This window comes from Parabacteroides sp. AT13 (genome assembly GCF_002272965.1).
GTDB lineage: Bacteria > Bacteroidota > Bacteroidia > Bacteroidales > Tannerellaceae > Parabacteroides > Parabacteroides distasonis.
In genome coordinates, this window is sequence record NZ_NQMH01000001.1 from 1,164,045 (window position 1) to 1,279,387 (window position 115,343).

Annotated in this window: 73 protein-coding genes, 1 pseudogene and 8 riboswitches (2 of these 82 cut by a window edge); of the genes and pseudogenes, 42 read left to right on the top strand and 32 right to left on the bottom strand. The window is 44.7% G+C overall.

Annotated features, from left to right (window positions below):
* Positions 1 to 819, top strand: the final stretch of a protein-coding gene (locus tag CI959_RS05330) for a TonB-dependent receptor (RefSeq protein ID WP_057316311.1). The gene continues 1,578 nt to the left of window position 1, outside the view; only the last 819 of its 2,397 coding nucleotides appear in the window; its start codon lies off the left edge, out of view; the stop codon is at positions 817 to 819.
* Positions 820 to 1,166: 347 nt separating this feature from the next.
* Here the strand turns inward: CI959_RS05330 and CI959_RS05335 are convergent, their stop codons facing one another.
* Complete coding sequence (locus tag CI959_RS05335) at positions 1,167 to 4,181, bottom strand: DUF6383 domain-containing protein (RefSeq protein ID WP_005859519.1); 3,015 nt, start codon at positions 4,179 to 4,181, stop codon at positions 1,167 to 1,169.
* 816 nt (positions 4,182 to 4,997) lie between these two features.
* Between CI959_RS05335 and CI959_RS05340 the strand changes: the two genes are divergently transcribed.
* Entirely contained in the window at positions 4,998 to 7,700 is a 2,703-nt protein-coding gene (locus CI959_RS05340) for a prolyl oligopeptidase family serine peptidase (RefSeq protein WP_009275367.1), read from the top strand.
* A gap of 8 nt (positions 7,701 to 7,708) precedes the next feature.
* On the opposite strand, the gene CI959_RS05345 is transcribed toward CI959_RS05340, so the two are convergent.
* Positions 7,709 to 8,686 carry an ATP-binding protein gene (locus CI959_RS05345; RefSeq protein ID WP_009275366.1) on the bottom strand — a complete coding sequence of 326 codons (978 nt, stop codon included), beginning with the start codon at positions 8,684 to 8,686 and terminating at the stop codon, positions 7,709 to 7,711.
* An 18-nt stretch (positions 8,687 to 8,704) separates the two neighbouring features.
* Positions 8,705 to 9,481, bottom strand: coding sequence for a response regulator (locus tag CI959_RS05350; protein WP_057316310.1), 777 nt, complete (start codon positions 9,479 to 9,481; stop codon positions 8,705 to 8,707).
* A gap of 157 nt (positions 9,482 to 9,638) precedes the next feature.
* Here CI959_RS05350 and CI959_RS05355 point away from each other — a divergent pair, with 157 nt between their 5' ends.
* Positions 9,639 to 12,002 carry an ABC transporter permease gene (locus tag CI959_RS05355; protein ID WP_009275365.1) on the top strand — a complete coding sequence of 788 codons (2,364 nt, stop codon included), beginning with the start codon at positions 9,639 to 9,641 and terminating at the stop codon, positions 12,000 to 12,002.
* Positions 12,003 to 12,024: 22 nt separating this feature from the next.
* Here CI959_RS05355 and CI959_RS05360 read toward each other — a convergent pair whose 3' ends face one another.
* From CI959_RS05360 to CI959_RS05390, 7 genes are all read right to left on the bottom strand, one after another.
* Positions 12,025 to 12,723 (bottom strand): hypothetical protein, encoded by a 699-nt coding sequence (locus CI959_RS05360; protein ID WP_227742516.1) that lies wholly within the window; start codon positions 12,721 to 12,723, stop codon positions 12,025 to 12,027.
* Positions 12,724 to 12,760: 37 nt separating this feature from the next.
* The gene (locus CI959_RS05365; protein ID WP_057316309.1) at positions 12,761 to 15,343 is read right to left on the bottom strand and encodes a M14 family metallopeptidase; all 2,583 of its coding nucleotides are present in this window, start codon (positions 15,341 to 15,343) and stop codon (positions 12,761 to 12,763) included.
* A gap of 15 nt (positions 15,344 to 15,358) precedes the next feature.
* Entirely contained in the window at positions 15,359 to 16,966 is a 1,608-nt protein-coding gene (locus CI959_RS05370; protein WP_005859529.1) for a RagB/SusD family nutrient uptake outer membrane protein, read from the bottom strand.
* Positions 16,967 to 16,978: 12 nt separating this feature from the next.
* Positions 16,979 to 20,248 (bottom strand): TonB-dependent receptor, encoded by a 3,270-nt coding sequence (locus CI959_RS05375; protein WP_057316308.1) that lies wholly within the window; start codon positions 20,246 to 20,248, stop codon positions 16,979 to 16,981.
* A 284-nt stretch (positions 20,249 to 20,532) separates the two neighbouring features.
* Positions 20,533 to 21,795 (bottom strand): LVIVD repeat-containing protein, encoded by a 1,263-nt coding sequence (locus CI959_RS05380; protein ID WP_057316306.1) that lies wholly within the window; start codon positions 21,793 to 21,795, stop codon positions 20,533 to 20,535.
* 20 nt (positions 21,796 to 21,815) lie between these two features.
* A complete protein-coding gene (locus CI959_RS05385) occupies positions 21,816 to 23,198 on the bottom strand; it encodes a porin family protein (protein ID WP_057316304.1) in 1,383 nt (460 codons plus the stop codon).
* Complete coding sequence (locus tag CI959_RS05390; protein ID WP_008772825.1) at positions 23,185 to 23,736, bottom strand: RNA polymerase sigma factor; 552 nt, start codon at positions 23,734 to 23,736, stop codon at positions 23,185 to 23,187. The genes CI959_RS05385 and CI959_RS05390 overlap by 14 nt, the downstream gene beginning before the upstream one ends.
* Positions 23,737 to 23,837: 101 nt before the next feature.
* On the opposite strand from CI959_RS05390, the gene CI959_RS05395 reads away from it, so the two are divergent.
* The gene (locus CI959_RS05395; protein WP_005859539.1) at positions 23,838 to 24,656 is read left to right on the top strand and encodes a hypothetical protein; all 819 of its coding nucleotides are present in this window, start codon (positions 23,838 to 23,840) and stop codon (positions 24,654 to 24,656) included.
* Here CI959_RS05395 and CI959_RS05400 read toward each other — a convergent pair.
* The 9 genes from CI959_RS05400 to CI959_RS05440 all read right to left on the bottom strand — a co-directional run bounded on the left by CI959_RS05400 (position 24,609) and on the right by CI959_RS05440 (position 36,377).
* Positions 24,609 to 25,724 carry a DUF4249 domain-containing protein gene (locus CI959_RS05400; protein ID WP_011967328.1) on the bottom strand — a complete coding sequence of 372 codons (1,116 nt, stop codon included), beginning with the start codon at positions 25,722 to 25,724 and terminating at the stop codon, positions 24,609 to 24,611. The genes CI959_RS05395 and CI959_RS05400 overlap by 48 nt on opposite strands.
* Positions 25,725 to 25,728: 4 nt before the next feature.
* On the bottom strand, positions 25,729 to 28,488 hold the full coding sequence (locus CI959_RS05405; RefSeq protein WP_057316300.1) for a TonB-dependent receptor: 2,760 nt from the start codon (positions 28,486 to 28,488) through the stop codon (positions 25,729 to 25,731).
* Positions 28,489 to 28,628: 140 nt separating this feature from the next.
* Positions 28,629 to 29,651, bottom strand: a complete 1,023-nt coding sequence (locus CI959_RS05410; RefSeq protein WP_057316298.1) for a DUF4249 domain-containing protein — start codon at positions 29,649 to 29,651, stop codon at positions 28,629 to 28,631.
* Positions 29,652 to 29,654: 3 nt separating this feature from the next.
* Complete coding sequence (locus tag CI959_RS05415) at positions 29,655 to 32,318, bottom strand: TonB-dependent receptor (protein WP_057316296.1); 2,664 nt, start codon at positions 32,316 to 32,318, stop codon at positions 29,655 to 29,657.
* A gap of 14 nt (positions 32,319 to 32,332) precedes the next feature.
* A complete protein-coding gene (locus CI959_RS05420) occupies positions 32,333 to 33,178 on the bottom strand; it encodes a FecR family protein (RefSeq protein WP_057316294.1) in 846 nt (281 codons plus the stop codon).
* A 201-nt stretch (positions 33,179 to 33,379) separates the two neighbouring features.
* Complete coding sequence (locus CI959_RS05425) at positions 33,380 to 34,189, bottom strand: porin family protein (protein ID WP_005859551.1); 810 nt, start codon at positions 34,187 to 34,189, stop codon at positions 33,380 to 33,382.
* Positions 34,190 to 34,277: 88 nt separating this feature from the next.
* Positions 34,278 to 34,790 carry an RNA polymerase sigma-70 factor gene (locus CI959_RS05430; protein ID WP_005859552.1) on the bottom strand — a complete coding sequence of 171 codons (513 nt, stop codon included), beginning with the start codon at positions 34,788 to 34,790 and terminating at the stop codon, positions 34,278 to 34,280.
* A gap of 149 nt (positions 34,791 to 34,939) precedes the next feature.
* Entirely contained in the window at positions 34,940 to 35,992 is a 1,053-nt protein-coding gene (gene trpS / locus CI959_RS05435) for a tryptophan--tRNA ligase (RefSeq protein ID WP_005859555.1), read from the bottom strand.
* An 82-nt stretch (positions 35,993 to 36,074) separates the two neighbouring features.
* Positions 36,075 to 36,377: a PAAR domain-containing protein gene (locus CI959_RS05440; protein ID WP_005859557.1), complete on the bottom strand. Its 303-nt coding sequence runs from the start codon at positions 36,375 to 36,377 to the stop codon at positions 36,075 to 36,077.
* A gap of 99 nt (positions 36,378 to 36,476) precedes the next feature.
* On the opposite strand from CI959_RS05440, the gene CI959_RS05445 reads away from it, so the two are divergent.
* Positions 36,477 to 37,418 (top strand): DMT family transporter, encoded by a 942-nt coding sequence (locus tag CI959_RS05445; protein ID WP_005859559.1) that lies wholly within the window; start codon positions 36,477 to 36,479, stop codon positions 37,416 to 37,418.
* A 131-nt stretch (positions 37,419 to 37,549) separates the two neighbouring features.
* On the top strand, positions 37,550 to 38,812 hold the full coding sequence (locus CI959_RS05450) for a DUF4933 domain-containing protein (RefSeq protein ID WP_057316292.1): 1,263 nt from the start codon (positions 37,550 to 37,552) through the stop codon (positions 38,810 to 38,812).
* 7 nt (positions 38,813 to 38,819) lie between these two features.
* Here CI959_RS05450 and CI959_RS05455 read toward each other — a convergent pair whose 3' ends face one another.
* On the bottom strand, positions 38,820 to 39,992 hold the full coding sequence (locus tag CI959_RS05455) for an ATP-binding protein (RefSeq protein WP_005859561.1): 1,173 nt from the start codon (positions 39,990 to 39,992) through the stop codon (positions 38,820 to 38,822).
* A 771-nt stretch (positions 39,993 to 40,763) separates the two neighbouring features.
* On the opposite strand from CI959_RS05455, the gene CI959_RS05460 reads away from it, so the two are divergent.
* Complete coding sequence (locus tag CI959_RS05460; protein WP_008779168.1) at positions 40,764 to 42,746, top strand: discoidin domain-containing protein; 1,983 nt, start codon at positions 40,764 to 40,766, stop codon at positions 42,744 to 42,746.
* Between the two features lie 239 nt (positions 42,747 to 42,985).
* Here CI959_RS05460 and CI959_RS05465 read toward each other — a convergent pair whose 3' ends face one another.
* Complete coding sequence (locus CI959_RS05465) at positions 42,986 to 44,026, bottom strand: helix-turn-helix domain-containing protein (protein ID WP_008779167.1); 1,041 nt, start codon at positions 44,024 to 44,026, stop codon at positions 42,986 to 42,988.
* 153 nt (positions 44,027 to 44,179) lie between these two features.
* On the opposite strand from CI959_RS05465, the gene CI959_RS05470 reads away from it, so the two are divergent.
* From CI959_RS05470 to CI959_RS05540, 14 genes are all read left to right on the top strand, one after another.
* The gene (locus CI959_RS05470) at positions 44,180 to 44,398 is read left to right on the top strand and encodes an NVEALA domain-containing protein (RefSeq protein ID WP_009275352.1); all 219 of its coding nucleotides are present in this window, start codon (positions 44,180 to 44,182) and stop codon (positions 44,396 to 44,398) included.
* 8 nt (positions 44,399 to 44,406) lie between these two features.
* Positions 44,407 to 45,456 carry a TolB-like 6-bladed beta-propeller domain-containing protein gene (locus CI959_RS05475; RefSeq protein WP_008779165.1) on the top strand — a complete coding sequence of 350 codons (1,050 nt, stop codon included), beginning with the start codon at positions 44,407 to 44,409 and terminating at the stop codon, positions 45,454 to 45,456.
* Positions 45,457 to 45,468: 12 nt separating this feature from the next.
* A complete protein-coding gene (locus tag CI959_RS05480) occupies positions 45,469 to 46,323 on the top strand; it encodes a DUF1573 domain-containing protein (RefSeq protein WP_057316290.1) in 855 nt (284 codons plus the stop codon).
* 206 nt (positions 46,324 to 46,529) lie between these two features.
* Positions 46,530 to 46,760 (top strand): NVEALA domain-containing protein, encoded by a 231-nt coding sequence (locus tag CI959_RS05485; RefSeq protein WP_005859565.1) that lies wholly within the window; start codon positions 46,530 to 46,532, stop codon positions 46,758 to 46,760.
* A gap of 187 nt (positions 46,761 to 46,947) precedes the next feature.
* Positions 46,948 to 48,000 carry a BF3164 family lipoprotein gene (locus CI959_RS05495; RefSeq protein WP_005859567.1) on the top strand — a complete coding sequence of 351 codons (1,053 nt, stop codon included), beginning with the start codon at positions 46,948 to 46,950 and terminating at the stop codon, positions 47,998 to 48,000.
* A gap of 95 nt (positions 48,001 to 48,095) precedes the next feature.
* Positions 48,096 to 48,956, top strand: coding sequence for a signal peptidase I (lepB, locus tag CI959_RS05500; RefSeq protein WP_008779164.1), 861 nt, complete (start codon positions 48,096 to 48,098; stop codon positions 48,954 to 48,956).
* A gap of 6 nt (positions 48,957 to 48,962) precedes the next feature.
* The gene (locus tag CI959_RS05505; RefSeq protein ID WP_008779163.1) at positions 48,963 to 50,372 is read left to right on the top strand and encodes a transglutaminase domain-containing protein; all 1,410 of its coding nucleotides are present in this window, start codon (positions 48,963 to 48,965) and stop codon (positions 50,370 to 50,372) included.
* A 2-nt stretch (positions 50,373 to 50,374) separates the two neighbouring features.
* On the top strand, positions 50,375 to 52,183 hold the full coding sequence (locus CI959_RS05510; protein ID WP_005859573.1) for an O-antigen ligase family protein: 1,809 nt from the start codon (positions 50,375 to 50,377) through the stop codon (positions 52,181 to 52,183).
* A gap of 100 nt (positions 52,184 to 52,283) precedes the next feature.
* Complete coding sequence (locus CI959_RS05515) at positions 52,284 to 53,351, top strand: efflux RND transporter periplasmic adaptor subunit (RefSeq protein WP_005859574.1); 1,068 nt, start codon at positions 52,284 to 52,286, stop codon at positions 53,349 to 53,351.
* Positions 53,352 to 53,385: 34 nt separating this feature from the next.
* Positions 53,386 to 56,451 carry an efflux RND transporter permease subunit gene (locus CI959_RS05520; RefSeq protein WP_011967319.1) on the top strand — a complete coding sequence of 1,022 codons (3,066 nt, stop codon included), beginning with the start codon at positions 53,386 to 53,388 and terminating at the stop codon, positions 56,449 to 56,451.
* Complete coding sequence (locus tag CI959_RS05525; protein ID WP_005859576.1) at positions 56,448 to 57,941, top strand: TolC family protein; 1,494 nt, start codon at positions 56,448 to 56,450, stop codon at positions 57,939 to 57,941. Before CI959_RS05520 ends, CI959_RS05525 begins: the two co-directional genes overlap by 4 nt.
* Positions 57,931 to 61,161, top strand: coding sequence for an efflux RND transporter permease subunit (locus CI959_RS05530; protein ID WP_057316288.1), 3,231 nt, complete (start codon positions 57,931 to 57,933; stop codon positions 61,159 to 61,161). The genes CI959_RS05525 and CI959_RS05530 overlap by 11 nt, the downstream gene beginning before the upstream one ends.
* 52 nt (positions 61,162 to 61,213) lie before the next feature.
* Positions 61,214 to 62,560, top strand: coding sequence for a hypothetical protein (locus CI959_RS05535; RefSeq protein WP_008779158.1), 1,347 nt, complete (start codon positions 61,214 to 61,216; stop codon positions 62,558 to 62,560).
* A 44-nt stretch (positions 62,561 to 62,604) separates the two neighbouring features.
* Entirely contained in the window at positions 62,605 to 62,961 is a 357-nt protein-coding gene (locus tag CI959_RS05540; RefSeq protein WP_008779157.1) for a DUF6078 family protein, read from the top strand.
* Between the two features lie 171 nt (positions 62,962 to 63,132).
* Here the strand turns inward: CI959_RS05540 and CI959_RS05545 are convergent.
* Positions 63,133 to 64,852 (bottom strand): annotated as a pseudogene (locus CI959_RS05545) (AAA family ATPase).
* Between the two features lie 359 nt (positions 64,853 to 65,211).
* Here CI959_RS05545 and CI959_RS05550 point away from each other — a divergent pair.
* From CI959_RS05550 to CI959_RS05585, 8 genes are all read left to right on the top strand, one after another.
* Positions 65,212 to 65,628, top strand: coding sequence for a hypothetical protein (locus CI959_RS05550; RefSeq protein WP_005859592.1), 417 nt, complete (start codon positions 65,212 to 65,214; stop codon positions 65,626 to 65,628).
* The gene (locus CI959_RS05555; RefSeq protein ID WP_005859593.1) at positions 65,625 to 67,916 is read left to right on the top strand and encodes a S8 family serine peptidase; all 2,292 of its coding nucleotides are present in this window, start codon (positions 65,625 to 65,627) and stop codon (positions 67,914 to 67,916) included. The genes CI959_RS05550 and CI959_RS05555 overlap by 4 nt, the downstream gene beginning before the upstream one ends.
* A gap of 348 nt (positions 67,917 to 68,264) precedes the next feature.
* Positions 68,265 to 71,483 carry a carbamoyl-phosphate synthase (glutamine-hydrolyzing) large subunit gene (carB, locus tag CI959_RS05560; protein ID WP_005859594.1) on the top strand — a complete coding sequence of 1,073 codons (3,219 nt, stop codon included), beginning with the start codon at positions 68,265 to 68,267 and terminating at the stop codon, positions 71,481 to 71,483.
* 77 nt (positions 71,484 to 71,560) lie between these two features.
* Positions 71,561 to 73,621 (top strand): transcriptional regulator, encoded by a 2,061-nt coding sequence (locus CI959_RS05565; protein WP_008779156.1) that lies wholly within the window; start codon positions 71,561 to 71,563, stop codon positions 73,619 to 73,621.
* A gap of 254 nt (positions 73,622 to 73,875) precedes the next feature.
* Positions 73,876 to 74,115, top strand: a complete 240-nt coding sequence (locus tag CI959_RS05570; protein ID WP_005859600.1) for a hypothetical protein — start codon at positions 73,876 to 73,878, stop codon at positions 74,113 to 74,115.
* Between the two features lie 5 nt (positions 74,116 to 74,120).
* Positions 74,121 to 75,254: a 6-bladed beta-propeller gene (locus tag CI959_RS05575; RefSeq protein ID WP_095231419.1), complete on the top strand. Its 1,134-nt coding sequence runs from the start codon at positions 74,121 to 74,123 to the stop codon at positions 75,252 to 75,254.
* Positions 75,244 to 75,837 carry a hypothetical protein gene (locus tag CI959_RS05580; RefSeq protein ID WP_005859604.1) on the top strand — a complete coding sequence of 198 codons (594 nt, stop codon included), beginning with the start codon at positions 75,244 to 75,246 and terminating at the stop codon, positions 75,835 to 75,837. Before CI959_RS05575 ends, CI959_RS05580 begins: the two co-directional genes overlap by 11 nt.
* 397 nt (positions 75,838 to 76,234) lie before the next feature.
* Positions 76,235 to 77,611: an NAD(P)/FAD-dependent oxidoreductase gene (locus CI959_RS05585; RefSeq protein ID WP_005859606.1), complete on the top strand. Its 1,377-nt coding sequence runs from the start codon at positions 76,235 to 76,237 to the stop codon at positions 77,609 to 77,611.
* 98 nt (positions 77,612 to 77,709) lie between these two features.
* Here the strand turns inward: CI959_RS05585 and CI959_RS05590 are convergent, their stop codons facing one another.
* From CI959_RS05590 to accC, 8 genes are all read right to left on the bottom strand, one after another.
* Positions 77,710 to 80,481, bottom strand: a complete 2,772-nt coding sequence (locus CI959_RS05590; RefSeq protein ID WP_005859608.1) for an FAD-binding and (Fe-S)-binding domain-containing protein — start codon at positions 80,479 to 80,481, stop codon at positions 77,710 to 77,712.
* Between the two features lie 63 nt (positions 80,482 to 80,544).
* Positions 80,545 to 81,663: an ABC transporter substrate-binding protein gene (locus tag CI959_RS05595; RefSeq protein WP_005859610.1), complete on the bottom strand. Its 1,119-nt coding sequence runs from the start codon at positions 81,661 to 81,663 to the stop codon at positions 80,545 to 80,547.
* Complete coding sequence (locus tag CI959_RS05600; protein ID WP_005859612.1) at positions 81,663 to 83,027, bottom strand: DUF5074 domain-containing protein; 1,365 nt, start codon at positions 83,025 to 83,027, stop codon at positions 81,663 to 81,665. The genes CI959_RS05595 and CI959_RS05600 overlap by 1 nt, the downstream gene beginning before the upstream one ends.
* A gap of 20 nt (positions 83,028 to 83,047) precedes the next feature.
* The gene (locus CI959_RS05605) at positions 83,048 to 85,051 is read right to left on the bottom strand and encodes a TonB-dependent siderophore receptor (RefSeq protein ID WP_005859614.1); all 2,004 of its coding nucleotides are present in this window, start codon (positions 85,049 to 85,051) and stop codon (positions 83,048 to 83,050) included.
* Positions 85,052 to 85,088: 37 nt separating this feature from the next.
* A riboswitch (cobalamin riboswitch) is annotated at positions 85,089 to 85,294 on the bottom strand.
* A gap of 110 nt (positions 85,295 to 85,404) precedes the next feature.
* A complete protein-coding gene (locus CI959_RS05610) occupies positions 85,405 to 87,087 on the bottom strand; it encodes a putative transporter (RefSeq protein WP_005859616.1) in 1,683 nt (560 codons plus the stop codon).
* Between the two features lie 299 nt (positions 87,088 to 87,386).
* A riboswitch (cobalamin riboswitch) is annotated at positions 87,387 to 87,588 on the bottom strand.
* Between the two features lie 157 nt (positions 87,589 to 87,745).
* Entirely contained in the window at positions 87,746 to 89,278 is a 1,533-nt protein-coding gene (locus tag CI959_RS05615; protein WP_005859626.1) for an acyl-CoA carboxylase subunit beta, read from the bottom strand.
* Complete coding sequence (locus CI959_RS05620; protein ID WP_005859628.1) at positions 89,271 to 89,795, bottom strand: biotin/lipoyl-containing protein; 525 nt, start codon at positions 89,793 to 89,795, stop codon at positions 89,271 to 89,273. The genes CI959_RS05615 and CI959_RS05620 overlap by 8 nt, the downstream gene beginning before the upstream one ends.
* A 12-nt stretch (positions 89,796 to 89,807) precedes the next feature.
* Positions 89,808 to 91,319 (bottom strand): acetyl-CoA carboxylase biotin carboxylase subunit, encoded by a 1,512-nt coding sequence (gene accC, locus CI959_RS05625; RefSeq protein WP_008777846.1) that lies wholly within the window; start codon positions 91,317 to 91,319, stop codon positions 89,808 to 89,810.
* An 85-nt stretch (positions 91,320 to 91,404) separates the two neighbouring features.
* Positions 91,405 to 91,606, bottom strand: a riboswitch (cobalamin riboswitch).
* Between the two features lie 489 nt (positions 91,607 to 92,095).
* On the opposite strand from accC, the gene CI959_RS05630 reads away from it, so the two are divergent.
* The 5 genes from CI959_RS05630 to CI959_RS05650 all read left to right on the top strand — a co-directional run bounded on the left by CI959_RS05630 (position 92,096) and on the right by CI959_RS05650 (position 98,007).
* Positions 92,096 to 92,689 (top strand): sugar O-acetyltransferase, encoded by a 594-nt coding sequence (locus CI959_RS05630; protein ID WP_008772864.1) that lies wholly within the window; start codon positions 92,096 to 92,098, stop codon positions 92,687 to 92,689.
* On the top strand, positions 92,682 to 93,299 hold the full coding sequence (locus tag CI959_RS05635; RefSeq protein WP_005859634.1) for an HAD family phosphatase: 618 nt from the start codon (positions 92,682 to 92,684) through the stop codon (positions 93,297 to 93,299). The genes CI959_RS05630 and CI959_RS05635 overlap by 8 nt, the downstream gene beginning before the upstream one ends.
* 255 nt (positions 93,300 to 93,554) lie before the next feature.
* Complete coding sequence (locus CI959_RS05640; protein ID WP_005859638.1) at positions 93,555 to 94,352, top strand: DnaJ domain-containing protein; 798 nt, start codon at positions 93,555 to 93,557, stop codon at positions 94,350 to 94,352.
* 163 nt (positions 94,353 to 94,515) lie between these two features.
* Positions 94,516 to 94,713, top strand: a riboswitch (cobalamin riboswitch).
* A gap of 110 nt (positions 94,714 to 94,823) precedes the next feature.
* A complete protein-coding gene (locus CI959_RS05645) occupies positions 94,824 to 96,887 on the top strand; it encodes a TonB-dependent siderophore receptor (RefSeq protein WP_005859642.1) in 2,064 nt (687 codons plus the stop codon).
* Positions 96,888 to 96,909: 22 nt separating this feature from the next.
* Positions 96,910 to 98,007 carry a sirohydrochlorin cobaltochelatase gene (locus CI959_RS05650; RefSeq protein ID WP_005859644.1) on the top strand — a complete coding sequence of 366 codons (1,098 nt, stop codon included), beginning with the start codon at positions 96,910 to 96,912 and terminating at the stop codon, positions 98,005 to 98,007.
* Between the two features lie 66 nt (positions 98,008 to 98,073).
* Here the strand turns inward: CI959_RS05650 and CI959_RS05655 are convergent, their stop codons facing one another.
* Together CI959_RS05655 and CI959_RS05660 are read right to left on the bottom strand one after the other, a co-directional pair.
* Complete coding sequence (locus CI959_RS05655) at positions 98,074 to 99,003, bottom strand: sirohydrochlorin cobaltochelatase (RefSeq protein ID WP_005859646.1); 930 nt, start codon at positions 99,001 to 99,003, stop codon at positions 98,074 to 98,076.
* A 33-nt stretch (positions 99,004 to 99,036) separates the two neighbouring features.
* Positions 99,037 to 101,220, bottom strand: a complete 2,184-nt coding sequence (locus tag CI959_RS05660) for a TonB-dependent receptor (protein ID WP_005859648.1) — start codon at positions 101,218 to 101,220, stop codon at positions 99,037 to 99,039.
* Between the two features lie 48 nt (positions 101,221 to 101,268).
* Positions 101,269 to 101,470: riboswitch (cobalamin riboswitch) on the bottom strand.
* Positions 101,471 to 101,733: 263 nt separating this feature from the next.
* On the opposite strand from CI959_RS05660, the gene CI959_RS05665 reads away from it, so the two are divergent.
* The 8 genes from CI959_RS05665 to CI959_RS05700 all read left to right on the top strand — a co-directional run.
* Positions 101,734 to 103,941 carry an anaerobic ribonucleoside triphosphate reductase gene (locus CI959_RS05665; RefSeq protein ID WP_005859650.1) on the top strand — a complete coding sequence of 736 codons (2,208 nt, stop codon included), beginning with the start codon at positions 101,734 to 101,736 and terminating at the stop codon, positions 103,939 to 103,941.
* 12 nt (positions 103,942 to 103,953) lie between these two features.
* Entirely contained in the window at positions 103,954 to 104,454 is a 501-nt protein-coding gene (gene nrdG / locus CI959_RS05670) for an anaerobic ribonucleoside-triphosphate reductase activating protein (RefSeq protein WP_005859652.1), read from the top strand.
* A gap of 40 nt (positions 104,455 to 104,494) precedes the next feature.
* Positions 104,495 to 104,704, top strand: a riboswitch (cobalamin riboswitch).
* A 52-nt stretch (positions 104,705 to 104,756) separates the two neighbouring features.
* Entirely contained in the window at positions 104,757 to 106,772 is a 2,016-nt protein-coding gene (locus CI959_RS05675; protein ID WP_005859654.1) for a TonB-dependent receptor, read from the top strand.
* On the top strand, positions 106,769 to 107,923 hold the full coding sequence (locus CI959_RS05680; RefSeq protein WP_005859656.1) for a YncE family protein: 1,155 nt from the start codon (positions 106,769 to 106,771) through the stop codon (positions 107,921 to 107,923). Before CI959_RS05675 ends, CI959_RS05680 begins: the two co-directional genes overlap by 4 nt.
* 9 nt (positions 107,924 to 107,932) lie before the next feature.
* Complete coding sequence (locus CI959_RS05685) at positions 107,933 to 109,213, top strand: hypothetical protein (RefSeq protein WP_005859658.1); 1,281 nt, start codon at positions 107,933 to 107,935, stop codon at positions 109,211 to 109,213.
* Positions 109,210 to 111,066, top strand: a complete 1,857-nt coding sequence (locus CI959_RS05690) for a DUF5074 domain-containing protein (RefSeq protein ID WP_005859660.1) — start codon at positions 109,210 to 109,212, stop codon at positions 111,064 to 111,066. The genes CI959_RS05685 and CI959_RS05690 overlap by 4 nt, the downstream gene beginning before the upstream one ends.
* A 10-nt stretch (positions 111,067 to 111,076) precedes the next feature.
* Positions 111,077 to 111,276: riboswitch (cobalamin riboswitch) on the top strand.
* Between the two features lie 45 nt (positions 111,277 to 111,321).
* Positions 111,322 to 112,659 carry a threonine/serine exporter ThrE family protein gene (locus CI959_RS05695; RefSeq protein ID WP_005859662.1) on the top strand — a complete coding sequence of 446 codons (1,338 nt, stop codon included), beginning with the start codon at positions 111,322 to 111,324 and terminating at the stop codon, positions 112,657 to 112,659.
* 115 nt (positions 112,660 to 112,774) lie between these two features.
* A riboswitch (cobalamin riboswitch) is annotated at positions 112,775 to 112,971 on the top strand.
* 77 nt (positions 112,972 to 113,048) lie between these two features.
* Positions 113,049 to 115,343, top strand: the 5' portion of a protein-coding gene (locus CI959_RS05700; protein WP_005859665.1) for a TonB-dependent siderophore receptor. The gene runs 45 nt beyond the window's last position; 2,295 of the gene's 2,340 nt are visible here — the first part of the coding sequence; the start codon lies at positions 113,049 to 113,051; its stop codon lies beyond the right edge, outside the window.

Here is a 115,343-nt window from a genome sequence, read left to right on the forward strand (position 1 = left end):
TTCCCATCCGCCCATATCGGTTATAACCTCACACAAAATCAGAAGCTTCTATTCGCTTACAGCCGTCGTACGACCCGACCGGAGCTTTATTTCATGGAGCCATACATCACTTACAAGGATTACTATACAGCCGAGATCGGTAACCCGGATATACGCCCGGAGTACATTCATTCTTTCGAGTTGAATTATTCCTTGACTTCCGGCGACAATGCCTTGTCTGCCTCCCTATTCCACCGAACCCGCAAAGACAAGATCGAACGATTACGGGTTCCTTACCAAGCCGGGATTACCTTGGATTCCATGGCGAACGTGGGACATGATTATTCCACCGGAATAGAACTATCGGGCAGTTTGCAGGCCACCAGTTGGTGGAATACGCAAATAAACGGTAGCCTTTATCACTACCGGGTAGAGAACGAGTATAAGACGGACGGAAAGAATGAGACCAGTACCAATTACGAGATCGCTTGGAACAACGCTTTCACGGCCGGGAAATACACAAGGATACAGCTTGACGGCAATTTCGTAGGTCCTTCCGTAACCACCCAAGGAAGAACCCAGTCGTTCTGGTTTGTCAACCTAGCGATACGGCAACAATTCTTCAAACGGAAGTTGACGGCCACCCTCTCTTTCCGGGATGTCTTCAATACGGCCCGTTATGTCAATACGATCACTTCCTCGAACTTGATTTCCAAAACACGAATCCGGCCCGATTACCCGTTGATAGGCTTGACCCTTAGCTATACGTTCAACCAGTTCAAGCTAAAGAATGGCTTATCCAACAATTCAAAGGATTTATTCGAGGGGACAAATCATTAGTACAAATCATACTATCGCAAAATCCTATATAATGGAACATCTGAGATGTTTTAACTATTTGTCCTTGCAACTGTTATTATCATCTCCTACTTTTGCGATAGGAAATATGACTGTGAAGATTTCCATATAGTGAGGACTGAGCCGAAAAAGTAAGCCCCGATCGAACAAACGACCGGGGCTGATTCTTTTCCCGCTTTCCTTCCTCACGGAAGTACTAAGGGATGAACTTTAATTTATTACTTTAGTATTAATATTAATCCATTCCCGCTTGTTCGCCCTCACGGGATACTTGGATAATCCGCACGGGGATGATTTTCGATTTATTTTTCATTATTCCTTTACATGTCTTATTTAACGACCACCTTTACAGTCTCGTCGCCAACCGTTACAAGAACGATTCCTGCGGGAACAGCGATCGTAGCGTTATCGGAAGTAACCACTGTCTCAGCCAATGGCATACCCAACAGGTTACGAACATAAGCCGTCTCGCCTTGAGCGCCTTGGATCGTTACGGAACCGGCGTTGCCGATCACTACGATAGAAGAGGCGGAGCTGTCGATAGACTCGTTACCGGTCGGGATGATACCGTTCTCAACGCTTACGACCAAAGCCTCTGATTTATCGTTCGTGAATCCAAGTTTACCGTTCAAGTTGAAGATATAGTTTGAACTAGATAAACTCTTGATGATATACTCACCTTCTACAGTAGCATCTTTCAATACGATCTGGAACTTAAAGTTGTTCAAGCCATTCTTAGCGGTCACCTCTGTTTCCTTACCTTTTACAGTAGTAGACAAAGTATCGATACCTACCAAAGTAGCCGGGCGGAAAATAGCCTTGATAGAGGTGCGATCCACCAACTTATAGCTATCGTCTGTTACTAGGCTAGCAGAACCCGGGTTGTAATAAGAAGCGGAATCCTTAGCGTTATACAAGAACATTCTCGGAGCGTTGGCTGTCGTATCAACACCCTTAGAGATATAGAATGAAGGAGTATAAGCTTTCGTATCAGCAGTATCCAACCAGAATGTCAAGTTCTCCGCATCTGCGCTTGTCGGAGCGATAACAGCGTCGTTAGCCTCGCCTACAGCCACGAAACCACCTTCCAATGCTTGGAAAGAAGCATGTCTAAGAACAGAAGGCAAGGAAGGAGTCGTGATATCTCTCACTACGAAGAAACTAGCTTTTACGTCTTTTGCTGTCGCATAAATACTTTCCTGCGTCAACTTGCCATCCGTACTACTCAAAGCCAAACCTTGCGTATTCTTATTAATGATCTCTGTGTATTTACGTTCTGTACCAGCCTTAATTAAATAAGCGGAACCGTTCTTGTTCTCCTTCACGATAAATCTAGGAGCGTCTTCCACGTCATCTTCTTGAATAAGTGAATAGCTTCCACGAGTTTCATTCAAATAGAAAGCCTTACCGTCCATATGCAATTTGAATGCGTAAGATACGATAGCGATATCTTTCACGTCTTTCGTCTTAGTCTCTTCGTCTTTTACGATATAAGCGTATTTTGTAGATCCATAGATCGTATCGGATTTAGCCACGTCGCTTTCAGCGGCACTGCAATCGAACTTGATGATTTCCCATTCAGCGGCATCCAACGCTTCTTGAGTAGCCTCTACAGAAGAAGGAGTAGAGCCTGTATATTTAGCTTTCAAGTACAAATCCTTATAAAGAACATTCGATCCAACCGTAAATTTCAGTCTAGCTAACTCAGCAAGCTCAGCGTCTGAATAATCAGCGTAACCTGCGGAAGGAGTTACCGTAGCAGGGATCAATTTGATCTTCAAGCCATCTACTGTTGCCAAATCTTTGTCATTAGAAATCGTATATGAGTTATTTGCAACATAAGCATAAGTGAATGTCTTAGACTCCGCATTTACTTCGTAAACATTAGCCTCATCGGTCTTACGTAAAGAAGCCGTGAATGAAAGGCCTGTGGCAGCACCCGTAGAAGTATTATAGGTATTTACCTCACGGTTCGTGAACGTGAACTTCTGCCCGTCAATCTTAGTTACTACCCACTGATTCTGCGGAGCGTTCAAGTTTACATAATCCGGGCCTTGAGCGAACAACTCATAATCGCTCGTTCCTACTTTTAAACCTAAGTACTTACCGTATTCGGAAGAACCGGATTTAGTCACATTCTTCTCATTGCTTACGAACAATACATTAAATACGGACGGCGCATCCTTACTCAACAATTCAGAAGCTTTCAGCATATTGGAAGTGCTAATCGTACATTTTGCGGTAGTCGGCTTGCTAGTCGTTGTTACATAAGTAGTGCCTGTAGAGGTAATAGCGTCTACATAAACATCAGGAACTGTAGTTTGATCGTCTTTAGCCGCATCTTTCTTCACACGTACGGAAGACAGTTTCAATGTATATTCACCCGGTTTGTTTACGTTATCCATCTCTGATACCGTAAACGCAGCGTTACCGGCGTAAACTTGCTCCTTAGACGTGTTTGCAGTCATTACCAAATTCTCTCCGGATACCAACTTGAAAGCGAAACCAACGCCATCCGCTCTCTTCAGCGCATTGATACCAAAATGGTTTACCGGGTCTACAGCGATAAAGGTAGAAGCCTTGAAAGTTGCCTCATCTACAATACCACCTTTCGGAGCAGATACGGCGAAATAAGTTCCTGACGGTAAAGACAAGTTTGTAGCCCAAGTCTCTCCAGCAAAGTTATAAGCCCTAATCTTCTGATCGAAGATATTCTCCTTCGGCTGTGGATTAATCGCCGGAAAACTCAAAGCGAAACCATTACCTAAAGCCGCATTTAAGTCATCAACAGAAACAGGAGCTGCATCCTGTACGAAAACTTGAATATTTACTCCGCTAGAGTTCATTGACCAAGTTGTACCCGAAAGCCCGATTTGGTGAGAAGCGTCAACGGCTTGGATAGCCTTACCTGCTTGAATATACTTGTTTGCGTCCAACCATGTCAACTCATTAGCCTTGCCTGCATCCACCGTCGTAGTGATTGTACCATCCGTGGCAAAAGACAATAAAGTACCTGTTTCCTTGTTCTTAAACGTAAAATAGGATTTACCATTACGAGTTACATGAGAAATAGCCCATAAATACGCACCATCGCCACTAACTACATCCTTATCAGTTTCCGCCGTAGTATTCAATGCGGTGTATTGCTCCGCAGTACCTTTTTTCACGCTCTGTCCACCAATGTAGCTGTAAGTTCCGCCATTCTCATTCGCAAGATAATAATACTTGCTGCCATTGAATTGGGTATCTGCCGCTTCTTTGGTTGTTTGAGCATTCGCAGTAGTAAACAATGCACCTGCGGTCAGCAAGCCCATTGTCATCAACGTAGAAATTCTCTTGTTCATAATCTCTAATTTAAATATTAATAATAGTGTTAATTAAATATCATTCAACATATTAACCGATCACCTCCTATTCGAAAACGACTAGTCTAAACGATCGTTTAGATCTTGCGTTTTTAAAGAAGAAAAACGGGAGGTTCGTTTACGGAATCGGTTGTTTCGTAAAGGATAGGCTATCCTATTGATAAGAAAGCGAATAAGGGAACAAAAAAATAGCTCGGAAGGGTTGCAGAAGTCAAAGAAACGCGTACCTTTGCAAATGACTAATTATAACGATCGTTTTCAACAATCATTTTCATATATATAATATAATGTACATGCGTACATTATAATAGCGTACTAAAATATCTCCTTGCAATAAATAACATATTCAATATAAACTCCCCCGTTTTGGGCCTCGGAAGTGAATAACTAACGGCTTGTCGAGTGAATAACTAACGGCTATACCTAGTGGATAACTTACGGCTTGGGAAGTGAATAACTAACCACTTACAAACCTTTTTTCCTACCGTTGACCAAAGGAATTTCCTATCATCATAATGCCCATTATAAGGTCTTTACAATAGGCAATGTAACACCTTTATAATGCCCATTGTAAGCCGCTTATAACTGCGATCATTAGAACGCTCAAAAAGGACACTGATAATCAATACATTAAAAACGCCATTACCTTGTCCAGAAAACACGTACGACTTTTACAAAAAACACGTACATGTTTTCTCGGAAACACGTACGTGTTTTTCCAGAAGCAAATTCCGGTCAAAAGCAACAAAGATTCTGATAAAGCCATTATCTTTGTTTTAAAATCAATACATAACCATGATGAGACACTTAAAGTACTTGGCTTTTGTAGCATGTCTGGGAAGTCTTTCCCCAGCCTTCGCGCAAAACGCCTCTAAAAGCCTAACAGTTGATGACCTAGTCACTTGGCAACGAATCACGGACCGGGAGATCTCGGACAACGGAAAATGGGTAGCTTGCAAGATGGAACCTTGGGAAGGTGACGCTACCGTTTATTTGTATGCGGCCCAAGGGCAAGAGACCGCCACTTTTTCTCCGGCCGATAAGTTCGCGTTCTCCGCTTCCTCGGGTTATCTGGTTGTCACGCAAACACCCGGAAAGTCCACGGTAGATTCCCTGAAAGTATTGAAGACGAAAGAGGACAAGATGCCGATGAACACCTTGGTAATCTATTCCGTCGCCGGTAAAAAGGAGACGATAGACTCCCTCAAAACCTTCAAATTAGCGGACGAGGCGGATTGGATCGCTTATCAAAGAGGCCGGAAGGACTCCACGTTGTACGTCCGTTCGCTGGATGGAAGCAAGACCTTCCAGTTCCCGACCGTAACGGATTTCCAATTCGCCAAGAAAAGCGGTATGCTATATTACACGAGCGCAGCGGAAGGAGAAGCAGGTATATTCACCTTGAACCCGGAGAAAGGAAGTCCGGCGCTCATCAAAGAGGGAAAAGGCGTATTCAAACAAACCACGTTCGACGAGAAAGGGGAACGGCTAGCTTTCTTATATTGCGCCGACAAAGATTCTTCTTACAAAGCGTTAAGCTTATGGTTATCCGAGCATAACGCTCCCGCAAAAGAAATCGCCACCCGTGGAAACAAGGCTTTCCCCGCTGAATGGGTAATCAATGAGAACGGGATGCTTCAATTCTCGAAATCTGCTTCCCGTCTGTTCTTCGGTACCTCACCGGAGCCGAGGCAAAAAGACACGACCCAACTAGCCGAGAATCGTCCGAACGTACAGGTTTGGAGTTGGGATGAGCCCGTACAATATACCGTACAGAATTATAACAAGGAAAAAGACTTAAAGAAAAGCTATCAAGCGGTTTATAATCTGGGCAACGGCTCTATCTTCCAATTGGCGAATGAGGAATTACCGAATATCCAATTGGGTAACGAGGGTGACGCAGCCTTGGCGCTCCTTTCCACTTCCCGTCCCTATTCTTTGTCTTCCATGTGGGAGGCCCGCACACGCAGCGACTATTATACCGTATCGCTGGATAACGGGGAGCGCAAGCAAATCGCCCAAGCGGATTATGGACGTTTCCGCCTCTCCCCACAAGGTAAATACGCATATTGGTATGGCGAGACGGATAGTTGCTGGTACACGATCGCCTTGGCAGAAGGTAAGCGATATCGCCTAACCACCCCGGAAAGCTTCCCGGCTTGGGACGAGGAGAACGACGTTCCTAATCATCCTTATGCGCATGGAGCCGCCGGCTGGACCGCGAACGATCAAAATCTATTGATCTATGATCGTTACGACATCTGGAAATTCGATCCGACCGCAGCTACCTCACCGATCAACCTGACCGTGAACGGAAGGAAGGAGAAACTGTCCTACCGCTTGGAACAACTGGATAAAGAGGCTCGCTTTATCGACCTCGGCAAACCGCAATTATTAAAAGGATTCAACGAGACCACGAAAGGATACGGATTCTATAACGCACGCCTCTCCGCTCCAGCAGCCCCGAAGACCTTGCTGGCAGGCAACTATATGTTGCGATCTATCAACAAGGCGAAGAATACGGACGACGTGATCTATACGATGGAAACCTTCCAGCAATACCCGGATATCCACTATTCGACCTTGGCGTTCAAGAAATCCGTGCAATTGACGCATGGAGACAAACAGCAGGAAGGTTTTATCTGGGGTACCGCCGAGTTGGTATCATGGATTTCCTTGGACGGCCGTCCACTGGAAGGTGTCGTTTATAAGCCGGCGAATTTTGATCCGAACAAGAAGTACCCGATGATGGTAAACTTCTACGAGCGGAATTCGGAGACTTTATATAATTACCGTATGCCGGAACCGCATCGTTCTACGATCGATTATCACTTATACAATAGCAACGAATATGTCATCTTCAACCCGGACATTCGCTATGTAGATGGTTATCCGGGAGAAAGCTGCTATAACTGCTTGATGCCGGGTATCACCATGATGATCGCCAAAGGATATATCAACGAAAAAGGGATCGGTGCGCAAGGACATAGCTGGGGAGGTTACCAAGTAGCTTATTTAGCGACTCGCACGAATTTATTCTCCGCTATCGAGTCTGGGGCGCCTGTCGTAAATATGTTTAGCGCTTATGGCGGTATCCGTTGGGGTTCCGGCATGGCCCGCTCTTTCCAATACGAGCATACACAAAGCCGTTTAGGAGCTACGCCATGGAGTTCTCCACTTCGTTATCTGGAAAACTCGCCGTTGTTCACGATGGATAAGGTGCAGACCCCAATATTGATCATGCACAACGATGCCGATGGTCATGTGCCTTGGTACCAAGGTATCGAGTATTTCGTTGCCATGAAACGGTTAGGTAAACCTTGCTGGTTACTGAATTATACAGGTGAACCGCATTGGCCGATGCATATGGCAAACCGCATCGATTTCCAACGCCGCATGTTCCAATTCTTCAACCATTACCTGAAGAACCAGAAGATGCCTAAATGGATGTCCGAGGGCGTACCTGCCGTAGAGCAACCGTTTGAGTTGGGGTATTGATCAGACAATTACAGCTTCATACGAAACTCGGTACGGACACCGGGTAAGGAATCAACGGTTAAATCGCCGCCATGCAAGCGCATTATGCGGTGGGAGATACTGAGGCCGATGCCGCTACCACCGGACTTCGTAGAGAAGAAAGGCGTAAAGATAGCAGACAATAGTTCAGGAGAAATACCGGGGCCATTGTCTGTTATAGTTATATATACCCTACCATCTGTCTTCAAGGCTTCTACGGAGACGATACCATCCGCTTGCCCCTCTATCGCCTGTAATGCGTTACGGATCAAATTAATCAGAGCCAACACGATCAAGTTTTGATCCACACGTACCGTTAAAGCTTCCGCAGAGGAGAAACGGATACGGTCGCTACCCGGCTCGGCACACAACAACCGTTCCATCTTCTGAAATAAAGAGGTTATAGGCACCTCGGTTCTTTCCGGCTCCGGGAGATGCGTCAGACGATGGTAGGAATCCAAGAAGGCGGATAAATTTTGCGCTTGCCCATGAATAACCTCCAAACCTTCCCGTAATTGCTTCGGAGTATATGTATCGGAATATTTCAATAGGTCAGCAGACAAGGAACGGATTGGCGTAATCGAATTACGAATCTCATGCGTCAGTACCCGCAAGATACTCTCGTAATATAAACGCTTCTCTTCCATCTCACTCTGGTTTTGACTGAATAGGAGGATAATCCGGTTCATTTCCGTATACAAATCCTTTACAAAAGGATCATTCGTTTTATTTGGGTACCGCAAAGCTGTATCCCCATTACGAACCGACTCAAAGAAGGTAGCTATCTTACGGTTTATACCGTTCATCCACCGGATTAGTAACAGAGTTATCAACAGGATAATACACAGACATACAAAGGATAAGAAGTAAGAGGTACCGGTTATCAACAATACGGACCCAAGTAACGCGAGAAACACGATCAAGGAGACGATTCCTATAATCTTCAAGTATAAACTCCGGTTAACCATAGCTACTCTCCTTATAATCTACAATCCGTATTTCCGCATCTTATTATAAAGGGTCTGGCGGCTAATATCCAATTGTTGAGCCGCAAGCGTCAGGTTCCCTTTCTTTTCTTTCAATACCTCGGCGATAAACTGCCGTTCCATATCCTCCAACGTACAAGGATGGGAGACTTCCGAAAGCTCCTCCACATAGAAATCATCGGCATCCAAACGGCATTTATCCACAAGTAAGACCGTACGTTCGACGATTTGCTGCAACAAGGCCAAATCACCCCGCCCGGCCATATCGGATAACTTATCGACCGCCTCCGCTGTCAGACGAGGCAATGGTTTCGCATAAGCCTCCGTATATTTCTTTAGCAATGCATTAATAAGAGATTCGGCCACAGATGAAGCCTTATCTGTATTTGATTCCATACGGTGTTCCCACACATGGACAAAGGTTTGAATAAGTTTCTCGTTATCCCAAGGTTTCACGATAAAGTCCGAGGCTCCCCTTTTAAGGGAAGATACAGCCAACTCGATATCCCCAAAAGCGGTTATCAAGATAACGGCCGGAGGATTCTTAAGCTCCAAAATACGATCCAACCAGAAAAGCCCTTCCCCACCGCTTTGCTTTCCAGCGCCGAAGTTCATATCCAGTAAAACCATATCTACATCTCCATTCCGTAAAAGGGCAGGCAATAGAACAGGAGATGATACGGTAACGATCGTCTTAAACTCATGGGACAGGATCGTCCGCAGACTTCTCAATACCGCCTCATTGTCATCTACGACTATAATCTTCGCGTTACGCATGAAGCCTCCTCTTTTTTCGCACGCAAAGATACGATCTTTTCCCGGCTCTCAGTGTCCAATATTTAGACAAATCCAGTCCTTTACGAACGTTTCCTCCGATTTTATTTGCCATATTCCACGCAACCGGATAGCTTTGAACCAACAAACAGATAAAACCATGGAATCCATATCTCTAAAACTTATATTCCGTAGCTGGTGGCGAAACAAGACGTTCGCCGTCATTTCCTTATTGAGTCTGGCGGCAGGCATCACTTGTACCAACCTACTGATCTCATACGTCATTTATGAATCTAGGATAGAAGCCCATAATCCCAATAAGTCGCATATCATCTATATGGCACAAGACTCTCCCTTGACCTCCGGAGAGAAAGTATCTTTTATTAAAGGGAAGATCCCTGTGCAGCTAAAAGACCAATACCCTGAAGTTGAGGATTATTTACGACTGAACATAGACAATGCCGCCTCCATCACGATAGGAGAAAAGCGCTTCGACCCAATCTCGATCGTCAGAGCTGATCCCTCCTTTCCTCGCTTTTTCCCTTACAAGGTAATGGCAGGAAATATAAACAAGGCATTAACCCAACCAAACGCAATTGCGTTGACCGAATACCAAGCGAAGATATTCTTCGGGAACGAGGATCCTATCGGTAAAACCTTTTCGGCAAAGTACGCTTATGAGAACGAGACGATTACCTACGAGGTCGCCGCCGTTATCAAAGAGTACCCTCAATCATTCTTGAAGTTCAACGCATTGGCAGGTACTACCTCCCAATTCAATGGCGGCCCTACCTTATTACTGGTAAACGATCTCTTCAACATTGATACGTTCACTCAAAAACTAAAGGATGATAAGGTACCTACTTTCAACGGAACCGGACAGTATTATTTCTATACCCTCCAAGAGAGTTATTTCCAAGAGCAAACCTATACACAAGAATACATCCCCTATATCCACCGAAACCAGAAAGACTTACTGTACGTTGGTTTGTTCTCAGCCATCCTAATCCTCGTGATCGCCTGTTTCAATTATGCCAACCTAAGTTTCTCCCGCATTTTGCAACAGGTAAGGATGATCTACACCCAGAAGGTGATGGGAGCATCGGCTGGGCAAATCCATCGCCAGCTATTCTTGGATACTTTCCTTACCGTGCTGATCGCTTTCTTTTTATCCTTGTTACTTACACTAGATTTCCTGCCGGCTTTCAACCGGATCGTTTCCGGACGTATCTCCTTGGGATTTTTCTTTAGTGGACAGGTCTTACCTGTGATCGTGGCACTCATCCTAGCTCTATCCATTATCCCCTCATTATATATGAGCCATAAGATCAACTCCCTTTCCCATTCCGAGTATAAATCATTCACCACCGGTACCCGGAAGCGGACAATCATAAGCGGGCTCTCCATCTTACAATTCGCCATCTCAATAGCTCTGGTATTCGCCACGCTAACCGTACGGCAGCAACTAACGCTCACTCAGACAAACGGTGAACGTTACCGGGACCTCATCGAAATAGCCGACTGGAGTGGGAATCATATACAGACCTTCTCTGAAGAGATCCGGCGTTATCCTTCCATAGAAGAGATGTGCCTTTCGAGAAGCGGGATCATACAGTTCAACTTGCGGACAATGGTCTTGAAAGACGAAAACGGAAACGAACTAAATTATACGCTAGGCCAATACGAAGGTGATAGTACTTTCCTAAAGGTTATGAAGATAAACATTCTTCAAGGGCTCTCAGAGCGAGAGGCTCTAAAACAATACAGCACACCCGTCTATATTAACGAACAATACGCACGTTTGCTCGTGCCCAAAGGCGAGAATCCCGTGGGTAAGCCTGTCCGCCTTTACGACACTGAATTCGGGAAGATGGAAAAGGAGGGAGAACCGATAGCGATTATAGCAGGGATCGTGGAGAATCTATATACAGGAACCTTACGACAAGAGGTTTACCCTAGCTTGACCTACCTAACGCATACTCCCCCCTATAACCTCGTCCAAGTCCGACTGAAAAAAGAGCACAGAGCCGAGGCTCTAGCTTTACTGCAACAAACATGGGAAAAGATCAATCCCAACGTACCTTTCGAATACCAAGATATATACGAGGAATTTATGTTATCTAACCGAAAAACGATCGAACTGGCACATTTGCTCATCATGTACTCGATCATCAGCCTCCTGCTAACCGCCTTCGGATTATTCGGCATGGCTCTCTATGCCATCCAGCAGCGTACGAAAGAAATCGGTATCCGTAAGGTAAACGGGGCTACGGCCGGGGAGATCTTGTATCTATTAAATCGTCGGTTTATCGGCTGGGTAGGGATCGCTTTCGCGATTGCCGTTCCTATCACGTGGTATTCGCTGAGTTGTTGGCTGGAGAATTTCGTATATCGGGTGGACATATCCATAGGAACATGCCTGCTGTCCGGCGGTATCGTATTGATGGTTACGCTACTGACCGTAAGCAGGCATAGTTATAAGGCGGCATCCCGTAATCCCGTAAATGCCTTACAGAGCGAATAGCGAAAAGGAATATTTTGGATACTCACCTCAGTGTCTTCTCATCAAGGAATGCATCACAATCATCATACAAATTGAAAACTAATTCCTCGGGAATTACCGACCTTGATCGCCACGTTTCGATGGAGGAATAAAAACGTTCGAATAACTCCTCCTCCAATCGCTCGGTTTGCTGCATATACCCATTGCCGCTTAGATTGAAAAGTAATTCCCAATGGAAATAACTTTCCGTATTCGTCCCCCGATGATAACTGTAAATCTTATCCCGAAGCATGTTCGACGCGTCACATAACGGAGCATGTTTATTTTGATCGACAGTTAACGCCTTGGGCAACTTCTTATCGGCGCCTTTCAACCAAGCCGGAACCGCAGGAGTAACCGGTGGGTAACCGATAACCGTCCACATCGTAGTGAACGAAGCATCCTCGTCCGGCCGTACACCTTGAATAGCCACAGCGCAAGAGGTACTTCTACGAGCGATAAAATCCTGCTCCGCAAACCAACCGGAAGTCTCTGGCTTATTATGTTTTCCATCTTTCAAGTCGATACCCATCAAAGGATTATGGAATGAGCGAGATAAATGGGACCGCACACAATTCTTCAAGTTTTCCGCATCGCGATTTTTCCACATAATCGGACGTCCGTCAGGTGTTACCTTGCCAGAAATGATAGCCGACGTGCAAGCATTGGCAAATTCCATGGCTCCTGATAAAACAAGAGCCATGAGACACAATATATTTCGTTGCGTACTCATCCGACAACTACATACATTTGTTATAAAACAACGCATTCATGAACAACTTACTAGTTCCAAAGAAGTAAGAACGGAAATTCATATCATCAGCAAAAACAATCACCTTACCGCTTCTATAAGGTTTCACCATTATAGCAGGCTCCTCTCTCAATAGGTTCGCATTATCCGCCGACAAGAATCCCGACAACAAGGGCTTTTTGGTATAATATAAAGGCGAAATATATGGATCCCTATCTTTCTGGAAAATGATATCATTCGTTTTTATAACAGCGATCTCATCTTGATCAAGTCCCCAAGCTAGCGGATGCGTCTTATCCAAATGACAATTCAGAATTACCCCTTTGATCAACTTTCCGGCTTTTGCTTCCGCCTTATCCGCAAAAGAACGATAAACCGATAAGCTGTCCGCCTTTTCAAGCAATGTTTCCTTTGTCTTTAAAGAGATAAGCCCTTGTTTGCTAGCCCATGCGCTAGCCTTTCCGGTAGCGATCAACACTCCTCCGGCAGCAACCCACTCCTTCAAGGCAGTCTCGGTACCCTTAGTTAGATTTGGAACACCATTAGCCAAAATGATAACATTGTAAGCCTTCAAGTCCTTGCCTGTCAAAGACGGGTTCTCTATCAATACCGGACGCATCTGAAAACGCTTATCCAACAAGAACCAAATCTCACCCGATTCCGGGATACTTACGCCACGTCCTACTAACATAGCCACTTTCGGCTGCTCCAATGGTTTAAAAGCCGGGCTGCCAAAATCCACATCAGCCATCAATCCCGTGTTGGCCGAATAGATATCCACTCCCGTATTTTTCGCCAACTCATCCAATGTCGCATAGAGCACATCCGAAGGAAGCGGCTGATTATGCGTCAATACCTGGTAGGTACCATAGCCCATCGTCCATTCTCCCTCTTCGTTCTTAAATTGGAACGGACGGTTGGTCGCACTGACCCGAATCCCCTTACGCTGCAACTCATAGACAACCTTAGGCGCATAAAACTCCCGGTTCTCAAACACATACCCCACCCGGCTTTCCCCGCCGATGAGCCGTCCTTGCGGAAAATCATTTCGCTCAATCCGATCACCCATCAATCCGGCGACACTCTTCACCGGAGCACACTCCAAGTTAAACGCATGCGGGAACGTCCATGTAGAGATATCATAGAAAGTACTATCCGTATATTCTAAACAATCCTCCATAAGCACCTTAACCATCGTACTGTATTTTTGCGCCACCGGAATGACATAGGCTGAACCTTTTTGGAACTCCTTGTTACCTGCGGCTTGATAGTCCTTCGCCAACTGATAGACCTCGATATGATGACGGGCCATATTCTCCAAGAAATGAAAAGCGACAGACTTAGATCCGCGTGTATCGAACACATAGCCCTGTACCGCCTCCTTCCGCGCCTCAGAAGCCGTACGTTCATAATATTCCTTCTGATAAGCCAGCAAACGGGTACGCATCGCCTTGGCCGCTTCCAGCGTAGCGCAAGAGGCTAATGCCTGATTCCGGATCGTCCAGCCAAAGGTCCATTCCCCGCTCGGGGTATTACGCAAATGTCCGCGCGTGGAACCTTGCTCATATAGCAGGCAAACGGATCCATGCGCATCTCCATAAGCAGCCCCTTTTCCGTAATAGAAGTCATCATAACCCTCCTTCGAATAATAAGTCGTCCCAATCCGATCGAGTGCCTTTGCCGTATAAGAAGAAATCTCGGCTGTCAAGTCTTGATTAAGCTGGGGAGTAAACGGATGGGTACGCTTAGGATGTCCCGGACTGAAATAATAAGGACGTAACGCCCCTTGCTCATGTTGATCCACGACCACATTGGGCAACCATTCAAAATATCCATTTAAGCCATTGATCCCCTCGGGATGTTGTGCCATAAGCAAGTCGCGATTACAATCGATCCAATAATGGTTCGTACGACTGGAAGGCCAAGGCTCGGTAAACTCACGTGATTTTATATCGCTAACATTCGTGAAACTTCTAGAGGAATTCACCCACGACGCAAACCGATTGATTCCATCCGGATTGGCTCCGGGAGTCATCACGACAATCTCTTGGTCTAGTAATTCCTCGATCTCAGGCCCTTGTGCCGCCGCCAAATGATAGGCAACAGCCAACGAAGCGTTCACACCCGATGCCTCATTTCCATGAATGCTATAAATCAAGCTTACGATCACAGGCATGTCGTCTATCACTATGCTTCTCGATTTCGCCACGTCGCTCAACTTTAAGTGCTCCTCCTTCAGTCGATCTATATTCTTTTGGTTCTCGGCCGAAGTAAACACGACCTCTATAAAAGGACGGTGCTGATAGGTACGCCCCGTCTCCCTAATCGTGACACGGTCGCTGCATCGCGCCAATGTTCTCATATATTCCACTACTTGATCCCATCCGGCATGTTGTTCTCCAAGCTGGAATCCCAAGATTTTTTCCGGGGTAGGAACCTGAGGGTCATAAACCTGAGAACCTTCCGGCAAGAAATACGTTAAATCATACGGATACTCATCCGCTTGTGGTTGAGCAAAAACACCTGTCGCCAAGAAGATTGGCAACAGGCACATTAAAAAAAATCTTCTCATAACTATTTATTTACTTTATGGATTCGGTTCGCAAAGCGGATTCAGTTGAGTCTCCTTATCAGGAATAGCCCATTGCCAATCCCTATGTCCGGCCGGACGATATCTGTTCCCGTTACCCGTCACCGTTCCATCTCCATACATATTGTAATTAGAAGCTTCTGGATCCACCACTTTAGGCATTGCGTCTTTGTTCCAATATTCAATCAAACCATTCGGGAAAACCTCAGGACGAGGAGCCGGTCCACGGTCCAAATCCATATTCAAACGTTTCAAGTCGAACCAACGGAAACCTTCCCCCCAAAGCTCTATGCGACGTTGAGTCATCACCTCTTCTATCAAGTTTTCGCCCGTTTTCGTAGACAATGTATACTCCGGATCCCGATGACTTGCCAGCGGATAAAGAGCCTGAGCCGCTTTGCCTGGCTCCCCAGCACGTGCATATCCCTCCGCCATGATCAACATCATCTCCGGCAAGCGCATGAAAGGAACATCCCGGCCACCTTTCGTCGTAGGATCCGATACGATAAACTTATTGGCCATATAATTAGCATACGCTTTACTGTTACACTCCGCCCGGATCGGTCGCGGAAGAGTATTGGGATCGGTCGCCCTCGGAAACCAAATTCCTTTACGCACATCGGTATCACTGATCTTGTCGTATAACTTATTATAAATCGCACGAGGGGTATTGCCATTATACGAAATGATCTCATTCGACATATATCCATGGAAGTGAGTCAAGTTCGGAGCTTGCTGCAACAAAGGATTCGATCCCCACAACCATTCTGTATTTGATTGATCGCTAAAACGATCATTCAATGTCGTATAGGTATCATCTTGCAATTTGGCTCCTGATAGATCAACGACCAATTTAGCCATTTCAGCCGCTTCCAACCATTTACCTTGCGTCAATAAGATACGAGCCTTCAAACCGCGAGCCACGTGCAAATCAATATGCGACTTATTAGTCCGTTTCTCCTCCGTAGCACCCAATAATTGGATCGCCAAGTCGATATCCTCATTGATCTGCGTATACACCTCCTCTACAGAAGCTCTCGCTCTCGGCTCCGTTGAGTTATCGTTACGAATTACCACACCCAATTGCGTGTTATCGCCCTCTGCCTTATAACGGCCGCCATACATCTGTACCATCGTGAAATAGGCGAAAGCCCGGTAAAAATGGGCTTGCCCCTTGATATAATTCCTCTCGCTCTCCAAACCTTCCGCAGCATCGATATTATCGATAATCATACTACTGTTAGAGATAAAATATTGCAACAAGCGATAAAAATGGGTCGCGCTACCGATCGTCGCATTCCGATGGCTCGACCATTGAGCCTGCTTTTGGAACTGCGCATTGCTGTACGTATATACCAAATCATCCCCCATCACCTCATACCAAATCATCAACATATCGTAACCGCCATAAAAAGCCGAACTAGACAGATCACCCGTCCACATCAATTTATGCAAGCCATTTACAGCCAACATAGCCGATTGGGTATCATTGAACACTGCTTGCTCATCCACCGTTTGTGTGGAAGTTGTCTCCAAAAAATCCTCCTTGCAGCCATTGAATAATACCACAAGAGATAGCAACACTACTATATATATATTTTTCATATTGAACATGATTTAAAAAGTAAGATTCAAACCAAAAGTAAATACTCTCGCAGGCAAATAAACATCCGCATTACCACTATATCCTGAGAATATGTTTGAACGAGGGAAAATACCTTTTCGTTTCGTCAGCAAGAATAGATTCTCTCCTGACGCATATACCCGGAGTCCTTGCATGGAAACCTTCTCCAGCCATTGCTTCGGCAGATCATAGCTCAAAGTAGCGGAAGCCAACTCCAACATATTCGAGCTGATCAACCAACGAGTAGAAGTTCCCGCATTCATATTCGTATCTGCGAAATCCTCGATGCGAGGCACATTCGTGACATCGCCCGGTTTCTGCCAACGATTCAAGATATCCACATGCTTGTTGGAAGTCAAGGATGCGGATCCTGAAGGCTGTGTCATCAAATCAGAATATCCTACATCATACATCTTGCCACCTAGCTGGAAGTTAAACAACAGGCTTAAAGAAAGATTCTTCCAAGATACGTTCGTATTAAGACCTCCCGATACCTTCGGTGTAGATTCTCCGGCCCAATCATAAATGGCCTCATTCACGTTAGTCGTATATGTTTTTCCATCCACCTCTACCAGGTCGACAGACTCCACCGTCAGTTCCGGATCCGGCACATAGATAGAGTTTCCGGTAGCAGGATCTACTCCCGCCCACTGGCGAAGATAAAACTCATAGCGCGAATGTCCCTCTTCCACCCGATGTACTCCGCTGTTATAAGGTTCTACCGGCAAAGAGGTAATCCGATTTTTCAACCATGTAGCGTTAATTCCCACAGACCACGTCCAATCCTTCGTCTGGATGATTCTTCCGTTCAAATCAACTTCCACACCTCGATTGTACATCGTACCTGCATTCTTATATGCGCTGGTAGTACCCGTATCCGGTGCTTGCGGGATCGAGAACAATAAGTTGCTGGAACGGCGATCGAAATACTCTACACTACCCGACAAACGGCTTTTAAACAACTCAAACTCTAACGCCACATCGCCATTGCGAGACACCTCCCATTGCAAATCCTTATTACGAACGACACGTTGCTGGATATAACCGGCCTCCAATCCGTTCATGGCCTGCTCGTAAGCCGCTTGCCACGCATAGTAGCTACCGATGGCATCATTACCCACCTCACCGTAAGCGACACGCAACTTCAGCAAATCGATGAAATCAATATCTTCCATGAAACGCTCCTCGTCAATACGCCAACCAGCTCCTACCGAGAAGAATGTACCCCAACGGGAATCCTTGTAAAAGCGGGAGGATCCGTCGCGGCGCACGGATGCAGAAAGGAAATAACGGCTGTTATAGTCATAGTTCGCACGGGCAAGGAATCCCTCCGTCTTGTAGGTATTCGTATAAGAGTCTTGCTCGTCCGGCACCGAATAATTGCTGAACTCAAAGTTGCCATTATGGATGGTCTGGTTTTGCATGGAGCCTTTCAGGTAATTGTACTCATAATCATAACTCTCATGTCCTAATAAGACATCGACATGGTGATTGCCGAAATTCTTTGTATAGGAGAGCAATTGGTTGAACGTCCAAGTTGTCTCAAACGAAACGGTCTTCGTGCTTGACCCCACCTCAGTCTTCTCCGGATAATAGATACTGGCCGAATGCCCTAAACGAGAGCTTGTTCCCACGGCTCCGTTCACCGTAAACTTGAAATCATTCAAGAAACGGATCTCCGCATACAATTTCGCGTTCAATTGATTCCGCTTGTATCCGTTGCTGATATTTTGCAACTCAATAGCCGGGTTATTACCAGAGATATACGCACGCGAAGGCGCTTCCACACCCTCCTCGATCGTATAGGCCTGACCGAAGTCGTACACTTTATTACCATTGGCATCCAGCACATATTCTTTGGTACGAGGATCGTGTACATGGATCGGATAGATCGGTCCGATATAGCGAGTGAATCGGAAAGGGTTGTTGTTATTTCCCGAAGCTTGCGACTGCTGCCCTTCCGCCTTGCTGATATTCCCAGAGAGCGTACCGCCAATCTTCAAGAACGAGGTGATCTGCGAGTTAACATTCGTATTCAAGGTATATCGGTCAAACTTCGATCCGATGATATAACCACCTTCCGTCAGATAACCGGCGGAAAGATAATAATCCGACTTATTATTACCTCCGCTCACGCTCACGCCTATATCCGTACGGCTGCCCGTGCGCTGGATAGCGTCTTCCCAATCGGTATCATCCGCCCACATGAACGTAGCGTTCGGGTTAAGCACACCGTTCGCATCCACGACCTGATCGTCCGGCACGTTAAACGGATTGAAGCCCAGCGTTCCTGAAATCAAGTTTTGAGCGGCTGCCATTCCCGCTTGCTCTGGTGACGCACCACCACTTATCAACTGGTTGCGTGCGCTCTCCCAATATACTTTCAAATAATCATTCACGCCCAATCGTTCATAATCCTGACTTTGCCGATTCGTGAATCCTTGGTTGATTTTCACATTCACCGACATACGATCCTTACTACCCGTCTTGGTGGTTATCAAGATAACACCATTACCACCTCGTGCGCCGTACAGAGCTGCAGATGAGGCATCTTTCAAAACAGACATACTCTCTATATCACTGGGATTGATACTACTGATACTCTGATCGTAGGGCATACCGTTAAGTATAATCAAAGGGGTATTCGTCGCAGAAATAGAGCCCAATCCGCGAATATAGATATCCGAATCTGAACCGGGCTGACCACTGGCTGAGGCTACTTGCACACCCGGCGTAGATCCTAGTAAGGCTGAAGTTGCCGATGTAACAGGACGAGCCTCTATCTTCTCTGACTTCAGCAAACTGGCAGATCCAGTAAACGTACTTTTCTTAGCCGTACCATAGGCCACGACCATCACCTCATCCAATGTTTCCGAATCATCCTCCAGAAGTATCATCATCTCTGATTTGATCGGAAGCGTTTGCGAAGTCATGCCAACAAAAGATACGGTAAGCGTACGGGCATTTGCCGGCAAGTTGTCCAATGAGAAACGTCCCTCCACATCTGTAATTGTACCGATTGTTGTACCTGTCACAACAATATTAGCACCAATGACCGGCTCGTTATCAATTCTTTGCAAAACACGTCCTGCAACTTTCCGGGATTGTTGTTCAATGCCATTTAAATAAGAAGTAGGCAAAGCCTCGGCAGAAACACTACCTGCCACTGAAAAAGCCAATAAAAAATGAGCTAAAAGCACGTTTTTAAAAGTCAAACAACGAATGCATCCTTTTAGTCCGTGCATATTGTCAAAAAGATTCATAATAATAGTTTTAGATTTTAATTTATCAAACACAATAACATCCGCAAGATCAGAATAAATATTATAACATCAAAGTAGGAAGCTCATTTTATTTACATTCTCGTATAAATAACACATAAAAAGTAGCGAATTTTCGTGAACGTATTCCATAGAAACAAGCCTGCTATTCGGCGGTATCGTACTGATGGTTACGTTACTGACCGTAAGCAGGCATAGTTATAAAGCGGCACCTCGTAATCCCGTAAATGCCTTACAAAGCAAATAGTGAAGAGGAATATTAAACTCTATTCGCCCATTGGCAATTTACTTAACTGAGATATTGCCTGTAAATTGGAATAATCGTATTGGTAAAGGCCATCATCGGCGATCATCATCAAGGTATTCCTAAAAGGGATTACATCGTAACCCTCCATACCTGCATAATGAACAAGCTGATTAGCCAGCAAGGTCATAGGATCTTTCGCATTGAAGACCTTTAACCCTTCGTCACAGAGGAATAAAGTACCGTTATCGATACCTAATCCTTTCGGACATTTCATGCCATAAGTAACCAGCAGGTTCGGTTGGTCCACATCACTTACATCTATGAGCATCAGTTCATTGGTATTTTGCCCGCAAGTATTTCCGGAATGCACGGTCACATACGCTAAGTCATCCTCCACGACAACCGGATCACAACCAAAGACATGACTTACGGAAGAACGATACTTAGGCGCTAACGGATCTTCCAGCGAATAGATCAACATGCCGGTCGGAGTTCCCATGAACATCTTATCTTTATAGTTGAAAAGAGTCTCGACATCACGTTGCAACCAAATGTCGTTTGTCGTCAAGACAGGCTTGTCTCCAGACAGGTCGAAAACACACATGATATTCTGTTCTACCGTATATAAGTACTTACCATAAATAGAAAAACGAGCCATAGATCCGTTCACGCCCTGCGTGGAAGTACCCGGCGCCGCATCGTTCGCCATCAGATCACCGCCATAACTCGGATAATGGTAAATGGTTTCCTCCCGTTCCTTCGGCTCCCAACCAACCACGACACCTTTCGCTCTCGCTTCCTCCGAATAACACATATTATAATCGAACCCATAGCCATTCTCTATGGTCGGAAGCGCATAACGGAAAGCGTTCTCCACACGACCTTCCAATTCAGGTCTCTCCGGATCGGAGATATCGAACCAGACCAGATCCACATACGAATCCGCATACAATTTATCATCCTTGATCGAGAGATCCTCGTTACCGATCAATTCTACAAAGCCCGCTATCCGGGGAGATGCCGGATTCCTGTTATCCACGATATGGATGCCCTTATCCGGGGAAGAAATATACAGGTAATCCTTATAGAAACAGATCTTACCCCGCTTGGTGATTGGTACCACCTCATCCGTCACCTTCACTGAATTCCGAAACTCGGAGATCGACATGAATACCGGTTCGTTGATAGCATACCGCACGACCTCCACTCTCACTCCATCATCCTTGCATCCCATTAAGACGCAAAGGCTAAAGGCAAACGCCCAATAAAAAAGTTTCCGCATAATTATAATAGATTTAATCATTAAAAAGCATATCGTATACCTGCGCTCAACCCAAATCCCAACGGCTTGTCCGTACGGATACTAGCCGGTTGATCACAGTCAAAATAATGGGAGAAGCGAGGCTCGAAATAGAGGCTCCAATCCCCATAAAAACGATAAGCAGCACCGACCGAGGCATTCACGGACCATTGCATACCATGGATATCCTCCTTTTTGCTCTTGGAGATAGTCGTTCCGTTTCCGGCGATATAGCCACTATACACGGCCTGCAAGCCCTTCTCCATCATAAAGCCTCCGGAGAGATAGACATTCCATCGCTGATTCTTCCATAAATAAACCACCAGATTCAAGGGAATACCCAGATAATGCAAAGACGATTTCACCTCTGACGGGCAATCCCCTCCCCTCTTGAATGTAGTGGATAAATACGTATACATCAATCCACTTTCCACGGCTATACGCCGGCTCAAATCCTTCCGTACCGTAAAACCGAATGATATCGGAAGGGAGTAGCTAACGTCCGGATAAGATTCGAACGAACGATTATCCAAGAAGTTCTCATCCACCTTAGAACTCCGTAATACCGGGGCATTACGGAATGAGACCGTTTGGGGAGGCGTATTACCACTCTCCTTTTCATCATCGTCTTTATCCGGCTTATCCGGATCGGGGCTTCCTGCCGAATTATTCATATCTCCCGGAGAAGAAGCATCGCCATAACTCATATCCGTATTTAAAAAGCTATCTACATAACCACTAGAGCCAACGGCGGCGGCCAATAACCACTTGTTCCGTTTACTCTTCTTGGCTTTCTTTTTCAAAGAGGCTTTTCGTCGGGGACTCCGTTCGCCTTCCGGTAGAGGAACCGTAGAGTCACCTCGCTTAACGACTATGTCCGTCGAATCCTCGGACGCATCCTCCTTCACAGACGGTTCTTCTACGATAGCCGCAATCGCATCCTTCTCAATAATCTCGATAGTCTCACACTTCTCATCCTCCCGGATCGTTTCCTTTTCCCCGACAATAGCGGAAAGCTTAGCCTTTTTTTCCCATTTCAGCACTTTCGCTATACGTTTCTTTACAGGCTCTACAGGTAAAACGGGACGCTCCGGAAGAATATTCATTTCCTCCGCTTTCTCCGATATCTCTTTCTGAAAGGGGCTCAATTCCTCCAATGGCATCTTCTCCGGGGAAGGTAGCAGCCAAATAACCAAGGCCAGCACTGCGGCGGCGGCCAAGCCTCCCGTCCACAACCAACCCCGTGATCTCGCTTTCCGGTTCATCCGGGCCTCCACCTCATCCCAGCAGCCGGCATCTACCGGCAACCGGTGCTCTTCCAAGCGCTGCCGCATATAGCCGCTGAAATCATCCAGCCGTTCGTTATGATCCTTATCGTCCCGCATTTTCATGCCTTATTAAAGATTGTACACTCTTTTGCAAAGCGTTCCTCGCCCGGATAAACTGGGAACGGGAAGTCGCCTCCTGTACATGCAGCATCTCGGCGATCTCGCTATGCGTATATCCCTCTATCGCATATAAGTTGAAGACCGTACGATATCCCGGCGGCAATTGGGCCACGCAAGCCAACAAGTCATCTGCCGATAAACGGTCTAATACGGAGTAGTTGATATCTTCCAAACTGTCGTCATAGCCGTCCAGACCTACACTTAGCCTCGTGTTCTCTGAAGACCGGAGATATTCAAGAGCCGTAGTGACAAAGATCCGCCGTATCCATCCCCCGAAAGCCCCGGAGCCGGAATACGACCGGATCTTCGTAAATATCTTCACGAACCCGTCCTGCAGAAGATCACGGGCCGTCTCCCTGTCACCCACGTAACGCATGCAAACACTCATCATAGCAGGAGCATATTGCTCGTACAATTCCTTACGAGCCCATGATTCGCCTCGCATACATCCATCGATTAACAGTTGTTCATCCATAAGTACTTATGCTCTCTATTATATGGATGAAATAGGTATCCTAAAAGTTGCATCTTATTCAAAAAAAAATTACCTTCACATCAAAAATAGGAGGAGAGTGTATGAGACGAGGATTATTTATATTCATGGCATGGATATGTGTCGTTGGAATTCAGGCACAGTCTGACTTTTCGTTTATTTTAAATAAAGAAGGTAAAATCATCGTCCTGCCTAAAAACAAGACGTATGAGTTGAACATCCCGAAAGCCTCTTATAAGACATTTACCCCTGCGGGGACACGGGATATCGATATTAAACTGCGGGAGTTCACGCCCGATATTCCCCATACGTCCCTACAAGAGCGTCCGATGGATATGCAGATATCTTCCGCCGCCTATCAGCCGTTCTTTAACGTATATACCCCGATGCTTCGGGAGGTATCGCCAATGGCGTTGGATTTCAATGAGACTTATATGAAACGGCTAAACGAGAGCTTCGATCTTATCGCTAACGGTGTTCAATATACATGGCCGGGAGTCGGAGGCATGACGATCATGAACGGGGGTATTTCTTGGCACAGCGGCAATTGGAGTCTTTATGGCGGAGGATTCGGTGGTCGTTTCTTTAGTCCCTTCAACCCTAGTCCCGGAATAACAGCCGGCGCAAACGTACAAGTGGAATATCAACCTACGGACTGGTTGAAACTGAAAGGATGGGGACAATACGCTTATTACGCCGACGAGTACAACAATCCCCATATGCTTAGGAATCCCTTTTTCTATCATACCCAAGTGGGCGGCTCAATGGAGTTCAAGGTTACTGATAATTTCTGGATGGGAGCCGGTATCAACTATGAATACAACCCGGTACGACGGAAGATGGAACCACAGTTCCTAGTCTATCCCGTCTTCAAATCGGGCCGCTTCAAGATTGGAATGTGAGGAAGACGCTATTTCCGTCTCAAACATTCCTACGTGGCAACTGCCTAGGATACCGACGCCACCGTCTATATTGCTAAATACACGGATCGGTTCGGCCAGACCGCCATCGATCAAAAGGTTCGAAACTGAATCCGTGTCTTTATCTTGCAAAACTTTCAGATATCGATAGTATTCCGCCGAGATAGCATATAGGTGTACCCGTAGGTGCTTAGGAGGAATCGGAAGAAAATCTTCCTCATTTAGATCTTCTATCCCTATCGAATCCGGGACTACTTTTAGCGGATATGATCCATAATAAGGTTCATAATAATACTCATCCCTTAAGTGCAAGGTATATTCTTGCCCGTTTATTAACTCATCAGAAAAGACCTTTCCATCATACCCATACATCCAGTCATTGCCAAAGATTTGATCCAAGGCTGTCAACGATTGACCAAAAACAGGTTCAGTCGCATAGTTTGGACTCACCGAGAACCATTTATATTCTCCTGTATATTCCTTAGCTATTCCATCAAAAACAGGAATGCCCTCTTCCATACGGAGTAAATAATAATTCTCCTCGGCAGGGTTATCTTTGAGTGTTACCTGATAAATCGCATTCTGGCGAGCAGAACCAAAAGAGCCAGCTACCGTGGCATAGGTTACCCCCGCTTTCAAGACCTGAGCAGGCTCAGGCATGACCGTCTCAGCACTTGCCACACCATATTCCGGATAAGAAGCTTCCACACGGATACGATCCCCTTTCACCGGTATAAAATCAGACTTGAAATAACCTTTCGTGTTAAATGCCTCATCCCCCTCCTGAAAGCTCATACGCTCTTTAAAAACGCCATTCACGAATAAATTCACCTCGGCTTTATCCAAAGTCACGTTCGGATGATCATCCGTGAAAAACCAAGTACGGGAGACACTTACGGTTAAGGGTTCGCCGGTTATAGCGACACAGTTCACTACCAAGGTAGGATCCGGCCGTAAGGATTCAAGGTCGATCTCCTTGATGCAAGACATCAAACCAAACAGGCTTACTATACAAATCGTATTTATTAGAATATTCTTTATCTGTTTCATCTTCCTAGAATTTATAAGTATATGATAGGGAAGGTATGATAGGCATAATACCTATCAACTTAAAACAAGGTTTTGTTTTACCGCTATAGGGAGAAGAAGAATCTGGGACTAAGTTATTCGTTCGTTCCCAGTTATCACTTTTATAGACCATAAACGGATTCATCCGGCTATATACATTATAAATACTGATATTCCAGATGCCCATTCGTCCCTTCTTCTTCGGACGGTAAATATTAAGTCCCAAATCCAGACGATGATAAGCCGGCATCTGGTAATTATTACGACGTGTATACAAATCCACCACTTCCCCGGATGGTTCCCACCAGTTATTCATCTTGTATTGGTTGGAAATAGTAAGCGTACCAGCTTGCTCATAACTCTCCAACGACAAGGTCATTCGATTGCCGGAAGTATACGTCCAAGCGGCTGTCAGTTCCACCTTATCCGACAGTTTATGCGAAACCACGATATTCAGCTTATGCCGGTTATCGTAACGTGCCGGAAAGCGTCGCCCGTTATCGATCTCATCGAAACGCCGATCCGACCATGAAAGTGTATATCCTATCCAACCGGTCGTACGTCCGCTTTCCTTGCGAGCCAAGAACTCCACGCCATACGAACGTCCCTTGCCGACCGCCATTTTTTCCTCCCAAGCCGCCGTACCGGGCAAGAAGGAATAGCCGTCTTTATAATCCAACAGGTTCTTCATCCATTTATAATACCCCTCTACCGAGAAACTATAAGAACGCATCAGATTATAATAGAAACCAGCGGAGACTTGATCACTGATTAAAGGTTTCAACTTACGGGTAACAGGCATCCACGCATCCGTCGGCAAATTTATATAACTGTTGCCCAATAAATGGATATATTGCCCCATACGGGCGTATGAGGCTTTGAAGCTAAGATCGTCACGTAGCAACCATCTCAAGGAAGCGCGAGGCTCCAATAAGGTATAAGCCTTCCGCTCCACATTGAACAGGCTAAACCGAATCCCCGCATTCAAACGCAAGCTAGGTAAGACATTCCAATCATCCTCTCCAAAGATAGCCGCCTCACGGGCCCATAGCAGATCATTCGTATATATTTTCCCTATATTCGAAAACTCCAGCATACCGGAACCGGCTGCTTTCACCTCATTATACTCCGGGCGGAAACGGTGCATCAAGAAATCCCCTCCAAAACGAATCACATGCGACGTAGAAGGCGTGTAATCAAAAGAGGAACGGACGCCCATATCCAAGATAGAGGTAGAACTACTCGTTTCCGATGAAGAAGAGAGATAATTATCTTCTCCTTCCACACCATAATTATATTCTTTTGAACTCCGTACATTCGAGCGATACCGTGAAAAGACCCCGGAAACCCGTCCGAACAAACGGTTATTGAAGACATAAGTCCAGCCCAAGGTTCCCATCAAATTACCCCAACGCAGCGATGAATGGGTACCATCCGTATAAGGGACTTGCTCTTCTTCTGTTGAGAAATCCGTTCCCCCTCCTTTTAATACATCATTCCCGTTATATAAGCTGAAAAACATCCGGCTGCGATCGCTGAAACGATGATTAAGCTTTAAATTCAAATCGTGAAAAGCGTAACGAAGGTTGATCCGGCTCCCGTTCTTTTTTATGACCCTGTTTACGATCGCTATCGTCGGGGCAGAGAATACATCCAGCCACGAGCGTCTAAGCGCTATCTGAAAAGCCGTGCGATCCTTGATGATAGGGCCTTCCAAGCTCAGATTACCGGAGATCAGCCCGATCGTAGCGCTACCATGGTACTCTTTCATATTGCCCTCTTTGGTATGGACATCTACCACAGACGAGAGTCGCCCGCCATATCTCGCAGGGAAACCCGCCTTGAAAAAGTCCAGATTACGGATCGCCTCCGGATTGAAAGCGGAGAATAGCCCGCCGACATGATTGATCTGGTAAACCGGATTACCGTTTATCAAAAACAAATTTCCATCTTGGTCGCCGCCACGAACATATAAACCGGCCAGTCCCTCTGTCCCACTGGCTACACCCGGAGTCAGTTGCAAGGTCTTCACGATATCGGACTCACCAAACAGGGTCGGTGTCGCCTTGATCGTCTTCTGGCTAAACTCCATCGTTCCCATCAAGGTGTTATTTACAGACAAACGATCCCGCTCCGAGGCCGTAACTACCACTTCCTCCAGACGGGCGTTCGGACGCAACTCAATATTTAATATGGTATCCCTATCCAATTCCGTGAAATTAAAGGAACAGCTCTCATAACCAATGTAAGAAGCATGCAAGCGGATATTCCCCGGCGGAAGCGTCAAACTGAAAAAACCATAGCTATTCGTAGCCGAGCCTTTCCGGCTGGCGACCTCATAAACAGAGGCTCCGATCAGAGACTCCGAGGACGCTTGGTCCCTCACGAAGCCGCTGATCGTTACCTGTCTCTGTCTACGCTTCAGAATCACGATCTTTCCACTCACCTTATACACGATCGGATACGACTCGAACAAGCGGGTCAAACAATCCGTCAATGTCTCATCTTTCACTTGGAAACTGATCTTCGGAAGCTCTTTCAACAAAGAAGACTCATACGAGAAGGTCACGCCCGCCTGTCTTTCGATCTCTGACAAGACCTCCGGCAACGAAACCTCCTTCATACGCAACGTAATCCGGGGATCATCCTTCGTCTTGGCTGATTGGGCCAAGAGGTCTGGAACAGGCATAAAAATCATCCAGCAAAAAATGGCCATAAGCCATTTATTCATCCACTCTGTCATCATTCTACTTTATTGAGTTCATTGATAAGACAGGATCTCCCGGAAATACCCCTATCAAGGAAAAGCCTTTTTTTCATACCTCGTGAACTTACCGCTTCATGATGTATGAACCGGCAAGCGCAGGTCGTCAACGCAGGATGGGCTTATCCATCCCAAGGATTCCAATAAGGAGGCACCGTGTCTCTCGGCATCGTGATACGCGATTTATCCTCTTGATATCCGGTGACAATCCCAAAGCCGTTCTCCACATTCGAATACGTATCGGAAGGCTCTATCAACGCCCCGAAATTCGCGTCGCCGATCGTGATAGAGTACCCCCTCATAATCTTCATATATCGATAATAATCCTCGGAGATAGACAACAGGCGCACATCGTAATGAACGTCCAGAGAAAGGGTATCACTCTCATACGAGTATTCAACAGGAAAAACAGAAACCTTAATAGCATTCGTATTAACCAGATCCTCCCCTCTAAATACGCCCATACAGTAACGCCCATCCATCTGGCTCGTGATAGGACTACCTCCAAAAGACTGGAAAACAGGATCCTCATAATCCACGCTAAAACCGGAATAATACCAACTATATCCTCCTAAGCTACGGAAAGAGGTTACGGTACGGGTACTATCCCCCTTCCGGAAGTCCAAGATCTGCTCCACGATTAAACGATAATAGGAATCCGTCTCAACCCCGATTTTAACAGAGAAACGCAGATATTCGGCATAGTAGGCAGAAGATCGATAGGATAAGGTATCCACCTCATAAATCCGTGCCCGACCGGGGATACGAGTTTCCCCGGATACCGGCTCATACCCATCGGCCTCGGCCTCTATACGCAAACAATCCCCCTGTCTCACGAAACAACCGGGCAGAACATATTGCCCCCGTGAATGTATAGAATCTTCCGGCAGGTCATCATTGCGCATAAGACCTTGAAACTCATCATTGACATAGACACGGACTTTCGCATCGGATAACTCAAAATCGGGAACGCTATCCATGATAAACCATGTTTTCGAGAGATGAGCACACACCTCCTTTCCGGGACATACCGATGCGTTCAGTACAATCCGATCCGGTAGATCCTCCAAATCAATCTCCACATCCCGAACGCAAGAGACCATCAATAATCCTAACACAAACAGGTAAGGTAAATATCTTTTCATAAGCTAGAATTTATAAGTATAAGAAACTGAGGGCATGCAATAGAACAAAATCGTCTCCTGTAGCACCACCTGATATCGCTGATTTATATCCTGGTTTACCATAACCTCCGTCATGAAGGGATTCGGTTTCAAATACGTATTGTATATGCTTATGTTCCAAATCCCCATCCGACCCTTCTTTTTATATCGATAAAAATTCACGCCCAGATCCAAACGGTGATAAGGAGACAATTGATAATTATTACGAGCGCTCAAACCTGAATTCATCGGTCTGTATGAATCTACTCCGGCATACCCGTTCTCTTTCTGATAAATCGGAGACAGATATTTATACTCCGGCAAGCTAATATGGTTTCCTGAGGCGAACACCCAAGCTCCCGTCAACTCCACCTTCCGGGATAACTTACGAGAAACGACCACATTCACCTTATGCCGGTTGTCGAAGCGAAACGGGAAATGACGCCCCTTATTCACGGAACCATCCGGAAACCACCGATCCGACCAAGAGAGCGTATACCCGATCCATCCGGTTGTCTTCCCATTTGTCTTTTGCGCCATAAACTCCACACCATAGGTCTTACCCTTTCCCAAACCGACCCGGTCTTCCCAACCGGAGAAATGTGTCTCAACCGGCCAATGATCCTTATAATCAATCAAGTTATTCAACCGTTTATAATACCCCTCGATCGAGAAATCATACATCCGTTTCAGATTATAATAAAGCCCGGCAGTAATCTGGTGAGAACTCATCGGAGGGACTTGCTCCGTCACCGGGACCCAAATATCCGTAGGCTGGTTCACATAGGTATTCGATAATAAGTGGACATATTGGTTCATCTTACTGTAGGATATCTTCGCCGATAGATCCGGACGAAGTAAATAACGTGCCGACAAACGAGGCTGAAAAGAATGATAGATCTCATTCTCTACATGAAACAAGGTATACCGCAATCCGGCATTCACCCGCAAGCGATCCGTGACCCGCATCTCATCCTCGGCAAACAAAGAGAACTCATGCCCTTTTATCAAGGAATAATCATACAAAAGCTCATATACGGGATTTACTAACGAATCGTTCACCCAAGACCGTTGCTGGCTATTCTCCGGGCGAAAATTATGATACAGGTAATCCGTGCCCATTCGTATCCGGTGATTCATTGAAGGAGTGTAATCCACTGACAGCCGTACGCTCAGATCCTCCATCTCCGATTTATAACGGCTATCCCGCTTAATTGATTGCCGCTCTTCCCTATTTCCTTCGATCTCATACCCCTTCGCCTCTTGCCGGATATGCGAGCGAAAACGGCTGTAGCCCACCATTAGATTACCAAACAGCTTTTGCCCGAACACGTAGTTCCACCCTGCGGAGCCGATCAAGTTTCCCCAACGCCAGAGAAACATATCATCCGAATCCTCATGCTTCTCCTTGCTTCCCTGCCGAAAAGCATCTTGCCCCATATAAAAGCTCAAATAGGCCCGGCTACGTTCCGAGAAAGAATGGTTCACCTTCGCGTTTATATCAAAAAAGTGATAACCGAAACTCTCCTTGGTATCACTGTTCTTATTAATGATCGCCAAAGCCGTCCCTGTTATCAAATCCAACCACGTACGACGTACCGAGACATTAAACGAGGAGCGATCCTTAACAATCGGCCCCTCCAGATTCGCCCGTGCGGAAAGCAAACCCACGGAGATATTCCCGTGATACTCCTGCCGATTACCGTCATTCATACGGACATCTACAACCGACGAGAGCCTTCCGCCGTATTCCGCCGGAAAGCTCCCTTTATAAAACCGGGTATTCTTTATCGCATCCGGGTTGAACGCCGAGAAAAACCCCAACAAATGGTTCACATGATAGACCGGATTTCCATCCAGCAGATACAAATTCTCATCGGCCCCGCCCCCACGCACATACAAGCCGGTCATTCCCTCGGTGCCTACTGCCACGCCCGGCAACTGCTGTAAGGTCTTCACCAGATCCGCCTCTCCCAGCAAAGCGGGCATCGACTTCACCCGCTCGGCAGGTACGTCGATCACCCCCGTGCGGCTACTCAATATCTCGTAGCGAGGCCGGCTCCCCCGAATAACGACCTCGCCTAACGAGGCCAATGACCTCAACGGGAAGTCGATCATCGTATCCCTTTGCAAATCGATCTCTATCTCCATCGCCTTAAAGCCCACGTACGAGGCCCTAAGGCGGACCTTACCGGGTGGAAGTATCAAGCTGTAAAAGCCGTAATTATTAGACATCGTCCCTCCCCTCGAACTTTTCACCAGAACCGAGGCCCCCAACAAACTCTCATACGAGGCTGAATCCCTGACGAATCCGCTGATCGTATATTGACGGGGCTTTCGCTTTAAGATGATATATTGCCCCGTAACCCGATAGATAATCGGTAATGGGGAAAATAAGCGCTTCAAGCAGTACGACAAGGATTCATCCCGGACAGACAGGGAAACCTCTGGCAGCTCTTTCAGTAGAGAAGACTCGTACGAGAAGAACAATCCGGTTTGTTTCTCAAGCTCCATCAATATATCCAACAGGGGAACCTGCCGCATATCCAACGTAACCGTCGGCGTAGGTTCGGGCATCTGCGCATATAGATGTCCCATCCAACCGGGAAGCAAAAGAATCCCTATCAGCCATACAACAATAGATCTCATAAAATGATCTAATTTTATTTCTTCGAAGTGGAAACCAAACGTGCGTCCAATGTCTGGTTAACAACCTGCAATACATCCTCCAAGGGCAGATTATTAAAAGTAGCGGTCAATCTCGCTCCCTCATTCTTTGTCCGGTTCGCGATCTTGACTTGATAATAATCACTCAAGTCCTCAATCACCTTATCCAGCGGCGTCTCCATAAAACGCAGTTGCCCCGTTCTCCAAGCCAACTTGTTCACGTCTTCTTCCGTCACTACCGTTATCTCCTTGTTCTCCATAGAATACTGAGCCGACATTCCAGCGGTAAGTATCACATTCTCCTTTTCCTCCCCGGCGGTAAAACATACCTTGCCGGTAACTACATTGACTTCCGTAACGGTAGGCTTCTCATCTATCTGGAAACTTGTTCCCAGTACCGTAACTTCCGTTTGGCTCGTTTCCACTGAGAAAGGGCGTGCCTCATTCCTCGTCACTTGGAAAAAGGCCTTTCCATTCATCTCCACGGCACGCCTCTCTTTATCATATCTCTTCGCGTCATACCGGATCCATGAATCGCCAGCCAAAGCGACCAAGGTACTATCCGGAAGATAAACATCTTTCATTTGTCCGGGGGCGGTAGTAATCGCAACCCAATCCGGGGCGTTTCTCTCTACCGTAAACCATGTCCCCAGACCTACGAGCACTAACACGACAGCGGCCGCCCCGATCCAATACCGGCGAAACGAGACCTTCCGGCTAATCGCATGCTCAGAAGCGAACTTCTGCCATGCCTTATCCGGGTCAAGGCTTCCTTCCCGATAGCGTTTCGCTACGAAACGGATGCGTTGTTCCAATTTATTGTCATGCTCGTTATTATTCATAACTATTCCTTCTATTTAATAAGTCCTTCCAGTCTCATACCATTGGAATCCGACATTTGGGGCCTGCCCCTTCTTCAATGGAACTCCCACGCTCATACTCGGCGAGATCCTAGACGATACGCAAGATGAGAAAATCATCATCGACACCGCGAATATAAATACCCACTTTATACAAACCATCGCTTTCATCCTATTTTCTCTTTAAAATGTGTATCCCAAGGTAAAACTAGCCGTATGATAGTTCAGACCTATGTTATAAGCATATCCCTTGTATTGCTTATCTATACCCAGATCATAGCCAACCTTAAAAGCGACCCGTTTCACCTCTATACCAGCCTCTATGGTAGCTCCCCAGTCAAAACGAGGCGCTACCGCATATCCTTGGCCGGGATTAAACGGGTTATATGATATTTCCTTATTATAGGGCAGCTTTCCTTTTAAAGAATAATCACTTTCCTCATACGTCACTTTTCCTCCCAAGCCAACCGCCAAATAGGGACCGATCGCCAAATGTAACCGAACATCCTTACTTACCTGCCAATCGAAACGAGCCAAGATCGGTAATTGGATATATTCACGATGCTCCTTCTGACTGCGATGCCTTATACCTTCTACATCAAAATCCTTAATTCCATAGGTATCATAATAGAAGCCCGTAAAGCCGTAACCATTACCATAACCGTATCCCCACAGATTCAAATAATCACTGGAAACGGGATAGAGAAATATACTCGTACCTTCCCGTCCCCCATATGGACTCTCACTAGTTCCATAAATCTCACTATAAGAAGACAGTCCCTTCCCCCGTCGCACATAATACAAACCGGATTGAAGCGAGAACCAGCCCGATCCGAATGTATAAGAGACCGCAGCCCCAGCCTTAAAGCCTACCTTAGCGACATCTCCCTTATACTTTGTCACGTTCATACCGGCTTCCGGCGTCACTTTCCATTGCGCTTGGGCCGAGATCACGCACATCATCAACATCACAAATACCACCAACTTCCTCATACACTCTCCATGCTTTAATGAAATAAACAAGTAACCTTTATCTCTAAGACAGAGAAATATGAAAAACCCCCATTCCTTTCTATAAAATTTATCCGAAAAAGAACATATAAACACGGATAGCGGTCTCTCGCAAAGCTTTCAATGCCTTGCTCATCTGGTTCTCAACCGTTTTTACCGATAAATTCAATTCCTCCGCGATCTCTTGGTATTTCAAGCCATCCCGTTTGGATAACAAGAAAATCTTCTTCCGTTCGGGAGGTAACCGATCGATAGCGTCCCACAGGCGAGCGTCACGCTCCGATCGCAGGATGTCTTCCTCTTCCGAGGTATCTTCTACGTCGGGTAACTGCTCGGTGGCCTCAGCGTTTACGGGTTGTGAGGTAAATGAAAGAGAACGGTTCCTCACCGCTTGATATAAATAAGCCTTGAGATTCCCGATCACATTACCAGCCCGGTTCTTATCCCATACATCCGCGAAAGCCTGTTGCACGATATCCTCGGCATCGTCCACCTGATCGGTATAACGAAGCGCAAACAAACACAAGGGCTTATATAAACTCTTGAAATGATGTTCAAATTCTTGGGTGGTAATAGCAGCCATACGTTTGTTATCTGTAACTATTCACCGCAAAGTAACAACCTTTTCTTTTTAACAAATCGCTTTTCAGGTTCTTTATAATGGTTTTAATAAAAAGAAAGCGTTTAAGGACTTATCCCTAAACGCTTTTTCTTATTTTTAATTAATAAGCATCAATATGGACGAAAACCGATAATCTGGCGTACCTCATTTAAAGTCTTAGAAGCGCTCTCACGAGCTTTCTCCGCACCCATACGGGCTACCTTATCCAGATATTCCGTATTGGCGGCCATATCCAAGATACGCTCACGGATCGGAGCGCAGAACTTATTGATATCCTCGGCCAACTGCTTTTTCATATCGCCGTAACGGATCTCGCAATTGTTGTATTTCTCATTAAAGAAATCATAGGTCTCTTTCTCGGAGACAATTTCCATCATCGTGAATAAATTGGCGATCGGCTCGGGCTTCACGCTATTCGGCTCGGTTGGTCCCGCATCGGAAACCGCTTTCATAACCTTCTTCTTGATTGTTTTCTCATCATCGATCAAGTAGATCGCGTTACCCTCACTCTTGCCCATCTTACCGGAGCCATCCAAGCCCGGTACTTTCACGGACTTATTGCCCAAATGGAACGACGCAGGTTCCGGGAAGAAATCCACGCCATACGTAGAATTGAAACGGCGGGCGAAACGACGGGCCATTTCCATATTCTGCTCCTGATCCTTACCTACAGGAACCTTCAACGCCTTATGGATAATAATATCGGCGGCCATCAAGGTCGGGTAAGTCAACAAACCAGCGCTTACGCTATGTTTATTACCTTCATTAAAAATCTCTTTCTCTACATCGCCTTCACATCCTTCCCGGCTGATATGCAACTGCTGACGGGCCTTATCCTTAAAGGAAGCCGTACGCATCAACTCGCCGATACCGGCGTTCATATTCAAATATAGATACAACTCTACCACCTCCGGCACATCGCTCTGAATATAAATGGTAGCTTTTTCCGGATCGATACCACAAGCCAGATATTCCGAGAGGATCGTCTTTACGCTATTTCGTATATTGTCAGGATGCGGGTGAGTAGTCAACGAATGCCAATCAGCGATAAAGAAGAAGCAATTATACTCATCTTGCATCCGCAAGAAACTCTTTACCGCACCAAAGTAATTGCCTAGATGCAGATTACCTGTTGGTCTGATTCCACTTACTACTGTTTCCATGTCTTGTTATTTTTAGTTTTCAAGTGGCGGCAAAGATAGTAATATTCTCACAATATACATATATTATATGCCGCAGATCCTCCTAACCACCTATTATAACGGTGGGACATCCCAATACGATTTGCCCTCCGTGAGCTGTCGTATCTCCCATTCTGGCGGCAGGTTTACCGCAGATCATCACGGTGGAAGATCCTTTAATGATCGTATCCGGAGGGCCTACACAAACGCAATTATCTCCCATTACCGCCGCCGGTAGCTTGCCGATTAGAACAGTCGCCGCTCCCGGCCCTACGATAGGACCGCCTACATGGGGTATCGGTGATGGCCAAGCCGGGGTTTGCATAGGACATGTATGCATATCTGTCAATCTTGCTGCTGGAGGCATATTTATTACTTTTTAGTTAACGATTTATTGAAATGATAATCTACAAATATATAATATTTATCATGAATATACTACTTTTGCGCGCTAATATTTTTAATCATGAATGCAAAAGCAAAAGGATATGTTCTAGGGGCTATCGCCGCCGCGACTTATGGAATGAACCCCTTGTTCGCCCTACCCTTGTATAAAGCCGGTATGAATCCGGATTCAGTCCTGTTTTTCAGATATTTATTCGCGATCCCGGTATTAGGTATCATGATCAAAGCGAGAGGGCGGAACTTTAAGTTGAAACCCAACGAGATCGTTCCTTTAATCCTCATGGGGCTGTTGGTTTCCTTCTCTTCCCTAGCGTTATTCCAAAGCTATAATTATATGGAAGCAGGCATCGCCTCGACTTTGCTGTTTGTCTATCCGATCTTAGTGGCGCTGATCATGGCGTTTGTCTTCAAGGAGAAATTAACGTTACAAACCATCTTTTGTATCTTGCTGGCATTAGGCGGTATCGGCTTACTTTATAAAAGTGGCGACGGAACGACTCTTAGTTTAACCGGTGTCCTGTTGGTCATGGCTTCCGCTCTTTCCTATGCTATTTATATCGTAGGCGCAAATCGTCCGCTATTGAAGAATATCGCTACGTTGAAACTTACGTTCTATGTCTTGCTTTTCGGAATGACCTTGTTTTTAGTCCGTATAGATTTCGGCAGGAGCCTTCACATTGTCCATGATTGGTATTTATGGGGTAACCTGATCGCTCTAGCCATATTCCCAACCGCTATCTCTTTCCTTTGCACGACACTGGCGGTCCAATATATCGGCTCCACCCCGACGGCGATCCTCGGAGCCTTGGAACCGTTGACCGCCGTATTCTTCGGAGTGACTGTCTTCGGTGAATCATTAACGTTACGATTGTGTTGCGGAATCATCCTGATCATCCTAGCCGTTACCCTCATTATCGCAGGAAGTAACGTAACAAGCCACCTAGTTCGTTTTCGAAAGCTTTTCCCAAGGCTTCCGCTTAAGAAAAAGAACGCTAAATCATAAAATCACAATAGGTATCATTTCTATCCAGATACTATTTACGGGGCTATCGCAAATCTATGATAAATTCGTAAAATCATTTGTTACAATCAATTATTTTACATATGTTTGCGATAAACAATACGTATCCAATCATGATCACCAAGTTCTCAACATGCTTATTGTTCCTTGCATTGCTCTTAAATAGTTGCCAGCAAAGGAATCAACCCACCTCTCCCCAATATGAACCGGAATATAATAGTTCAACGACTCCGGCCCTCATTGATATAGAAAAGGCGCTGAACCATCCGGCGATGTTGAAACTGAGTCAAATAGCCTCTAAGCTGGAATATTATAATGTTGGAGACGCTCGTTACACGGTAACACAAGCGATCACTATTCCGGATAGCGACGCTTTTATCACATTCAATAACCCACGTATTTATTATCGTAAGCAAGGCATTCCCAGCAAACGATATGGATTTAAGGCCTTGGATTATAAATGGAACCATGGGATGAACGGCCTTAATCTATTTTACGACAAGAAAACAACCCGTATGTACTGCGCCTTGAGCGGCCTCGACCAAGATAATAAAAAAGATTCGACCACATTCAACGATATAAGGCCATGTATCGGGGAATTATCCACATTAGATACGATGCTGACCATTCAGAATTATATATTCCCCGAAAACCTGCCTACCAAATATTCGATAAATGCGGATGCCAGTCAAATAGTAGGCTTCTCCTCCTCGGGATATATGCTTTGTGATTACGCGGAAGGCTCTAAAATCCCGAAAGGAATAACGACATTCAACCTTCGAGGAGATACGCTTTGCAAATTCATCCTTGCGGATGCCAAGGATATTAACGTCTCTCCGGATACGATCACCCGGTTTCAAACCTTTTATTGGAATACGGATCAAGACCGAATAAATTTCTTGATTCCTTATCGAGATACGGTATACCAGCTTTCAAGTTCCCACTCGATCACCCCTTTATATACGCTTCATAAAGACAATCAAGATAAACCGACCGGTCTTCGTTCTTTCTTGGAGAATCCGAATGGGCTATTTATGGGAGTCTTTCAAAAAGGTTCTCCCGCCATCTATAATTGGCTGGGATGGCTGGACGATTACAAACCGGTTATCACCCATCGAGTAGTCTATCTCAAGAAAGAGAAGAAAACATACGCCTTACCCAAAAGCTCCGGAGGATTTATCAATGATATAGATGATGGACTTCCGTTCTGGCCAGACGGACAAACCGATGACTGTGTTTATATGATTCGTACCGTCACCGAAATGCGTGAGACCGTTAAACGAACAGGCTCCTCCCGCCAAAAAGACCTAATCAAATTCTTAGACGATCCTAAAGTGTTCGAGAGGGATTATGTAATGATCGTGGCAAGACCTTGATGGATATTCAATAGATAAAGCCAAACATCCATAAAGGAATCATATTGCGGAAAGCATACTCTATGTCATCTTTCACCACATACCCATCCGCCGCTTGCTTGATCTGTTGCCGCGTCTTATTCTTTCCCCCAATCTCAAAGGTTCGGCCATCTATCTCAAAGTCTGAAATCGCAGAAGAAGTAACGAAGCATACGACTCGCATCCAAGATAGAAAAACCGTCTCACGCACGGAACCGATATCCGGTACCTGCTCCGACAACGCATAAGCCAGATTCGTATTATTCAGATAGATCTTCTCTACTTTCTCCAATAATTTCAAGCCCTGCGCTTTTTCCCGCAGTAAATTAACCAAACCTGCCTTCTCCAAATAACTCATGTAGTCGGGCAACACATTCCGGCTGATATCCAAATCTCTCGCCAACTTCGTATAATTTGGTTTGAAAGGGACACTTTGAGCTAATACATATAATAATTTCTTCAACTTTACGGCAGAAGCCACCGTCATATCCGCAAAAATCGGAATATCAGATTCCACCATTTGGTTAATCACGCTACGCAGACGCAAGAGATATTCCGTATCTTGAAAAAAGGGATAATAACCTGTCGATAAATAATCATTAAATAATTTGAGTGGACGAGCTTCCTTATAAGGGAACTCAACCTTCCCAGCAAGAATCTCTTCCAACGAATACGATGGAAGCTGCCACCCCTGCGATATATTCAAATATTCCCGAAAAGAAAGTCCGGGTAATCTATACTCTACCTTCCTGCGACTTAAATCCGCACCACCTTTCTCCAGATCAAGAATAGACGAACCTGTATAGATAACTTGAAGACCAGGAATTTGATCGTATATATTCTTCACCTCCCTAGACCAATCCTTGTATTTATGAATCTCGTCAATATAAAGTTTTTTCCCACCCAGATTATAAAATTGATAAGCCATGTCGAATAACCGATACTTGGTAAAATAGAAATCATCTGCCGTAACATACAAAGACTCATCCTCACGATCATACAATTTGATATGCTGCAACAATAGGGTAGTCTTCCCAACACCACGAGCACCTAAAATCGCAACCAATCGGCTATCCCATGCGATCTGATCGTGAAGAAAACGCACGACTTCTGTCGAAGTATGCTCTAATTGAGTTCTAAAGGAACGAAATAAGGTCTCCATATTGATTCATGTTTAAAGGACAAATATACAAAATTGCACGATGCGATGTGCAATTTTCATACAAAATTGCACATCGCATCGTGCAATTTCCTTTATATAGGTTGACCATGTTCTATCCTATTGATGAACGAGGTTTACCCGGACAAAAATAATTAACATTGTTTGCACAAATTCATTCAACTCACGATATAAATAGGTGACCTTAGATTGGCAATCCTAAGAGCAATACTGACTTGGCTAAGTAATATATACTGACTTGCCCGACACAGTATATATTACTTAGCCAAGTCAGTACTACTGCCGATAGCAAGCTCATCACACAAATAAACCATCAAATGAACGTTGAAATGGAGAATTTACTCTCCCGAAACGATCTTTAGTGAATATCCTTTACCCCGAGCACTCTCTATCACCAAACCCGGAATAGGAGACAAATCCTCTTTAAGCCTTTTAGCCGTAACGGTAAGATGCACGAAAAGTACTATCTAATGATAATATCTGAAGTGCCCCCCCTGTATAAGAAAAACAAAAATCATCCCCAAGTTCTTTGATACGCCGATCTGTATCCTCTTGGACTACCTGTTGAAATGATAGCAATACAAATACATAACTTTATGCCAACAAACCCTCATTTTTTGTCTGTCAGCTAAAAGTCAGCTAAAACAATTGGCCATGAAAAGGAATAAACTTATGTTTGTGAAAAATTAAATACGATATGAAACGAGCAATCTATTAAAACACCGTCCTTCGCAAAAAGAACAAATAAAACGAATGAAACTCTTTTGGATCACGCTACTTATATCTAGTTTAGTCTCTTGTCACAATTTCAAAGAAGACAGACAACTCTCATTCGCTCTTGAAAGAGCAGGCGAAAACCGCCGTGAATTAGAACAGGTATTGGAACATTACAAAAATGATTCCTTGAAATATCGTGCAGCTTGCTTTCTTATTAAGAATATGCCCGGGCATTATTCTTATTGCGGGAAAATCACCAACACATATAATAAACAAATTGACTCTATAATACTTCAAACACAAAAAGAGGGGCGTTATCATGATACACCTTATCTTGCCAATCGCATTGATAGAATCTCTAAAATCCACGAGAACACCTCATTCCCGATACAAGAAGACATTCGTATAATTACAGCTGATTTTCTTATTCAAAATATCGAGCAGGCTTTCCACCTATGGGAAGATGCCCCTTGGAGCCGACATTTAAATTTTGATGACTTCTGTGAATACCTATTGCCCTACTCTATCGGAGCCATGGATGTACTGGAGGATTGGAGGACTGGCATGTACCAACAAATAGATTCTACGACATTAACAGAACTCAACGACTTCAGCTATTCTTCCGATATGCAAAACTCAGCATTTTGGGCTTGTAAGCATATCAATCAGTTTTTAGAGAAGAAATTAGTTCCTGAAAACTCGGTATATTCCATTCCGTTCATAGCAAAAACCTCCACTAGGAGCATGATATCATTCGGCACTTGTAATCAATTCTCGTTAATAGCGTTAGCTATGATGAGAAGCATAGGAATTCCCGTCATGCTAGATTTCACACCACAATGGCCTTTCCGCTCGATGGGGCATTATTGGAATGTACTTTTAGATAATACAGGAAAGAATCTAGCGTTTGGAGGATGCGAGACAAAAACAGATCCGGATATACTGCATAAACCTAGCCAGAAGATGGCTAAAGTGTATAGGCGAACATACGCTATTAATCAAGATCTCGTAAAGCTGAATACAACCGAAGAGGTCGTGCCCGACCTCTTCCGGAATATTTTCATGAAAGATGTTACCTCCGAATACATGAAAACTTGTGATATCATGATTCCAACACAAAAAAAACGAAACCATAAACATGCCTACCTAGCCGTTTTCGACAATCAGAAATGGGTACCTATATGTTACGGTACACAAAAAGGAAAAGTTTGTTACTTCAATGAAATAGGAAAAGATATTGCCTATCTCCCACTTTATTATGACAATCAAGGTATTCATCCTATTACAGATCCATTCATACTTGATTCACGAGGTAGAATAAAATATCTACATGCAGATACCAGTAAACGAAAGAAAGTTATATTATCTAGGAAATACTATCTCGCAAAACATATTTTCGATTATGCAAAAACTCTCACCGGAGGACATTTTGAAGCTTCCAATAATCCGGATTTCTCCGATCCTGATACAATACATACGATTTCTCATTGGTTATTGTCCGCAGATTCTTTCGAGATAAAACCTCAAAAAACATATCGCTATTGGCGCTATGTATCAGCAAAAAACAAGGGTTGTAATCTAGCCGAACTCGCTTTCTACTCAGACAAGGAGGAAAAAGAATTAACCGGCACAATCATTGGAACAAATGCCTCGGTTCGTTACGATACTATGCCAATGGATAAATCCAAAGTATTTGACAAAGATATCCTAACTTACTATGAAGCCCCTTCTACGGTTGATTATCCATGGGTAGGCTTGGACTTCAACAAACCGGTATCTATCAATAAGATCATTTATACGCCAAGAAACGATGATAATAACATCCACGCAGGTGATCTATATGAGCTATTCTATTGGGAATATAACCATTGGATGTCATTAGGCCAACAAAGAGCTATTGAATCAAAGCTAACCTATACAAATGTACCAGACAATGCTCTCTTGTTGTTAAAAGACTTAACCAAAGGAGAAGAAGAACGCATATTCACATATGAAAATGACAAACAAGTTTGGTGGTAATCTTTATTATTCCATGAGAACCATATTAAATTAATTACAACAAGTAGGCAATTTTAATTTTATCTATAAATAACTGATAATCAGCGTGTAAAAAACATCATTATATTTTCCGAAAAACTCGTACGTGTTTTTACTAAAAGTCGTACGTGTTTCTAAAAATTCACGTACGTGTTTTTTAGAAGACGAAGTCGAGAAGAATATAAACATTCAAAAAAATACACTAACCCACCTTGTAAAACCTACCCACCACACTTCAGCACATAGCCATGCCCCCGAGCACTCTCAATCACCAGATCCGGAATAGGAGACAAATCCTCTTTAAGCCTTTTAGCCGTAGCGGTAAGAGCGTCTTTGGACACACTTCCATCCGGCCAGATTTCTTCTTTCAGCCGATTAGACTCAATGAAATATCCTTTATGTTCTAATAAAATACAAAACAGTTTCAGCCGTTGATTTGCCAATTCGATACGATGCCTATGATAATGCAATACGCCATGTGTTTCATCGAACAAGATATCTTCTGTTATTTGTATCATCTCTTTAGGTGCTTCTTGTAGCGGTAAGATATTTATCCTTGGTCTTTTCCATGTCAAGACAATCGCAATAACCCAGAGAATAACCATTGCCAGAATCCAAAATATATTTCGCAAAAACACTTCACCTACTATATAAAGGAAAGGAAATTGAACAAACGCTTGTAAAACGATCGTCCGATTCGCTCCAAAAACAATATCTTTTAATGGTATGAAAGATTGATAAAAAGAAGTATCTGAAGAGCTACATTCCGTCTTGTCTATAAAGGTATAACAAGTTACGGTCTGAGCCGAAATCGCATGTTCATACAAAGATGCACGAAAAGCGCTATCCAGCAAGGTTACTTGAATCGGATTCTCCATAGACAAACAATGTTGGAGACAAAAATCAGACTTCTCCTGTGAAGACATCCTCCGTGCCACCTCCTTATTATTCCTCATATGTATAATCGCATCGGCAGTCTTGATTGTAATGCTATCTCGTTCCAATCGATTAGCGCCTGAATAGGAAAAACAAAAAGCATCCCCTAAATCTTTTATCCGCCTATTTGTATCATCTTGAACTGCCCGCTGAAATAACGTTTGAGACTCTTCTTGTAATTCATACTTTACATTTTGGTATGATTTATAAAAAGACAACAAGCAAATCATCGTCATCAGAACAAATACACTCCACTTCCAATAAAATTTCCAATTTTGCTTCTCCATAATTATTCCTCGTTGAAACTGCAAAGATACGTTTTCCATCCCTTTCTACGAATAAATTCATTCAACTCGCAAGATGAAAGATGACTATAGGTAGACAAAAGGCTTATTTTTCAACTGTCAGCTAAAAGTCACCTAAAAAGATTGGCTATCCAAAGACCAAGCCGTACGTTTGTAACAAAAATTAGAAACGACATGAAACAAATTACTTTCAAGAAAGCTTTCGCTATCATTTTCATTTGCGCCTTGTGTGCTTCGTATTTTCTTTTGAAAGAAGGAAAACAAAATTTCTCAGATCTTACTTTCTCTAATATTGAAGCGCTAGCTTCCGGTGAAAGTGGATCCAAAGATTGTTATATGGCTGGCTCTCTATCATGTAATGGAGGATATTACAAATATATATACAACCGTTAAAACAACACATGAACTACTACGTGTACATAGTTCTATTAATAGGTAGTCTGGTATCCTGTTCGGAATCCTCACGGCACTTCCCCCGCTACGAGGATTTTCCCGATGAAAAGGTATTAAATGCGCAGGTTATCCACCTAGATACCGCCTTGTTCCGCTATCCATTCCGGATAGCGGTCAAAGATGGTATCGCTATTATCATGGACTTGCACAACGTAGATTATTTCTTCCATGCCTTCTCTTACCCCGAATGGGAATATATGACATCGTTTGGCAAACGAGGCGAGGGACCCGAAGAAATGGTATCGGCAGATTGCTTCCGGTTTATCTCCAAGGATTCTATCTGGACGCTCGATGCGAACAAAATGCGAACAACCCGGTGGAAGATTGAACAAAATATGAACAACATCATTCCCGTAGAAACGATCGATATGGACAAGCGGCTGGTTAGGGCATTGGACTTTTACCCGATGGAATCGGGCTTTTTAGTATCTGACTACCTCGGTGAATATAGACAAAAGTGGACAGACCGAGAAGGGAAATGGATTCACTCCGCTAATCAGATCCCGACCGAAAATAATTATGAAGACATCGCACGCCCTGCATTGGCGCAAGCGTGGCGAAGCTTCTTCGACTATAATCCCCAAAAAGGCATCTTGGTCATGGCAACCCAACTAGGAGAGGCATTAGAAATATACAACTTCACAGATACTACACAAACCGTACGATACGGACCTAATGGAGAACCTCAATTCGCAATCTCACAATCGGAGGGAATTCCAACGGGTATCATGGGATTCAGTGATGTTCATATCACAGACCATTTCATTTATACCGTATTTCATGGCCGTAGTTTCAAAGATATCGGGCAGGCATACCAACGAGGGGAAGATATCGAGGATGGCGGGCGATACATCTATGTATTCGACCTCAAAGGAAACCCCGTCCGGAAGTACGTGCTCGACCATGCCATTTATGGTATCGACGTAGATGAGGATACGGGGACGATCCTTGCCACGGATGTAAACAGCAACGATCCGATTCTTTCATTTAAAATATAACGACAAAATATCATGAAATACTTAAATCTAATCATACTATTATTATTCCTTCTAGCTTGCCAAGACAAGAAAAAAGACGAGATCAAGTATTTAGTATCCGAATGGCAAGGAAAAGAGATACGATTTCCGAAAGACATGGTCTTTGCACGGTTTGCAACCGATACGGTAGACTTCACCCTGCCAAAATCCCCCCACAAGGTGCTGGTTTTCGTGGATTCCATAGGATGTACCAGTTGCAAACTCCAACTGCACCGATGGAAAGAACTGATTCAATACACCGACTCCATTACCCAAGGAACGGTTCCCTTCCTCTTTTTCTTCCAGTCCGATGACAAGAAAGAAATACGGTATCTATTGAAAAAAGACAATTTCGACAAACCTATCTGCATGGATCAATCAGACAGACTGAACGAACTGAATCATTTCCCGGCCGACGGGAGATTTCAAACCTTTCTATTGGATAAGGACAATAAGGTCGTAGTGATAGGAAATCCTATCCACAACCCGAATATCCGGGAGCTATACCTAAAAGAGATCACCGGAAAACAACCCGCTTCACAAATACAGACCACCGTGAAAGTGGAAGAGGCATCCATACAGCTAGGAACTATCCAAATGGGAGAAAGCAAAGAAGCTGTTTTCCGATTAACAAACACAGGAAACAACCCGTTAGTCATACTAGACGCAGCTACAACCTGCGGCTGTGCCCGCCCATCTTTCGACAAACATCCCGCCAAGCCGGGAGAGATCCTTCAAGTAAGAGTCATCATGACACCGAAAGACAAAGGAGTCTTTGACGAGACGATTTCCGTGAAATGCAATACGAATCAACTGATAAAATTAAACATTCGGGGGATGGCTCAATAAATAAAAGAGAAGGGAGAGCTTGCCGGATATATTGGAACGATCACAAGCAAGCCTCCCACCCCACTTTTACTCATGAAGCAGAAAGGAGGTGACACAAAAGTAGTAAATTAAATTGAAAGAGGAATTCGAGAATATCCTTATCTTGCAGAAGAATAGTAAGCAAGAGATTAAATTCTCAAAAACATAAACTATAAAAAAGAAATATCATGAGAAAAAAGATTTTAGGAATAGCCGTAATGGCAGTCGTAGCAGTAGCTGCGGCATGGAACATCAACCAGAGTGAAAACGAGATTAAACTCTCTGATTTAGCGCTTGACAATGTGGAGGCATTGGCTAGTGGGGAAGGTGGAAGCGGATATTGCAGTTACTCTGGGGGAGGATGTATTATCAAATATTCCGATGGGACATCCACTTACATACCGGGACGTTGGAACTAAAATTTAATCAAAGGAGGGTGTGCCAAAACGAAAAAAATCACAATGGAATACAGTCGGTAAATCAATGGAATGCAGATGTTTTCTCATTGATTTTTAATTTGTATTTCATAGACTCTAGGTATCTTGAGCAAGAAGAAAATGTGTTCAATCCCTTAATTTGGCATGCCCTCCTTAAAAAATCAGTATCATGAAGAAATACATTATCTTACATCTTTCACTCATCCTATTAGTATTCATCGCTTGTACCGATGATCAAAAACAAGATGACAAAAACATAACCTTCCAGAGAAGTGATTTCAAAGTCCGAAAATCACTATCCGGAAAAACTATTGAATTTGACAGTCTTATTTTACGACCTTCACAAATCCAATTATTCGACTCCTTCCTAGTTACTTGCAATCAAGGGGCGGAAAAACAATTCCACATCTTCAACCTCAATACGGCACATAAGGAAGGAGAATGTATTCCTGTAGGACAAGGGCCTAAAGAGATGATGACACCATGTTTCGTCAATCGGAACGATTCCGTAGTCATTTTTGATATGATGACCTCTACGATTTTCACTTACTCTATCCCGGAATTTACCAGTGGAAAAGAACCGGAATACGCCAGCCGTATCTCCCTAGATACAAAACCGCTATGGAGCAATATTCGAAGCTTGGGCAACGGGTTCTTAGGCGTATCCTATCAAGAGACGAGTCCTGGATTCCTTTTTGATCAAACAGGTAAGAAAACGATGGATTTCGGTACTTATCCTAAAACTGAGCAGGAGTATACTCCTGCCGAATTAATCAATGCGTTTCGGGCAGACCTAACCACCAACCGAAAAGAGAAGGTTGCAATCACTCACTACTTCACTGATTTAATTTGCATCTATAACGTGAACGGGACCTTGGAAAAACAATTACGGGGACCGGATCATTTCGCATCTGTTTTCAAAGAATTTAGGGATGGAGACATTATCGGAAGTAAAGCGAGCCCGCAAACTTATAGAGACGCTTTTTATAGTCCTGTAAACGTGGGGAATAGTTTATTTGTTCTTTATAATGGAAAAATGGTGACAGAGCCTAATTACAATATATTATGCAAAGAATTATTTGTAATCGGATGGGACGGTAGCCTTGAATGCCATTACACATTAGACCAAGGAGTCTCCTCCATCGCTGTAGACAATCAAAAACGGAAGATCTATGGTATCAGTGATGATCCGGAATATCATATCGTAGTGTTCGACTATTGATGACTGATATCCAAAGAATTTGGATTTAGGAAATGAGGCATAAACATAAAAGAATGGGAATAGAAAAACGTATATACAAAACAAATATAAATCAGATGTTACGATATCTGACACTTATATTTTATGGGGTATTTGGTATTGGTTGCATATACGCATTCCTCCTCATCTTCTGTTTCAGCACGTTCAAAATCCCTTCCGATTCCATGGAGCCTCAACTCCAAACCGGAGATCAAGTATTAGTAAACAAATGGATAGCCGGACCTAGGTTATTCAATATTTTCGCATCTATGAAAGGGAAGCGGGTAGATATATACAGAGTACCCGGAGTCGGGCAAATCAAACGGAATGATATTCTCGTATTCAACTACCCGCATCCCTATTCATGGGAGCGGATCGAAATGCACATCATGCAATATTATATCAAACGCTGCCTCGGGTTACCGGGAGACTCCATCCGGATCGAACAGGGATTCTACCGAAACAACCATACAAAAGAGCCTTTGGGGAATGTGGAAAGTCAAGCGAACTTATCCAGACAAAAAGCGGATCGGATGCCGGACGGTGTCTACCGTTGTTTCCCTTTTGATTCTACATTCAATTGGAATGTTCATGATTTCGGTCCTTTGTATATCCCCCGAAAAGGGGATAGAATTACCGTGAATCAAACAAATTATAAGCTATACAAACAAATGATCGAGTGGGAATCAAAAGATTCCCTATCGTGGAAAGATAGTAAAGTTTATATAGGAGACAAACAGGTAAGACAATACCAGTTCCAAAGCAACTATTACTTCGTGGCCGGAGATAAGACAGAAAACTCTAGAGATTCCCGTTATCTCGGACTTATACCGGAGGAATTTATCGTAGGGGTAGCTTGGAAAGTGTGGAAATCCGTTGACCCTTACACGGGGGAATACAGAAAGGGACGTTTTTGGAAAAATATTCGAAACAATTGAAGAATTATGAATAAGCTTATTTTATATGTATGCGCTTGGATCTGTCTGCACTCTTGCGGTTTCTCAAAAAGCCAAGAAGAAAGTATGTTGGAATATGCGTTGTCGCAAGCCGGCGATAACAGGAAAGAGTTGGAATATGTCATCAAATACTATGAAGGGGATTCGTTAAAAAGAGAGGCCGCCCGCTTTTTGATACGCAATATGGTCTATCATTTCGGATATGAGAAGCGAGAGAGGGTATCAGACATCACCACCCTATCCTCGGACTATCTAATCCGTAATATCGAGCTGGCGTTTCAGGCGTGGCCCAAGCCCTGGAATAAATCGGTAAGTTTCGAGAATTTTTGCAGGTATATACTTCCCTACCGGGGGTTATACGAACCGCCCTCCGGTTTACGTGAGGAGCTGATGCGGACGTACCTCCCTTTGCTGGATAGTTCGCATATTGATAACACGTACGATGCGGCCGTGAGGTTACAAAAGATACTACGAACCCGAGTCACCTATCAAACGGAGATACCCATCCACTATCCAACCGCAGAGGAGATCCACCGGACAGGGGTTGGACGTTGTGATGGGGTAGTCTTGTATGGTATCCAGCTGATGCGTGCGGCCGGTATTCCCACTGTAGCAGAACATACGATCTGGACTCGTAGGAACGGGGAACATTATTGGTGCGCATTCTTAAACGAGGATGGGCGATTCCTACCTTTCGCTCCGGAGTACGAAGGCCCGGATTCCTTGATCTACAACCTAACCAAGCCGTTCTTGACCCCGGCCAAGGTTTACAGATACGGATTCGCCCCCTTACATCCGGTAACGACCGAGTCGACCGATGAATACCGTACGTTCTTAAAAAATCCGTTATTGACCGCTGTCACGGAGCAATACCTACCACCTGTCGCAGATATCCATACGACTTGCGACCTCCCGGTGAGATCAAAAAGAGCACCTATTTACCTCTGTACCTATAATCATGGTAACTGGAGGCCTTTCGCCATGAGCGAACGGATCGGCAACCGCTGTACCTTCCCGAAGATCGTAGGCGATGATGTGTTTATCATCGCCGAATATGACAAAGAGGCTTATGGCTCACTACGCTTCATCACATCCCCTTTCCATGTGAGCAATACGGGGATCATCACGAAAATTAAGCCCGATCCGGCCCGAACCGATTCCATCTTTATCGCCTCGGACAACCCGTATCAACAGCAAGTGCCGTATACACTCGCTTATTGGGAACAGGAACAGCAGTGTTTTAAAAACGGATATTTCCCGACAGACACGATACCCGGTGGCATCCTCATTCGCAAGATACCTAAAGGGAGCCTGTTGAAAGCGATGATCTCGCGACCGGAAAAGGCTGCGGAAGATCGTATCTTTTTGGTGGAAAACGGTACGGTAAAAAGATATTAACCATGAAAGAACTGTTGAAACTCGGCGTATATACCCTACTTGGGACACTTTTGCTAAGCGCCCCTTTCGCAGGATTGGGAATGCTATCCACACACTTGGTGACAGAGAAAACCTTTTGGATTCAACTAATCACCCTGTTCTTATCCGCCGTGTCCCTACAAGGTTTGTGGTTGAATCCAAGCAAGGAGCTGTGCCCATGGACTTACGTGGATATCCTCCCCCTTTCCCTCTTGGGGCTTATCCTCCTCTCTTATCCCTACTCCATACACCCGGAGCCGGAAAAGCTCCTGTTTATCGGACAAATGGTTGTCTTGTGGTATCTGCTTCGGCAGGTACTCCATGAATGTCCGGTGCTCATAGGATATTTTTCAATGTTCTTTATCGCGACAGGCCTTATAGAAGCCATCTGGGGCTTCCGTCAATTACAGGGATGGGCCTATTCGAACCATTCCCTGTTTCGGCTGACCGGCTCTTTTTTCAATCCGGGGCCTTATTCCGGATATTTGGCGATCACATTACCGGTGGCTCTTGGCATCTTGCTGGAACAGTCCAAACGAAATATGCCCTATTACCTGTCCATGGGATGTATAGGCACAGCGATCGTTGTACTTCCTGCGGGAATGAGCCGATCGGCATGGATAGCGGTGGTCGTTTCTTGCGCCTGGGTATATGCCCTGTACCGCCTTGACAGGAAACAGGCAGCGACCAGACTGAGACAACACAAAAGGTGGTATATCATAGGCGGTATCCTAGGCGGCATATTGCTTCTTGGCGGGAGCGCATCACTCTATACATTAAAGAAAGATTCGGCAGACGGAAGGTTTCTGATGTGGAAGATCACGACGAAAGCGATACAAAAACAACCGATTACAGGTACCAGCCTAGGTGGGTTCCCTGCCGCTTACGCTGAAACACAAGCGGAATACATGGCTTCGGGAAAAGCGACTGAACAGGAAAAGTTGGTTGCCGGATGCCCGGAGTACGCATTTAATGAATACTTGCAGATTGGATTAGAACAGGGGTTAGTAGGATTAGCCCTATTTATAGGCTGGCTGGGGCTTCTATTTTATAAAGGAATAAAGAACAAAAGGTATGCTTGTTGCGGGGGATTGATGTCTCTGGCTATATTCGCCTTCTCTTCTTATCCATTACAATTGCCGGAGTTTTGGGTAGTATTGATATTCCTAGGGGTGATGAGCGTAACACCGGACAAGGATGAGATCCGTGAGAACCAAGCCGAATCAAATGGCCATAGATGGGGCAAACAGATATTTTTTATGGGAATCGCTATCCTTGGAATTGGTTTGTTCTGGATGCAAAAAGATCATTATAAGGCTTATCAACAATGGAACAAGGCGCAAATGTATTACAAAAATAAAGCTTACGAAGCGGCCTTGGAGGTATATGAACCTTTGTATCCATTATTGAAGCATAAACCGGAATTCCTTTTCGAGGTCGCTCAATGCCTAAGCAAGACCGGACGATACGAGAAAGCGAATGGATATCTGGAAAGAGCTGTCTTATTAAGCTCCGATCCCATGCTTTATTACGTAATGGCTAAAAATGAGCAGTGTTTAGGTGAATACCGACAAGCGGAAAAGCACCTGTTACATGCCATTGATATTTTACCGGAACGTATCTATCCGTATTATCTGTTAATGAATCTTTATACGGAACCATCTTATTTTCAACCTGCAAAATTGAAAATGGCGATTGATTCCGTATTAACTAAGAAACCCAAAGTGGAAAGTTCCGCTATTAAAGAAATGAAAGAGAAAGCACGAAGTATGTTAAACAACACATCAATATGAATACAATATCCTTATTTTTATAGCAATTACGACTACATCGTAACAATAAATACTTATATTTGCGAATGACAAATTGTACAAACCGATCAATCATACGAGTATGAAATACTATAAATTGTTGACCTTTACGCTTTTATTCTGTTTAAGCGCATGCGGCGGAGAAAAGAAAGATACAGATACCACACAGGATTCCGTAGAAACCGTATTGCCGGATGAGGCGAACGAAGTCACGATCATGACTTTGAAGCAAACGGAATTTAATCATGAGTTGATAAGCAATGGTAAACTGTCCGCTCGCAAGTTGGTGGACTTACAATTTGAGTCGGCAGAACCCATCGCCCGCATCTACGTGAAGAACGGAGACCGGGTAAACAAAGGACAGAAAATAGCGGAACTCGCTACTTTCCGGCTCACGAACAAAACAGCGCAAGCCAAGGATGCCCTAGAGAAAGCGAGGCTTGAATTAAAAGACGTATTGATCGGTCAAGGATATATGCTGGAAGACTCAGCGAAAGTCCCGCCTGCGACGCTCAACCTAGCACGGGTAAAAAGTGGATATGATCTGGCGCTCGCCCAATATCAACTTGCCCAATATGAGGAACAGAATGCGACGCTAATCGCGCCTTTCGACGGTATTATCGCAAACCTTTTCGCTAAACAAGAGAACGTGGCGTCTACGACGGACGCATTCTGTACCGTTATCGATCCTCATAGTCTGGAAGCCTCTTTCACCGTATTGGAAAGTGAGTTGCCGCTTATCCAAAACGGAGATAAAGTGGAAGTTACCCCTTTCGCCACCACCAGCTTAAAGACTGAAGGACGTATATCCGAGATCAACCCGCTAGTGGATGAGAACGGGATGGTACAAGTGAAAGCGGCGGTAAACGACAAAGGTAAATTATTCGAAGGCATGAATGTACGGGTTAGCGTACAACGCTCGCTTGGGAAGCAATTGGTCGTACCTAAAACGGCTGTGGTATTACGTTCCGGAAAACAAGTCGTATTTACTTTAGTTGATGGGCACGCTTATTGGAACTACGTGCGCACCGGACTGGAAAACGCGGATAGTTATACCCTTTTGGAAGGATTGAAAGAAGCGGATGTCGTGATTACAAGCGGCAATATTAATCTGGCGCATGAGTCACCGGTCAAGGTAATTGAAAATTGAGAATTGAGAATTGAGAATTGAAAATTAGTTGCGTATGATTCGCTTCCTGCTACAACGTCCGATAGCGGTATTGATGGCTTTTACGGCCTGCTTTATCGTGGGGTTGGTGACTTATTTCACCATACCGGTCTCCTTATTGCCTGATATCGCCATACCTGAGATTACCGTTCAGATATCCGGACAAAATACATCCGCACGGGAATTGGAAAATACTGTCGTAAAGCCGGTCCGTTTGCAATTGATGCAAGTGGCAGGATTACGGGATATCCATAGCGAGACTCGCGATGGAGCGGGTATTATCCGCCTTAGCTTCGACTTTGGCACGAACACGGATCTTGCCTTTATAGAGGTCAATGAGAAAATAGACGCCGCCATGAATTACCTGCCCCGTGAGGTAGAACGTCCACGGGTAGTCAAGGCGAGCGCTACGGACATTCCGGTGTTTTGCCTCAACCTCACACTCAAGACAATTGAAAACGACGAGGCTTTCCTCGATCTTTGCCAATTCGCAGAAACAGTAATCAAGCGAAGGATCGAACAGTTGCCGGAAGTCGCGATGGTGGATATCACGGGCATATTAGGACGGCAATTACAGATCGTACCGGATATGAAACTCTTGGATATGGCTGATATTACGTTAAATGATTTGGAATCAGCCTTGTCTGCCAATAATATAGAGCCGGGAAGCATGACCGTACGGGATGGTTATTATGAGTACAATATTAAATTTTCTACCTTATTACGTACACCGGAAGACGTACAAAATATCTATATCCGTAAGAATGACCGAATCTTCCAGATAAAAGATCTGGCAAAAGTAGCTGTCGTACCGGAAAAAGAAACCGGCTTATCGCTAGCCAACGGGGAAAGGGCCGTTACATTAGCCGTTATCAAGCAAGCGGATGAGAATATGGACAATATGAAAGAGGCGCTTGCCGAGGTTACCGATTATTTCAAGTCTATTTACCCGGATATTGAATTTACGATCACAAGAAACCAGACCGAGTTATTGGATTATACGATCTCCAACCTCAAACAGAATCTATCGTTAGGTTTCTTATTTATCTGCATCGTGGCGATCCTTTTCCTCGGGGACGTAAAAAGCCCGGCGGTAATCGGACTAAGTATGGTAGTCAGTATCATCATTAGTTTCCTGTTCTTCTACCTTTTCAATATGTCCTTAAATATCATCTCCCTATCCGGATTGATTTTGGCATTGGGTATGATGATAGACAGTTCCATCATCGTGACGGAGAATATAGCGCAATACCGGGCAAAAGGAGATAATCTGGAAGAAGCGTGTATAAAAGGGACCACAGAAGTAATCACCCCCATGCTTAGTTCCACATTTACCACGATCGCCGTATTCGTCCCGCTGGTATTTATGAGTGGTATAGCGGGAGCGATTTTCTTCGATCAGGCGTTTGCTGTTACGGTTGGTTTAATGGTCTCTTATTTCACTGGAATCATGTTACTGCCTGTACTTTACAAATTAGTTTACAGCATACCGGAGATCAAGCATTCCTTTTTCAACCTGAAAATAAACAATTTGATCAAGGAGCATACGCTGGACCGATTCTATGACGGAGGGGTTGATTTCATATTCAGGCATAAGACCACTAGCCTACTATTTGTAGCTGTCACCATCCCCCTTTGCGCGATCCTATTCTATATGATCCCCAAAAGCCGGATGCCGGAAATCGATCAGAATGAGTTAATCGCACATGTTGAATGGAATGAGAACATCCATATTGATGAGAATAGAAAGAGAGTCACCGAATTATTTGGTGAGGCCGATCGGTTAGGTGCGCAACACACGGCCTATATCGGACAGCAACAATTCCTGCTAAACCGAGACAGGGAATTATCCATCTCGGAAGTAGAGCTTTATTTCAAGACAGAAGAGACCGATGCTATCGCTCCTTTACAACAAGAAATCTCCGCTTGGGTAAAGCGAAATTACCCGACAGCCGTATTATCGTTCTCTCCGCCGGAGACCGTGTTTGAGAAACTGTTCGTAACCGGTGAGGCCGATATCGTAGCCGAGTTCTATGCCCGTAACAAAGAACAAGCTCCGGATGCCCCTACTTTGCAAAAACTAGAGAAAACACTAGAGAGTAAGACCGGTCTCGCTCCCGTTGGCGTAGCTTTCGAGAATCAATTAAACATATCCATAGACCATCAGAAACTATTACTTTATAATATCTCCTATGAAGAGGTCTACCGGGTACTTAAGACGGCCTTCAAGGAAAATGAAGTCGCTACTTTACGCTCTTATCAACAGTATTTACCGATCACGCTAGCCGGAAACGAGCAAACGGTCGATCATATCCTACATAATACGTTAATCCGTACGCAACCGGACGAAAACCAAAAGACGAATCATGTCCCTCTTAGTGCAGTAACAAAAATTACTCCCGGAGAGGATTTGAAGATACTCACCGCTGGAAAGAACGGGGAATATATTCCTTTTAGCTTCTATCAAGTAGAGAATGCGGAACAGTTAATGGAAAATATTCGGGAGCTCGTCCGCAGCGAATCCAAAGATAAGACGAATTGGGACATCGATTTCTCGGGAAGCTTCTTCTCGAACCAACAAATGCTGAATGAACTGGTCGTCATCTTGTTCATATCCATTCTCTTGATGTACTTTATCTTAGCGGCGCAATTCGAGAGCTTCTTGCAGCCCTTGATCGTCCTGCTGGAAATACCTATAGACGTAGCCGCCTCCTTACTGGTATTATGGATATGCGGGCATACCTTAAACCTGATGAGTGCTATCGGTATCGTGGTAACTTGCGGTATCATCATAAACGACTCTATCTTGAAACTGGACGCGATCAATGAGCTTCGGAAAGAAGGTGTACCCTTGATGGAAGCGATCCATGAGGCGGGTCGTCGCCGTCTGCGCCCGATTATCATGACCTCATTGACAACTATATTCGGTATGGTACCGCTACTATTCACGTTCGATATGGGTAGTGAGTTGCAAAAGCCACTCTCCATTGCCATGATCTCGGCGATGCTGATCGGTACGGTAGTCAGTTTATTTATTATCCCTTTGGTTTATTGGTTTATCTATAGGAGACATGCATTATGAAAAAAAGATACAAGAGGACATTCCTAGTTTTATACGCGTTCTGTTCGCTATTAGCCGAAGGAGTATCGGCCCAATCGCTCGTCCTTTCCCTTGAGAAGACGATCTCATTGGCCGCCGATAGCTCGCTGGAGGCTTTTCGTACGAAAAACCTATTCTTGTCCGGCTACTGGGAGTTTCGTAATTACAAAGCGGAGCGACTGCCTAGTCTTACATTGAATATCACACCCGCCGAATATTACCGGGATATCACGAAACGATACGATTCAGAAAAAGACATTGACGAATACCGTAAGCAACAGTCCTTTTATGCGGGAGGAAACTTAAAGATCAAGCAGAACTTCGATATGCTGGGTGGTAGTTTCTTCGTGGATACGGATCTGGGGTATATGCGCTATTTCGGCTCGAATACTTATAATCAGTTCACCTCCGTTCCAATCCGTATCGGATACAGCCAAGATTTATTGGGATACAATCCTTTCCGGTGGGAGAAGAAGATAGAGCCTCTAAAATATGAGAAAGTAAAGAAAGAGTTGCTTTATAATATCGAGACCGTCAGCGAGCAAGCCACCACTTATTTTTTCTCTTTAGCCATGGCTCAAGTAGAATATGATATGGCCAAAGAAAATGTAGCGACAACCGATACGTTATACCGTACCGGCCAAGAGCGGCATAAGATCGCGGCTATTAGTCAAGCGGATTTACTGACACTCAAGCTGGATGCGATCAATGCCCGCAATACGTTACAAAACGCCGATATAGCCTTGAAGCGAGCCATGTTCAGTCTGGCCTCGTATTTGAATTTCGATAAGAATACGAAGATACGGCTTCGTCTGCCGTCACGCCCCCATGATATGGATATTCCGGTGGATCAAGCATTGACGTTAGCCCGGGAGAATAACCCCAAGTTTCTGGAAGTGCGGCAAGAGGTGTTAGAGGCCGAGCAACAAGTGGATAAGACCAAAAAGGAAACCTTATTCAACGCTTCCTTGAATGCCAGTATCGGTTTCAATCAAGTAGCGACCCAGTTTAAGGAAGTTTACAAGAATCCGCTGCAGCAGGACTTGGTATCGATATCTATCTCTATTCCCCTTATAGACTGGGGAGTACGGAAGGGTAAATACAATATAGCCAAAAGCAATCTAAATGTTACGCAAATATCCGCACGGCAGACGGAAGTCACTCTGGAGGAAGACGTAATCATGACTGTCGGCGATTTCAATGTACAGCAAAACCTGATCGCCAGCGCCGAAGAGGCTTTGGACATCGCAATCATGGCCTATAACGAGACCAAGCAACGTTTCATGATCGGCAAAGCGGATATCAATAGCCTTACGCTCTCCTTGAACCGACAGCAGGAAGCGCAACGTAATTATATCACGGCCTTGCAAAATTATTGGTTGAGCTATTACAAAATACGTAAGCTCACCTTACATGATTTCGAGACAGGCATCTCATTAGCCAACGAATTTGATTACGAGCATGGGTTCTAAGCCGAACATATCATCCTTTACGATCATCGTCACCTTCCTTTGTATCGCATTGGCGGGGATCGCTTTCGTGCCTTTATTGCCGATCAAGCTATCTCCCTCCCGTACGCTGCCGAAATTAAGTATCAGCTATAATATGCCCTCCAACTCAGCGAGGGTTATCGAGATGGAGGTAACCTCACGGTTGGAGGCGATGCTTGCCCGTATCAAAGGAATCAAAGAGATCTCCTCGACCTCGGGAAACGGATGGGGAAGGATTACTTTAGAACTAGATAAACATACGAATATAGATGCCGCACGTTTTGAGGCATCAACAATTGTTAGGCAGACGTGGCCGGACCTTCCGAAAGAATTAAGTTATCCGATTTTAGAGATGAGCCGTCCGGACGACAAGGAATCACGCCCGTTCATGAGTTATACCTTGAACGCTTCCGCTACCCCGATATTCATCCAGCGATTCGCCGAGGATCAGATAAAGCCCCGGCTTAGCAGCGTGCAAGGTATTTATCGTATCGATGTAAGCGGAGCGACCCCTATGGAATGGCGCTTGGAATACGATAGCCGCCAGCTACGGGATCTGGGGATCACGATAGAGGATATCCAATCGGCGATCAGCCAATATTACAAAAAAGAGTTCCTTGGAACCGCTAATATGGGACAAGGAGATACCAGCAAGGAATGGATTCGTCTGGCGTTAATGCCGGAAAAGATCACGAATGGGTTCGAACCATCGCATATCACCGTCGCAAACAAAGATGGTAGCTTAATCCGGCTGGATCAATTGATAAAGGTAACCCGGCAAGAAGAGGCCCCGCAAAGTTACTACCGGATCAATGGTTTAAACTCTATTTACCTGTCTATCCGTGCGGAAGAGACTGCCAACCAGTTGCAATTAGCCAAGAAAGTGAAGGAAGAAATGGAACATATCCGCACCTTGCTTCCTCCCGGTTACGAGATCCATACCAGTTACGACGCTACCGAATTTATCCAAGAAGAATTGGATAAAATCTACGTCCGTACAGGCTTGACCATCTTGATCCTCTTGCTCTTCGTTCTGCTGATTACCCGGAATGTACGTTATCTGTTCTTGATCATCATCAGTTTAAGTATCAACCTGTGTATAGCCGTTATCCTTTATTATTTATTAGGGTTGGAGATGCAATTGTACTCGCTGGCGGGTATCACGATCTCTCTCAGCTTGGTGATCGATAATACGATCGTGATGACCGATCATATCCGGCACCATCATGACCGGAAAGCGTTCTTGTCTATTCTGGCGGCCACTTTGACGACTATGGGCGCCCTCGTGATCATCTTCTTCTTGGATGAGAAGATACGGTTGAACTTACAGGATTTCGCCGCTGTCGTGATCATCAATCTGGCGGTATCTTTGTTCATCGCACTATTCTTGGTTCCGGCATTGATCGACAAGATGAATTTGCACCGGAAGAAAGTCGCTTCTTCTTCCCCAAAAGCCCGGAGTCATTGGGGACAACATCCGGTGGTCCGTCCGATACGGTCGTTCATACACCGTTTCCCAGTCTATTTCTCTCATTATTACCGGGCGCAGATCCGTTTCCTTTGCAATTGGAAAAAGCTGGCTTGCCTTATTCTAGTACTGGCTTTCGGACTACCGATATTTTTATTGCCGGAGAAGATCGAGCCGGAAGAGAAGGATCTATCCGCAAGGGACTCTTTGTGGATCGCTCGCTACAATGAATTCGCGGCGAAAGGTATTTGGAAGGAAACGATAAAACCTATCGTCGATAAGAGTTTGGGAGGAACCTTGCGCCTATTTGTCCAAAAGGTATACGAGGGAAGTTATTTTACCCGGAATGAAGAAACGGTATTAAGTATCAGCGCTTCCATGCCGAACGGTACGACCCTTGATCAAATGAACCACTTGATCAACCGAATGGAGGCTTACTTGAGTACCTATAAGGAAATACGGCAATTCCAGACCAGTATCTATAACGCACGTCAAGCCAGTATCAACGTCTATTTCACCCGTGAGAACGAGCGAAGTGGTTTCCCCTACACCTTGAAAAGCAGGGTGATTAGCAAAGCGTTGGAATTAGGTGGTGGAAGTTGGGGCGTATGGGGACTTATGGACCAAGGTTTCAGCAATGATGTCCGTGAGAACGCAGGTTCTTTCCGGATCGAGATGTACGGATATAATTATGACGAGTTATACGAATGGGCGGAGAAACTACGGGAGAAATTGCTTACGTATCGCCGTATCAAGGAAGTATTGATCAATTCCGAGTTTTCTTGGTGGAAGGATGATTATCAGGAATTCTACTTCAACTTGAATAAATCCCGTATGGCGCAAGCGGATATATTGCCTATCGATTTATTCGCGTCTATCCGGCCTGTTTTCGGTAAAGATATCTACGCAGGTACCATCGTCGTTGATAACGAGACGGAAAAGCTAAAACTTTCTTCTCGCCAATCAAAGGAGTTCGATATCTGGAGTATGCAATATGTACCTCAAACCATCCGTGATAAATCCTATAAGTTGTCCGAACTCGCTATCGTCGAGAAAAGCCAGACCCCTCAACAGATAGCGAAAGTAAACCAGCAATACAGGCTCTGCCTGCAATATGAATATATCGGAGCCTCCTCACAAGGCGAGAAGATACAGAAAAGGGAACTTAGAGAGTTTAACAAGATCCTGCCTATGGGATATACGGCTAAAGCGGAAAAGAACTATTGGTCATGGGATCAGAAAGATAATAAACAATATGCGTTATTATTCTTGATCATCGTTATTATTTTCTTTACGACCAGTATCTTGTTTAATTCCTTGAAACAACCGCTGGCGGTCATTTTTGTCATACCGATCTCTTATATCGGGGTATTCCTGACCTTCTATTGGTTCAAACTGAACTTCGACCAAGGTGGATTCGCCTCCTTCGTTTTATTATGCGGTATCACGGTAAACGCCAGTATCTATATCTTAAACGAATATAACCAAATTCGGGAACGGATACCCGCTATTTCCCCAATCCGTGCTTATCTAAAGGCATGGAACGCCAAGATCACACCGATTTTCCTAACCGTTATATCGACCATACTCGGATTTATCCCGTTCATGCTAGGCACCGATAAAGAAGCCTTTTGGTTCCCGCTCGCCGCCGGAACGATAGGCGGCCTTATCATGTCTATCCTAGGCATCTTCTTTTATTTACCGATATTTACGCTGAAAAAAGAACGGCATTAAACAGGAATACGTATCTTTAACGGATAAATCGTTAATCAAATTCATTAAACTTATGAGACACATAAATTATTTAGTATTGCTTCTGGTAGCTTGCTGCGTAGGTGCTTGCAGTTCCCCGAAAAATGATACGAAAGATGCTTATCCGATGTTCTGGACTTGGTTGGATTACCAGCCCGGAATGAATTTCGACTCCATCTGTACGATCATGAATGAGGCGGGGATAGACGGTGTCATGCTAAACGCCCCTACTCCGGATGATTATCGGGCCGCTATTCCCATCGCCCAGAAACATGGTATAGAGGTCTACGCTTGGTTATGGACGATGAATCCGGAACATGACCGAGACGCTATCTTAAAAGAACATCCCGAATGGTTCAGCGTAAACCGCAATGGACAAAGCTTGGCCGATACGACCGCTTACGTGGATTACTACAAATTTATGTGCCCCGCCTTACCCGAGGTACGGGAGTTTATCAAGAAGAAAATAGAAGCTTACTGCGAGGTAGAGGGTTTGAACGGTATCGCTATCGATTACAACCGTTTCGTGGATGTTATCCTGCCGACTACCCTTTGGCCGAAATACGGTATCGTGCAAGACCAAGAATATCCGCAATGGGATTTTGGTTATCACCCGGCCATGATCGAGAAGTTCAAGGCCGCTTACGGATATGATCCAAAAGAACAAGAAGATCCCTCGCAAGACGAGAAATGGCTCCAATTCCGTTGTGACCAGATTACCGAGGTCGCTAATATGATCGCCGACGTGGTTCACTCTTACGGCAAGAAAATGGCAGCCTCTCCTTTCCCTACGCCCAAGATGGCATCCAAAATGGTTCGTCAAGACTGGGGGAAATGGAATCTGGACATTGTCTTCCCCATGGTATACCATAACTTCTACACGGAAGATATTAGTTTTATCTCAGACTGTATGATAGAGGATGTCCGGGATAAGAACCCGAAAACCACGCTTTACTGCGGACTGATGGTAGCCGACGATATAGAGAATGCCATGGATGCCGCACTGAATCATGGGGCGGAAGGAATCTCTATCTTTACCGTATCCGCTTTGCGCACTCCGGAAAGCCGTGCGATGTTCAAGGCTTATGCAGATAGTGTTCGTGCGGTTCGTGCCGAGAACAATGGGGTGAATCCGGCTTTATCCAAGAGCACCAAAGTAACGAATCCTTTCGAGAGCATGGATATCTTGAATAGGATAAACGCAAAGATCAAAGAACTCGCCAACGTGCCTATTCCGAATATCGCCGATTATAAATTGGTGAACGAAAAAGGTGCCACGAAATACTACGAGGTCAAAGAGCTGAACACAGGAAAGACATTCTGCGTAGACTTTTACTTCTACGGAGGTATTCTTTCCGGATGGAATGTTACGGTTAAATAAGTACTTGATAATAGCTATTTTTACGCGGCCTACCTCGTAAATTCATGAGGCAGGCCGTATGCGTAAACACCCCTATTCCAGAACGCCGAAACAAACAATCACCTTTAACGAGGAGACACCTCGCCTCATTGAAGGGAACTTGCCCTTATTACCGTCCGAACAAGAAAGTACGCTATGCCGCGGGATTCGTAAGCCTATTGGAGAGCTTGCCACACAAACAGATGCTCTCCGTTATCCCGGGACTCATGAGGCACTTCAGCCGGCGCACTTACTACCGTGTCCGCAAGGGAGAAAGGCCGCTCTCACCCTCCGAGCAACAGGTCGTATTGAATGCGCTTAAACGCTGTGGGGTGAAGGAACCAAAAGACTTCGACGCTTATTTCGAGGAGTACGACTGGTAAACCAAGGAAGAGAGGCTTGTGCCATTACCCATGTTACGGATGTGCCATCACCGTGGCATGCGTGTGCCATCGCAGTGGCACGCCTTTGCCATCGAGGTGGCACAACTGTGCCAATAGCATGGCACATCATTGGCACCACAAAGTACTATTAATAAAGCAATTGGAATAATATCACGGAGTCACCTCCCAGCATTTCCATCCTTTGTTGGCACAGATATATACAATGTAGGAACGGACATGATAGTGTGGGAACTTCACCTTGGTATCCTTGGCGTAGGCGAGCACTTGCGCCACGTCCTCGGGACGGGGATCGCTGAGCGCCAGCATGCGCTCCGCTTCTTTCGCTTTGAAATACTTGAATTCCGCCAACCGGTCGTCCTTGTAATAGTCCGTGCCGGGGATACCGGTCATCTCGAAATCGGAACGTCCCGCCGAATTGTTCTGCTCGATGGCGAACGTATAGCAGCTGCTCAGGTAACGGGAACAAAGCTCGAAGAAGGAGCAACGGATGAAATTCTCGTTGATCTTGTCGAACACCTGCGCAGGGAACTGACCGAGGTATTGCTCGAAGTAGTTTTGCACCAGCGGCTCAAAACGACGCTCCTCGGTGAAACGCTCGTAAGTGGGGACATAGCGTTGGGCATTTCCCTCGATATGATTCATCTCGTTGTAATAGTCCATGTAGATGCTGCGCATCGTGAGGTTGGGCAGCACCATGCGGTAATTACTCCGCAGCGTGGTCATGCCCAGATAAAAGAGGCTGACCGGATAGATGCTCTTGTCGAAGAATTTCCTCTTGTTGAACTTGCTGGACAGGTCGGAAACGTTATAGGACAACTCATCATCGATCACCAAGGCGTCCTGCATCTCCTTGGCGTTCTCAAGGGAAAGAGTCAGATGACGGATCCAACCGATATCCGTACGCAGGTTCTCATCCACCAGCTCACTAGGGATTCCACCTTTACGAACGGCGAATTTCTTGAAGAAATAGGTCAGGATCGTGGAATTGAACAAGGGTTCGGCCTCCGGCAAGAAGCGATAACCATCGTAATTATTCACGATCAATTGCCAAACATCATCGAACCGATCCTGCCCCTCCGTATAGGTATCCAGCACGTAACGCAAGTAGACCTCCGCTTCCTTATACGTGAAGCCCAGCATACTCAGGAATTCCGGTTCCAAGGTCAGGATCTCCGCTATATTATATCCGCTTGTCAAGTCATCCATCGTAACGGGAAGAACCCCCGTGCAGAAACAGGTACGGATACTCCCCTCGCCAATACCCGCCTTGATCACCTTGAAGAAGGTGCGCAGGAAACTGTCCTTCGTGGTTACCTGCTCATAGAGCGGATCCTTGTAGGCCGTCAATAGCTGATTGGTGAAATTATCGTACTCATCGATCAGCACATACACTTTTGGCAATCCATGCTCGCGGGCGTACCCCAAAGCTTCCTCAAGCATCTTGGAAGCATCACCACGGCTAGAGAACCGGAAGTCCTTAAAACAAGTCCCGGTTATGCGTCACCATGATCTCCACCGCAGAACAATTCAGGTCATTGAAATTCCGTTCCAACCCCTCCATGTCATCAGCCATCACCATCTTGGAGAAATCATAGCGCACGACCATATACCGATTATGTTCCTCCGTCGGGTGCTCACCGATCCAAGTCCTGCCGAACAGCTCCTCGAACCGATCGGCCTTGGTGCGGTCATAGTAACACGCCAAGGTAGAGATAAGCAAACTCTTGCCGAAACGCCGGGGACGGAGGAAAACAGGAGCGTTATAATCTTCCAAGCTCGGGATGAAATCGGTCTTATCCACATAATAATAACCACGTTCCCGTAAATCTACGAAATCCGCTACCGCATAAGGAATCGTTATCCGTGCCATAAGCTTTCTTTTTTCAGATTAGTCGCACAAAGATAAAAATAAAAAGTGAGATAAAGTTATATCCTTCACGAGGCAGGTTAGGCGAAACTATAATTCTGAATATTCACTTCTAGTTGAATCTAGGACCTAAAATATTCTATTTTTTTCTTGCACGCTTAATTTTTTTTGATAACTTGCGCACATACTAGAACGTAGATAACGTTTATCATTCTGCTTACAGGTCGCTTTTCGTATAGCTATATTGCAATATAGCAAACGAAAATGAAAAAAACCGGTATAATCACTTATCCGGTCCCTCTCAATTAATTCATCAGTTACATGACTATCCAATAAATTTGTTTAACTTAAAATTCAACTATATGCAAAAACTAAAAACAAAAATAACAGGACTTGCATTTTTCTTAGTCATAGTATGTATAAGCTGTGATAAAGATGATAGGCTGGTCGGCTTTGTAAGCATGATTGCGCTCGAAAATAATAATATCTGTCTTGTAGCAATTCATGAAGGTCCGAAGCTTGGTGTAACCGGCTTGAATTTCTCGAATGCCATACAACTGTATATCCCCGATAATCGTACAGTTAAGCTTGCCTATACAATAAAATTCAATTGTAGAGCTTATGATCCAGCCATAGATGGTGTGATATTGGATGCTTTTACCATACCTCACCCTTCGGAATCTTATGACCCACGGGACCCAAACTCTGAATATCTTTCGAACAAAGTCCCTATGTATATTGCTGAAAATGTTGAAATAATTAAATACGAACTGGAATGAAAACAAATAATTTGATATATCTTTTAGTGATTGTGCTTTTGTCTTCAATACATTGCGATGTTAATGCGCAATATTATTGGTCACAAAATAGGAAAATCGCTTTAACCCCAGACTCATCACACCTTGTGTTGAATATAGAAGCCGATTTAATCCGAACTCCAATGCTAAGTTCGGATTATAAGGGATTTAATGAAATATCGCCGAACATCATTGTAAAAGAAAATAAATCCAATATCTTTTCTGAAAATGATTTTAAAGCATACGAGTCGGATCCTTTAGTGAAAAGAGCTTCTCCTGCTTATTTAGTAAATGGAACAGATACATTATATGTAACTAATCATATTCTGCTTAAGCCTAAAAATGGCGTAAGTATTGATTCTATATTAGCAGGTATGAATGAGATAGTAGAAGTTGTTGATCAAACTAAATATGGGGTTTACACATTATCCGTGAATCAAGGGTTTGATGTTTTAACTTATGCCAATATAATATATGAGAATGGTTTGGTCGATTTTTGTCATCCTGACTTTATAATGAGAATAACTCAATTTCTGAATGACCCTCTTTATAGCGAACAATATTATTTAAATAATACGGGACAATTAGGTGGGACGTGGAATATCGATATTAATGCTCCTGAAGCCTGGAGTATGACAAAAGGTAGTTCTTCGATAAAAGTGGCTGTTATCGATCAAGGTGTGGCAGGGCATGAGGATCTGGGTGATAGACTTTTGCCGGGTTTTACGCCGGGTTTAGCCAATGGGAATGGAGCACCAGTCTCAAATAATCCACATGGAGAATGCTGCGCTGGTATTATTGGAGCTTCTCATAACAATTTAGGTATAGCAGGGATTGCCCCTCTAGTGAAAATAGTCCCTGTTAATATATTTTATAGTCAATCTAGTTCTAATATTGCAGCTGCGATAAATTATGCGTGGGATGATGCTGAAGCAGATGTTATTAGTAACTCTTGGGGTGGTTCTGTAGCTGATGCAATTACCTCAGCCATAAATAATGCTAGAACGAATGGACGCGGTGGACTGGGATGTGTAGTTGTTTTTGCAGCAGGAAATTCTGGTTCCTCTGTTTCGTTTCCCGCAACTGTTAATGGGGTTATCGCAGTTGGCGCAGTTGATAAAAATGGTGCTTTGTGTTCTTATAGTGCAAGAGGTTCAGAAATTAATCTGGTTGCACCTTCTGGTGCCTTGGATTATACAGGGGATATTCGCACATTGGATTTAATGGGGAGTGCCGGGCTTTATCCCGGAAATTATCTCTCTACTTTTGGAGGAACCTCAGCGAGTTGCCCTCAAGTTTCAGGCGTTGCAGCACTCCTACTATCTATTAATCCAAAATTGACAGAAGCTGAAGTTCGAAATATACTTGGACACTCTGCCAGAAAAATTGGATCTTATTCTTACTCAACAGTTTCAGGACATCCATTTGGAACTTGGAATGCCAATATGGGATATGGTTTGCTTGATGCAGAGGCGGCTGTCCGAGAAGTATATCCCCAAATATCCGGCGATAATTTAGTGCCATGTACCGGAAATAAAACCTACACGTTAAATCGTAATTATAAGGGGAATTGGACATTAGGAACCAGTGGCCTACAAATTGTAAGTGGAGGACAGAATAGTAATTCAATCACGGTTCGGGCTATCTCTAATCCGGGAGGAACAATGAGTGGTACGATTTATGCGAATGTGGTACTTCCTAATGGCTCTTCAGTTTCTGTAGCGAAAACTGTTTCTATCGGTGCCCCATCCATAACTTCCGTGTCCGGTCCGGATCAAGTAGGGGCTGGTGGTAGTGCATCTTTTACGGCTAGCCCTATATTTATGGAAGACGAAGGGAATTATCAATGGATGGTCAGTCCAAACACGGCTAGCATGTCTGCCTATCGGTATTCAAACAGTGTTACCTTCTCCGCACCAGGAACTTATATTGTGGGCTGTCGTTCAACCAGCACTTGTGGAACACCCGGGTCTTATGTGATAAAAACAGTATCTGTTACGGGATATTATTATTCTGTTTCAACTTCCTCGTCCACTCATATGGTTAATATTTCAAAAGAAACTCAAATCCAAGATCAATTCAGTGTTATGTTAGAGACTAGGCCAACCTATACTCTATATAACCAATCAACCGGAGCATTAGTAAGGGAGGGGACATTCTTGAGAGAAGGAGATCTCTTAGATTTTAATACATTACCTTCGGGCATCTATGTATTAAGACTCCAAATAGGCAATGATACTTATGAAACACATAAGATTGTTTTTAAATAATGGATGTGTTAAGCTGGATTTAGAGGCTGTTAAACACAGACAATACTATTTCAGCATAGATTTTCGCATTTAAGCTTTGTTCTTTCAGACATAATCCATACCTTTGCCGAAATTTTGAAGAGAGAGCAGATGACAAACAAGACACATAAGGATAATCCGAAGTTCTATTCCGGTTATATATCGGAGGTTGAGGCTCTTTTCTCTATTTTACGGGATTATAATTTGGTTATATAAGATGCGTTGGTTACTTTTACTAACGCATTTTTTTTGTGTCCAGCGGTCCGGTGATATAATATAAAGGTATAATATTCTAAAATCATTATAATAAACAAAACAACCCAAATTACTATGTCGAAAAGTGATATCAAAAAGGTGATTGTTCTGGGCTCGGGTGCCCTGAAGATCGGACAGGCCGGGGAGTTTGACTACTCTGGCTCGCAAGCGTTAAAGGCTCTGAAAGAAGAAGGGATCAGTACCGTATTGCTAAATCCGAATATCGCGACTATCCAAACATCCGAGGGAGTAGCCGATAAGGTATATTTCTTGCCTATCACTCCTTACTTCGTTGAGGAAGTTATCAAAAAAGAACAACCGGACGGAATCCTATTGGCGTTTGGCGGCCAGACCGCTTTGAACTGCGGTACTCAACTTTACACCAGCGGCACGTTGGCTAAATATGGCGTGAAAGTATTGGGTACATCCGTTGAGGCGATCATGTACACCGAGGACCGTGACCTATTTGTTAAGAAACTGAACGAGATAGAAGTGAAGACCCCGATCAGCCAAGCCGTAGAAAGCATGGACGACGCCGTGGCTGCCGCTTACAAGATCGGTTTCCCCGTAATGATCCGTTCCGCTTACGCATTAGGTGGTATGGGCAGTGGTATCTGCAAGGACGAGGCCGAGCTTCGCACCTTGGCGGAAAGCGCTTTCGCTTACTCATCCCAGATTTTGGTCGAGGAATCTTTGAAGGGTTGGAAAGAGATCGAGTTCGAGGTGATCCGCGACAAGAACGACCATTGCTTCACGGTAGTGAGCATGGAGAACGTTGACCCGCTAGGCGTACACACCGGCGAGAGTATCGTAGTGGCTCCGACTTGCTCCTTGACCGAGAAAGAATTAGACCTGTTGAAGGAACTTTCTACCAAGACGATCCGCCACTTAGGTATCGTGGGTGAATGTAATATCCAATACGCTTTCAACTCCGAGACTTGCGATTACCGCGTGATCGAGGTGAACGCTCGCTTGAGCCGTTCTTCCGCCTTGGCATCCAAGGCCAGCGGTTATCCATTGGCTTTCGTCGCCGCTAAGTTGGCGTTGGGCTACGGATTGGACGAGATCGGCGAGATGGGTACCCCGAACTCCGCGTACAAAGCGCCGGAGGTAGATTATATGATCGTGAAGATCCCTCGTTGGGACTTGACGAAGTTCGTGGGTGTCAGCCGCCAGATCGGTTCCAGCATGAAATCCGTCGGCGAGATCATGTCGATCGGTAAGAGCTTCGAGGAGATCATGCAGAAGGGTCTTCGTATGATCGGACAAGGAATGCATGGTTTCGTAGGTAACAACGATATCCACTTCGATAACTTGGACGAGGAGTTGGCGAACCCTACCGACTTGCGTATCTTCGCCGTGGCGCAAGCCTTGGAACAAGGATATAGCGTAGACAAGATCCATGAGTTGTCAAAGATCACACGCTGGTTCTTGGAAGGCTTGAAGAATATCGTGGATTACGCCAACGTATTGAAAGGCTACAACAAGATCGAGGATCTTCCGGAGGATGTATTGAAAGAGGCTAAACGCCTTGGTTTCTCGGACTTCCAGATCGCTCGTTACGTAGAGAGCCCGGAAGGCAATATGGAGAAAGAGAATATCCGCGTACGCAACTTGCGTAAGAAAATGGGCATTCTCCCTACCGTGAAACGTATCAACACGATCGCTTCCGAACATCCGGAATTGACCAACTATCTATATATGACTTACGACGGTACGCCGCACGACATTACCTACTACCCGAATGAGAAGAGCGTGATTATCTTGGGGTCCGGAGCTTACCGTATCGGCTCGTCCGTTGAGTTCGACTGGTGTTCGGTGAATGCCGCCCAGACCGCTCGTAAGCTAGGTTATAAATCGATCATGATTAACTATAACCCGGAGACCGTATCTACCGACTACGATATGTGCGACCGTCTTTACTTCGACGAGCTTTCATTCGAGCGCGTGCTAGACGTAATCGATCTGGAATTGCCGAAGGGCGTGATCGTCTCCGTAGGTGGACAGATCCCGAACAACTTGGCGATGAAACTCTACCGCCAGAATGTTCCGGTATTGGGTACTTCCCCGCTATCAATCGACCGTGCCGAGAACCGTCATAAATTCTCCGCGATGTTGGATTCGCTAGGTATCGACCAACCTCGTTGGGCAGAGCTTACCAGCATGGAAGAGATCGACGCGTTTATCGAGAAAGTAGGTTTCCCGATCTTGATCCGTCCGTCTTACGTATTGTCCGGTGCGGCGATGAACGTTTGCCATACGAAAGAGCAGATGATCGAGTTCTTGGATTTGGCCGCTAAGGTTTCCAAGGAATATCCGGTGGTCGTATCCGAGTTTATGCAAGGAACGAAAGAGATCGAGTTCGACGCTGTCGCTATGAATGGCGAGGTGGTTGAGTACGCGATCTCCGAGCATATCGAGTTCGCCGGTGTTCACTCCGGTGACGCTACCTTGGTGTTCCCGGCTCAGAAGATTTACTTCGAGACAGCCCGTCGTATCAAGAAAGTAAGCAAGATGATCGCGAAGGAGTTAAACATCAGCGGTCCGTTCAATATCCAGTTCTTGGCGAAGAATAACTTCGTGAAAGTAATCGAATGTAACTTACGTGCCTCACGTAGTTTCCCGTTTGTATCTAAAGTATTGAAACGCAACTTTATCGAGACGGCTACCCGCATCATGCTGGACGCTCCGTATACGAAACCGGATAAGAGCGCGTTCGATATCGACTGGATCGGTATCAAGGCTTCCCAGTTCTCATTCGCCCGTTTGCACAAGGCAGACCCCGTATTAGGTGTGGACATGAGCTCCACCGGCGAGGTAGGTTGTATCGGCGACGATTTCAACGAGGCTTTGCTTTCCGCCATGATCGCCGTAGGCAACAGTATTCCTAAGAAGAACATTTTAGTTTCTTCCGGCGCAGCTAAGAGCAAGGTCGATTTATTGGAGCCTTGCCGGATGCTGGATGCCAAGGGTTACACGATCTATGGTACGCACGGAACCGCCAAGTTCCTGAACGATAATGGAATCAAGGCAACCGCCGTTTGCTGGCCGGATGAGGAAGGTGATTTGAACATCATGGATATGTTCAGCAATCACGCTTTCGAATTGGTAGTAAATATCCCGAAAGATCATAGCAAACGTGAGTTGACCAATGGCTATAAGATCCGCCGTGCGGCGATCGATCATAACATTCCATTGATCACGAACGCCCGTCTGGCCAGCGCCTTTATCGACGCTTTCTGCAATATGAACGTAGAAGATATTCAGATTAAGAGCTGGCAGGAGTACAAATAATCAAAATTTGATTATATTTGCATGCGTGTAATAGAAAGAGACAAGGCTTTATGCCTTGTCTCTATAGTTTAAAGACCATGTACAGACGGCTACCTTTTATCATATTATTATCTATACTGGCGGTTTTCGCCTTGCGTGCGTCTGTGGTCGCTCCCTCTATCCTCGTACAAAATTATTCCGTAGACGATTACAAGGCTAGTTGCCAAAATTGGGATTTAGCGGTTTCCTATCATGGCATCTTATATGTAGCTAATAATTCCGGTCTGGTTACTTTTGACGGGAATACATGGAACACATATCCATTACCGGATAAAACCCCTATTTATAAAGTATCTTTCCAGAACGATTCTATCTATACCCAAGGCAAATCATCGTTAGGCTATTGGCTATACGACAAACTCGGGAATCTGGAATACCATCCGATCGATACGCTCCCGTCATATATAAATTTCGATGATCCCGAGACGAATTACACGATCCCGAAAGAAATCGAGGAGAAGCACCCAACTTCCTTCGCTAGCGCCGGAGGTCTCAATTTCACGGGAACATCTACGTCCGGTATTTATATCACCAACGACGAAGGGGAGATCTTTCAACATCTCAACATCAATAATCAGTTACAAGATAATATCGTACGCTCCATCTGCGTACAGGATAATAATTTAATCTGGGTCGCCTTGGATAATGGTATCTCCCAAATAGATATCAATCCTCCCATCGCCATGTTAGGTAAAAGAAGCCAGATCGGAAAGTTGGAAGACGCTGTAAAAGAGGATAACCGCCTCTATATCCGGACCAATGTCGGCTACTTCAGCCGGAGCCTGATGTTTGGTGATAAGTTTACCCCGATATCCGATGAGATCGGACGTTCATATATCCATCCGGATACGACCGATAATCATTTATCGGTAAGCTCTTTATTTAAGAATAAAGACGTATTGAGCGTATTCGCCAACGCAGAAAGTATTTACCCGGTTCCAGACAATTTGTATTGGCTCACGATCCAGAATGAGGCCGGACTCTTCCATCGGGAAAACGGTACAGGAACTTTAAAATGCCGGATCCTATTCGATAATTACGATCTGAATCTGGTAACCAATGGCAAACGGATCATCCCCTTGAATGATTCTCTTGATTTGGTATCTGCCATGCAAGGAACCCTATTAATCAACACTCGTCAATTAATAGAGGGAAGCCTAGGAGGATTGACGATGCCACGGTTTATGCGCATCGAGTATCAAGATCAAGAAGGTACACATTATTTATATCCGGACACGCAAAGAATCGACCTGCCCCATAACTTCCAAGAACTCTCGCTATACATCGGAACAACGGTATTCACCCCTAATCACCAAATCAGTTATAAGCTGGAAGGGGTATCCGCCGATTGGTCTTCTTGGCAGAAAGACGGCAAAATTACCTTCTTACAACTTCCGGAAGGAACTTATGAGCTAAGGGTACGTAAATATGTAACCCGTGGGCCGTTTCCCGAGATCACGATGCAAATCACGGTGCGCCCTCCTTGGTATAATACCGTATGGGCCTATTTGATCTACGTCGCTTTGATATGGTTCGCCATTCAAGAAGGACTTCGGTACCATTTAAGGAATTTGCGGAAAAAAGAACAAGAAAAGCTGGAGGCAGAGCGACAAGCCGAACTGCAAAGGCTTCAACAAATGAAAAGCGAGATGCTGGAAACGGAGTTGCAAAACAAAAACAATGAGCTTACTCTCCAGACAACAGCTTTGGTAAAAAGAAACGAGGCAATCCAAGCTTTGTTGGAAGAACTGGATAAGCAGAAAGAGACATTGGGTGACCGATACCCCAATAAGTTATATACCCGTTTACGTTCCTTGATCGAATCTACCTTGAACGATCAAGCGGATTGGGTGCAGTTCGAGACCTATTTCAATAGCGCCCACCAGAATTTCATGGATCGTTTACGCCAGCAATACGCAGATATAACGGCAGGCGATTTGCGTATTTGTTGCTTACTCCGCATGAACCTTTCCACGAAGGAGATCGCATCGTTAATGAATGTATCCGTACGGGCTATCGAGCTAAGAAGATACCGCTTAAGAAAGCGATTAGCCCTTGATGGGGATACGAATCTTGTCGATTTCCTGATGAACTACTAAAAATATTTTCCGAGAATCTCACCAGAACGCCCGACGGGTTGGTTATACGTCCTCCAATTGCACATGGCTACCGGAGGGGAAGAAAGCTACAAGATCGTATTGAAGTAAAAAATTCTTCCCGAAAATGATCTCTCGACAAACTCAACATCTAACATGAATAATTTATTCCGGGAAATTTTCACATGGAAATCATTACACTATCAATATATATATATTTGTATTCAAACTTTTGTTTCACTTAAATTTAATGATGTATGGGAAAGAGATTTTTTAAATTCACGGTGTTAATCAGTTTGATCTTTTTCGCTATAAACGTAGATGTTTTAGCAGAAGGTGACAGTGATGATCATGCTTGCCCGGATGGCGACCAAGGCCCAGTCATAAGCTGCGGCAGATATGAGGGGACTTGCTGGAATGTAGATTGGATAAGTGGTATTTATTATGTGCATTGTTATTTCTCAGGAATGCAAGAACATCATTGTTATCCAGATTAAAAAGTATGAAAAGTATCATCTATTATTTTTCGATGATATCCATATTTTTCTTTCTTTCTTGTACGGGATGGAAGGATAAGAAAAACATGGAATCAGATATCATCACCGTGAATTTGGACGAGCGAGACGAGATCTCCACTAAAGATCTATTTTCTGAGATCCAACTCATTCCGTTAGAGACAACGCCAGAATCGCTGATCCGTAATATAACCCAAATCAAGTTTTTTGAGGATCGATATTATATTCACGATTATTCGAGATCCCAAATCTTTGTTTTCGATAGGGAGGGACATTTCCAATTCGCACTTAACGAGAAAGGAAACGGCCCGGGTGAGTATTTAAACTTACCAGATTTCGCGATCGATACGACCCGCAGGAACCTTGTAGTACTTTGCGCCGTCAGCAACGCTCTCTTTTTCTATGATCTAGGGGGCAAGTTCATCGAGAAAAAGAAACTTCCTGAAATAGCGGGGGCCTACAACAGCCTACAGTTCCAAAACAAGGATACGATAGCTTTCTTCACATACGATTACGACCATCGCTTGAAGTTTTATTCCCTATCAAGAAACGAGATACTCGATGAATATTTTCCTGAAGACATAAAAGATGTATTTTGTAGGGGTGTATTTCCATTTCCACACGCTTTTCGAAGGTCTTTGACTAATACGATTTATTCACTATCGGGAGCGACCTTTACAGAGCTTTATCGTTGGGATTTTGGTGATTTAAATAATGACATCGAAAAATTAGAATTCCATCCCAATATGAGCAAGCAAGAAATAATTCAATACGCGAAGGATGTCTATTCCTCTAAGAGCGTAAATTATATAATAGACTCTCAGGGACAAAACAGCAGATATCGATACGCCATGGTAGTCCGCCAAAACAAGTACATCCAACTGTTTTATAACAGGAAAAACCATGACTTGCTTCAATTCGAGCGAACCAAGGAGGGCTTGCAACTTTACCCGATCTACTTCGGAGAAGACTTCATCCTCTGTACTCCGGAAGGAGGGCTTCCATTAAATGATCTATTTCCCGAGAAGTTAAGAAATGAGGATCAGCAAAGAATTATTCAATCACATTCGGAACAAGAGAATCCTGTCTTAGTAAAATATGTTTTCAAAAATGAAGGTTAACGAGAATACAATTTATATTTTCCTTTTGGGGATACTGGCAGGCATAATTTGTATGCAATGCGTGAATCATTTTAGAAAATCCCCGAAGGATGTGTATGTTGACAATTTTGAATACGAGAAAGAAAGTCTGGGTATCCTTAAAAGAGAAGAACTAAAAAATGAACACTATGAATGCCTTGATCAAATAGCCTATTGGGGAACAGACTCTCTAGATTCTTTCTCCTTAAGTAATTTATGTAATGATAAAAAATTATTCTTTTGTTTTTCAGAGAAAACATGTCCTCCTTGTATCGATGCAGTTGTCGATATAATGAACGAGGTTTTTACAGACGAGGAAATAAAAACAAAAATAGTTTTCGTATCGCCTGATTATCCTGCTCGATTAAGAAACGATTGCTATGGGAAAAAACTATTGAGCTTACATAATAAGAATTTAGGGCTACCTATGGAACTAGAAGATTCTTTCGCTCCTTTCTTATTCATTATGGATAAAGATTTATGTGTTAAATATTTACATATTCACAATAAACCACTCCCACGACTTACTTTAATTTATCTGGAAGAGATAAAAAAAATGTGGTAGATCTTATTGCGGTTGATCGTACGATATTAAGCCGCAGGCTGTTAACGAGGATGGGAAGGAGGATTTGATCATCGTCGGAAGCTTTGAGGAAGCGGAAGGAATGATCGAAGAAAGAATCGTGTTGGAATTGGAGGATGTGCCAGCGTATCTCTGGCTTCCGGATCGCATCACTTTAGAATCTCGCAAAAAGTGAGTCTTATATAATTTTAATCTATTTGACATATAATATACTATATAACAGCATAGTATATATATACAAAAGGAGCTTGAGAAAGTCTTGTAGTAGTCTTATCCAATAAAAAAATCATTTGCGCAAGTCGTGTAGTAGTCATTTTCATGGCTACCGTAATTTATTGTGTTTCCTTTGCCAGCGAATAAAATCTTAAATTCTTTCGACATGATGAAACACGAACTGGAGAAACAATTAGATGCGCTAGAAAAGAAAGGTGTCGACAGACGGCATTTCTTTAAGTTATTAGCGGCGACAGGACTGATCGCGGGAGCTAATACCGGAAAAGCAAACGCTTTTTCAAGCAGCGCAAAAGGTAAAATCGTTATTATCGGTGGAGGAGCCGCTGGTATCAGTATGGCTGCCCGATTAAAACATTGGCTTGATGAACCGGATATCACCCTGATTGACCCCAGCGATCGTCAGTTTTATCAACCGGGATTCACTCTGATCGCCTCAGGTGTATACCAACCGGAAGATGTTTGGAAGAAGCAAGAGGATTGTATGCCTAGCGGTATAAAATGGATAAAGGACTCGGTCGCCGCGGTTGATCCCGTATGGAATCAAGTAACGACCAAAAGTAACGGAAAGATTCCGTACGACTTTTTAGTACTGACCCCGGGATTACAATGTAACTGGGAAAAAGTAGAGGGCATTACCCACGACACCTTGGGACAAGGAAACGCAAACTCTATTTACGATTTCGAAGGAGCCCAAAAGACATGGAAAGCTCTTCAAGAATTCGCTAAAAAAGGAGGCAAAGGTATTTATACCGATACCTATACAAAACATAAATGTGGTGGCGCTCCCAAAAAGATCTGTTTATTATCCGAGCATTACGCAAGGAAACAAGGGACTCGCGACAAACTGCAATTGAATTATTTTACCGCATCGAAGGAGCTATACGATATTCCGTATTTCACGCCTCGCTTGCTGGAAATATATAATGAACGTAACATACCTATTAACTTGAATGTACGTGTAAAAGGTGTAGACACATCCGCAAAACAAGTGCATTTTGAGAAAATAGAGACAAAAGGCGAAGAAAAGATCGTAACGCCGTTCGTAGAGGATTACGATTTCTTACACTTCACCCCGCCTATGTCCGCTCCCGATTTCGTTCGTGATGCCGGATTAGGTTGGACAGAAGGTAAATTGGCCGCGGACGCATGGGTAATGGTCGATAAAGAGACCTTGGTACATAAGAAATACCAGAACATCGTTTCTCTGGGTGATGTAGCCGGTATCCCGACCAGTAAAACATCTGCCGCTATCCGTAAGCAAGTACCTATCGCCGCCAAGAACCTGATCGCGCTCATGGAAGGTAAAGAGCCGACCGAGAAATACAACGGTTATGCCGCTTGCCCGATCGTTACGGATTATGGACACGTGTTGCTTTGTGAGTTTGACTACGAAAAGAAACCCGACGTTTCATTCCCATTCTCGATGATCGATACATCAAAAGAGCAATGGCTTGCTTGGATCTTAAAGGTATATATTTTAAAACCGATGTATTTCAACGGAATGCTTAACGGTTACGCATAATATGAATAAAGAATCTATGAAATAAAACTCCCTATAATTTCGAATGCCAAACTACAAAGCCCCGGGTTTCAGTTGTACGAAACCGGGGTTTTTGATTTTTAACGGGTAGCCTTTTCCACTAAATATACGATCGACTTATAGGATATCCCACTATTCATCGTCAAACCAATCTCGCACGTACGGCTATTGCTATATCCTTCCGTCGCCCCATGCAAGTTCGGTTTCAAGTAATGAAGACCGGAAGCGTTTAGTTCCGGATAGAAGAAACCACGATCGCCCGCCCAACCGCAACAAGTAACTTGAGCGGGAGAGACCACCCGGTTCGCGCATAAGCCTGCCAGTTCCACCAGCTTGTCTTGTACTCCCATCTTCGTTGTACTACAAGTAGAGTGTACCGCTACCGTAACCGGCAACTTACTAAAGTTCAGACGATCACGCATAAAGTCATAGATAAACTCCACAGGTTCATATAATCGTAAACGTTTATCCAAGGTTTCCCTCATATGCAGCAAGCAAGGGCTCATGTCACACAAAATAGGCAAGCGGCCGTTATCGCTCGCTCGTAAAAGAACCTCATTCAATTCCTTTGCCTTCTGCGCCGCTTGCTTCCGGAACCCTTTACTGCTAAAAGCCATGCCGCAACAAAGCTTACTTAGATTCTCAGGATAACGAATCGTAAAGTCCGCTTTTGTCAATAAAGCGATTGTTTGTTCCGTTACACTTACAAAATCCACATCTTCATAATCAGCTGAAGCTCCCATCGTACGGGTAATACAAGACGGGAAATAAACCATTTCCATCCCATTCTCTACACCCGTCAGTTCCTTGAACTTTGACGCACCAGAAGGTGTATGCCGAGTCCAAAGCGGGAATTTATGAGCGGAAGCCTTAAACAAGAAAGAGGCAAATCTCTCGAATGCATTATACCCCACCAGCTTTGAAAGCACATGGGGCAACTTAAGCAAAGGACGAAGCATACCCGTTACGACTCCCATATTCCCGGCGATGCCCGAAGCGATAGCATTCGCCAAGGTACCATTCTCTTCCCACCGTAACTCTTTGATCAATAAACCGGTATTAATGCCAACCGGACATGCCGTAGCACATAGGCCATCGGTAGCGCAGGTAGCGTTACCTTTATAGTTAAAGGCATTCTTGAGTTCTTTATATCGCTTAGAGTTTGTTTCCCCCTGTTCCGCCAAAGCCGATAATTCCCTATAGATCACGATACGTTGCCGGGGTGTCAATGTCACATGCCTTGACGGACATTGTATCTCACAAAAACCACACTCGATGCATTTATCGATCAGCTCATTCGCCAACGGTATTTGCTTTAAGTTCTTTATAAACACATCCGGGTCCCGATTTAAAAGGACACCCGGATTTAATATATTTTCCGGGTCAAAGAGCCTTTTGATCTTCCACATCAACTCATAAATCTCCTCACCCCATTCATCTTTAACAAATGGAGCCATATTTCGTCCCGTGCCATGCTCCGCTTTCAAGCTACCGTCGTAGTAAAGTACCACATCTACAAGGCTACGCATAAAAGAAGCGTAATGATCAATACCTTCCTGTGCGTTTATATCCGGAAAAATCGTGAAATGAACGTTTCCATCCAATAAATGTCCCCACATCACCGCATTTCCGTATCCATAATCCGACAAGACCCCACGCACTTGTTCCAAAGCCTCTCCTAAAACCTCTTCCCGGAAAGCAATATCTTCAATAATAGATACCGTCCCCCGTGGCCGTCTTCCCGCAGCGGAAGTAAATAAACCGTTTCGTACCCGCCAATAAGTAGCGTAAAGCTTCGGATCGGTCGTAAATGATACCGGATATAAGGTCTGTATATCTGCTAGCCGCTCCTCTATATCTCGGAATTGGATTTGAAGTTCTTCTTCCGAATTAGAAGACGTGTCGATCAGCAACGCTACCGCATCCTCGGGTAAAGAATGTAATATCTCCGGCATCCCCGGTTCATCCTCTACCGCATGTAAGGCGTTTCTATCCATCAACTCGGCGGCGGACACTTTGCATTGGCGTAACGGGGCTATGGCTCTGCACGCCTCCATCAAAGAGGGAAAATAAATCAAGGCGGAAGCTTTTAAAGCCTCATCGGGGACTGTCTCGAAAGTAACAGAAGAAATAAACCCTAAGGTTCCTTCCGAGCCAACCATTAAATGCATGAGTATATCGTATGGATCGGTATAATCCAAGAAAGAGTTCATTCCATAACCGCAGGTATTCTTCAACTCATATTTAGATAGAATCCGGTCTTCCATGTCTGGATTCAACAAAATCTCCAAACGGAAATTCATCAACTTCTCCAATAAGCCTATATGCGTTTGCATGAAATCCCTGCGACTCGCTAACGAAGAGGTATCCAAAAAGGCTCCATCCGCAAAGATAATCTCCATATCCCGGACCGTATTATAGGAGTTATGGATAATACCATAGCTAGAACCACTTGAGTTATTCGCTACGATCCCGCCGATACGTGCGGATTTGATGGAGGCAGGGCTAGGCCCTAGCTTACGGCCATAAGGTTTCAACCAGCGGTTCGCCTCTTCTCCAGTTATACCACAAGGGAATTTAGCCAAACTCCCATCTCCTGAAATCTTAACCTTTCCATAGTCAGGACTGATTTCCATCAATACAGAATCTGTAATAGTCTGGCCGGATAAAGAGGTCCCCCCAGCTTTAAAGGTTACAGATTTACCAGTCTTCTCACATTCAGCAAGAACACGTTTTACATCCTGCTCACAACTCACGATTTCAACTCGTTTGGGATTCAACCTGTAAATCCCGGCATCTGTTCCCTTCGCTAATGCAGTTAAAACATCAACATATACCTTTTTTATCTTCATAGTCTAATACCTTTATTTGTCTAGTAACGACATTTCAACAAAGATATGAAACCTTTAAGACAATCAGGGCATTTTACTAAAATAACGGGGAGAATATCCGGGTACTAGCTCCGGATGGAAAATCCAGATTAAATCTTTCAATAGATATTCCGGATGTAATGGGAATTCCTCGTAATAAGGAACTATCCCTGTATTACAGGTATAAATCCGTTGTTTTTTAAAAGCGTCGAAATTCTCGTAGGGAGTATATTCGGAGCGTAAATCGTTATAGGTCATCTCGGAAGACTGATTATATTTAACAAGCCAAATATCCGCATGGATCGCTTTATCAAACACGGTCTCAAACGCTAAGGGGGTACTTCCGGCACCCGGTAAATCCTTAAACATATAATCGGCTCCTGCATCCTCAAAAAGATGGGCCATATAACTATCTCCAGCCGGTATATACCATGAGGAACCGAACTTTTTCTCCGACAAAACAGTAGGACGCTTATCTATATTCACGGTTAAGTTCTTTAGGGACAGATAGGCTTGCTCTGTTTCTTTAAATATAGAATCGGCCATCTCTTCCTTTCCGAATAGCAAACCATAAAAGCGAATCCACTCCGTGCGCCCCAAAGGAAATGCCTCCATATAGTCGGCTCCTTCGATAATGGGTATCCCTATCTTCTCGACAGGCCCATAACTACTGTTCTGAAACGGGGAAGCTATCACGAGTTCCGCACCGATCTCTATCATTTTCTCTATATTCGGAGAGGTAGCCTCACCTAAATCAGCGATTCTTCCGGCCTGTATACCCTCTTGTATGGCAGGAGTATCCATATAACGAGGCTCACAAACACCTATAACCTTATTGATTTCGTGCAATTGATCAATAATAGCCGCATGAACAGAAGTATAAACCACAATATCTTTTACCGGGACCTTCACGATCGTCCCTTTGGGTAATCCGCCAGGAACCGACTTTGTCCGGTCTACCAATAAATAGCGTTGAAGCAGACGAGTACTATCCCACGGATCACGAACTTCCACCATTGTATAGGTATCAAAGCGCTGAACCGTGAAACCTTGGGCATATTGAATTCTATCAGAGGAAAGAGCTTCCTTGGAAGAAGTTTGCTTTCCGGATGGCGTACATGCCACCATCCAGAAAGCGAACCCTAAGAGAATCAGTAATCGCATTAGATATTATCTTTTTGAGCGAGGACTACTTTCATGGGATTTAAACCAGCCTCAAACTTCTTGAACAATTTACCGTCACCTCCGAAACAATAGATATCGCCATTATTCTTATAATCAGACTCTGCGACATAGACATTTCCACCCACGGCACTGATTGAATAAGGGGATTGTATTGAGGTTCCATCTGTAATAAAGCTCGTTCCCGCAGATTGGCTCTTTGTATCAAATGTTAAAAATGCAGGGCTAGACATTCCCCATTGCGCATAGAACAGAAATAGCTTGCCATCCTCATAGGCCATCTCCGTTGCGTTTGGACAATTCGTAAGGGAAGTAACCTCATAAGTCTCCGTATTTATCTTTTGTACCGTATTGGGTATATCCGCATAGTTACCCATAGAAACCACATATACATTTCCTTGCTCATCCGCCTGTATCCGTGTGGGATTCAATACTACATCCAACTTCTTTATCTCTGTAAAAGTAGACAGATCAACCACTGATACCGTTTTATCATACCCAACCTCGGTACTGTAATCCATACCTCCGGAGTTTGAGACAAACAATTTATTAGAAGATACCGCCAATTGTTCCGGATTCCGTCCGACCTTTACTTTCGCCTCAACCTCCAAGGATGCGGTATCCAAACGAGCGACATATCCATTATAATAGCTAATATAGACTTTTCCACCCTCTGATACCATATAACGGGGCTGCCCCTCTGTCTTGACTTGCTTAATGGATTTTGCCTTCAGATCTGTCACTTCTATCGTAGACTCTCCATATACCGCGATATACATCTTATCGCCATACACGATCATATCCTGTGCCGTATCTCCCAGCCCCCTGCCATTTTGAGCCAAGAAATAATCGGGGACAACCTCATCCTTTTCTATGTCGTACATATATAAAGAAGAGTTGTTATTTCCCATATTGCCCGAATTCAAGAAATATAAAGCCATGAAAGAACTATCCTTCACAAAATCAATAACTCTTACGGAAGCATAAACAGAAGACTCACCTTCCGCATTTGCGGCTATAACTAATAAATAGCCTATATTTACGACATCCGTAATAGCATATGAATGTGTTCCAACTTCTACCTCCGCAATTTTCATATCTTTAGCGGTTCCATCAGAGGAACCATAAATCACGTACTTTGTTACATTGTCAACAGAAGACGGAGCTGTCCAATTTAAGGTTCCGCTAACTTTTAAAGCTTCCGGATTCTCATCCGTAAAACTGACATTAGTTACAGATACATTTGGTATGTTCAGTGAAGGCTCATTGTCATCATCACAGCTGACAAACGAGAAAGACATCAATGCACACAAGGCAGAGACACAAACTAAATTCTTCTTTTTCATTACTTTACTTTTATAGTTTACTAATAGGATAAACAAATACTTAAACGCCAAGAACGGCCCGGCATGGGATAATACTGAATAACATCATAATTCACGTTCGCAAGATTTAACAATTCACCTTGCAAACGCAAACCGAAATATCGAAAACGAAAATCTCGATTTATAGAAATACTCTGTTCTATATAAGAATCAATCCTGTTCCGATCTATATTTTGCGGCAATGCATAACGATCACCAACCGCAGTCAGTATATAAGAGACATTTACCCATGGATTTTCCAAGGTTACGGAAACCGTGCCAGAATGACGAGGTGTATAAGGAATCTGATCCTTATAATTCTTAGCTTCCGGATCTGTCACATCAACCGCGTATTGAAAAGAATAAGTGGAAGCCAAAAGCAAGCTCATTCGTAAGGGCAATCGGAATTGTGTAGATAAATTTACATCTACCCCTTTAATATCCACTTCGCCCATATTCATCATCTTCCAAACATACATGGTAGGTAAAGCCACGATCTTATCTTTCACCGTATTATAATATCCATCCGCCGAAATACTGAAATGCCGCAGCCAATCCCCACAGGAAGAACTCCATGTTACCCCTACATTATATTGGGAAGTTTCTTCCGGTTTCAAATTTGTATTTCCCATACGGAGGTAATACAAGTCCGTAAATGTAGGAACCCGGAATATATCTTTGTAAGAGGCACGTATCCGCAAAGTACTTTCCGAGAATGGCCGCCAAGACAAACTTACAGCCGGGGATAAACGCCTCTTATCATCCGGTTTTTCCCCTTGCTCCACTTTATCAGTGATATATGTTCCCAATAAACTAGCGGTAGCCGTGAATCGACTGTTCTTATATTGCACCGCTAGTACTGATTGAGAGGCCATTCGCTTTGGATTAGGGCCGTTCACAAAATTATTGTCCAGCATAGAGCGAGTTAAATCCGTAGTCAACGTCGCCGATACATACTTTATAGGAGTATACAGCAAACCTACAGAGCCATAATACTCATTCTGTGTATTCAAATCGACTTGTTCGCCCGCAGCATATTTATCATTTATATCTAAATAACGAGTAAAAGCATAATTATACTTAGCCATGGCCCGTAGCGTAAATTTCTCATTAAGAACATTCTTATACCCCGATTGCACGAAAAAGTTATTATCCCATAATCGTTCAGAAGTGTTCTTGTTATATAAATTAACAGAACCGGGAAGCCCCCGCTCCGAATCAAAATAGTACGCCTTAAAGGAAAGTTCGCCTCCCCTTCCAAAATCGCCGAATAGATTACCTTCCAAATGGTAAGCATGGATATCGCTATTTCTACGCTTCTCTCTCGTCTCCAATTCCCCATTAATCAATGTATAGGGATATTGCCCATCCGCACGCACGAAATCACCATGTAAGGATGCGCTCCAACGCTTTCCTAATTTTTGATCATAATGCAGCACGGGATTAAAAAGCCCGAAGGAACCTCCCTTAACCTTAAGATAAGTATGAAACGATTTGTCTTTAAACGTGGGCTTTCCGGTTTGTATATTCAAGGCTCCTGCCGAGGCATACACCCTTGCCGTTTGGAAGATGTCATCCGATTGTCCGATCGATAAGGAAACCATCTCCACGTTATCCAACGAGAAACGGCTGATATCGACTTGCCCGCTTTGCGCATCCGTAATCGTCACCCCATCGTAACTGACGGCGGTATGCTTCGCTCCCAAGCTACGTACCGAGACCGTTTTCAATCCTCCGATCCCCCCATAATCCTGTACTGTAACTCCCGAGAAGCGTTTCACGGCCTCGGATAGGTCTTGTACTCCCAAGCGATCGATTCCCGCCCGGTCCATAATTTGCAAAGGCGTACCTTCACGGGTGACCGACGGACGTACCTTCTCCACTACTTCCACCCCGGAAAGCTCGTGATAGGCCGTCGTATCGATCTGTTGACCGAAAGCGACACCCAAAGAAAATAACCATACGCTAAAAACGCACAGACATCTTATAAGATATAAATCTCGCATAATAATTCTTAGGTTTACCAACGTCTTCACCCGAAACGTCGCATAACAAAATCATGGCAGGTTTTCTGGCTCGTCCACCCTCTGTCGGCTACCTTCCCGCCTATCCGATAGGCAGTGGCAACAAGATTTGCCGGGGCTCCAAGGACTTACAGCTACGGGTACAGCTCCGGACTCGCACCGGATTCCCTTTTACTGATTATTATCGGAATCGATAACATCTACACCTTGATTGGCCGCAAAGATACATGTTTACTTTTTGATTAGCAACAAAAAAGCCCCCCCGGCGAATCACTTCGGCGGAAGGCTAGGGAGTTTACACTTTTCTAAACATTACTAACAACAAAATATTTATTCTATGTATAAAAGAATAATATCATTAACTGTGCGGTCAACACACGCAAAAACATGGTCAATGGATAAACCGTCGCATATCCAACCGCCGGCGCATCATTTCCTGCCGCCATATTGGAATAGGCTAACGCAGGAGGATCGGTCGTACTTCCCGCAATCAATCCCATCAACGTAAAATAATTCAGTTTATAAAAATACCTTCCCACACAACCGATAATCAGTAGAGGCAATAACGTTATTATAAAACCATAACCGATCCAAGCTACACCACCCTTATTGACTATCGTATCGACAAAACCTTCACCCGCACTCAATCCCACGCAGGCGAGAAACAACGTGATTCCTAATTCCCTCAATAGTAAATTAGAACTTTGCGTGGTATAAGTAACCAATTTATAACGATAACCGAACCGGCTTATCAATATCGCAACGATCAACGGACCTCCCGCTAATCCTAATTTCACCGGTTGAGGAATACCCGGAAAACTAATAGGAAGACTTCCCACGATAATACCCAAAACTATACCAACAAAAATAGTCACCAAATTAGGTTCATTCAAGCGTTTCATTGAATTACCCAGCGTCTCGGCAACTTTCTCCACCGCCAATTCACTACCGACCACTGTCACCCGGTCGCCTATTTGCAAGACCAGATTAGGAGTAGCTACCAACTCCAGCCCCGCACGATTGATCCGAGTCACGTTAATTCCATGTAAACGGCGTAACTGCAAAGCCCCTAATTGCTTACCGTTGATTTCAGACCGGGTAACCAAAATACGCCGGCTGATAAACTGGCTTTCCGCCGGAATCCATTGCTTACGATCCATCTGTATTTCTTGACCGATAAAAGTCTTTATCGCCTCCACGTCATGCTCTGCGGTAATAACAAAAATCTTATCATCCCCATTCAATACCGTGTTCCCCGCCACGATCTCTATCCGATTCGTATCGTTACGTAAAATACGGGAAATAACAAATTCACGGTGTTCCAACAATTTAGATAGCTCACTTACGCTACGACCAAAAATCGCCGGATTCTTCACCACCAAAGAGATAGGTACAGCCTCTCCTCCCGATTCCGTATCCGTCTCTTCTTCCAATTGTTCCGTCTCCTTCGCAAAAGAGATACGGAAAACATAACGGATAAAAATCATCGACAAGATAATGCCGATCACACCTAACGGATAGGCAACCGCATATCCTAAAGCGATCGTTTCATCCGAGATCCCCGTCATATCTGAATAAGCCTGTTGAGCAGCGCCCAATCCCGGTGTATTCGTCACTGCTCCGGATAAGATACCTACCATTGTCGGTATAGGAATGCCTGTAATATAATGTATAATCAAGGCAGTAATCACCCCTAGAAAAACAATACCGCAAGCAAGCATATTCAACGTGATCCCTCCCTTTCGAAACGAAGAGAAAAATCCGGGGCCTACTTGCATACCTACCGAGTAAACAAATAAGATCAAACCAAACTCTCTAAAAAAATGAACGACCGACGGATTCGCCGTAAAACCGAAATGCCCGAGAAAGATCCCGACAAACAGTACCATGGTAATCCCTAAAGAGATACCGAATAGCTTCAGTTTACCAAGCTGGATCCCCAGAGCGATCACAACGGATAACAAAAGGATAGAATGCCCTACCCCTTCTCCCCATAACAATTCATTAATCCATTCCATATCTATTCATGTATATATTAATTTAAGATAAAAAAGTACCTCTGGCGAATCACTTCGGCAGAGATACACATATTGAACATTTAGTATCCCAGTTTAATCTGGCATCCATTCTAACAACATTTACTAATATATTTTCTATTTCTTATGCTGATAATTTAGACAAACTTTCCTCTTCCGGCAAAAGGGTTACCGGCCATTCAAATGTCGCACGACAGTGCGAACAGATCCTTTTCATACGTCTTTGTTCCTTTTAAGATATTGCTTATCTTTTCGTACTGCTTTCCTAATCCCTCGAGCAAAAACAGCCTTTAATGAATGGCAGGTCTTCTGACTGACTCCCATCTTGAAGCCTTCCCGGTCGCTAGAACCAGTGGCGATAGTGTTGTTTCAAGATGTTCTTCGGAGCTTCACAGCAGCGGGACTGTCCGGGATTTACACCCGATTCCCTTTTAATCCACATACCCGAATGGTATATGCGGAACCGATTCGGGAACAAAGATAGCATGTTTTCCGTATATATCATATCTTTTCGCTTTTTTGTTTACTTTTATTATCCAAATAAAAAAATCCCGGGACAAAACAATTGAACCGGGATCTTTTAACCTCTAAGCTATCCTCCCGACAGGAAGAGGCTTTGATTTTCCTTAAATAATAATTACTACAAGGGAATATTTCCATGTTTTTTAGGAGGATTACTCTGGCTCTTATTTTTCGCCATTTCCAACGCCTGAATCAATTTAAAACGTGTGTCTCTAGGTTGTATGACTTCATCTATAAATCCTTGCTCGGCTGCCCGGTAAGGATTTGAGAATTTCTCGGTGTATTCACGAATTGCTTGTTTCTTCTCCTCATCGTTGGCTTTCCGGTATAATATATTCACGGCACCTTCAGCCCCCATCACCGCAATCTCAGCCATCGGATATGCCAAGTTTATATCGGCACCGGTAGGCTTACTTGCCATTACGATATAGGCTCCCCCGTAAGCCTTCCGGGTAATCAACGTGATTTTGGGAACCGTGGCCTCCGCATAAGCGTAGACAATTTTTGCCCCGTGGCGTATAATTCCCGCATGTTCTTGCGTACAGCCCGGCAAGAAGCCCGGCACATCCTCGAACGTGATCAATGGAATATTGAAGCAATCGCAGAAGCGAATGAAACGTGCGGCCTTATCAGAAGCATCGATATCCAAGACTCCCGCTAAAAAGGCAGGTTGGTTCCCTACGATACCTATGGTACGGCCTCCCAAACGAGCGAATCCCACTACAATATTGCGAGCAAAATGAGGCATAACCTCGAAGAAGTAATGATTATCCACTATCGGCTCTATAATATCCTTGATGTCATAAGGGACATTAGGATCTTCCGGAATCACATGCTGCAACGACTCTTCTACCCGACGCACATCGTCAGCACAAGCTATAACTGGAGCGTCTTCCATATTATTAGAAGGCAGGAAACTCAGAAGTTCCCGGATACTCATCAAAGTCTCCTCTTCCGTATCACACACAAAATGCGCGACCCCGCTTTTTCCGCTATGTACCTGCGCCCCGCCCAGCTCTTCCTTATCGATCACCTCGTGAGTCACCGCCTTTACGACATCCGGCCCCGTGATAAACATATGACTTTGCTCTTTGACCATAAAAATAAAATCGGTCAAAGCCGGGGAATAACAAGCGCCCCCCGCACAAGGCCCCAAAATAGCCGATAATTGGGGAACGACTCCCGAGGCCATCGTATTTTGGTAAAAGATAGAAGCATAACCAGCCAAGCTATTCACCCCTTCTTGAATCCGGGCACCCCCCGAGTCATTCAAGGCGATGATCGGCGCTCCGTTCTTTAAGGCTAATTGTTGCACTTTCACGATCTTAGCGGCATTCGTGGCACTCAAGGTCCCACCGTATGCGGTAAAATCATAAGCGTAAACAAATACCAAACGACCATCGATCTTTCCATAACCACTTACCATTCCATCACCGGGAATCTTATTCTTATCCATCCCGAAGTTTGTACACCGATGCACCACGAATTTATCCAGCTCATTGAAAGTCCCTTTATCCAACAGCATCTCGATTCGTTCACGGGCGGTCATACGCCCGCAAGCATGTTGTTTCTCAATGCGATTCAATCCTCCTCCCAACGAGGCCTCTTTATTCAAAGCCTCAAAATCTTTATATAATTGCTCGTTATTCATATGAATCATCTTTTAATAGGTCTAAAGTCATAAGCACTTGATTGTTATCAACGGAATCTCCCTCGGATACCAATATATCTTTTACCACGCATGCTGAGCTTACCTTATAGTTACTCTGCATCTTCATCGCCTCAAGTACGACCACGGTATCCCCCGTTTCCAAGCGATCTCCTTTCCGCACAGGTATTTTCACGACTTTACCCGGCATCGGGGCGACAATCTTGTCATCTTGCTTCTCTTCCGCACTTTTACGCATACGCAAATATTTCTTTTGGGTATCTACGATATCCACATGATAGGAACGGTAGAACATATTCACGTCATAACTCCGATGATCTTCTCCGGAGATGATCTCCGCATTAAATGAGTTCCCATCGTGCAAGACAGAACAACTGCCGTTCTCCGTCATCACGATATCCACATCATACGGCTTCCCGTCGATAGAAAGCCGGACTTTATTCCCTTCTTTACTGACCAATGTCACATCGGCCACACGATTTCCGATATGTATTTCCATAACCAATACCCGTTAAATCCGTAAGACACCTTTTTGTAAACCAAACTCCCGCCAACGGCTGATAGGACGTGTATCCACCAATTGGGTAGAAGTATTTTCCTCTAAATTCATCAAATAATCCATATAAGCGGCGATCATGGCGATATTCTCGATTTCCTCGTTATTACCGTTAGACCGTTGTAGCATCCGGGCATTCTTAGCGATAAATAATGTATTATATTCCCCTTTCACGAAATCAGGATTATGCATGATACGTTTCAAATAACTGAGGTTCGTCTTTAAGCCCGTGATTTTATATTCATATAGAACCCGGCGCATACGCTCGATCGCATACGCACGTGTCGTTGCCCATACGATTAATTTACCGATCATAGGGTCATAATAGACCGGAATCTCATACCCTTCATATACATAGCTATCGATACGTACCCCGATACCATTCGGTTCCGTTAATTGCCGGATAATACCCGGGGAAGGCATGAAATTATTTTCCGTATCCTCCGCACAGATCCGGCACTCGATGGCATGTCCTCGTTGGAAAAGATCTTCTTGACGAAGATGCAAAACCTCATTATTGGCGATACGGATTTGTTCCTTTACCAAATCCACCCCTACCACTTCTTCCGTGATAGGATGCTCTACTTGTAGCCGGGTATTCATTTCCAAAAAATAAAAATGGCGGTCCTTATCTACAAGGAACTCTATCGTTCCCGCTCCGGAATAATGAACCGCTTTAGCCGCAGCCACAGCCTTTTCCCCCATTTCTTTACGTAAGTCCGCTGTTAGGAATGGAGACGGGCTTTCCTCTACTATTTTCTGGTTACGACGTTGAACCGAACATTCCCGGTCAAATAGATGAATGACATTACCATGGTTATCTCCCAATATCTGGAATTCTATATGATGCGGCTCCTCTACGAATTTCTCTATATATACCGTATCATCACCAAATGAGGACAACGATTCTGAACGAGCCGTATGATAAGCCTCGACAACCTCGCCCTTCTCATGTATCAGGCGCATCCCTTTTCCTCCACCTCCCATAGAAGCTTTCAGCATAACAGGGAAACCAATTTCTTCGCAAACCCGAAGCGCTTCTTCCGCACTTTGCAACGGTTGCTCCGTACCGGGAACCACAGGAACCTCTGCGGCGATCATGCGTTTGCGTGCGGCGATCTTATCTCCCATCGCTTCCATCGTCTCCGCTGACGGGCCGATAAATATCAATCCTTCTTGCTTACAACGGCGTGCGAAGTCCGCGTTCTCCGACAAGAAACCATAACCGGGATGTATCGCATCGGCATGGTGCCGTTTCGCCGCGGCGATCAGATTGTCTATATTCAAATAACTTTCCTTGGAAGCCGCCGGGCCTATCAAGGCTGCCTCATCCGCATACATTACATGCCGAGCGGTACGATCGGTCTCCGAATATACGGCAACAGTGCGAATCCCCATCTCCTTACATGAGCGCATTACACGGATAGCGATCTCACCTCGGTTCGCAACAAGCACTTTACGGATCATGTCGCCACGAGGACATAAATTCTCCATAAATCATTAACTATTGATTCTTATTCTTTTCGTACTGCTTTCCTAATCCCTCGAGCAAAAACAGCCTTTAATGAATGGCAGGTCTTCTGACTGACTCCCATCTTGAGGCCTTCCCGGTCGCTAGAACCAGTGGCGATAGTGTTGTTTCAAGATGTTCTTCGGAGCTTCACAGCAGCGGGACTGTCCGGGATTCACACCCGATTCCCTTTTAATCCACATACCCGAATGGTATATGCGGAACCGATTCGGGGGCAAAGATAGTATTTTTTATTTAACCATCCACTTCAGCCAGGCCGGAATATACGGAATACACGGATCCCAAGTAAAATTCCGTACAATAAGCTCACAAGAGAAGCTTATGCATAAAGCATTAAAAATCAACATTAAAAAAACAGGATAATCTTTCTGCGAAAACACATACATGTTTTTGAAAAAAGTCGTACGTGTTTTCTGGAAAGGTCGTACGTGTTTTCCTGAATCCTTCCACCGAAAACAATAGCGCATGCTAAAATTTACAAGAAGCTCCACTTAAATGAGATGTTAAATGAAAAAGCCTTACTTTTTGTAGAGTCAACAGGCAAGTACAGTTTTTATACATTTCGTTTGTTCGTGTTCTCAGCTATTTTGTGTAACTTTGCGTATGCTTGAAGGCATATCAATTTGAAGCTGCCTATTCTTGCTTGCGTTACCTTGTCGTAATAATTGGCTCAAATAAAGAATAAGACTCTACAATGAGATGAATTGAACACATGAAAACTGAATATCAAAAATGTATGGATGAGGAGCCTTTCGACGGCTCATCGCCCGAAATAACGGAAATGACTGTCCGTAACAAAAGGCTACTACACCAACTCAGAGAAACGGATTATGCCGACAATGAGGCAAAGCAGCGCATCTATCGGCAGATGTTCGGAAGTATCGGCAAGGATGTTTACATCGACATAGACTTCCGATGCGAGTATGGGAAAAACATCTATTTCGGGAACAAGGTGATCGTGAACATGAACTGCACGTTCCTCGATAATAACAATATCATTATCGGTAACAACGTGATGATAGCCCCCGATGTAAAAATATATACCGCTACTCATTCCGTTCACCTCGCGGAAAGGATGCCGGAAAGGACATGTCCCGGAGCGTCCATCTGCGACACAATTGCCCGACCCGTCCTTATAGAAGATGGTGTATGGATAGGAGGCGGCTCTACAATCCTTCCGGGTGTGACCATCGGTAAAAACTCTGTCATCGGAGCAGGCAGTGTTGTCGTGAAACATATTCCTGCCAATTCCATAGCTGTCGGCAATCCTTGCCGTGTAATTAAAAATATCGAAGATAATGATTAAAAACCTCATTTTTGATTTTGGCAAGGTCCTTGTAAATCACGATTTGCAACCCTTGCTTGAACGACATTTCGGGGATGATGAAGTGTCGCTAATCGGTTTTCACAAGATTCTATCAGATCCGGAATTTATAAACATGTGCGACCGTGGAATAATCCCGTTTGAGAAAATGATTGACGGAGCGATAAAAAGGTATCCTGAATATAGCGATGCCTTCACGTTTTTCAAGGATAATTATCTTGAAGAGATAACAGGAGAGATTGAAGGTATGCATGTACTTCTAAAAAAATTAAAGCAATCCGGATTCAAACTATATGGGTTGACGAACTGGAGCGACACAATCTACCGGGTCATGGAGAAATTCGACATATTCCAGTTGCTTCACGGTGTGGTAATATCGTGTGAGGAACATTTCATCAAGCCTGAAAAGGAAATTTATCTTCGCCTTTGTGACAAATATAGCCTTAAACCGTCGGAATGTTTGTTTACGGATGACAGAATGGTGAATGTGTTGGGTGCAAAGGCGATTGGAATGGAAGCTGTATTGTTTACAACAACCAAAAAGTATATTTTTGAAATAGAGCGAATTTTCGGGATCAAAATTGAACAATAATAGCTACAGCCAGTGATGGTGATCGCGCTCAATGAAAAGATTGTACGCTACCAAAAGCGAATAGGCTTACAGGGCTACGAGGGATTGCCCTTCGGAACGTATCTCATCCGGATAAATGAGAAAACATTCAAGATCCAACTCTCCAAATAACCGTAAGGCGGGTATGCTTCACGCACCCGCCTTTTACATTTGCATATCTCCCGTTTTTTTACGAATATTGCATATCGGTAATCAACAAATAAGATAAACAGGAATATGGGTATCGGGAAATGGATAGGTGGCGTCTTGGGATTTATGGCGTTCGGACCGCTAGGCGCTCTAGCCGGCATTATATTAGGCTCTTTCTTCGAGGAAGGGGCAAATATGACGGGGCAGTCTTTCGGTGGCGGCACCAATTACGATGATCAATATACACGAAGAGACCCATACGCCGGGGAACGTAACAGTTTCCTTTTCTCCATGTTGGTTATGGCATCCTATATCATCCGTGCCGACGGGAAGATCATGCATAGCGAGATGGAATACGTCCGTCAATTCCTTCGGAGAAACTTCGGCGAGATCGCCGTAAGCCAAGGTGAGGAGATATTGCTAAAGCTTTTCGACCAAGCTAAACGCATGGATCAGGAGAACAACATGGGATTCAAGAATACCATCCGGGAATGCGGAACCCAGATCGCATACAACCTAAGTTATGAGGAGCGGCTGCAATTGCTCGCGTTCCTCGCCGAGATCGCTAAGAGTGACGGGAATGTGTGCGCAGCCGAGATCAATGCCTTGAAAGAGGTAGCGATGGCGATGGGAATGTCTGATAGAGAAGTTGAATCCATGTTGAACCTAAAAGGAAGTTCCTTGGACGATGCCTACAAGGTGCTAGAGATAGAACCGACCGCCACGGACGAGGAAGTCCGTGCCGCCTATCGCCGGATGGCCGTCAAGCATCATCCGGACAAAGTAGCCAGTTTGGGAGAAGACATCCGCAAGGCCGCCAACGAGAAGTTTCAGAAAATAAATGAGGCCAAGGAAAGGATCTATCAATCGAGAGGCTTGAAGTAAGATTCAACAAACAGTATTACTTACGAATTGTCAGCCTATTACATTTACCGATATCTTCTTTATGATGTAAATATTCTTTCTCCTTAATAGAAGTGGACAGACATATCATACCTTACAAAAAAACTTTTTCATATATATTTTCTAAATATTAGAAAACATTCATATCTTTGCCTCCGATTTTAGTAATCAAACTATCACATAGTTTGGTGAGAGGGAATCCGGTGTGAATCCGGAGCTGTTCCTGCAGCTGTAATCCTCATGAAGTTGGTTAGAAGTTCAAAAACCACTGTTCCTAAGTTGGAATGGGAAGGTTTCTAACCAGAGGAGAGCCAGAATACCTGCTAAAGTCTTACAATAACATCAAGCTTTCAGGATAAGAGCACGTGTCATACAAAAAACAATTCAGTTTATTTTTTGAGACATTATCAATAGAAGCTTGTTGTTTTATTTCGTGAACCAATAAAACACTATATGAGGCTTTTAGCATCTGCTATTTTAGCTTTGTGCGTACAATCCGTATGCGCCCAAAGCATATTGAAAGATCCGAAGGAACTTTCCGTGCTATTGAACGAGGTCGTGGTCACCGGTACGGGTACCGAACACTATCTGAAAGACGCCCCTGTGCAAACAGAGGTAATCACCGGCAAAGCCCTTGACAGTTACCAAGGACGCAGTATGCAAGATATTCTGGAAGGGCTGAACGCTTCCATCACCTTTAATCCGAGCGACATGGGTAGTGGCATCCAGATGAACGGATTAGGCAACGATTACATATTGATCCTTATCAATGGCAAACGGATCAACGGAGATACCGGCGGACAAAACGACTTGAGTATTATCAACCCCGCCAATATCGAACGTATCGAGATCGTAAAAGGTGCCGCCTCTTCCCTGTATGGCTCGGACGCTATCGCCGGTGTTATCAATATTATCACGAAAAAGAACCGGGATAAAGTGAGCCTATCGAATACGACTCGTGTCGGATCATATGGAGATATATTGGAAAGCGTACAAATCGGCTTTGGGCATAAGAGAGTGAATTCCACCACCTCACTTAGTACGACCCATACGGACGGCTGGCGAAATACGACCCAAGAATGGGACCATCACGAGGTAATGGATGGAACCGTGACACGAACCGTAAACCGATCCACGAACTTTACGCTAAGGGAGAACTTAACCTACAAAGTGAACGACCGGCTGAGCCTCTCGGCCGATGGCTCTTTTTACCAGAAATGGAATTATCGTCCGCACGGCGCATTCAAGTATTATACCTATGATCAATTCTACCGGAACTTCGATGTGGCCGGAGGAGCTAAATACACATTGGGAGGACTGAATTTTCTTTCGGTAGACCTAACTTATGGTAACTATAGTTATTTCTATAATTACCATCATAAAGATGTCACGAACTTCTTCGATCCGGAGACGGGTTTACGTATTACCCGTTATCCGGGGGAACATATTCTGGAAACCTCTCAACAACGTTTCCTAGGACAAGCCAAAAGCGTATTCCACCTCGGGGAAAACAATATCCTAAGCGCCGGACTCGAATATCAATACGATCATTTGAAATCTCCCCGGCGTATCGAGAACGGGAAAGCCTCCGTATTTACGGCTTCCGCTTATGTACAAGACGAATGGAACCCGACAGATCGGTTGAATGTGACGGTAGGTGGGCGCTTCGTCGTGCACCAAGAGTTCGGGGCTACGTTTACCCCTAAAGTCTCCGCCATGTACAAACTAGGCGACTTCAATATCCGAGCCACATACTCAAATGGATTTAAGGCTCCTACCTTAAAGGAGTTGCACGATGATTATATCACGCAGATCGGCGGCGGCCCGTGGAAACATTATTATGGTAATAAGGATTTAAAACCGCAAAAGTCCAATTATTATTCGGCGAGCGTAGAATATCATGCGTCGAACCTGCAGATCACGGTAACAGGATTCTACAACCGTATCAAGAACATGATCGCCCTGACCGAGATCCCGACAAGCGCCGAAGACCGATTGGATGAGATCGAGGCCAGCATGCAACACAAGAACTTATCCAAAGCCCGCTCTTTCGGGGGAGATATATCGCTCACCTATCAAATCCTATCTTCCTTGGCTATTGGTGGAGGCTATAGCTATACGGATGCCAAAGCGCAATATACGGATGATCCAGCCGACCCGAATTATATGCTCTACACCCCGATCAACGGAACCTCATTCCATAATGCCAATTGGAAACTAGCATGGAACCATGCGTGGAAAAAGTATAAATTGGATGTCACCTTGTTCGGCCGATACCAATCCACCCGCTTTTATATCACGGACGGTGATGGAAAAAGTTATCAGCTATGGCGATTGAATACCCGTCATAACGTATTGAAAAAGAAAAAATGGAACCTAGATATCAATGTCGGTATCGATAATATCTTCGATTATGTGGATCGTACCCCGTTCGGACGCCATCGTGGAACTACGTCTCCCGGACGGACTTGGTACGCCTCCTTTATCGTGAAATTTCAGAATAAACATAAACTATAAACAATCTTAAAAGTTAAATGCGATGAACAAATTTAAGTACCTTTTGCTTGCGGCGAGTCTATTTGCCTCAAGCGCAGTTTTTACCTCCTGTGATGATGGAGACGACGACAATACCGCAAACCCGGCGGAAGAAGTCGTAAAGGCAAGTAAGAAACATGACACGGCGATCTTGTTGTGTACATTCGGTAGCACATTCAAAGAGTCTATCAAGACTTACGACGCAACATTGGCCGATTTCCAGAACGCATTTCCCGACGCGGACATCTATTTGTCATTTACCTCCCGTACTTGCGTGAATCGTGTAGAGGCAGAGACCGGTATCGCACGTTATCAACCGGACCTTTGGTTACAAGCTCTAGGAAATGCCGGTTACAAGAAGGTAGCGGTACAGTCCTTACACATCATCCCGGGTGAGGAATACCTAAGCTTGATGAATACGGACGTGAAGAAGAAATTCATGATCGAGTCTTTCCCGAGTGTTCAAGTCGTAAAAAGCCCTTGTTTGGTATACGACGAGGATGATGTGGAAGCCGTAGCGAAAGTCCTATACAGCCACTACAGTGATAAATTGGCTGATAACAAGAACATCCTTTTATTAATGGGACATGGTAACCCGGATAAAAACTATAACGCAAATACGAAATACACGGAAACAGAAGAGGCTATGCAAGCCTTGGCCGCTAACAAGAATGTATTCGTAGGTACCGTTGATTACGGAGATATGTTGTTCTGGCCGGAAGAAGGCGAACCAAATGAGGAATGTGTCTATTCCAAACTTACCAAATACTGCGAGGATCACAACTTAAAACCGGAAGAGATCACGATCTCCTTAGCTCCGTTCATGTCTATTGCCGGAGACCATGCGCATAATGACCTTTGGGGTATCGAGGAGGGTGATGATTTCAGCGCTGCCGCTCCTAACGCCGACGCTTGCTGGAGACTAAAACTTTTGAAGATGGGCTTCAAGATTGACACGAAAGAAAGCCATAACGGAAGTTTAGAGAACTGTAAGATCATAGGCTTAGGCGATTACGACGCTGTTCGTCAGATCTGGGTGAACCATCTAAAAGCATTATATAATGATGCGGAGGCTTGGGAAACCGGAGAAGACTACCAGTAAATAATTGAGAATTGAGAATTGAAAATTGGTTCAGTAAGTACTCACTAATTTTCAATTCTCAATTGTTCAGTGTGTATATAATTTCTTTCGATCAAAAATCGTCGCCCGTTTATATTTCATGGCGAAACGGATGTGATCGATAAATAAAGACCGGATCGCCGGATTCTCACCTAGAGGCTTTAAATAAATATCCACATCGAAACCCTGTTGACGTAGCCCTTTCTGCCAGAAATCCGTAACCGTATTTTCCGTACCTCGAATCAGTACGAACATAAAAGGAATCAACTGCACACGCTTATGACCGGCTTGGCGCATTTGCTCACCTACATCCTCGATCGCAGGGAAACCCTCACGGGTTCCGGTATAATAATCTTTCATTCCTTTGGTCTGGAACATATACCCCAATTTCGCGTAAGCCGAGTTACTGGCATGATAAGTTCCGTGCGCCACCAATAACTTAGCCCCATTTTTAGTCACTCCAGAAGGTGAGGAAACCGCTTTCATCACCGCCTCATAATCGGTATCATCATATAACAAGGGATTACCTACACGCAAATCCTTAAACAAACCTTTTCGCTGTTCCGCCTCTTTGCGGATCGCTTCCATCTCCACACCCTCTATAATGATAGTCGGTTGGATAATTACATGGGTAAACCCTTGATCACGCAACTCCACCAAGGCGTCCGCCGGCAACTGAACCCAAACACCTTGCGCCCTCAACCGACTCACTACGCTACGGGCGCTATAAGCCTGCCGAACTTCCACGTCTGGGAAAGCCTCCTTGACACGCTTGTTCATCACATCAAGTACTTGGGTACGAGCTTCCGGGTAAGCACTCCCGAAATGTACCATCAAGATCGCTAACTTATCTCCCTTTTCCATGCTCTCCCGGATATCGGAAGCGTAAAACTCCCGCCCGGGTTTCGCCCATAATGAACAGGCGAACCCAAGCAGGAGTGAACAAACAAACATGGATCGTAAAAATCCCCTATACATTATTATATTAGTTGATAGTTGACATGTGACAGTTTACTGCTTGAAACGGACCAGAAGGCTGACGTAATAGGTACGGCCCGGGGTCAATGTAGCGTAATTGTAATTAAAGGGGCGATCGTCTACATAATCAAAAAGGTTCTCGATACCTACTCCCGGTTCCAACAAGAAATCGCCGGCTCTAAACGTATGGCTCGTATTGAGATTCCACAAGGAATATTTCGGCGCATATCCATAAGAAGTAGAATAACGTTCCCCTTGGATACGTCCGTTAAAATTCACGTTCAGCTTATACTTATTCCAAGTATGAGACCACATAGCCGCTACCGTACCACTATGCTTAACGGTCTTATCCAAAGGCTCATCCTCATATACGTTTTTTCCATCCATGAAACTATAGCCACCATTCAAGGTAAAGCCCGCTCCCAGATAACTATTGAAGGCCACGTTAATACCTTTGATCTTCGCTTTATCGATATTCGCACGCATCTGTATCTCATCATAATCCGTACCATGGGCGGTGTTATAAGCATCCCGTTCCGCCGTATCCAATATCTTATAGTTAATCAAGCTACGTACGTTATTCATAAAAGCAGACACGGACAAAGAGAAAAACCTCATCGTATATTCAGCGCTCAACGTGAAATTGTCGCTCTTCTCCGGGTCCAGATCCGGATTACCGATCGTAAGGCGAGTCGCTCCGGACGCTTTCTTCTCCGATTCCGTATACAACTCTTTCAATTCAGGTGTACGGAAACCAGCCGCATACGATCCGCGGAAATTAAAACCGCCTACCTTATACAGCAAAGCCACGTTAGGAGTCGCATAACTCTTAAAATTCTCATGGTAAATATAGCGCAAACCCGCGTATGCTTGGAAATGCTCATTGATATTGATCTCGTCTTGCGCATAAAATGCGGTCGTGTACATACTTTTACCCGTTATGTTATCCGTCTCACTGCTCAGTAACTCTTTAATGAACTCCGCACCAGCCGAAAGCTTATTATACTTGCCCAAACGAAAGATTCCCTTGACATTCAAGTTATGGTAATGAATCCGTTTCGTCATATCACTCTCTCCGCTTTTCTTTCCATCAAAGAAATCCTTATACGTACTATGATTGTCCGACAGATAATCAGCGTTCAAATAAGAGTTCTTATTAATCATGTATTGAGCGCCCGCCCCATAAGTGAACGTCTCTCTTCTCATATCATAGTTGGTCGTATTCACTTTATCCATCGGCATCGGACGATCGCTGGAACGTCCGAAGAAAGTACCACGCACATAAAAAGACAAACGATCCGTAGCGTCGTACGTGAAACGTTGGTTGATCACGTTCCGGTGAAATCCCTCGGAAGCTTGCTTATTGGTAGGAACCAACTCGCCTTTACTCTCCGTATAGGGATTTAATTGCCAACCATCGGCCCGTTGATATTGATAAGAAGTATATGAACCGAACTTCCCTACATTCACGTCCGCGTTGACCGACTGCAAGAATTGGTTCTTGCTACCATAACGGCTATTGCTCGTCACGTTCACCTTATTGCGGGAATCATCCGTGATGATATTGATAACGCCGGCGATCGCGTCGCTACCATACAAAGCGGAAGCGGCCCCGTTCAAGATCTCTACCCGCTTTACGTTAGACATATCGATACGGGAATAGGTATCATCGCCGGCCAAACGCTTACCGTTTTCCAAGATAACCACGTATTTCTCCGTCAATCCGTTCATATTCATCGTAGCCCCCTGTCCGTTTTCCATAAATACGATACTCGGATTCAGCTTGGTCATCGCATCTTGGAAATTGGTTACGCTCGCCTCTTTCAAGTCTTTTCCCGTAAGCACTTTCACGGGAATAGGGGAATTACTCATGCGGCGATGCGAACCGGTACCGGTTACCACCACTTGATCGATATTCACATACTTTTCTTTCAACTTAATAACGACATCTTTTTCCGAGTGATCCGTTTGATACACGCCCTGTTCATAGCCAAGGTAAGTCACACGAATACGATGGTTGCCATCCGGAAGGTTCAGCTCAAATTTTCCGCCCGCATCCGTAGTTGTACCATTTAATGATTCCGACACACGGATATTCGCACCCGGGATCGGCTCATTACTTTCATCCACGACTTTACCCTGTAAACGCACCTGCGCAAGTGATACGTTTATCACACAGCTTACAGCTAAAGCCGCGCACAAACACTTTCTTCTCATAAACGATTTGTTATTATGTATATTTCCGCTTTCCTGACCCCGAGAAAAACAGCAATAAAAACGCTTGGCAGGTTTCCTGACTTACCTCGTAGAAAACGACCTTCCCGTCTTTTACAGACAGTGGTATGAGAAATGTTTTCTACTTTACAAAAGCTTACAGTAGCGGGCACTGCTCCGGATTCACACCGGATTCCCTCTTTATGACGAAACCGGATGGTTTTACGTCATCACCAAAACGGGGGCAAAAGTATGAATTATTTTATATAAACAAAAATATATCCCGGCTTATGTTCTTTAAAAGCTTTACAAAGAGAAGCTTATAACACATCACATCACCAAAAAAGGAAAACAAAAGCAATCATACAAGACACAAAGTTTTCCAAAACTTTTTACAATACACTACAAATTAACACCTTAACATAATTTAATCAGCAAAAAGTTTTCCAAAAAGAAAATCATATGGAGTAATAAGATACCTTTGCACGCATAATCAATCACAAATTAATCGACATCATGATACAGACAGTTGTTAAACGGGACGGGCGTATCGTTGGCTTCAACGAGGAGAAGATAGTAACCGCTATCCGTAAAGCCATGTTGCATACAGACAAGGGAGAAGATATGCAACTGATTCGCCAGATCACAGATCATATCTCATTCAAGGGAGAACCTCAAATGACCGTAGAGGCGATTCAAGATGCCGTGGAACTGGAATTGATGGCCAGTAGCCGGAAGGACGTAGCGCAGAAATATATCGCTTACCGAAATCAGCGAAGCGTAGCCCGCAAGGCGAAAACACGGGATATGTTCTTGGAGATTATCAATATCAAATCCAACGATATCACCCGTGAGAATGCGAATATGAACGCCGATACACCCGCCGGCATGATGATGAAATTCTCCAGCGAGACCACCAAACCGTTTGTCGATGACTATTTATTGAGCGAGGAGGTCAAGGAAGCCGTATCAAACAACTATCTCCATATTCATGATAAAGATTATTATCCGACTAAAAGCTTGACCTGCGTACAACACCCGTTGGATCGCATCCTAAAATACGGGTTCTCCGCCGGTCATGGCGAATCACGTCCGGCTAAACGAATCGAAACCGCTAGTATCCTTGGCTGTATCTCTCTAGAGACCGCCCAAAACGAGATGCATGGCGGACAGGCGATACCGGCGTTCGATTTCTACCTAGCACCTTACGTACGTAATAGCTTTATCGAGGAAGTAAAGACCTTAGAGGATTTATACGGGCAGGATTTCTCCCACTTATATAATAAGCCTATCGACGATTACCTGACACAGACCTTGGATGGATTAAGCGGTGATAGACGGGTTATACAACATGCCATCAACCGCACGGTAAGCCGTGTACACCAATCGATGGAGGCTTTTATCCATAATATGAACACAATCCATTCCCGTGGAGGCAACCAAGTGGTATTCAGCTCCATCAATTATGGAACCGACACCTCGGCGGAAGGTCGTTGCATCATCCGGGAGTTATTAAAAAGTACTTACAGAGGCGTAGGTAACGGCGAAACCGCTATCTTCCCGATCCAGATATGGAAAAAGAAACGAGGCGTAAGTTATCTGCCGGAAGACCGCAACTACGATCTTTACCAATTGGCCTGCAAGGTCACCGCCCGTCGTTTCTTCCCGAACTTCTTGAATCTCGACGCAACCTTCAACCAAAGCGAGGATTGGAAAGCGGACGATCCTCAGCGCTATATCCACGAGGTAGCGACCATGGGATGCCGTACCCGTGTATTCGAGAATCGTTTCGGACCGAAGACTTCTATCGGACGAGGTAATCTCTCTTTCTCGACGATCAATATCGTGCGATTGGCTATCGAGTGCATGCAGGTGGAGAACAAGGAAGAGCGTATCGCCCTATTTTTCGCTAAACTGGATCATATGCTGGAACTTACGGCTCGTCAGTTGCATGAGCGTATGGAGTTCCAGAAAACCGCTTACGCGAAGCAATTCCCGTTGTTGATGTCTTCCTTGTGGTTAGGCTCGGAAAAATTGAAGCCTAACGATTCGATTGCCTCCGTTATCAACCAAGGCACCTTGGGTATCGGCTTTATCGGACTGGCCGAATGTCTGGTGGCCCTTACCGGTAAGCATCATGGCGAAGATGAGGATTCGCAAGCCTTAGGCATAAGGATCGTTACGTATATCCGGGATCGTGCCAACCAATTCTCTGAGCAATACCAACACAATTATAGCGTACTGGCAACTCCGGCAGAAGGCTTGTCCGGCAAGTTCACGGGAAAAGATCGTAAGCAGTTCGGATCGCTCCCCGGTATCACGGATCGGGATTATTATACGAACTCTAATCACGTCCCGGTATATTACAAGTGCAGCGCCCGTCATAAAGCCGAAGTGGAAGCTCCTTATCATGATTTGACTCGTGGCGGCCATATCTTTTACGTAGAGATGGATGGCGACGCTACCCATAACCCCGAAGCGATCATGCGTGTCGTGGATATGATGGATAAATACAATATCGGATACGGTTCCGTAAACCATAACCGTAACCGTTGTCTGGATTGTGGCTACGAGAACTCCACCCCGAATCTGGAAGCCTGCCCGAAATGCGGCAGCAAACACTTGGACAAACTTCAACGCATCACCGGTTACTTGGTAGGAACCACCGACCGTTGGAACAACGCCAAGCTATCCGAGCTGAACGACCGTGTCACCCACAACTAATTTTCAATTACCATGTTGTCCATCATAGATATCATCGAAGATACCACCGTAGACGGTCCGGGATTCCGGACCGCCATCTATGCGGCGGGTTGCCCGAACAAATGCCCGGGTTGCCACAACCCCGAATCATGGGACATCCATAAAGGGAAGAAAGTAAGAACGGAAGAGATCGTGGAGAAAGTGCTGGCTGACGAATTCGCCAACGTCACCTTCAGTGGAGGAGATCCCATGTTCCAACCGGAAGGCTTCACCGAGGTAGCCAAGGCGATCAAGGCAAAAAGCCAAAAGACGATCTGGTGCTACACGGGATATAAATTCGAGGACCTGATAAAGAACCCGGCACAAGCCGCCTTATTATCCTATATCGACGTATTGGTAGATGGCCGCTACAAACAAACCCTTCGGGATGAGAGCCTTTTATTCCGGGGAAGCAGCAACCAACGGTTAATTGACGTACAAGCTTCTTTAAATAAAAAGGAAATCGTAACATACAAGTACAACCCTTTCATTTAAGGAAATTCTCCAATTATAGCCCGGATATTAACAAGATTTCATACCTTTGTCCCGAATTGGTTCCGTTTCACCCAACCGGGGTTACGGATTAAAAGGGAATCAGGTGTAATTCCTGAACAGTCCCGTTGCTGTGAAGCTCTATTTCAAACATTCCGGAAACACTTTCGCCACTGGTATATAAGGATATATATCGGGAAGGCTTTCGGGATGGGAGTCAGTCAGAAGACCTGCCAGTTAGGGAGAAGTCGTTCGCGAGGACAGAGCGGCTTGGTACGAATCATTTTCTAAACAGGTTTTAAATAATGGTGTTATCCTTTGCTAGAAAGGGATACCTCGCTTGCGTATTATCGATGCTGGCGATAGGTATGTCCCATGGACAAAGCAAACTCGACTCTATCCAACACTTGGACGAAGTTACGGTCACGGCCCGGAGTTTCAGCTTTAAAGAGGTAATTCCTTCCCAAAAACTATCGGGGAAAGAATTACAAAATTTGAACAGTCACACGGTAGCGGATGCTTTACGCTACTTCTCGGGTGTCCAATTGAAAGACTATGGGGGCGTAGGAGGTATCAAGACAGTAAATATCCGAAGTATGGGAACGAACCACATGGGTGTTTTCTACGACGGCATCGAATTAAGCAACGCGCAAAACGGACAAGTAGACCTTGGAATGTATTCCTTAGACAATATCGAGGAGATTTCTTTATACAATGGCCAGAAGAGCGATATTTTCCAATCCGCAAAAGATTTCGGTGCGGCCGGTACGCTTTATCTGCGTTCTCGTCGTCCTCGTTTCGAAGATGGAAAAACAACGAATATCCGTGCCACGATGAAAGTCGGTTCTTTCGACGTTATCAACCCCTCGGCGCTGTTCGAATATAAGATATCAGAAAACATAGCCGCCTCTTTCAGCGCCGAATGGTTAAGCGGAAGCGGTAAATACAAATTTCGTTACCGCCGTATCAACCCTGCCGGAGAGATCGCTTACGATACGACCGCCGTCCGGGAAAACGGGGATATCAACGCCACCCGCCTAGAGGCCGGATTGTATGGCAAGATGAGCGACGGTACTTGGAATCTTAAGTTCTACAACTACAATTCCGAACGAGGTATCCCGGGGGCTATCGTAAACAACGTATGGCGACGCGGCGAACGAGTATGGGATACGAACTCTTTCATGCAAGGCTCCTATATCAAAGAAATCAATAGTAAATTCAAGACACAGGTCAATGCGAAATACGCTTTCTACCGTACGCATTATGTGAACAACGACGACAAGCTGATTCATGTAGATAACCTGTATAAGCAACGGGAGATTTACCTATCTTCCGCTAATGTCTACTCCATCCTCTCGAACTGGGATGTCTCTGCTTCTTACGACTTGCAATGGAACAAGATGAACGCCGATATGTATGGATTCGTTTACCCGGAACGCTTCACCAACCTCCTTTCGGTCGCTACGGCGCTCCGGTTAGGAAAAGTAAAATTACAGGCCAGCGGACTGGCGACTTTTATCAACGACCGTGTAGAAGAAGGCCCCGCACCGAAAGCCCGGCAAATCCTTACACCCGCCGTATTCGCCTCCTACAAGCCGTTCGAGAAACAAGACTTTAATGTACGCGCTTTCTATAAACGGATCTTCCGTATGCCTACCTTCAACGATTTGTATTACGCCGATATGGGAAACTCCAAATTAAACCCGGAATACGTAACCCAATATGATGCCGGCTTCGCTTACACGAAAACATGGGAGAACTATCTTTTCTATCGCTTCAAGATACAGGCGGATGGTTATTACAACAAGGTGAAAGACAAGATCATCGCTTACCCCAAAGGCCAGCAGTTCCGTTGGACGATGCTGAATTTGGGTAAGGTAGAAATCAAAGGTATAGATGTCAGTACGGAAACGACCGTCAATCCGGTAAAAGATTTGTTCGTCACGCTACGCGTACAATACACCTATCAAAAGGCCCAAGACTTCACGGATCCCTCGGATACCTATTACGGAGATCAAATCCCTTATATCCCTTGGCATAGCGGCTCCGCCATCGCACAAGCCTCTTTCAAGGGATGGAACCTCAACTATAGTTTCATATATGTGGGAGAGCGGTATAACCAGCAGGAAAATATCAAATACAATTATACGCAACCGTGGTACACCAGCGACATCTCCTTGTCGAAAGATTTGAAATTCAAATTCGGACTTATCAAGGCTGCCGTAGAGGTAAACAACCTGTTAAGCCAAGACTACGACGTGATCCTGAATTATCCGATGCCGAAACGAAATTACAAAGTGTCTTTAACGATCGAGATATGAAAAGACATACATTATATATAATAGGTATCCTGATCGGTTGCGCTTTTTCATCCTGCCGTAAGATCGAGATCGTAGTTCCATCGGAATACGAGCTGGTCTCCGATGGTATCCACCCCGAGGCGAATCCTCAAGGGATGTATTTAGTGAACGAGGGGAATATGGGAAGCAATAAATGTACGCTGGATTATCTGGATTACGTGAACGGTTATTATATCCGTAACCTCTACTCGGAACGGAACCCAAACGTGGTCAAGGAGTTGGGCGATGTAGGCAATGATATCCAGATTTACGGAAGTAAGCTATATGTTGTAGTCAATTGTTCCCATAAAGTAGAAGTATTGGACGCCCGGACTTGTGAGCGGATCACGCAAATAGACATTCCTAACTGCCGGTACATCCGTTTTTACCGGGGAAACGCCTATGTAACCTCTTATGTCGGCCCCGTGCAAATCGACCCGAATGCTCCACAAGGAGCCGTATATCGGGTAGACACGACCAGCCTGAAAATAGACGCTAAAGTCATTGTCGGCTACCAGCCGGATGAATTAGAGATTTTGGGTGAATATATCTACGTAGCGAATTCCGGAGGCTACCGTGCTCCGGAGTACGACAATACGGTTTCCGTCATCGAACTAAACCGTTTCAAGCAAGTCCAAAAGATTCCGGTAGGGATCAATCTGCACCGTATCCGTGCGGATAAATACGGTAAATTATGGGTAACTTCTCGGGGAGATTACGATACGGTACATTCCAACCTGTATGTACTGGAAAAGCGAAAAGGATATAATGAGATGGTGGTTACCGATACCCTGAATATCCCTTGCTCCAACCTTTGCATCAGCGGAGATTCCCTCTTCTATTACAGTACGGAATGGAACGTGAATACGCAGAGCAACACCATCTCGTACGGGATCATAGATGTCCGTACGAAAGAGGTGATCAGCACGAACTTTATCACCGACGGTAGCGAGAAAGACATCCGTATCCCTTACGGGATCATGGTCCATCCCTATACAAAAGATATCTTCGTCACCGACGCCAAGAATTACGTATCCAGCGGAACCCTCTATTGCTACGATAAGAACGGGATACGGAAATGGGGCGTACGTACCGGGGATATCCCCGCCCATATGGTTTTCCTTTATAAATAGAACAGCGTTATGAGACAAGTTTTATATCTATTCATTTCAGGTTTCCTAGCATTTCTATCCTGTACCCAAGACAAGATACAGATGGTTAGCTTGGGTATCGATGATGTCTATTATCTGCCCCGCATGAAAACTTATCTACTCAGCCCGGCTTTTACCGGCGACGAGTATCGGTGGACACTTCACCGGAACGGGACGGACTCTCTCGTATCTACCGAACGTTCTTATATCTTCCTCGCAAAAGATACGGGCACCTATCAGATGACCTTCGAAATCATCGATAAGGAGACCCCCTATAAGCACGATTTTCGTTTCGAGGTGATGCAGGAGGAAATAGAATATAGCCCTTATTTATCCAAAGTGTACGACTTTTGTCCCGCACCGGGTCAGTTTGTCAATACGATGCCCGAATACGAGGAAGGCGATACGAAAGAAACCATACTGAAAAAGGTAGAGGAGAATATCTCCGGTACGAACGACGTGATGATCTCCCTCGGAGGATACGGAGGATATGTTATCTTCGGTTTCGATCATACGGTCATCAACGTCAAAGGGAAAAAGGACTTTATGATCCTCGGAAACTCTTTCTATTCCGACCTACCGGAGTATCAAGAGAAAAAGGGAGGCAGTTGCGAGCCCGGCATTGTCATGGTCTCTTTCGACACGAACCAGAACGGCTTACCGGACGACGAATGGTACGAGCTGGCCGGTAGCGAGTACTATAAACCGGAAACCGTCAAGAATTATCGTATTACCTATGATCGCCCGGATCCCGACAAGATTCCCGAGCCGGACATGAGCCAGCAATGGAGTGATGCCACCTATCTGTCGTGGAAGGATAACCAAGGCAATACCGGCTATTTGCCAAAAAACGTGTACCACACGCAGAGCTATTATCCGGAGTGGATCGAGGAGAGCACCTTGACTTTTACCGGAACCAGATTGAGGGATAACGCCACGGACGAAAGCGGTACAGGCAAATACTACGTGCTCTACTCCTATCCATGGGGATATGTAGATAACCACCCGAACGATTATCAAGATCTAAATAGCTTCGATATCGAATGGGCCGTAGATGCGGAAGGTAATAAAGTAGAATTACCCGGTATTGATTTTATCAAGGTGTACACGGCGGTAAACCAATATTGCGGTTGGATCGGGGAAACCTCGACAGAGATCATCCGTGCGCAGGATTTACACATCGCCCCCCCCTCCATCATCGTTCCAGATCCGGTAAGCGAGCAAATGAAATTACAATATGATCAAGCAATCCTAAAAATAAAAGGCTTATGAAAAAGACGATTACCTTATTTCTCTGTACGTTCGCCACGAGCGGCCTAATGGCCCAAGGCAACACCTCATGGATGGCCGCCGGCATAGATCCGGCCCAAATGAGGGATGTACCGTCACAATCTTCCATCCTGCGTTCTACGGATATGGATTACAGTCAGGGTACATTTATCGTAAACGAGGACTGGTACGGCCATCAGAACAGCACCGTCAATTTCCTCACCCATGATGGGGAATGGCACTATCGTGTCTTCCAGACCGAGAATCCGGGTCATGAGCTGGGATGTACCACGCAATTCGGTACCATCTATGGCGATAAATTCTACCTTGTCTCTAAGCAAGAGCGCGATCCCGGGGCAAAAATCACCGGAAGCCGATTTGCCGTATGCGATGCCAAGACCATGAAGGTGATCAAGGAGTTCAAATATATCGCCCAAAACGCCGAGGGTAAATCCATAGCCGATGGCCGCTCTTATCTTCCGGTAGACGAGCACAAAGGCTATATAGGAACCAGCAACGGTATCTGGATCTACGATAGCGATAAGATGACGATCGGCAAACAAATAGAAGGTTCCGGAAATCCGAACGCCGATGGATACGGTGAATTGTATTATGCCCAGATCGGAACCATGGTACGTGCCAACGACCTTGTCTTTGCCGTCCATCAACAATATGGTCTATTAATAATAGACCCGAAAACCGATAAAATTATCCGTACCATCGCCGCCCCGATCGAGAAAGAGACCGTAAAAGGGCAAGAGAAGGAGATTCAACGAGGCTTCGGCTCTATCGTTCAGTCCAAGGATGGTACACTTTGGATCAGCATGACCCAGAATACGGCCGGGGATGGTTCCGCCTTGGAATATATGCTAAACTTGAACCCCTATACCTTTAAGGTGGACACGGTAAAGATCCCGTTAAGCGAGACCATCGGTGTCGTTCCGAACTCTTGGTACGCATGGACCGCCGACGGTTTCTGCGCCAGTGCCAAAGAAAATAAGATTTACTGGAACGGACAACCGAAAGAAGGCAGTTGGTTCACGGGGTATCAAATCTGTGGGTATGATATTGACAAGAAGCAATTTTTCCAGCTAATCGACCTCCGAAAACAGGACTGGGATTGGCGCTTGTACGGAACCGGATTTCGCCTTAACCCAAAAACCGACGAGCTATACACCTTCTTGTATCATGAGTTCCAAGATCCTACGCACATGTTAGCTCGTATAAATAACAAAGGCGAAGTGGTACAAGAATATTCGATGATCGTCAACTATTGGTTCCCCGCTATCCCGGTTTTCCCGGATAACGCAGTACCTGTCGTTTCCTCCAGCTTCCCTTCTTCTATAAGTCTGACGGAAGACAAGCCTGTCTATAAACTTGCTCTAGGTAATATGGTTAGTGACGCAGACAATATGGATGCCGCCATCGTGAAATCAATCTCCTCCGTTACGCCCTCATCTCCTATCAGCGCAATTATTCGTAACGACTCATTAATTGTCAGTACTACTACCACGATCAATGAGGATCATAAGTCCACGATAACGATCCGCTTCAACTCCAATGGGAAGATCGTCACGAAAGACCTTCTTGTTAGCACGGGGAACCCTCCGACAAGCGTAGAAAAAGTCTCACGGCCAACACTTAATCTCTATCCCAATCCAGCGGTAAATACCATACAAATCAATATCGGCACAACCGCCACCGTAGAGATTTACACGACGAACGGTACTAGGGTCCAAAAAACGGCGATCAATCCGGGTGAATTTATTGACGTAAGCCATTTATCCCAAGGTCTCTATTTCATCCGTGTGATCACTGGAGAAAAGACAGAGACCGTAAGGATGATTAAGAAATAAAAAAATTCCTTACCTTTGTGCCCGAATTGGTTTCGTAATGCCTATTCGGGCATACGGATTAAAAGGGAATCCGGTGAGAATCCGGAACAGTCCCGCTGCTGTGAAACTCCTTTAACATTCTAATACTACTTTCGCCACTGGCTCAAGGTAGTCGGGAAGGCATTAGGATGGGAGCTAGTCAGAAGACCTGCCATTCATTTAAGATTCATATCCTCGTGGGCTAGGATATAGAGTACAACATAAGAATTAAAAGAAATGATGACAGACAAGGAAGTATTGTTGTTACGGCGCAAATTGGATCTTTTGCTCCGTACGGGAAAATTATTGATGGAAAGTGCCGCTGACACGAATCGTATCGAGCGAAACATGAAACGAGTTGCCGCCTTTATGGGTATCCCCGAGGAGAAGTTGCATATCGATATCCGATGGACCATGATCATGGTGAACGTAAGCGATGAGCGAAACTCCTTCTCTAAATTCCAGAAATGCGAGAAGCACGGTATTAACATGACGACAATCTCACAGGTAAGCAAGCTTTCTTGGCGGGCGATCGAACAAGATTATTCCTTGGATAAATATGAGGAAGAACTGGAGAAGATCGTTCACCAACCCCGGAATTATACCCCTTATATCGTAGCCATTGGAGCAGGATTTGCTTGCGGAGGATTCTGTAAATTATTCGGATGCGACTGGATGGCATTCCTATTCGCTTCCATTTGCGCTTTCGTCGGGTTTAGGGTACGAGCCCGCTGTGTCGAGGCCGGACTTAACGTATATATGAGTATCGCGGCGGCGGCTTTCGTATCCACCTGTTTGGCATACGCATCCTCTTTCTCAGGACTATCCGATACGCCTTATCATCCATTATTAGCCTGTGCCCTGTTTATCGTACCGGGTGTTCCCTTGATCAACTTCGTGGATGATATGCTGGACAATCATTTGCTGGTCGGTATTACCCGAGCCTCTAATACAGTCATGATGGTAGCCGCCATGACTTTCGGTATCGCATTCGCCATGCGGGTACTTGTCATGAACGATGTCGAGATCGATCATAAGTTCAGTGAATTGAGTATGGTTCCACATGATCCGTACTACATATACGCGATAGCGGCGGCAATTTCAGCCATGGGTTTCTCCATGATATTCAACATCCAACGTCGACTATTATGGGTAGTGGCCGTAGGAGGTATCATTGCGGTATGTACCCGTAACTTTGTGAACTTCGAATTAGGTTATGGTCCTGTGATCGGCTCGTTTATGGGAAGTTTCGTAGTCAGTGTATTGGCTGTGAAAGCGGTTCATTGGTGCCATGTTCCCAATCACGTATTGACGATTCCATCTGTCATTCCTATGATTCCGGGAGTACTCATGTATCGCTCATTACTGGCATTTATAAACCTGCATGGAGTAGTCGGTGAGGTCACAAACGCATTCTTCAACGGGATCAATTCCGCACTCATCATTCTTTGTATCTCACTCGGTGTAGCTGTCCCGAACATCTTCGCCCGTCGTTACATCGCCAAAGATCGCCAACGACATTTACAAGAGGAACTGGAAAAGCGCCGAGAAAGAGGGAAGTTCATTGAATGGTGAAAAAACTTTTCCATAAAGATTAGTCCGGGAAAAACTGTCGCATAAGGATATGCCAAATTGTTTAATACGTTCAATATATTTAACATATTTCATTAAAAAAAGTCCTATCAATACTATATTTTTGTGACGTTTTGGTGATAGATGTTGCATTCCGCAAGTCTATAAAAGGGAATTTCGGTTAGATTCCGGAACAGAGCCCGCTACTGTAAAACCCATAAGGAGGAAAGCTTCTTCATACCACTGTCTTTTTTAAAGATGGGAAGGTCGCTTTCTAGGTTAGTCAGGAAACCTGCCAGACAAAAATAAGGAATAGATTCTTCCGGGATTTTGGGGAATCATTGGATCGATTGCACTGGAGATGTAAACTGCGTAATTAATTTTTATACATTATGAGACATTTTTATTTGTTCCTGCTAATTGTTAGCGGGATTGTTTTGTCTGGCACCCGAATGATCGCTCAAAGTAGGCCATCGGTGGGAAGTATCAGAGTCGTATCCGGTACGATCGTAGATGAGAATAACAAGGCGATGGCGAACATTGTCATTTACATCAAGGGTACTGATATACGAGTTATTTCAGATACGGACGGGTATTTCTCCTTACCACTCAAGGACACGAAGGACCACGTACTGATCACCAACAGTTACAACACCGTCTCGGCAATCCGAGATATTCCCGCGGGAGAAGGGAATTACGAGATGGATATCCAGTTATCTTACAAGCTACTAGGACTACCCGAGGTAGATATCGTCGGGGCGAAACCACAGAGTTATAACTCCGACATCGCTAATTCGGCTACCCGTATGGATATCCCCGTAATGGAAATACCCGGAACTGTAGGCGTAGCGACCCGGAAATTATTGGAAGACCAACAGGCTACCACCATGACCGAGGCCATAAGGAACCTAGGCGGCGTGAAAGGCGGACCTTCCGGTGAGGCTTCCAACATCAACGAGGTCTTCTCTTCCCGTGGTTTCTCCATGACGAACTCCCGTAACTATTTCAGGAACGGGGTACGATACCTAAAGTTCTCGAACGACGCTCTATCCAGTATCGAGCGCATAGAGATCCTCAAAGGCCCAGCATCTGTCCTTTATGGAGCGGTAGAGCCCGGAGGTATCATCAACTTTATCACCAAGCCGACCTTATATACGCCCCGGTATGGCGCAACGATCAGATACGGCAGTTACGACTATAAGCAAGCCTCTATCGACATTTCCGGCCCACTGAACGCCAAAAAGACCATCCGTTATCGCTTGAACGGAATGTATGAGGATGCCGATAAATTCAGGAAACCGCAAAACAGCAAACGATACGACATCACCCCAGTCATCGACATTGACTTAGGACGCAAGACCACCCTTAATATCGATGCCGATATCTTCCGGGATAAAAGGACACAGGATCCGGGCGTTTTGCATATCAACAATGAGGTGATAGATAACGGATTCAAGACATTCCTCGGCGAACCGTGGGCCTATGGCAAATTTACCAATAATAGCGTTGGTTTCCAGTTGACCCACCGTTTCAACCAGAACTGGTCATTCAGAAGTTCCGCCCGCCAATATTTCACGCATGAGGATCGTCTGTATTTCCAGATGAAAACCCCTCAGAAGGACAGCACGATTACCCGCCGTTTGGCACATTGGGACGCAAAAATCAATTATACCAATGTATTGGAGGAATTGAACGGCAGCTTCAAGACGGGCTTCATCCAGCATAAAGTAATAGCGGGCTTGGAATACGGATGGCTTACCAACCGAAGGAAAGTAAAAGGGAATATGTACACCCCGATTAGTTATGTTCATCCGGAATATTCCGAAAAACCAGTTGATTTCGAGATGGAACAGAGTACAGACTTACGTATCACCCAACGTACCTACGCGATCTATCTACAAGACCAAGTAAGCTTTTCCGCTCAATGGAAGTTATTGCTTGGCGCCCGTGCAGACTGGGTGAACGATAAACAAGATAATTATATTAAGGATAAAAAAACGGATGAAAACAATTTTGCCATCTCGCCTCGTGTGGGTCTTGTTTATCTGCCCATGCCCGACTTGAGCCTATATGCTACCTACAGTCAGTCTTTTGTCCCTCAATCCGGGCAAACGAAGGATGGCGAGGCATTCGACCCGATTACCTCTAAACAATGGGAAGCGGGAGTCAAGAAATCATTCTTCAACGATCGCTTGAGCACCAGTCTGGCTTTCTATACCTTGTCGAAGACCAACTTGCCGACGATAGACCCGGAAGACGAGGAATATAAGATACTGATCGGCAAGCAGACCAGCAAAGGTATAGAGCTTTCGGTAAACGGAGAGATCACCCCCAGTTGGAGCGTAGCCTTCAATTACGCATATACGCATGCCGAGGTAACGAAAACGAACGACGAGACCTATCCCGTAGGTACGCAACTGGCCAATATCTCACCAAGCCAGTTCAACCTATGGACCTCCTACCTAATCCGTAAAGGCCCGGTTAAAGGCTTATCTTTCGGCGGTGGTTGGTACTTCCAAGGTAAATCCTACGGAAACATGGCACATACGATCGATCTGGACGCCTATCATCTGGTTGACTGTTTCGTGGCTTACAAGCGCAGTTTCTACAAGATCTCGGCGAACTTGAAAAACGTATTCAACCAAGAATATTATACCGGATCCCAAGGGAACTATCTTTTATTCCCC

Excerpts from the sequence above, each read along its gene's own strand:
- CI959_RS05335 (WP_005859519.1), bottom strand. The coding sequence starts at position 4,181 with ATGAACAAGAGAATTTCTACGTTGATGACAATGGGCTTGCTGACCGCA.
- CI959_RS05340 (WP_009275367.1), top strand. The coding sequence starts at position 4,998 with ATGATGAGACACTTAAAGTACTTGGCTTTTGTAGCATGTCTGGGAAGT.
- CI959_RS05345 (WP_009275366.1), bottom strand. The coding sequence starts at position 8,686 with ATGGTTAACCGGAGTTTATACTTGAAGATTATAGGAATCGTCTCCTTG.
- CI959_RS05350 (WP_057316310.1), bottom strand. The coding sequence starts at position 9,481 with ATGCGTAACGCGAAGATTATAGTCGTAGATGACAATGAGGCGGTATTG.
- CI959_RS05355 (WP_009275365.1), top strand. The coding sequence starts at position 9,639 with ATGGAATCCATATCTCTAAAACTTATATTCCGTAGCTGGTGGCGAAAC.
- CI959_RS05360 (WP_227742516.1), bottom strand. The coding sequence starts at position 12,723 with ATGGCTCTTGTTTTATCAGGAGCCATGGAATTTGCCAATGCTTGCACG.
- CI959_RS05365 (WP_057316309.1), bottom strand. The coding sequence starts at position 15,343 with ATGAGAAGATTTTTTTTAATGTGCCTGTTGCCAATCTTCTTGGCGACA.
- CI959_RS05370 (WP_005859529.1), bottom strand. The coding sequence starts at position 16,966 with ATGAAAAATATATATATAGTAGTGTTGCTATCTCTTGTGGTATTATTC.
- CI959_RS05375 (WP_057316308.1), bottom strand. The coding sequence starts at position 20,248 with ATGAATCTTTTTGACAATATGCACGGACTAAAAGGATGCATTCGTTGT.
- CI959_RS05380 (WP_057316306.1), bottom strand. The coding sequence starts at position 21,795 with ATGCGGAAACTTTTTTATTGGGCGTTTGCCTTTAGCCTTTGCGTCTTA.
- CI959_RS05385 (WP_057316304.1), bottom strand. The coding sequence starts at position 23,198 with ATGCGGGACGATAAGGATCATAACGAACGGCTGGATGATTTCAGCGGC.
- CI959_RS05390 (WP_008772825.1), bottom strand. The coding sequence starts at position 23,736 with ATGGATGAACAACTGTTAATCGATGGATGTATGCGAGGCGAATCATGG.
- CI959_RS05395 (WP_005859539.1), top strand. The coding sequence starts at position 23,838 with ATGAGACGAGGATTATTTATATTCATGGCATGGATATGTGTCGTTGGA.
- CI959_RS05400 (WP_011967328.1), bottom strand. The coding sequence starts at position 25,724 with ATGAAACAGATAAAGAATATTCTAATAAATACGATTTGTATAGTAAGC.
- CI959_RS05405 (WP_057316300.1), bottom strand. The coding sequence starts at position 28,488 with ATGATGACAGAGTGGATGAATAAATGGCTTATGGCCATTTTTTGCTGG.
- CI959_RS05410 (WP_057316298.1), bottom strand. The coding sequence starts at position 29,651 with ATGAAAAGATATTTACCTTACCTGTTTGTGTTAGGATTATTGATGGTC.
- CI959_RS05415 (WP_057316296.1), bottom strand. The coding sequence starts at position 32,318 with ATGAGATCTATTGTTGTATGGCTGATAGGGATTCTTTTGCTTCCCGGT.
- CI959_RS05420 (WP_057316294.1), bottom strand. The coding sequence starts at position 33,178 with ATGAATAATAACGAGCATGACAATAAATTGGAACAACGCATCCGTTTC.
- CI959_RS05425 (WP_005859551.1), bottom strand. The coding sequence starts at position 34,189 with ATGAGGAAGTTGGTGGTATTTGTGATGTTGATGATGTGCGTGATCTCG.
- CI959_RS05430 (WP_005859552.1), bottom strand. The coding sequence starts at position 34,790 with ATGGCTGCTATTACCACCCAAGAATTTGAACATCATTTCAAGAGTTTA.
- trpS (WP_005859555.1), bottom strand. The coding sequence starts at position 35,992 with ATGGAAACAGTAGTAAGTGGAATCAGACCAACAGGTAATCTGCATCTA.
- CI959_RS05440 (WP_005859557.1), bottom strand. The coding sequence starts at position 36,377 with ATGCCTCCAGCAGCAAGATTGACAGATATGCATACATGTCCTATGCAA.
- CI959_RS05445 (WP_005859559.1), top strand. The coding sequence starts at position 36,477 with ATGAATGCAAAAGCAAAAGGATATGTTCTAGGGGCTATCGCCGCCGCG.
- CI959_RS05450 (WP_057316292.1), top strand. The coding sequence starts at position 37,550 with ATGATCACCAAGTTCTCAACATGCTTATTGTTCCTTGCATTGCTCTTA.
- CI959_RS05455 (WP_005859561.1), bottom strand. The coding sequence starts at position 39,992 with ATGGAGACCTTATTTCGTTCCTTTAGAACTCAATTAGAGCATACTTCG.
- CI959_RS05460 (WP_008779168.1), top strand. The coding sequence starts at position 40,764 with ATGAAACTCTTTTGGATCACGCTACTTATATCTAGTTTAGTCTCTTGT.
- CI959_RS05465 (WP_008779167.1), bottom strand. The coding sequence starts at position 44,026 with ATGGAAAACGTATCTTTGCAGTTTCAACGAGGAATAATTATGGAGAAG.
- CI959_RS05470 (WP_009275352.1), top strand. The coding sequence starts at position 44,180 with ATGAAACAAATTACTTTCAAGAAAGCTTTCGCTATCATTTTCATTTGC.
- CI959_RS05475 (WP_008779165.1), top strand. The coding sequence starts at position 44,407 with ATGAACTACTACGTGTACATAGTTCTATTAATAGGTAGTCTGGTATCC.
- CI959_RS05480 (WP_057316290.1), top strand. The coding sequence starts at position 45,469 with ATGAAATACTTAAATCTAATCATACTATTATTATTCCTTCTAGCTTGC.
- CI959_RS05485 (WP_005859565.1), top strand. The coding sequence starts at position 46,530 with ATGAGAAAAAAGATTTTAGGAATAGCCGTAATGGCAGTCGTAGCAGTA.
- CI959_RS05495 (WP_005859567.1), top strand. The coding sequence starts at position 46,948 with ATGAAGAAATACATTATCTTACATCTTTCACTCATCCTATTAGTATTC.
- lepB (WP_008779164.1), top strand. The coding sequence starts at position 48,096 with ATGTTACGATATCTGACACTTATATTTTATGGGGTATTTGGTATTGGT.
- CI959_RS05505 (WP_008779163.1), top strand. The coding sequence starts at position 48,963 with ATGAATAAGCTTATTTTATATGTATGCGCTTGGATCTGTCTGCACTCT.
- CI959_RS05510 (WP_005859573.1), top strand. The coding sequence starts at position 50,375 with ATGAAAGAACTGTTGAAACTCGGCGTATATACCCTACTTGGGACACTT.
- CI959_RS05515 (WP_005859574.1), top strand. The coding sequence starts at position 52,284 with ATGAAATACTATAAATTGTTGACCTTTACGCTTTTATTCTGTTTAAGC.
- CI959_RS05520 (WP_011967319.1), top strand. The coding sequence starts at position 53,386 with ATGATTCGCTTCCTGCTACAACGTCCGATAGCGGTATTGATGGCTTTT.
- CI959_RS05525 (WP_005859576.1), top strand. The coding sequence starts at position 56,448 with ATGAAAAAAAGATACAAGAGGACATTCCTAGTTTTATACGCGTTCTGT.
- CI959_RS05530 (WP_057316288.1), top strand. The coding sequence starts at position 57,931 with ATGGGTTCTAAGCCGAACATATCATCCTTTACGATCATCGTCACCTTC.
- CI959_RS05535 (WP_008779158.1), top strand. The coding sequence starts at position 61,214 with ATGAGACACATAAATTATTTAGTATTGCTTCTGGTAGCTTGCTGCGTA.
- CI959_RS05540 (WP_008779157.1), top strand. The coding sequence starts at position 62,605 with ATGAGGCAGGCCGTATGCGTAAACACCCCTATTCCAGAACGCCGAAAC.
- CI959_RS05550 (WP_005859592.1), top strand. The coding sequence starts at position 65,212 with ATGCAAAAACTAAAAACAAAAATAACAGGACTTGCATTTTTCTTAGTC.
- CI959_RS05555 (WP_005859593.1), top strand. The coding sequence starts at position 65,625 with ATGAAAACAAATAATTTGATATATCTTTTAGTGATTGTGCTTTTGTCT.
- carB (WP_005859594.1), top strand. The coding sequence starts at position 68,265 with ATGTCGAAAAGTGATATCAAAAAGGTGATTGTTCTGGGCTCGGGTGCC.
- CI959_RS05565 (WP_008779156.1), top strand. The coding sequence starts at position 71,561 with ATGTACAGACGGCTACCTTTTATCATATTATTATCTATACTGGCGGTT.
- CI959_RS05570 (WP_005859600.1), top strand. The coding sequence starts at position 73,876 with ATGGGAAAGAGATTTTTTAAATTCACGGTGTTAATCAGTTTGATCTTT.
- CI959_RS05575 (WP_095231419.1), top strand. The coding sequence starts at position 74,121 with ATGAAAAGTATCATCTATTATTTTTCGATGATATCCATATTTTTCTTT.
- CI959_RS05580 (WP_005859604.1), top strand. The coding sequence starts at position 75,244 with ATGAAGGTTAACGAGAATACAATTTATATTTTCCTTTTGGGGATACTG.
- CI959_RS05585 (WP_005859606.1), top strand. The coding sequence starts at position 76,235 with ATGATGAAACACGAACTGGAGAAACAATTAGATGCGCTAGAAAAGAAA.
- CI959_RS05590 (WP_005859608.1), bottom strand. The coding sequence starts at position 80,481 with ATGAAGATAAAAAAGGTATATGTTGATGTTTTAACTGCATTAGCGAAG.
- CI959_RS05595 (WP_005859610.1), bottom strand. The coding sequence starts at position 81,663 with ATGCGATTACTGATTCTCTTAGGGTTCGCTTTCTGGATGGTGGCATGT.
- CI959_RS05600 (WP_005859612.1), bottom strand. The coding sequence starts at position 83,027 with ATGAAAAAGAAGAATTTAGTTTGTGTCTCTGCCTTGTGTGCATTGATG.
- CI959_RS05605 (WP_005859614.1), bottom strand. The coding sequence starts at position 85,051 with ATGCGAGATTTATATCTTATAAGATGTCTGTGCGTTTTTAGCGTATGG.
- CI959_RS05610 (WP_005859616.1), bottom strand. The coding sequence starts at position 87,087 with ATGGAATGGATTAATGAATTGTTATGGGGAGAAGGGGTAGGGCATTCT.
- CI959_RS05615 (WP_005859626.1), bottom strand. The coding sequence starts at position 89,278 with ATGAATAACGAGCAATTATATAAAGATTTTGAGGCTTTGAATAAAGAG.
- CI959_RS05620 (WP_005859628.1), bottom strand. The coding sequence starts at position 89,795 with ATGGAAATACATATCGGAAATCGTGTGGCCGATGTGACATTGGTCAGT.
- accC (WP_008777846.1), bottom strand. The coding sequence starts at position 91,319 with ATGATCCGTAAAGTGCTTGTTGCGAACCGAGGTGAGATCGCTATCCGT.
- CI959_RS05630 (WP_008772864.1), top strand. The coding sequence starts at position 92,096 with ATGAAAACTGAATATCAAAAATGTATGGATGAGGAGCCTTTCGACGGC.
- CI959_RS05635 (WP_005859634.1), top strand. The coding sequence starts at position 92,682 with ATGATTAAAAACCTCATTTTTGATTTTGGCAAGGTCCTTGTAAATCAC.
- CI959_RS05640 (WP_005859638.1), top strand. The coding sequence starts at position 93,555 with ATGGGTATCGGGAAATGGATAGGTGGCGTCTTGGGATTTATGGCGTTC.
- CI959_RS05645 (WP_005859642.1), top strand. The coding sequence starts at position 94,824 with ATGAGGCTTTTAGCATCTGCTATTTTAGCTTTGTGCGTACAATCCGTA.
- CI959_RS05650 (WP_005859644.1), top strand. The coding sequence starts at position 96,910 with ATGAACAAATTTAAGTACCTTTTGCTTGCGGCGAGTCTATTTGCCTCA.
- CI959_RS05655 (WP_005859646.1), bottom strand. The coding sequence starts at position 99,003 with ATGTATAGGGGATTTTTACGATCCATGTTTGTTTGTTCACTCCTGCTT.
- CI959_RS05660 (WP_005859648.1), bottom strand. The coding sequence starts at position 101,220 with ATGAGAAGAAAGTGTTTGTGCGCGGCTTTAGCTGTAAGCTGTGTGATA.
- CI959_RS05665 (WP_005859650.1), top strand. The coding sequence starts at position 101,734 with ATGATACAGACAGTTGTTAAACGGGACGGGCGTATCGTTGGCTTCAAC.
- nrdG (WP_005859652.1), top strand. The coding sequence starts at position 103,954 with ATGTTGTCCATCATAGATATCATCGAAGATACCACCGTAGACGGTCCG.
- CI959_RS05675 (WP_005859654.1), top strand. The coding sequence starts at position 104,757 with ATGGTGTTATCCTTTGCTAGAAAGGGATACCTCGCTTGCGTATTATCG.
- CI959_RS05680 (WP_005859656.1), top strand. The coding sequence starts at position 106,769 with ATGAAAAGACATACATTATATATAATAGGTATCCTGATCGGTTGCGCT.
- CI959_RS05685 (WP_005859658.1), top strand. The coding sequence starts at position 107,933 with ATGAGACAAGTTTTATATCTATTCATTTCAGGTTTCCTAGCATTTCTA.
- CI959_RS05690 (WP_005859660.1), top strand. The coding sequence starts at position 109,210 with ATGAAAAAGACGATTACCTTATTTCTCTGTACGTTCGCCACGAGCGGC.
- CI959_RS05695 (WP_005859662.1), top strand. The coding sequence starts at position 111,322 with ATGATGACAGACAAGGAAGTATTGTTGTTACGGCGCAAATTGGATCTT.